Here is a 114843-nt window from a genome sequence, read left to right as displayed (position 1 = left end):
GCGATGGATGGTGTTGGGACCGAGCCTCAACATCTACAAGCCTCGGTCATTGGCGGGTGGTTATGTCGGAGCCAGCGCAGAAGCAACGGCCGGGGTCGGCGGAGGCGCGAACGTGCTAGTCGGCGGCTCTGGTAACACTTTCCACCTGCAACCCGTCAGCGTGCAGGGCCAGACCGGCCTCAACGTTGCGCTGGGTGTCACGAATTTCCAACTCCGCGCCGCCAAGTGAGCCGGCCAGGCTCGATCATTTCGGCTACCGCGGGAAGGATCTCGCGGCAGCCCGACCATTCTGCGAGTATGATCAGAGCGAATCGTAGACGGCGTCGATCAACCCTTTGCGGCGTGGGTCCACGTCGTCGAAACCCAGCATCCGGTTGGTGACATAGCCGAATCCCACAGCGGCGCCGCGGTCGGCAAAACCCATGGCGCCGCCCCAGCCGGTGTGGCCGAAGGTTTGCGGCGACGCGCGTTCGGCATAGACAACATCTTCGATCTGGTAACCGGCCGCGAAGGCGGCCGGTGCCGCGAAGCTTTCATCGATGCCACGGAAGCGTGGTCTTGCTGCCTCTTCGATCGCACTGGGATTGATCAGCCGTTTGCCTTCCCAAACGCCACCAGCCGCCATCATGCCGTAAACCCTTGCGAGTGCATGTGCGGTCGACTGGCCATTGCCGCCCGGCACTTCCGCGGCGCGCCAGGCGCGGTCGTTTGGTGCCAATGCGCGCGGTACCGGATTCTCGCATGCGTGTGGAAAAGGAGAGGCGCGGACAAAGTCGATCCAGTCCGAAGCCTTCGGGCCCTCGATCATCTCGGCGACCCGGCGATCGTCGCGGTCCGGCAGACCGACATGGAAATCGGCCTGAAGCGGGCCCGCGATTTCTTCTGCGATGAAGCGCCCCACGCTGCGCCCGTCGACCCGGCGCAGCACTTCGCCGGCGAGGTGGCCATAGGTAAGAGCGTGATAGATACAGCGGCTGCCCGGCTCCCATAGCGGCGACATGGCGGCAAGCGCATCGACAAACGGCGTCCACGCGAGCAGGCCCGTTTCGGCCATCGGCACGGCAAGACCGTTCAGCCCCGCCTGGTGCGACATCAGCAGATCAAGCGTAATGCGCTCCTTACCGCCGGCCGCGAATTCCGGCCAGTAGCGTGCGACGGGTGCGGCATAATCCAGCTTGCCGCGCTCCACCAGCATTGCGATGGCGAGTGCCACTACGCCCTTGGTGGAGGACCAGACATTGACGAGCGTGTCACGTCGCCAGGGACGCGTGCGTGCAGCATCGGCATGGCCTCCCCATAGCTCGACGACGGTCCTGCCGTGGACCACCACGGATACGCCAGCGCCATGTTCGAGGCCCTGCTCGAAACAGTCGGCAAAAGCATCGCGCACGCCCGCAAAGCGGGGATCGCAGGTACCTTCTATATTCATGCGCGATTTCTCATCAGATCGGTGGATGAAGCAATTGAGAGGTTTTCTAGCCTGCGGCAATTCCTACCGCCGGTTCAAGAGCCAAGGGCGAAAACAAAAGACCTGCCTATGCTGAAAATTGGTAGGCTCCCGCTTTATAGTTTTCTGCCGTGCGTTCGGGCGAGCTAGATGAGCGAGTAGCGCCAAGGGCTTATTTATGTCAGCTTCCTCATCATCGGTTGTCATTGAGACCGATGGTGGGAGAGCGACATGCAAGCCACGGCACCAACCAAGCGCGACACTCATCCGACTACGGCCGGCACGATACAGCTCAAGGACATCCAAAAGCGCTTGCCGCTGCGGGTTCTCTCAAAGGACGATTGGCAGCATTGGACGACGAAGGGCTATGTCATTGTCCGTCAGGCCGTGCCTGCAGCCAATGTGGCTCGCCTTGTCGATCTGCTCTGGAAGTTTGACGAGAAGGACCCCGGCGATCCTTCCACGTGGTACGCGCCGCAGCGGCGCGACCACAAGATGAAGGAACTCAACAATACGGGGATGCTGGAGATCTACAATCACCAGTACCTATGGGACAATCGAATGGAACAGCGCGTCTACGACGTCTTCGTCGACATCTGGGACAGGGAGGACCTATGGGTCACGATCGATCGCGCCAACCTGAACCCGCCGAAGAGGATCAAGGGAAATCCCAACGGCTTCATCCACTGGGACGTTGATACCTCGCTCCGGCCGCTGCCGGTCGGCGTACAGGGGGTTCTGAGTCTTCAAAAACAGGATGGTGATGTCGGCGGATTCCAGTGCGTGCCCTATCTGTTCGAGCATTTCGAGGAATGGGTGAGAAACCAGCCGGACGATCGAGACCCGATGCACCCGGACATCACTGGCCTGGACATTGTCAATATCGATATGGAGCCGGGAGACCTGATGATCTTCAACTCGCTTCTCGCGCATGGTGTCCGGCCGAACCACTCCGACAAGCGCGTGCGCATGGCGCAATATATCTCCATGCACCCGGCGGACTGGGATAATGAGACGGAGCGGTTGGAGCGTATCCGGCTCTGGCGCGAAATGGACCATCCGAAGCGAGACGCCTTTCCCGGCGACCCACGTGAATGGGAAAAGCACAATGCCGAAACGGCCGGCTTACGCCCCTCGGTGAAAAGCTGCTTGGCCTGAGCAGTTGGTGAGGTCGATCGGAACCAGACTCCTAACCCAGCCAAAAAAGGTGCCCTGCCCCGCCACAAAGAAATCCAGCCGGCGGTCTCTTGACCTCAACTGGACTTGAAGTCCTACCAACCCGGTCATCGCGTCGTTGCACGCCTTGACCAGGAGAATGACTGTGGCCGAAAGCATAGCCGTACGTGTCGATTGGCGCGCCCTTTGGGCAAGCGGGGACCTGTTCCGCTTCTGCTTCGTAAGCTGCGGCATACTTCTGCACGCCACCAACGAGACCATGATCGCGACGATCATGCCGGCGATGGTGGGTGACATTTCCGGCGTCGAGCTGGTCAGCTGGTCGCTGGCGCTCTACGAGCTTGGCGCAATCTCAGCGGGCGCGGCCGCCGGTCGGCTTGTCAGCTACGTGCCGCTCAGGACGAACATGGCCGTGGCCGCCCTGCTCTACGCAGCAGGCGCGCTCACCTGCGCGGCTTCGCCGTCGATGCCGGTCTTCCTGCTCGGCCGCGTGGTCGAAGGGCTCGGCGGCGGTGCGCTGGTGTCGCTCGCTTTCGTTTCGGTGGAGCGACTGTTCGAGCGCAGAATCTGGCCGCAGCTCTTCGCGATCATATCGGGAATATGGGGTGTAGCCGCCTTCGCGGGCCCGATGCTCGGAGCTCTGGCCGCTCAATACTTGTCATGGCGCTGGGCGTTCGGCCTCTTCTCGGTTGGCGGCTTCGCGATGGCGGCAGCGAGCCTCATCGTTCTCGCAGGGACGGCAGCGAAGGTGGAACCACGCGCAGCGGCGTCGTCGCCGCGATTCCCGTTCCTGCCGCTTGCTTGCCTCGCAGTCGCCGTCACATTGATCGCAAGCGCCGGCGTGTCGATCGAGGTCGTCCGTTCGTCGATCCTGCTCCTGCTCGGACTTGTCGGTCTCGTCCTCTTCTTCACGCTCGATTCGCGCTCGCCGGAAGCCCGCCTCTTTCCATCGGGGCTGTTCGACTGGCGCTCGGAGGTCGGCACCGGCATGACGGTGATCGCCGCCTTCTCGATCGCGACCTGTTCCTTCGCCATCTATGGCCCGCTGATCCTGACCAGCCTGCACGGCATTTCCGTGTTGACGACGGGCTATATCATTGCTGCCGAGTCCATCTCCTGGTCGGTGCTCTCGATCGTCGTCGCCAGCGCTCCGCCTCACCGCGAGCGAGCGATCATCGTCACCGGCGCGTTCATGATCACTGCCGGTGTTGCCGGCTTCGCCTATTCCGTGCCGGCGGGCTCGATCCCGCTCATTCTCGCCTGCGCCATGCTACAGGGCGGCGGCTTCGGCATAGCCTATCCCTTCGTGACCCGCATCATCGTCTCGGACGCACCGGAAGGTGAACGCACGATTGCGTCCTCGGCCGTGCCGACCATGCAGCGTATCGGCTATGCCGTAGGCGCGGCGCTCGCCGGCATCATCGCCAATGCCAGCGGCTTTTCCGAAGGGCTGTCCGGCGCGACGGCGGCAGGCGTTGCCAGATGGCTGTTCGTCGCGTTCGTGCCGCTCGGCATGCTGGGCTGCCTCGCGGCGGTCAGGAGTTCGACGAAGATATGAGCAGGGCCGCCCAGCTCAGCCGGGCGGTTCCGTGATACGATGCGCCTGCATACTGGCAACGGATGGCCGGGGCATCTTCGTTGTCCGGTCTCGTCAGCGAGAAGGATCCTCCCATGAAACGCCTTGCCGCCGTGGCGGTTCTGCTTCCGCTGGCTGCCCCGCCAGCCAACGCCGGTCTCGGACTCGGCATTCTCACCTGCAGCATCGACGGGGGAGCAGCCTATGTGATCGGCTCCAGCAAGACGGTGCATTGCACCTTCATACCGTCGCAAGGCGGCACTGCGGAACGCTACACCGGCATCATCTCAAAGCTCGGCGTCGATGTCGGCTACACCCATCAGGGCGCCCTGCAATGGTCTGTGCTCGCCGCCGGATATGACTATGATATCGGCGCGTTGGCCGGCAGATATTATGGCGTCAACGCCGAGGCGAGCATCGCCGCCGGCGGCGGCGCGAATGTTCTGGTGGGAGGTTTCCGCAGGGCGTTCACCCTGCAGCCGCTCAATGTGCAGTCGCAGACCGGCCTAAACGTCGCCGTGGCAGTGACCTCGATGCAGTTGGAACGAGCGTTTAAATAGCGCGGCGTATCCCTTGAGCCGCTCCCGCTCAGTGATCCATCGCCTTGACGATCTCCTCGGTCATCTTCTTGGCGTCGCCGAGCAGCATCATCGTGCCGTCCTTGTAGAACAGCGTATTGTCGATGCCGGCGTAGCCGGAGCCCAGCGAGCGCTTGACGAACAGGCAGGTGCGCGCCTTGTCGACGTCGAGGATCGGCATGCCGTAGATCGGGGAGCTCTTGTCGTCACGCGCCGCCGGGTTGGTGACGTCGTTGGCGCCGATGACATAGGCGACGTCCGCCTGCGCGAACTCGCTGTTGATGTCTTCCAGCTCGAACACCTCGTCATAAGGCACGTTGGCCTCGGCGAGCAGCACGTTCATGTGACCCGGCATGCGGCCGGCGACCGGATGGATGGCGTATTTCACCTCGACGCCGTTCGCCTTCAGCTTGTCGGCCATCTCGCGCAGCGCGTGCTGCGCCTGCGCGACCGCCATACCGTAGCCGGGCACGATGATGACCTTCTGTGCGTTCTGCATCAGATAGGCCGCGTCTTCCGCCGAGCCCTGCTTTACCGTGCGCTCGATGCCGTCGTCGGCTGCCACAGCCGTCTCGCCGCCGAAACCGCCGAGGATGACGGAGATGAACGAGCGATTCATGCCCTTGCACATGATGTAGGACAGGATCGCACCGGACGAGCCGACCAGCGCACCGGTGATGATGAGCGCCAGATTGCCAAGGGTGAAACCAATGCCTGCGGCTGCCCAACCCGAATATGAGTTGAGCATCGAGACCACCACCGGCATGTCGGCGCCGCCGATCGGGATGATGATGAGCACGCCGAGCGCCAGCGACACGGCGACAATGAGCCAGAACATCAAATGGCTCTGCGTGGTGACGAGCAGCACGATCAGTGCGATCAATGCAATGGCGAGCGCGATGTTGATGAGGTGACGCGCCGGCAGCATGATCGGCTTGCCGGACATGCGCCCGTCGAGCTTCAGGAAGGCGATGATCGAGCCGGTGAAGGTGATGGCGCCGATTGCCACACCGATGCTCATCTCGATCAAGGCCTGACCGTGGATGTCGCTCACCGTGCCGATGCCGAAGCTCTCGGGAGCGTAGAGCGCTGCCGCCGCCACCATGACCGCCGCGAGGCCGACCAGCGAGTGGAAGGCGGCCACGAGCTGCGGCATCTTGGTCATTTGGATGCGCCGCGCAATGATGGCGCCGATGCCGCCGCCGATCGCAAGCCCGAGCACGATCAGAGCAAAGCCGCCCCAAGACGGCGTGGCAAGCGCCAGCGTCGTGAGGATGGCGATGGCCATGCCGGTCATGCCGTAGATGTTGCCCTGCCGGCTGGTCGTCGGGTGGGACAGCCCGCGAAGCGCCAGGATGAAGAGAATGCCGGAGACGAGATAGAGGAAGGACGCGAAGTTGGCGTTCATCGTCACTTCTCTTTCTTCTTGTACATCGCCAGCATGCGCTGGGTGACGAGGAAGCCGCCGAAAATATTGACCGAAGCGAGAGTGAGCGCCACGAAGCCGAAGCCGGTGGCGAGCCCCGAGGCAGAAATGCCGACCGCGAGCAGCGCGCCGACCACGATCACCGAAGATATGGCGTTGGTGACCGACATCAGCGGCGTGTGCAGCGCCGGCGTCACCGACCATACCACGTAGTAGCCGACGAAGATCGCCAGCACGAAGATCGCGAAGCGGAAGACGAACGGGTCGATCGCCCCGCCGGACAGCGCATGCGCGGCGCCGCCCGCAACATCCGCTGCGCTGCCATCCGCTAGGCCGCCGACCGCAGTCTTCACGGCCGCCACCGACTGATCGAGCTGGTCGAGGGCCTTATCCAGAGCAGACTTGTCCATCAGGAATTCCCCCCGGATTTCTTGGAAGCCCTCTTTTTCTGGACAGGCACCAGCGCCTCCTCGGTCGGAGCCGCTTCGACCGCGCCCGCACCGACGGCGCCCTTGAGATGGGCGAAATTCGGATGAACCACTTTGCCGCCATCCGTCAGCATTGTCGCCTTGACCAATTCGTCCTCGCGTTTGATGGCAAGTTGCTTGGCAGCCTTGTCGACCATCGTCTCGAGGAAGGCATAGAGGTTCTTGGCGTAGAGCAGCGAGGCCGATGCTGCAATGCGGCCCGGCATGTTCAGGTGGCCGACGATCTTCACGTCGTTTGCCGTCGTCACCACCTTGCCGGCGACAGCACCCTCGACGTTGCCGCCGCGCTCCACGGCGAGATCGACGATCACCGAGCCCGGCTTCATGGAGGCGACCATCGCCGCCGTTACAAGCCTGGGCGCCGGCCGGCCGGGGATCAGCGCCGTGGTGATGACGATATCCTGCTTGGCGATGTGTTCGGCAACGAGCGCAGCCTGCTTCGCTTGGTATTCCCTGGACATTTCCTTGGCGTAGCCGGCCGCGGTCTCGGCTGCCTTGAACTCCTCGTCTTCGACAGCGATGAATTTCGCGCCGAGCGAGGCGACCTGCTCCTTGGCTGCGGGGCGGACGTCGGTCGCGGTCACCACGGCCCCCAGGCGCCGCGCCGTCGCGATCGCCTGCAGCCCGGCAACACCGGCGCCCATCACGAACACCTTGGCGGCTGGCACCGTACCGGCCGCCGTCATCATCATCGGCAATGCCCGGTCATATTCGGCGGCAGCGTCTATGACTGCCTGATACCCGGCGAGATTGGCCTGGCTGGACAACACGTCCATGGACTGTGCGCGGGTGATGCGCGGCATGAACTCCATGGCGAAGGCGGTGACTCCGGCCTTCGCCAGCGACCTCACCGCCGCATCGTTGCCGTAGGGGTCCATGATCGCTATGATGGCAGCTCCCTGCCTGTAGCCTTTCAGCTCGGCCTCGGTCGGCCGTCTGACCTTCAACACGACGTCCGCCTTGCCGGCGTCCTTCGCGGTGCCGATCGTCGCGCCGGCATTGGCGAAATCGCTATCGGGAATGCGCGACCGAGTTCCTGCGCCTGCCTCCACGATCATGTCGAAGCCCAGGCCGGCAAGCCGCTTTACGGTTTCCGGCGAGGCTGCGATGCGCGGTTCGGACGCATCCGTCTCCTTTGGAATGAATATGATCTGTCCCAACGCTTACCCCCTATCAGGCCGGAACAACGCCGCGGCCGCGTGAATGCGGCCTGCAGCGCAAGAAAGCGAGCCCGGCGCTAACGAAGCAGGAAGTAGCCGACCGCACAGATGATGAAGAAGAGAACCGTCGCCGAGAAGAAGCCCGCTGACGAGACGAAGAAGCCGAAAGCCATCGCGATCATGAGCGCCGCGACAATCAACGAGCCGAACTTCGTCAGTATGAGGAAGCGATGATAGGTCCTGTCGTGCTCGGCGTAATCCATCTGGGCGCCCAGTTCGACAGGGCCGGTCGGCGAATGATCAGCCATTGAATTACCTCGTATAGACTCTGTGGCGCTGATAGCGAAAAGCGGCCGCAAGGGCAATGGCGCGTTTGCCGCATGGGTTCAGCGAGTAGCGAATAGCGAATAGGGACAGCAACCCGCTCCCCCTGATTCTCATTGCTACTCGCTATTCGCTACTCACCATTCGCTCGATGCCGTTAGAGCCGCTGCCTTCGTGGAAGAGGCGTTCAGCCGTGGAGCTGCGGGAAGATGCCGAGCAGGCCGACGATGATCAGGTATATCGCCACGATATAGTTCAGCAGCCTCGGCACGATGAGAATCAATATGCCGGCTATGAGTGCGATCAGCGGTGATGCCGGAATTCCCATGATTTCCATCCTTCTCCCCCAAATCAATGCGATCGACGGCCGTCCGAATCGCCGGCGTTCTCGATGAACCCTTGTCGCATAGGTTGCATCACTCGGCCAATTATGGCGAGCGCCCACGCATAGCTATTTAGAGCAGGATGAAGGGCTGCAATCCATTCATGCTGCGCTGGCGTCGGCAGAAACGACGCCGTGCCCCCCGGCAAAGCGTCTTTCGCCGGGGCCGGGCGGGGGGCTGGGGAGGCCGGGCGAAAGACGCTAAGCCGCCGCGAGGGAGTATTTCGCGGTCGGGAGGACGGTGAGCGGAACCAACTCGCCGCGCTGCGGGCGCTTAAACAGCATGCGCTGCTCGAAGGTGCTCGAAATGAAAAAGGGAAAACGCCTGAGAATATTAGCCATGTTGGCTTCGCAATTCGATTCGCACAGGATGGTCTGAACGCTGAGCCCTTCGTAGGACCGCGGCTTGCCAACCTGAACCGAATTGATGACGCGCTGATAAAAAGCGCGATGCTCTTCGCGTATCGTCGAAAGGCAACTTGTCGCGTTGAAATGGAGGCTGGCCGCCACCGCCAATCGCACCGTGACATAAGGCAGCCCGCGGTGAGCAGCAGCCATCTCCGGATCGGCCGCCAGCCGGCTCGGATCGACGAAGGTTTCACCGCGCAGGAGCCGCGGATGCAGCAGGTCGCCGAATGCCAGCATTGAACCCGACATTGGGCTTGCCAGACTGAGATGATGTATCCGAATGGTGCTGGCCAATTCTCCGTCGATGAAGATGCCGAAACGATAGCAGTTCGGCGTCTCGTCAAGGTCATCGGAGATGAGGCGATCTTTGATCTCGCCTACCATTCCAGCCAGCCGGTAGGCATTGTAGCGAAGCCGGTAGATCGCCTCCAGATCCTCGGCGCCTTCGCACCTGCGGTATTCCACACGCTCCAGCAGGTTTAGTATACCTTGGGCGAAGGAGGAGACCTCACCCTCTTGGCTTGTACTCGAAGATACTCCTGAAATACTCGAACTGCTCATAGTTTTGCAGGCCCACCGCACCGTCCATAAAGGAAACGTAAACCATAATTCCGAATATGAAAAGCCAAAATTTTTGAGGAGCTTATTTACGTTTAGTTAACCTTAATTCGTAGCTAATTTGCGCGAAAATAGCGAAACCCGCAACTCAGATTTACTACGAAATCAGCGTCTGGCGCATTGGACGAAACGGTGCGCAGCGGTTTTCGGACAATTCCGATGCGTCGACAAGGATATCAGCGGCGAGGTGATTCAACTTGCACGCACCGCCTTTGGTGCGTGATCAGCGCTGAACCGCGCGTCTTGCCGACTTCAATTCGCTGGCAAACGGCCAGACCGTCGTGGACATGGTCTCGATGCCCGAAGCCGTCAACGCGGAGCCAAACAGAAAGCCCTGCACGAGGTCGGGCTGCACCTTGAGCGCCAGCAGCCTGAGTTGCTCGAAGGTCTCGACGCCTTCGATCGTGACGCTCAGTCCGAGCGGCCGCGACAGATTGACAATGCCGGTCAACAGCTCGAGCGAGCGTTGATTCTGGGTGACGTCGATCAAAAAGCTGCGGTCGATCTTGATCTTGTCGAGCGGCAGCTTGTGCAGATAGCTGAGGCTCGAATAGCCGGTTCCGAAATCGTCCAATGCAATGCGGACGCCGAGCGCCTTGAGTTCCTCGATCAGCTCACGTGCCTGCGATTTGTCGTCGAGCAGCACGGTTTCGGTCACCTCGACTTCGAGCCGATGGGCGGCGAGCCCGGACTCGGCCAACGCCGCGCGAACCTTGTCGACGATACCGCGATCGCGAAAGTCCTTGGCCGAGAGGTTGACAGAGACGCTCGTGTCTCCCGGCCAGCGCGTGCATTCACGCGTTGCCGCGGCGAGCATGAAATTGCTGATCTCGGAGATGATGCCCATCTCCTCCGCAAGCGGGATGAAGACCGCCGGCGAGATCGGGCCGAGATCCGGATGGTCCCAACGGCAAAGCGCCTCGCAACTGGCGATTCGCATGGTTTCGATCGACACGATCGGCTGATAGACGACCCGCAGCCCTTTCGCTTCGACCGCGCTGCGCAACTCAGCCTTGAGCAATTGCCGGTTGCGGAATGCGGCGTCCATCGTCGCCTCGAAAAGCCGCCAGCCGTTCTTGCCGAGCTCCTTTGCCTTGTAGAGCGCCAGATCGGCTTTGACGATCATGGCATCGATATCGGAGTCCTTGACGCATGACAGTACTGCGCCAGCGCTTGCCTGGACGCGCAGCGAATGGCCGGCGACGTCGACCTCACCCTGCAGCGCCTTGAAGATATTTTCGAGGATCGACGAAAGCTCGGCCTCGCTTTCGACATCGTCGATAAAGATCATGAACTCGTCGCCGCCGAAGCGGCTGACCTTGGTGCGATCGTTGCCGAACCCCGACAGCTTTTCGGCGACGGCGTAGATGAGCCCGTCGCCGATAGGATGACCAAGCGTATCGTTCACGCTCTTGAAGTCGTCCAGATCGAAGGCGACGAGCGCGCAATTGCGTTCCTGATCTCCGGTCGCCATCATCTCGCCCGCGAGCTCGTGGAAATAGGCGCGGTTTATGAGCCCGGTCAAATTGTCGTAGCGGGCCATCGAGCGGATCTTCTCCTCGGCCTCGATGCGCGTCGAGACGTCCTCGAAAGTGATCACGCCGAGACCGCCGGCGCCCTCGCTGACCGAGAACTCGACGTAGCGCCCATCGGCCAGCCGCACCTGGATCTTGCGTCCCCGCCCCTCATGCAGCGCACGCGTGAGCTGCGCCTCCAGGTAGTGCCCGTCTTTTGCGCGTACCATGCCGCTGGCGATGGTGCGCATGACAAGCGCTCCCAAGGAGCGGCCGAGCAATGCGTCGGATTGCTTGACGCCGAGAGTTGCATTGGCCTCGGCGTTGGCAACGACCACGCGACCGTCGGAGTCCAGCATTATTAGCCCGTGCGACATCGTATTGAGCGCGCGGTCGAAGCGCTGGGCCAGATCGGTCGATTTCTTCTCCTCTGTGATGGCAGTAAAAAGTACCGTGCGCACGCGCGCAGCCATCTTGGTGATTATGAACATCACCGGCACGATGTATAATCCGAAGACTATGTGGGCGATGTCGCCCTTCAATAGCTCGCCGAGCGCGATCGGCAGGATCAGAACCACCGACAATATGGCAACCATCGTCTTCGAGCCGTAGTTGCGGCCCACAACGGTGATGGTCGACGCGACTGCCGCCGAAACGGAGGCGACTTCGCCGTAAGGGTCGGGCACCCAGTAAATGGCGACGAAGCAGAAGAGCCCCATGAAGAAGCCTTGGATCGTTCCGCCAATCAGGTAGGAGCGCTCGGCCTTGAGCGCAGAGGCATAGTCATGGATGCAGTCGGCTTTCCGATATTGCTCAATGCGATAATACCGATAAAAGCCTGCCGCGAGCACTATGACGGCGAGCCAAGCATAGATAGGTTCGCCCGTCCTTTCGTAGACGAGCAGGGCTAAGAGAAAGTAGCAAATCGCACCGACGACGAGGACGAAGGCGTCGTGGAACAGTGACCGCACGAAGCCAACATAAACGTCTTCGGATATGTCTTCGGGTCTGTTTATTTTCATCGCCTGCGGAACCGCCCGAGCCGCAGTCATGGCATGTCCGCATTAAGGAAAGGTTTTGGCCTCAGCTTGGGTAAGCTGCTGGCTACCGATCGGCTATTCTGCCGCCTGCAAGGTGATCTCTGCGACGGGCGCGCTGATCCGCTCGAGAAGCCGTTTGCGCTCCTCGGCTGCCCTGGCTGCACTTGCCTGCTTGACGTGCCCGTAGCCGCGGATCAGCTGGGGCGCCGAGGCGAGCGCAGCCGCAGCTTCGATTTTTGCCGGCGAGATCAGCTTCAGGATCAGGTCGAGATCGCCTTGGTACTCGGCAAGAAGCCGGCGCTCCATGCGCCGATCCTCGCTGCGGCCGAAAATGTCGAGCGGCGTGCCGCGCAACGGGCGCAGCGCCGCAAGCACACGGAAGCCCCGCATCATCCACGGGCCGAAGCTCGACTTGCGCGGCTTGCCGTCGGGGCCCTTGCGCGCGAGGATTGGCGGCGCAAGATGGAATTCCAACTTCTCGAAGCTCTGGAACTGGCTGGAAAGCTGGCGCTGGAAAGCGCCATCGGTATAGAGGCGCGCGACCTCGTACTCGTCCTTGACCGCCATCAGCCTGAAAAGGTTGCGGGCCACGGCTTCGGTGACGACAGTCGAGCCCGGCCTGGCCTTCGCTTCGGCAGCACGGATTTCGGCAATGCGCCGCTCGTAGTGTCGCGCGTAGCGCCGGTTTTGGTAAGCGGTAAGGAACTCTACGCGGTGCAAGATGACCTCGTCGAGCGTCGCGGCGAGAGGCTGTGCGGCAGGTGCGTCCTGCCTTGCAACAAGGCTACGCACGAACTGCGGCTCGTGGGCGGCGCGCCGGCCCCAGCGGAACGCAGCGATGTTCATGGCGACAGCCTGACCGTTGAGCTCGATCGCCTTCTCGATCGCCTGAGCGCCGACCGGCAGCCCGCCGTGCTGATAGGCAAAGCCCAGCATGACCATATTGGCGCCGAGCGAGTTGCCGAACAGGACCGAAGCCGTCCGCGTCGCGTCGAAGAAGTGCGAATGCGTGTCGCCGGCAGCCTCGCGTATCGCCTTCTTCAGGCGCTCCACGGGCAGCGAGAAGTCGGCCGAGCGGGCGAATTCGCCGGGCATGATCTCGGCCGTATTGGCAACGAAGATCGTGTGGTTCTGCCGCACGGCGGCAAGCACTTTTTTGGCGCCGGAGACGACGAGGTCGCAGCCCAGCACGAGGTCGGCCTTGCCGGCCGACACACGGATCGAGTGGATATCGTCGGGCGATCTGGCGATGCGGACATGGGTGAAGACGGAGCCGCCCTTCTGGGCGAGACCGGCCATGTCTATCATGCCGCAGCCCTTGCCTTCGAGATGCGCGGCCATGCCCAGTACGGCGCCGACGGTCACAACTCCGGTGCCGCCGACCCCGTCGATGATGGCCGACCAGCCATTGTCGTCTGCCAGCGATGCCGGCTCCGGAATGCCCTCCAGAGGATCGGTCTCGCCCGCCGCAGCTTCCGCCTTGCGCAGTTTGGCGCCGTGCACCGTCACAAAGGACGGGCAGAAGCCCTTGAGGCAGGAGAAATCCTTGTTGCAGCTCGACTGATCGATGCGGCGTTTGCGGCCGAACTCGGTCTCGACCGGCTGCACCGACACGCAGTTCGACTGCACGCCGCAATCCCCGCAACCCTCGCAGACGAGCTCGTTGATCATCACCCGCTTGTCGGGGTCGGGATAGGCGCCGCGCTTGCGGCGCCGGCGCTTCTCGGCCGCGCAGGTCTGGTCATAGATCAATACCGACACGCCCTTCACTTCGCGCAACTGGCGTTGGACCTGGTCCATGTCGTCGCGATGATGGACGGTCGAGCCAACCGGGAACTCGACGGCACCCTTATATTTTTCGGGGTCGTCTGAGACGATGGCGATGCGCTCGACGCCTTCGGCGCGCAGCTGGCGGGCGATCATGTCGACCGTGAGGTTGCCCTCGAGCGGCTGTCCGCCCGTCATGGCGACAGCGTCATTGAACAGGATCTTGTAGGTGATGTTGACCTTGGCAGCGAGCGCGAAACGGATCGCCAGTATGCCCGAGTGGTCGTAGGTGCCGTCGCCGAGATTCTGAAAGAAGTGCTCGCGCTTCGAAAACGGCGCCTGCCCGACCCACTGCGCACCTTCCCCGCCCATCGCCGTAAAGCCGACCGTCGAGCGGTCCATCCAGAGCGCCATGAAGTGGCAGCCTATGCCGGCGCCCGCGATCGAGCCCTCCGGAACGTTGGTCGAGGTGTTGTGCGGACAGCCCGAGCAGAAAAAGGGCGTACGGCCGGCGATGTCCTTGGTCTCCGAAAGCATCGCCTGGAACTGCCGGATGCGTGCGACCTTCTGCTCGATCTCCTCGACCGAGCCGATGACGCGCAGGATGCGCTCGCCGATCGCGATTGCGATGTCGTTCGGGTCGAGCGCGCCCTTGGCGGGAAACAGCCACTGGCCACGTTCGTCCTTCTTGCCGACGACCTCCGGCTGCATGGAAGTGCCGTAGAGATTTTCGCGCAGCTGCACCTCGATAAGAGAACGCTTCTCCTCGACGACGATGACCATTTCCAGGCCGCGAACGAAATCCTTGAGATGCTCGATGTCGAGCGGCCACGGACAGCCGACCTTGAACAGCCTGACGCCAAGCTCGGCGGCACGCGCCTCGTCTACGCCGAGATCGTCAAGTGCCTGGCGCACGTCGAGATAGCTCTTCCCCACGGTGATGATGCCGATCTTCGGCTCGCGGCCACCGGAAAAGACGACGCGGTTGATGCCGTTGGCGTGAATGAAGGCGGCGGCCGCCGCACGCTTGTATTCGTGCAGGCGCTCCTCCTGGCCGAGCATGTCGATCTCGTTGCGGATGTTGAGCCCGCCTTGCGGCATCTCGAATTCCGGTACGACGATGTTGAGCCGGTCGAGCGACACGTCGACGGAGGCCGTCGATTCGATGTTGTCCTTGACGCATTTGATCGCCGTCCAGGTGCCGGCAAAACGCGAGAGCGCATAGCCGTAGAGCCCGTAGTCGATCAGCTCCTGCACGCCGGCCGGGTTGAGGATCGGGATCATCGTATCGACGAACAGGAACTCGGTCGCATGCGCGATCGTCGAGGACTCCGCCATGTGGTCGTCGCCCATCAGGGCGAGCACGCCACCGTACCTTGACGAGCCGGCGAGGTTGGCATGACGAAAGACGTCGCCCGAGCGGTCCACCCCGGGCCCCTTGCCGTACCATAGGCCGAAGACGCCGTCATATCTGCCTTCGCCGAGCAGCTCGGTCTGTTGCGAGCCCCATACGGCAGTCGCCGCGAGTTCCTCGTTGAGGCCCGGCTCGAACTGGATGTTCGACTGCGACAGCTGCTTCTTTGCCTTCCAGAGCTGCAGGTCGAGCCCGCCGAGCGGAGAGCCGCGATAGCCGGATACGAACCCAGCCGTATTCAGGCCGGCGATCCGGTCGCGCTCGCGCTGCATGAGCAGCATGCGAATGATCGCCTGCGCTCCGGACAGGAAGATGCGCTCCTTGCCGAGATCGAACTTGTCGTCGAGCGCGACGTCGTGAAGCGTCATCAGGCGTCTCCTCAGAGCATGATCCCGAAAAGTTGCAGACCTTTCGAATAAATCATGCTGCAGAAACAAAGAGCTAGAGCAGGATGAATGCTCCTTCCAAGCATCCTGCTCCGGCGCAGGCGCACGCCGAATCGCGCACGCCCTGCGTCCAGGTCGAGATGCCATAGGTTTTCTGCCAATAATGCATCAGGCGTCAAACGAAATCGGCTTATCCGCGAAAAGAGCCATGGCGCAGACGCGGCATTGCGGCTTACGCGAACAAAGATGCGCAGCTAACCCGCATCACGCATGAAAATTTCGTCCCATGGTTGGCTCACCATCATGGAGGCCGTCCCTTCTGACGGATCAGCCGGCATCCGGCACAGGGTCGGCAAGGTAGGCGGAACCACTCGGGGGCGGAGATTCACCTCTTGGTCCGAACTTGACCCGGCGACGCAGCGCTCGTTACGCGTCGCGGTGGGTATCAGGCCAGCGCCTTCGAAATGTCGTTCGCGGTCTGGATTACCAGCGGGGCCAGGCCTTCGAGGCGCATGTCGGGCATGCGCTCCGCCGGTCCCGATACGCTCACGGAGGCAAAAACCCTGCCAGCCGCATCCCTGATAGGCGCGCCGATGCAGCGAAGTCCAACCTGGTTCTCCTCATTGTCGATGGCGAAGCCGCGGGCACGGATGAGAGCAAGCTCTTCAAGGAGCTTGCCAAGGTCCGTGATCGTATTGGGCGTGTATCGCTTGAGACCTTCCTCCTGCGCGATCCGGCGCACCAGCGCCTCGTCCTGAAATGCCAGAAATGCCTTGCCAACACTCGTGCAATAGGTCGGAGCGGCTTCGATCGTGGTCAATGTGGTGAGCCGCGAATTGCCCATCTCCTCGCGCTCGACGCAAACCATCTGACTACCGTCAAACATGTGGAAATGAATGACCTCGCCAGTGAACAGCTGCAGCTTGGCGATGTGCGGATGCGCGCGCCGGGGTGTGTCAAGGCTCGCCAGCACGCTGCTTCCGTAGTAAAACATCTTCAAACCGAGCCTGTAGCTCTGACGGCGCCCATCCTGGTCGAGCATGCCGACCTCTCTCAGCGAGGTAACGATGCGATGCACCGTAGTCCGGGGCAGACCAGTGGCTTCCGAGATCTCGCCGACAGTCAACGTCGGATGAAGCCTGGTGAAGCAGTCCAGCACCGAAGACATCTTGCGCAGCGACTTTGCGCCTGAATCTCGGTTCTCTCTAGCCTCCACTTCAGGCCCTTCTGCGGGCTGAACGCGAGCCGCCGGAACACTTTCGGCCTGCTCCATGGTTTTCCTTTCCATATTTGCTTACTGCCTCGAAGTTATCTTTCGGACACGCGCTTCGAGGCGCCTCGCAATCCATTCGAGACCAAAGCATAGAACGAAATACGCGGCTGCTACGATCGTAAAAACAATGAACGGCTCGTTCGTCCTGATGACGACTTCTCGCCCTAGACGCGTGAGCTCGCTGATTCCCACCACCGAAACCAACGACGTATCCTTCACCATCAGGATCGATTGACCAAGCAGAGAGGGAATGATTGCCATCAAGGCCTGCGGCAACACTATGTCCCTGAGGCGCTGCGTCAGCGTGAAACCAATCGCAATCGCGGCCTCATTCTGACCCTTGTCCAAACCCAGCAGCCCGCCCCTGATGATCTCGGTCATATAGGCGCCATGGCTCAAGGCAAGCGCAACAATTGCCGTCGTGACCGGGCCGATGTCGACGTTGTAATATGGCAAACCGTAGTAGACCAGAAAGATGAACATCAGGAACGGCACACTGCGAAAAATGTAGACGTACAGTCCCGCAATGAAACGGAGCAGCCTATAGCTGGAACTGCCCATTAGGCCACCAACGACACCCAGGGCGAGCGCTGGAATGAAAGCCGAGATGGTTAGTACAATGACGATCGGCATCCCTGAAAGGATCAAGCCGGCAGCATCGTAGACCAGCGACAGGAGCACCATGCTCAGACCCTCCGGTGCCTGGAGAAGCCGGCACGGCGCTCATATTGATCGACGAGCAGGTTGAGCACGACACAGATGACGACGTAGATCAAGCAGCTCACCAGATAGGCCTCCAGGAATTGGTAAGTCTCGTTGCCGACGTCGTCGGCGGCCTTGGTGATCTCCAGAACCGCGATCGTGTATAGTAGCGAGGTGTCCTTGATGAGCTGCACGAACTGACCGGTGATGGCAGGCAGGATCGTCGGCGCCGCCTGAGGGATCAGGACGCGTGCCAGCAGGACCCGGCGGCTGAGGCCAAGGGCCATAGCCGCTTCCGTCTGACCTTGCGGGATGGCCGCAAGCCCGCCGCGGGCGATCTCGGCTATGTATGCGCCCGAATTGAAGGTGAGCGCGACCACACCTGTCGCAAAGGCGGACAACGTAACGCCCAGTGCCGGCAGGCCGAAGTAGATGAAGTACACCTGGACGAGCATCGGCGTGTTCCGCACGACGGAAACGTAGATGGCGACGACGCGTCCCGCGGTTCCCTTGGAAGAGAAGCGGATAATGCCTGCCAACCCACCGGCAAAGAGCGAAAGGACAAGGCCGAAGGCGGCTGCCGTCAAGGCATTTTCCAGCCCGCGCAAATAGATGTCGCGATAATGCCAGAAGAGGTCATAGGCTGCGGCGAACATGGCTGCCTCAGTGATGCAGTATCTGGTCGAGGAAGGCGCGTGTCCGCGCTTCCCGCGGGTTCGCGAAGAACGCCGCAGGTGGGGCGCGTTCGACCACCTGCCCTGCCTCCATGAAGAGGATTTCGGTGCCCAGCTCGCGAGCGAAACCCATCTCATGGGTCACCACGATCATGGTCATGCCACCAGCCGCCAGGCCACGCATGACCTGCAGCACCTCTCCAACCATTTCAGGATCGAGTGCAGAAGTGGGTTCGTCGAACAGCAGCAATTCGGGCTCCATCGCCAGAGCCCGGCAAATGGCGACGCGCTGCTGCTGGCCGCCGGAGAGCCTTGCGGGATAACTATCGGCTTTGTCCGCCAGACCAACGCGATCGAGCAGTCCCCTCGCGCGCTCGGCCGCTTCGCGACGGCTTTTGCCGAGGACACGCCGCTGGGGCAGCGCGATGTTCTCCAGCACGCTAAGGTGCTGAAAAAGATTGAAGCGCTGGAAGACCATTCCGATCCGACGATAGAGTTCTCGGGCGCGCATGTTCGCGAGATCGCGCCCTTCGATCGACATAGAGCCGCTGGTGAGCGGGCCGGCAAGGCGGTTGATGCTTCTGATCAAAGTGCTCTTCCCCGAGCCGGAGGGGCCGCACACGACCAGTACATCTCCCTTTCCGAACTCGAACGAAACGTCGCGCAGCGCATGGAAGCTGCCGAAGTGGAAATTGACGTCTCTCGCCTCGAAGAAAGTCATTCAGTCACCGAATTGATGAAAAGCCGGACGCTGAAGAGAGCGTCCGGCGCTGCGGATGGGGCTATTCCAGGGTCGCGCGCGTACCTTTGCCGCTTTCCGGCACGTAGGCCGCAATGCCAAGTTGTTCGACCAGCTTCTTGCGCGCGTCGGACACACCGCTGTTCTTCTCGAGGAAGTCCTTCTTCCAGTCGTCGCCATCAACCCAGTATGCGCGCAGGGCCTCGAGCTTGCCGTTGGCCTTGATCTCGGCGAGGAACGTATCGAGATATTTTTGCGCTCCGACGTCGTCCTTCCGCACGGCGAAGGCCCAGTTGTCAGAGCTGATCAGTTCGCGGGGCTTCTTCAACGATTGAAAGCCATACTCGCGATGCACGACACCGAGCACTGCCAGATCGTTCAGCGCGGCGTCGACACGGTTGGTCTTCAGGGCCTGGTAGGTGTCCGTGTCATTCGGATAGCTCTCAATTTCGGCGTTGGCGAAGAACTGCTTGGCGACATCAACCGCGCTGGTACCTGCCTTGACCGCTATCCGCTTGCCCGACTGGTTCAGGTCTTCCCAGGAGGCACCAGCGTCTTCCGACCGCACGATGGCGACTACGCCGGTAGAGTACCAGTTCTCCTGCGTGAATAGGATCTGCTCGGCCCGCTTGGGGGTCACGGTCATGCTCGTGGCCAGGATGTCCGACTTGCGCGTCAATAGCCCGGGAATAAGGCCGGCCCATTCCACATTCCTCAGTTCCAGGTCGACGTCGAGCCTGGCCGCTATCATGCGATCGAGATCGATCGAGAAACCGGCGGCATTGCCGTTGGCATCGCGGAACTGCCATGGCGCGGCCGAGAGGTCGTTCATGATGACGATCTTCTTGTCGCCTTGGATTTTCGCAAGCGTAGGGCTCTCGTCTCCTGCGATAGCCGCCATGCCAGTAGCCATCAGCAGTCCGAACGCCAACGGAATCAGCTTGTTGATATTCATCAATCACTCCCCTTGATCGAGTAATTAATCCCGCATACCGGAACATATGCGACATTCACGACCGGATGCATCCACATTTTTCTGGAACGCGCAAGCCTGACCCTTGACGAATTCAAACAATTTGGGCTGTAAATAGATTGCATTGATATTGTATTCCGTAATTCGGAATATGCAATACATTAAATAGCCCAGTTCCTGGAGAATGACATGCCCTCACCTTCTACTTCCGACAAAAAGCTCACGGGCATCATCCCGCCGATCACCATGCCCTTCGATGCAGACGGCAATCTCGTGGCAGGAGCGATCGCCGAGCAGGTCGACTTCATGATCGAGCAGGGCGTCGACGGCATGGTAGCAGGGGGCAGCACGGGCGAAGGACACACGCTCAACGACGCGGATTTCACAGCCTCGATGAAAGCCGTCCATGACGCAATCGACGGCCGTGTCCCCTTCCTTGCGGGTCTGATCATCAACAGCACGCGCAGCGCCATCGAGCGCGCCCGCATGCTCAAGGGACTGAACATTGCCGCGATGCAAGTCACCCCTGTGCATTACCTCTTCAAACCGAGCGAAGACGCCACAGTCCAGCATTTTCGTACGATCTGGGAGGAAACCGGCATCCCAATCATCATCTACAACGTGGTTCCGTGGAACTATCTGAGCTCGGACCTGATGCTGCGGATCATGGAAGAGGTGCCGGGCGTCATCGGCATGAAGCAGAGCGCGGGTGACCTCAAGCTCGTATCGGACCTGCTCCACCGCCTCAAACCGGAGAACATCGTGCTTACGGGCACAGATGCGTTACTCTATCCGGCATTCTCGCTTGGCGTGCACGGCGCGATCAGCGCCCTGACGTCCGCTGTTCCCGCAGTTACGGTGAAGCTTTGGAACCTGGTGCAATCGGGGGATCACAAGGCCGCCCTTGATCTGCATTATCGTCTGGCAGATCTGTGGGACGTGCTACCGCACGATAACCTTCCGGCCTGCGTGAAATATTGCCAGCATCGACAGGGACTGCCGCTCCATCTGCCGCGCGCACCGATGCCACCGGTCGGCGACAGTCAGAAGGGTCGTATCAACGAAGCGCTTGAGGCACTTCTGGCTTAGCGCGATCGAAGAGCCGCCGGCCATGGCGGGACGTCTTGTGCGTCCCGCCTGTGAACAATGCGTAAGACGGGCCCCGCCCGGAGGAGAAGGTATGGACTGGCATACATCGCAGTGGCCGCTAGCAGGCAGCCCCGACAGAATCAGCGGGATCGAGCTCAACCAGATCTGCGATGTCGCCGACCTCGCCCGAGAGGATCCGGATGTGATCAAGCTCTGGATCGGAGAGGGCGACCTTCCAACTCCCGACTTCATCCGCGAGGCGGCAGTCACGTCATTGGCGGCGGGCCAGACGCGATACACCTATTCCCACGGCGTGCCGGCGCTTCGCGAGGCGCTCGACCGCTATCACAGACGTCATTGGCGAGTGGAGATCGGGGCGGACCGCTTCAGCGTTACCGCGGGCGGCGTGCAAGCGATCATGCAAGCCTTCCAAGCAGTGCTCAATCCCGGCGACGAGGTGATCGTCCCGGTTCCCGCCTGGCCCAATCTGCTCGAGATCGTACGAATCCTCGGCGGCAAAGTGGTGCCGGTCAATTACCGCCTTACGGATGGAGGAGGCTTCCGCCTGGACCTCGACGACGTCCTCGCTGCCGTCACTCCGCGCACCCGGGTCATTGCAATCAATTCACCTTCCAACCCGACGGGGTGGATCATGCCGCGCGACCAGATGAGACAAGTGCTGGATTTCGCGCGTTCGCGCGGGATCTGGATCGTGTCTGACGAGGTCTACGCGCATTTCACCTATGACGGCACGATCGCGCCATCTTTTCTTGAGCTTGCAGCGCCAACAGATCGGCTGATCGTCACCAACACCTTCTCCAAGAACTGGTGCATGACCGGCTGGCGGATCGGTTGGCTCGTTTATCCGGCGGGCATGAGCACGATCTTCGACAATCTCAGCCAGTACAACACGACCAGCGTCGCGACCTTCATTCAGTACGCCGCCATCGCCGCGCTGGACCAAGGAGACGACTTCATCAAGGCGCTCGTGGCGCGATCGGCCAAGGGGCGCGAAATCATCTGCTCCGCGCTCGACAACCTGAGCAACGTGCAGGTGTTCTGGCCAGAGGGCACCTTCTACTTCTTCTTCTCCGTCCATGGCATGAACAGCGCCTACGACATGGCGCGGCGAATCCTGTGCGAGGCCAGCGTCGGCGTGGCGCCCGGCTCGGCTTTCGGCCAGGGCGGCGAGGCCTACCTGCGTGTCTGCTTCGCGGTCGATCCCAATCTCATCCAGGAGGGCGCCAACCGGCTCGTTGATTTCCTCAGGAAGGCCGCCTGAATATCATGAAGAAGCTGATCAACGATCCCCGCAATGTCGTTCGCGAGATGCTCGAGGGTCTCGCTGACCTCACGCCTGATCTGGCATTGCTGGACACCGAAGACGTGGCCTTGCGCGCCGGCTCGCCGCCGCCGGCAGAGCGGCCCGTGGCTGTGATCTCCGGCGGCGGCGACGGCCATGAGCCTGCTCATGCCGGCTATGTCGGGTCAGGCATGCTCAGCGCGGCAGTGACAGGCGACGTGTTCACCTCGCCCAGCTCGGATGCGGTGCTGGCGGCGATCCGCGCGACTGCGGGACCGGCGGGCGCACTGCTCATCGTCAAGAACTACACCGGAGACCGGTTGAACTTTGGAATTGCCGCCGAACTCGCGCGCGCCCAAGGCATCCCTGTCGAGCTCGTGGTCGTAGCAGACGACGTTGCCTTGGCAGGCGTTGTCGCGCCGGAAAGGCGCCGGGGCATAGCCGGCACCGTACTCGTCCACAAGATCGCGGGAGCCGCTGCGGCGGCCGGGCTTCCGCTGACGGAGGTAGCGCAATCCGCGCGATCCGCCGCCGCGCGGGTCGGCACAATGGGCGTTGCCCTTGGCGCCTGCACCGTTCCCACGGCCGGCAAGCGCGGCTTCACACTTGGCGAGCGCGAGATCGAACTGGGTCTCGGAATCCATGGCGAGAAAGGCGTCGAGCGCGGCGAGATCCGGCCAGCCGACGAGTTGGTCGAACACATCATATCAAGGATTGCCGACGAATGCAGGCTCAAGGCGGGAGATCGCGTTGCGCTGCTGGTGAATGGCCTCGGCGCCACGCCGCCGCAGGAACTGGCCATTGTGGCGCGCCATGCGCTGGCCAGCCTGCGCCAACGCGGCATTGCCGTCGAGCGCGCCTGGAGCGGCGACTTCCTCACTGCTCTGGAAATGCCGGGCTGTTCGCTATCCGTGTTGAAGCTCGAGACCGGAGATCTCCAGTTCCTGGACGCGCCCGCCGGGGCGCCCGCCTGGCCCGGCGCCGGACATATTCCGGCCAATCGTTCCGTCGTGGCGGCTCCGGCGACAGTGGCTGACGATCGCACCGAGATGCATGCGGGTGCCCTGGATTCTGGTCTGCGTGGGATCGTCATGGCCATAGCGGATGCACTGGAAGCAGCCGAGGCCCGTCTGACCGATCTCGACAGCAGAGCCGGAGACGGCGATCTGGGCGCAAGCATGGTTCGCGGCGCGCAGGCCATCCGCGCTCTTCCGGCGTCGGCATGGTCGAGTCCATCCAGGGCGATCACGGAGATTTCGAGCGCCCTGCGGCGGGCGATCGCGGGCAGTTCGGGGCCGTTCTACGCTATCGCCCTGGCCCGCGCCGGGCGCTATCTGGCGCAGCGGCCAACACTCGGGGCCGAGGATTGGGTGGAGGCCCTTGAGCTTGCCGTCTCCGCCGTTTCGGAAGCCGGCGGCGCCAAACCCGGCGACCGCACCATGCTCGATGCGCTCGAACCTGCCGTGCGCTCGCTCAGGTCGACGGTCGGCCTGCCCGCTGAAAAGCGCTGCCTGCTTGCGGCAGACGCCGCGAAACAGGGTGCTGAAGCGACCGCTTCCATGTCGCCACGCCTTGGCCGGGCAAGCTATCTCGGTGAGCGGGCGATCGGCATGCCTGACGCAGGCGCTGCCGCGGTTGCGATCTGGCTGCAGGCGATCGCCGAAGCGAGGGAATCTGTCTGAGCGTTTGACGGTCGCCCAAACTGCCGTGCAGGCGCGACCCCTCAGGCCTTCGCCGGGCAGTCGGGCTTCGGCTCGTTCGGCAGCCTGCCGTCCGGATGGCCGGCGAGATCCTTGTTGAGCTCGTAGACCGGGCCGATGACGAGCGGCCGGTCGGGCAGGATGGACTCGTCGAGGGAGGACGTGATGGTCGTGTCGATCGTCTGCATCACCCCTCCGTCCGGGCCCTGGATCTTGATCGACACCGCGTAGGGCTTGTCCTTGACGACGCATGTCAAGGGCGGGCTCTCGAGCGTCACATGGGGAAGCTTCGGCCAGATCTTCTGCTGGACCACGATCGGCTCGCCCCCTGCCGGGTTCTCGAAGCTTACGACGGCGACCTGCCCCTCGCCGACAGGTTTGAGCGGGTTGAGGGTGACGACATATGTCGCCTTCGCAAGACGATAGTTGAACTCGAACAGCTTGCCGGAGATAGCGAAGTACTCGCTTTCCTTGCCGCTGTCGCGGCAGGCGCCCAGCGCTCCCGCCGCAATGAGCAGCCCCACCAACGGAAGCGACAGGCTCCTACCCATAGGTTTTCTCCCCTTGCATTCTCGTGCGGCGATAATGGTGCCTCGCCTTCGTCCGGTTCCCGCACACGGACATGTCGCACCACAGGCGGCTCGAATTGCGGCTCTTGTCGAGGAAGAGCCAACCGCAGTTCGGGCATATCTTAAGCCGCTTCAGATTGGCAGGCAAAAGCAGCGACAGCGCCGAGACGGCGAGCGCGGTCTCGAAGGCCAACGGCTTGTCCGGCGGACCGAACGGAGCATCGGCCGTTGCGAGCAGTTCCTCCCGTCCGTCGATCGCGGTTGCGCAATGGCGCAGGAAACCGGCCATCGCATCGGCTTCAAGCGGCTTGCCGGCCGCGGGCCGGCGAAACAAGGCATCGGTCGATTCACGCAGCGCCCGCACCTTTGGGGCGACCGCGTCGGCGTCTGCCACAGTAAGCGGCCGGCCGATTTCCTGGTGACGGAAAATCGAAGCAGCCGCCGCGAAACGCGAAATTTCGGCGGGATCGTCGAAGCGATCGAAGCGACGCGCCGGATCGCAACGAAGTACGACCGTATTGGTCGTATCGAGTGCTAGAATGCCGCCCGAGAAGCGATGCGCGGTCCAGGCCACGGTCATGACAGCAATCTAACCGGCAAATCGCGTTTGACAAGTTAGATTCGTCGCGCGATCCTGCCTCTGCTCAGGGAACGAACGCCAGTCGGCGCAATGACATGCTCTACTTTTTCCAGCAGGTGCTGAACGGCTTCCATTCCAGCGCGCTCTATGCGCTGCTCGCCTTTGGCTACGCGCTTACCAATGGCGTGCTCCACCGCACCAACATTGCCTACGGTTCGGTGTTCGCCTTCGCCGGTCAGATCATGATCCTTGCGGCAGTGTTCGGCTATCAGGTGCTATGGCTGACCCTGCCCGCGACCGTTGCCTTCGGCATCATCGTAGCCTTCCTCTACGCCTGGCTGCTGAGCCATGTCATGGCGAGGAACGTGCTCGGTCCACTTGCGGAAAGTTCGCCGAACGCGATCGTCGTCGTCACTCTGGGCGTGTCGATGGTGCTGATGGAGCTTGCTCGCATCTCGGCCGACACCAAGGATTTCTGGCTCCCGCCCATGCTGGCGACGCCTGTCGTCTTCGCCAGCACCGGCAACTTCCAGGCGACGCTGACAGTCATCCAGCTCATCGACTGCGCACTGGTGGTGCTGACGATCCTGCTGGCGAGCCTCGTCCTCGACCGCACCACGGCCGGTCGCGTCTGGCGCGCCGTCTGTGACGATCCGCATGCCTCGGCAATGTGCGGCATCAACGTGACGCGGGTGTTCCGCTGGTCGGTGCTGGCGGGGGGCCTCGCCGCGGCGCTCGCCGGCGTCATGGCGGCGTTCTACTTCGGCAACATAAGCTTCAGCACCGGGCTGATCTTCGGCTTGAAGATACTCTTCATCACTGCCGTCGGCGGCTACGAAACGCCGTCCCGAGCCGCGGCTGGCGCCGCAGCGTTCGGTATGGCCGAGGCCCTCTATTCCGGCTACTTCCCCCTCGAATGGCGCGACGTCGCGATGTTCGCCCTTCTCGTCGCGCTTCTCGTGCTGAGGCCTTCCGACGGGGTCGAGACGAAAACCGTCCAGCCCTGATACTTTCGTTTTAGATCCCGCCGAACGGCAGCTCATTCGCGGCAAACAGACGTTCGTGCAGGTATTCGCGTCGGCCACTGGCGGTTGACGCATCAGGCTCCGGTGGGCATACCGATGTCGAGGCGAAGGACGCTCCGACAAGGTTTCGAAGAACCGCGGCGCGTCCGGTCAAATGGGAGGGAAGTGGATGGCAGGGCTTCTCGCTCTTTCTAGAGCCATCGACCGTGTCAATGAATTCATAGGCAAGTGGATCGCGTGGGCGATCCTCGTCTCGATCCTGGTCAGCGCCGGCAATGCGATCATTCGCAAGGCATTCAACATGTCGTCGAACGCATGGCTCGAGCTGCAATGGTATCTTTTCGGCGCCGCCTTCATGCTCGCTGCCGCCTACACGCTGAAGCAGAACGAGCACATCCGGATCGACATCGTCTACGGCATGTTCTCGCGCCGCATACAGCACTGGATCGACCTGTTCGGGCACGTCTTCTTTCTGATGCCCTTTGTGCTGTTGATGGTTTGGTACTTCGTACCCTATGTGCTGCTTTCGTTCCACAGTGGAGAGGTTTCCACCAATGCCGGCGGTCTGATCATCTGGCCGGCCAAGCTGATTCTGCTCGCTGGCTTCACCTTGCTCAGCCTGCAGGGCGTTTCAGAGATCATCAAGAAGGTCGCGGTGATCGCCGGTGTTATCGATGATCCCACCCCGTCGATTCCGACCCATCCTCCGATCGAGGCCGAAGTTCTGACCGATACCGCGGAGCCGCGCGCATGATCGAGTTCATTGCGCAGAACATGGCGCCGATCATGTTCGCCTCGTTGGTCGTATTCCTGTTGATCGGCTACCCTGTCGCCTTCTCGCTTGCCGCCAACGGGCTGCTGTTCTTCTTCATCGGAGTCGAGCTCGCGCCTTATTCGAACAACGAGATAACGCTTTCCTGGCCGCTTCTCTATGCACTTCCGGATCGCTTCTATGGCGGCGTGATGGCGAACGACACGCTGCTCGCCATCCCCTTCTTCACCTTCATGGGCATCGTGCTCGAGCGTAGCGGCATGGCCGAGGACCTGCTGGACACGATCGGGCAGCTGTTCGGCCCGATCCGCGGCGGCCTCGCCTATGCGGTGATCTTCGTCGGCGCGCTGCTTGCCGCGACAACAGGTGTGGTCGCGGCCTCCGTCATTGCCATGGGACTGATCTCGCTGCCGATCATGCTGCGCTACGGCTACGACCGGCGCGTCGCGTCGGGCGTGATCGCGGCCTCCGGCACGCTGGCGCAGATCATCCCGCCGTCGCTGGTGTTGATCGTGCTCGCCGACCAGCTCGGCCGCTCGGTGGGCGACATGTATGCCGGCGCGCTGATCCCCGGTCTGGTGCTCACCGGGATCTACATGCTCTACGTGCTGGCTGTGACGATCGTGCGTCCAAAGGCGATGCCCGCCCTGCCGATCGAGGCGCGCACGCTGGGCACCGGGGTCATCTCGCTGCTGATCGCTCTCGTTATTGCTGCAGCGATCGCCTACGCGGCATATATCTGGCTGGAACCGACCTCCGGCGCGAATGCCGACATCTGGGGCGCGACCATCGGCGTCGTCGTCATCTACGTCGTCGCCCTCGTCGATCGCGGGCTGAAGCTCGACTTGATGTCGCGGCTTGCGCAGCAGGTGGTCATCGTCCTCATCCCGCCGCTTGCGCTGATCTTCCTGGTGCTCGGCACGATCTTTCTCGGCATTGCCACGCCGACCGAAGGCGGCGCCATGGGCGCGGTCGGCGCGCTGATCATGGCCGCGGCCAAGGGCCGGCTCAATCTCGACCTCGTCAAACAGGCGCTCGCCTCGACGACGCGGCTCTCCTCCTTCGTGCTTTTCATCCTTATAGGCGCGCGCGTCTTTTCGCTCACCTTCTACGGCGTCAACGGTCATCTGTGGGTCGAGCATCTGCTCACCTCGCTGCCCGGCGGCGAGGTCGGCTTCCTGATCGGCGTCAACATACTGGTCTTCGTGCTCGCCTTCTTCCTCGATTTCTTCGAGCTCGCCTTCATCGTTGTGCCGCTGCTCGCACCCGCCGCGGAAAAGCTCGGCATCGACCTGATCTGGTTCGGCGTGCTGCTCGGCGTGAACATGCAGACGAGCTTCATGCACCCGCCCTTCGGCTTCGCCCTGTTCTACCTGCGCTCGGTAGCGCCGCGCGTGCCTTACATCGATAGGATCACCGGCAGGCAGATCGCACCGGTGGCAACCGGCCAAATCTATTGGGGCGCAGTGCCCTTCGTTGTGATCCAGGTGCTGATGGTGGCCTTGACCATCGCCTTCCCGCAGATGGTCATGCACTACAAGAGCAAAGCCGTGGAGCCTGGCGACATCCAGATCCTGGTGCCCCCACCCCCTGGTGAGCAAGGCCTGCCCGGCAGTCTCGGCCTGCCACCGCTCGGCCAGCCGCCGACACAGGCAACGCCGCCGGCCAATGGGTTCACGCCGGCGCCCGCCAACCCGCCGGCGACCGACCTGTCGAAGCCGCCGAGCTTCAACTGATCAAAGACCCGGAGGAACGCTCCGAATCTTATAGTGCCTTCTATTTTTAAGCTGACGCTGCCCCTCACCCTCACCCCGCGAAGAACGGGGAGAGGTGATTCTGAGACGTTGCCGCCCCCCTCTCCCCGTCCTTACGGGGAGAGGGTAAGGGTGAGGGGCGGCGCTGCCGTCTAGCGCTTTAGCAATGCCCGACGATCAGAGCTTGCTGTTGCGCTGCTGGATCATCATGAAGGTGTCGAAATTGTATTCGGCGACCTGCGCCCAGAGATAGTGCTCCTTCCGGAAGGCCGTTATGGAATCCCAGATCTTCTTGAAGGGGGCGTTCGAAGCCATAAGCTCCGTGTAGACCTCGTTGGCTGCGTTGAAACACGCCTCGAGGATCGGCTGGTTGAACGGACGCAGTTGCGCGCCCTCACCGACCAGCCTGCGGACGGCCGCGGGGTTCAGGTAGTCGTACTTCTGGAGCATGTCGGCATCCGTCGCCTGGGCGGCAGTGCGCACGAGTGACTTATAGTTGGCCGGCAGCTCGTCATACTTCGACTTGTTGAAGAGCAGATGGACCGTGGGGCCCCCCTCCCACCAGCCGGGATAGTAGTAATAGGGCGCGACCTTGTAGAAGCCGAGCTTCTCGTCGTCATAGGGGCCGACCCATTCGGCGGCGTCGATCGTGCCCTTTTCGAGCGCCGGATAGATGTCGCCGCCGGCGATCTGCTGCGGCACGACGCCAAGCTTCTCCACCACTTTGCCGGCAAAACCTCCGATGCGCATCTTGAGGCCCTTGAGGTCGTCGAGCGTATTGATCTCCTTGCGGAACCAGCCGCCCATCTGCACGCCGGTATTGCCGCCGGGCAATCCGAACAGGCCCTGGGTCGCCAGAAACTCGTTGAACAGATCGATCCCGCCGCCGTGATACTGCCAGGCGTTCCTGCCGCGTGCGTTGAGCGCGAAGGGCACGTCCGCACCCAACGCCCAGGCCGGGTCCTTGCCCCAGTAGTAATAGGCAACGGTGTGAGCGGCCTCAACCGTGCCGGCGGCCGTCGCATCGGCCGCCTGCAGGCCGGGAACCAGTTCGCCCGCCGCGAAAACCTGAATGGTGAAATTGCCGTCGGTCGCCTCCGAAACCATCTTTGCGAATACTTCGGCGCCGCCGAAGATCGTATCGAGCGATTTCGGGAATGACGAAGTAAGCCGCCAGTTGATCTTCGGGTTGGACTGGGCGATGGCCGGCGCGGCGAGCGTCGTGGCTGCGGCTGCAGCCACACTTGCCGTGCCGGCGTTTCGCATGAATGAACGACGATCCATGAATTTCCTCCCTCCAAATGAGATCGAGTAAGCGGGAAGCCTCCCGGCAAGCCGGGCTGTCACCCGGCGTCCGGCGCACAATACCGACTGGAGCGCATGAGTCCAGCCGAGCTCACGGAAACGCCCATGAACTCAATGATTTAGATTGAGACCGACATGATACTAAAGTTGAACCCAACGCGACCAATTGACGGCCGGGGCAAGTTTCGCAGAACTCCACCCTGCTTGCGACGGCAAGAACCTGCGATAAACAAGGGAACCAGGCGGCTCTGCCTCAGATTGGAAAGCGCCGCAATCGAGGCTAGATAGGAGCCGGCGGCGCAGTCACGTCGCCTGGATGAAGGCAAAGATCATGGTTCAACCGCTCGTAGCCGTATCGACCGACGTCAAACAGTTCGAGAACTACACCTGGCACGCGGCACCCCAGCAATATCTGGAAGCTGCCCTCGCGGTAGCGAATGTGTTTCCGGTGCTGGTGCCCTCCTTCGGTGACCGGCTCGACCTCGATTGCCTGCTCGACACCGTCGATGGCGTGATGGTGACCGGCTCGAAGTCGAACGTGCATCCCTCGCTCTATGGCGGCGATGCGAGCGAGGCGAACGGCCCTTACGATCCGGCCCGCGATGCGACGACGTTGCCTCTCATTCGCCGGGCAATAGAGCGGGGCGTCCCGCTGCTCGCCATCTGCCGCGGCATACAGGAATTGAACGTGGCGCTCGGCGGCACGCTCGCCACCGAGATCCAGGAACGGGAAGGCGCGCTGGACCATCGCGCGCCTGTCAGCGACAACCAGGACGAACGCTTCGCGATCCGCCAGAAGGTCTCGATCAAGCCTGGCAGTTGCCTTGCCGGCGTGTTCGGGGCGGGCGAGATCATGGTGAATTCGGTGCATCGCCAGGGGGTCGGCCGTCTCGGCACGCGCCTCGAAGTCGAGGCTTTGGCCGAGGACGGCACGGTCGAGGCCGTCTCGGTCAGGGACGCTCGCGCCTTTGCCGTTGGCGTGCAGTGGCACCCCGAATATTGGGCAAAGAGCGACGACAACTCGGCGCGCATCTTCCGCGCATTCGGAGACGCCGTGCGCGCTCACGCCATCGCCAGGTCCGGGGTGCGGACAGCGGCCGAGTAGCGCGGCCCTGGCGTTTCGACGGCTCAGTCTTTTTCGATAAGCGACATCAGTGGCATGCGCGGCTTGATCGACTCGTAGGCCACTCCGTCCGCTTGCGCAAAGATTACCGACGGCGATCTGCCGTCGGCGGACAACATGACTGTTCCGTCCGGGTTCTCGATCCAAAAGTGCGCCTTCGACAAACCTGGAAGCAGCTCGTCACACTGAGGCGCGATCATGACGAAGGTGACCCGGCCATTTCCTTTCGCCTTTTCGATCGGGCAGGTCTGCTCGTCGCCGCTCGCTTGCAACAGAAATCGTTCGACGGGAGGATTGCTGCGGGCCTCGGTCGCGGCGGATGCCGACGAGTTCAGTCGAAGCCCGGCCACAGCCGCGGCGGCCAGCGCGGTACCGCCAATCAAGGAGAAAAGAATGGTACGCATGCTCTCGAACCAGTTGGTTGGAGAAAGCTTGCGCCCTCGGCGTTAACCGAGGATTAACGACGTTTTACCGCGGGGTGCCTTCAAGTTGGATTGTCACGCCGCTCTTTTTCTTTGCGTTGCGCATCGGTCGATGCGCCGAATGACCATCATATGGGTCGGGGCGGGATATGCGCCGTCTCGGCTACCGGCGTCACCGGTCCCTTCCCGGAAAACCATGAGATGAGATTGTCGACGACGAGGTCCGCCATCGCCCTGCGTGTGTGAACCGAGGCCGAGCCGACATGCGGCAGCAGCGAAGCATTGGGCAGATCGATCAGCGCCTGCGGCACCCGCGGCTCGTCGGCAAAGACGTCGAGTCCGGCAGCTCGAATGACGCCGTTCTTCAAAGCGTCGATGAGGGCATCCTGATCGACCGTGCTGCCGCGCCCGATATTGATGAAAACTCCGTCCGGCCCGAGCGCCTTGAGCACTGCGGCGTTGACGGCCTTATCGGTCGAGGCCGTGCCTGGCGCGACTGAAATCAGCGTGTCGACCGCCTCGGCCAGCCCGATCAGCGTCGGATGATAGGCGTAGGGCAATTCCTCGACCTTGCGCCTGTTGTGATAGGCGATGGACAAGCCGAAGGCCTCGAGCCGGCGGGCTATCGCAAGACCGATACGTCCCATACCGAAGATACCGGCACGCCGGCCGCGGAGCGTCGCCTGCGACAGCGGATAGTGGCCGTCCTTCTCCCACCGCCCCTGCCGCAGCCATTGCTCGGCCTTGGGCAGTTCGCGCACGGTGTTGATGAGCAGGCCGAGCGCCGTGTCGGCCACCTCCTCCGTCAGCACGTCCGGTGTATTGGTCACCATGATGCCGCGCGCGCCGGCATGCTTGGCGTCAACCGCATCATAGCCCACGCCGAAATTGGCGATGATCTCGAGCTTCGGAAGCGCGTCGATGAACGCTGCGTTGATGCCCGTCATTGCCGCCATGCCACGAACAGTACCGGCTGTCTCGGCGTCGATCAGTCCGGCATCGGCGCGCTCGATACGGACTATCCTGAAACTCTTGTCGATGCGGTTGGCGGCATGTTCATGGAGCCGGCCAGGCACAAGGATGGTCACGTCGTGGCGAGCGTCGGTCATGCTTCAAGTCCTGTGTGATGGGTGGAGAAAAGGAATCGTGCAGGCTGGCACCCAAAGCATGATCCCGAACCAAAGGTTTGCGAAGCTGAAGCTGCAAATTTTTCAGATAAGATCATGCGGCAAAGAAAACGTTAGAGCAGCGGCCGTTTTGCGTAAAGCCGAATGCGAGCTTCAGCTTCTCTCCACCGGCCGGCCGGTCGATTGCCGCACGTGCAGCTCCGGCTTGATGAGCTCCTGCCTGCCGCCATGGACCGAGCCGCCGTTCAGCCGGTCGAGCAGCGCCCGTGCGGCACGGCGGCCCACCTCGCGCTGACCGTTCCACACCGTCGTCAGAGCCGGGGTGGCGATCGCCGCCTCCTCGAGATCGTCATAGCCGGTGACCGATATGTCGACACCCGGCACGAGCCCTGCCCGCGCGATGCCGTTCATAAGCCCGATCGCGACGAGATCGTTCCAGCAGACGGCTGCGGTCGGCTTGTCCTTGAGCGCCAGGAACTGGCCGGCCGCCTCGAAGCCCGCCTGCTTGGTGCGCGGGCCGGGCAGCCGCCACGACGGCCTGACCTCGAGCCCAGCCGCCTCCATGGCCACGACATAGCCATGAAAGCGGTCGCGGCCGGTTGAGGTCTGGTCCGTGCCGCCGATCATGGCGATGCGGCGGTGGCCAAGCGAGATCAGGTGGTTGGTGGCAAGGCCGATGCCATAGGCGTCGTCGCCGCGGAATACCGGGACGTCCGCTCCTTCGACGGTCCGAGCGATCAGCACGGCCGGCAGCCCGTTTTCCTCGGCTAGCCTGATGTCCTCGGGCGGTGTATCGATCGCCGGCGACATGATGACGCCGTCAGCGCCGAGCTGGAGCAGCGTATCGATAAAGGTCCGTTGCTTCTCGAGCTGGTCATAGTGGTTGGAAAGCAGGAATGTTTGGCGGCTGCGGTCGAGCTCGCTTTCGATCGAGCGCAGGATTTCGGCAAAGAACGGGTTCATGATGTCGTGCACGACCACGCCGACAATCCCGGAGCGTGAAGTGCGCAGGCTGGCGGCGCGGCGGTTGTAGATATAGCCGATCGCGCGCGCATGGGCTTTGATGCGCTCCCTGGTCGAATCGGCGACGAGCGGGCTGTCGCGCAGCGCCAGCGACACGGTGGCCGTCGACACCGACAGCGCGTCGGCGATTGTTGAGAGCTTGATCTTCTGTGCCAGCCTGGCCTCCTGCAGCAGCGCGCTTTTAAACTGTTTAAAAGCCGCTTATGCCACCATTTACCGGCATTTCAAAGTTTTTTTGCCAGCTCCTCGTCCGCCGCATTGGGAGCCGTGCTGTTCTTCAGCCTGAGGCGGTGCTCCCGGTGAACGATATAAAGGCCGCTCGCCACGATGATCGCCGCCCCGGCGAGGGTCCATCGATTCGGAAACTGGTCGAAGACCACAAATCCGAGAAAGATCATCCAGACCATCTGCATGTAGGGATAGGGCGCCAGCGCCGAGGTGGTGGCGAGCTTGTAGGCGCGGATCAGCAGCCAATGGCCGAACCCTCCGTAGAAGCCGAGCGAAAGCAGGATGGCCCAGTGGAACAGGTCGGCCGGCATGGAAGCCGTATACGGTACAGTGGGCGCTATTAGCACAACCGGAGCGAGCGCGGAGTAGAAGATCATGCTTTCCGCCGACTCCTTGGCGCCCATGCGTCGGGTCATGATGACGTAGAAGGAATTGGAAAGCATCGACCCGAGCGCAAAGAGGTGGCCGAGCTCGAAAGTGCCGAAGCCGGGCCGCGTGATGACGAGAACGCCGACGAAGCCCGCGGCAATGGCCAGCCAGCGCCGCCACCCCGCCCATTCGCCCAGCAGCGGCCCGGCAAGCGCGGTGATGAGCATCGGCGCGAAGAAGGCGATCGACATCGTCTGCGCGAGCTGCAGGGTTTCAAGCGCGAGGAAATTGAAGATGGTCGAGCCGAACAGGAAGGCGCCGCGCAAGACCTGTGCCGGCAGGTTGACCACGCGAAACATGGCCGGCGTTCGCCACGCTTTGAACAGTATGAGGGCCAGGACGACATGCTCGAGGAAGCGCATCCATGAAACGAAGAGGGCGTCCATGCCTGACAGCACGAGGTATTTCGCGCTTGTATCGAGACAGGAAAACAGGAGGCCGCTGGCCACGATGCAGGCAATCGCCCGCGACGGCGCCGCTTCCTCGGCGGAATATCGAATTGAGTTCACGGACGGGAATCGGCTCGCCGGGAGAGAATGGCAGGGTTTCTCCGACAATCCGTCGCGCCCCGCAACATATCAATAGGTCGCAGCCGGACGCCAATCTTGCCGGCTACAGAGCATGATCGCGAGCTGAAGGTCAGCGCAGCAAAAACTCGCAGACCTTGTTTTGGTAAGATCATTGAGCAAAACAACGACATGGAGCAGGCGGATGACTCCACTTCAATTCATCCCGCTCTATTCGTCGGCTTCAATCTCCTCCTCGATCTCATGCGGAACGGCATCGGAGAGATTGGTCTCGATGCGCCATAACAGCTTGGCGAGGATCTTCTGGTCCTTTTTGTCGAGGCCTTTCAACGCCTGCTTCTCGGTCTTGCGGACCGATTTCTCGATTGCGCGGATGGCATCGCGGCCGGTGTCCGTCAGGAAGACATGCGCCTGCCTTGCATCGGTCTCCGAGGCGCGCTTATCCAGGAAACCTTGCACCTGGAGCCTGTTGATCGTCTTGGTGATGGTCGGCGGCCTCACACCCAGCCGTGACGCCAGCTGGCCGGGTGTCTGCCCGTCCTCCTGGCTGAGCGAAAGCATGATCTGGTCCTGCCCTGCGTAAAAGCCATGATCGAGCAAGCGGGCGGCTAGTGCCGTCCGAGACAGGCGGGCTGCCGATTGCAGCCGGCTCATGGTCGCGCCTCTGTCAGCTTTTGCCATTGATTTCCCCGAAACGAGATGTTGCCTAAGGAAGTTTGTTCTGGCTTCACCGGTAAGTCGTGCACAACAGCAGTCCCACTCTGCCGTGTTCAGAGCTTTGCCGGCAATGGATTTGTGTCTCGCTGCGCAATGCCAGACAAATTTATCAAACAGATGACAGATTCGCTGCGACCCGATTTGATCCACCTCAAGTTGCATGGACGCGAGTGGCACCAGTCGAATCGAACTGTATCGGAACGGGCGTGCAATTCACGCCATCCCATCCTATATGCAGCCGACATCCTGAAAAACTTCGAAGGCCTCACGATGAGTGAAACCACCCAGACGCAAATCCCCGTCACGGTGCTGACAGGCTATCTCGGCGCGGGCAAGACGACGCTGCTCAACCGCATCCTGTCTGAAAACCACGGCAAGCGCTACGCTGTCATAGTCAACGAATTCGGCGAGATCGGCATCGACAACGACCTCATTGTCGAATCCGACGAAGAAATCTACGAAATGAAGAATGGCTGCGTCTGCTGCACGGTGCGCGGGGACCTGATCCGCGTCGTGGAGGGGCTGATGCGCCGGCCGGGCCGCTTCGACGCCATCGTCGTCGAGACCACGGGCCTGGCCGACCCGGTACCGGTGGCGCAGACCTTCTTCATGGATGACGATGTGCGCTCCAAGACCAAGCTCGACGCGGTAGTGGCGCTGGTCGACGCCAAGCACCTGCCGCTGAGATTGAAGGACTCCAGGGAGGCCGAAGACCAGATCGCCTTTGCCGACGTGATCGTGCTCAACAAGACCGATCTCGTCACGCCCGAGGAACTGCGTGATGTCGAAGCCGCGGTGCGGTCGATCAACCCGGCTGCCCGGATCCACAGGACCACGCGTTCGGGCGTTCCGCTGCAGGAAGTCCTAGACCGCGGCGCCTTCGACCTTAGCCGCGCGCTGGAGAATGATCCGCATTTCCTCGAGGTGGATGAGCACGATCACGACCATGATCACGACCACCATGACCATGACCACGATCACGATCATCACCACGATCATGACCATCACCACCACCATCACGGCGAAGCCTCGCCCATCCATGATGTGACGGTGCAATCAGTCTCGTTGCGTGGTGGCGAGCTTGACCCGAAGAAGTTCTTCCCCTGGATCGAAAAGGTCACCCAGACCGAGGGCCCGAACATCCTGAGGCTCAAGGGCATACTGGCGATCAAGGACGACCCGGACCGCTATGTCATCCAGGGCGTGCATATGATCCTCGAGGGCGACCATCAGCGCGCCTGGAAGGATGGCGAAAAGCGTGAGAGCAGGCTGGTCTTCATCGGCCGAGAGCTCGACGAGGAGCGGCTGAAGCGCACGTTCGAGGCCTGCCAGGCGTAGGGTCGACATCGGCGTTGATCGGATTCCGGATAGGACGCCGCCATACGCCGCGCCTTCTGGAGGACCCCTCATCCGTCTCGGCGCTGCGCGCCGAGCCACCTTCTCCCACAAGGGGCGAAGGGGGAGCGCTGCACATACATATCTGCCAGCCTCAGACGCTCCCGAATTGCGGCGAGCGAAATGCCAGGCCCCCCTTCTCCCCCTGTGGGAGAAGGTGGCTCGGCGCGCAGCGCCGAGACGGATGAGGGGTCCTCCAGAAGGCGCAGCGTATGGCGGATCTAGCGACTCCAGCTCGTCATTCCTCTTTGAATGGGTTGAGCCCTGCCGCTGGACGCCGTAAGGGAGCGCCATAGCTCATTGGACCTGCCATGCCCACAGTCGCGCCGCTCGATCTCGAAGGACATTGCGTTACTGCCGCCTTCATCGGCGATGTCCCCTTCTTTGCTTTGGCGGATGGCGTGGTGCACTGGCTCGATCACAGCCAGAAGACGGCGAAACCGCATGACGGGCTTTTGACGGCTATCGCAGACCCGGCCAAATCCAGGCTTTTGACCGGCGGCGAGGACGGCAAGCTGGCCGCCATCGGCGTGGACGGCACGATAGAAACGCTTGCCGAACTCGGCCGCAAATGGGTGACCAGCATCGCTGCAGGCCCGCAAGGCGCGGTAGCATTCGCCTCCGGCCGCAACGCCTATGTCCGCTTCGCCGACGGCAAGGTGAAGGAGTTTCAGCACCCCCGCTCGGTCGAGGGACTGGCCTTTTCGCCAAAAGGCATGCGCTTCGGCGTCGCGCGTTACAACGGCGTGACGCTGCACTTCCCGGCAGCCGAAGGAAAACCGGTCGAGCTCGAATGGGCCGGCGCGCACACCGCCATCACCTTCTCGCCGGACGCCAATTTCGTCGTCACCGCCATGCAGGAGAATGCGCTGCACGGCTGGAAGCTCGCCGATGGCAAGCACATGCGCATGAGCGGCTATCCCGCCAAGGTGAAAAGCCTTTCCTGGAGCGCCAAGGGCAGATGGCTGGCGAGTTCCGGTGCGCCTGCCGCCATCCTCTGGCCGTTCCAGAGCAAGGACGGGCCGATGGGCAAGGCGCCCTTGGAGCTCGGAACCCGCGGCAATGCGATGGTGACGGTGGTAGCCTGTCATCCCGCCGAGGACGTCGTCGCGATCGGTTATCAGGACGGCATGGTGCTCGCCGTGCGCTTCGCTGATGCCAGGGAGGTGCTCCTGAGGCGACCCGGCAAGGGCGCCATCAGCTCGATGATGTGGGACGCGGAGGGTCGCCGCATCGCCTTCGGCTCCGAAGCCGGCGACTGTGGCGTGATCGATATTTCTGCATGAGAACGTAGCAGCGCCTGCCGCCGGGTATCTGGAGCGGGATTGATGGAAATGGAGCGATCGATCCCGTTCCAGCCGTTCTTTTCGAGAATAATCTTATCCAAAATAACCTTATCCAAGAATCTGCAGATTTTTGCTGCACTGACCTTCGGTTCGGGATCTTGCCCCAGGTTTCACACCGATCCGTCATCGAACGCTGACGATGGCTCGGTATTCAGAGCGGGTTGCGTAGCATGAGCGAACAGAGTTGGCTGACGAATGAGGGGACTGCGTTTGGCTGAAGCTCACGCCAGGGAACGGCACGGCGTAGACCCCGCTCGCATCGCGGAGCTTCGAGCGCGTGAAGCGGAACGCTACCGCCGAACCCGCCGCAGGACGGAGGCGGCGATCGGAGAAGGCGCCCCCGGTTATTTCGGTGGCGTGCCCATGCACTGGATGCGCGACTGGCCGATGCCCTTCCCGCTCGTCATCGAGCGGGCGAAAGGTGCGACCATCACGGATATCGACGGCAACCAGCTCGACGACTTCTGCCTCGGTGATACCGGCTCGATGTTCGGCCACTCGCCGGTCGCGGTCTCCAAGGCGATCCGCCGCCAGGCCAAGCGCGGTCTCACCTATATGTTGCCCAGCGAGGATACGCTGGTTGTCGGCAGGCTGCTGGAGGAGACGTTCGGCCTGCCTATCTGGCAGGTCGCCACCACGGCGACGGACGCCAACCGTTTCGCCTTGCGTGTGGCTCGCGCGATCACCAACCGGCCGAAAATTCTCGTCTTCAACGGCTGCTACCATGGCGCCGTAGATGAGACCTTCGTCCGCCTCAGGGATGGCAAGCCGATCAACCGGCCGGGGCTCGCCGGAGAGTTCCGTGACTACACCCAGCAGACGCGCATAGTGGAGTTCAACGATCTCGCCGCACTCGAGCACGAGCTGGCGGATCGCGATGTCGCCTGTGTGATTACCGAGCCGGTACTGACCAACAGCTCAATGGTGCTGCCCGAACCCGGCTTCCATGAGGGGCTGCGCGAGCTCACCCGCCGCTTCGGAACACTGCTCCTCATCGACGAGACGCATACGATCTCGTCCGGTCTCGGCGGCTACACCCGCAAGCATGGCCTCGAGCCTGATCTTTTCGTGCTCGGCAAGCCTATCGCCGGCGGCGTGCCGGCCAGCATCTGGGGGATGAGCGCCGAGGTCGCGGCCCGCTACACCGACTACAACAGGAAGAAAGAGCCCGGCTATTCCGGCATGGGCACCACGCTGTCGGCCAACCCGCTGCAGTTCGCAGCCATGCGTGCGACACTCGAACAGGTCATGACGGCGGAAAACTACGCCCACATGGAGAAGCTTGCAGCGCGGCTGGAGCGCGGCCTCGCCAAGACGATCGCGCGTTATCGTTTGCCGTGGCACGTGGTCCGCGTCGGCGCCCGCGTCGAGTTCATCTGCGCGCCCGGCCCGCTCAAAAACGGCGGCGAGGCCGAGGCGGCGCATGCTCCGGAACTCGAGGCGGCGATCCATGTCGCGCTGGTCAATCGCGGAGCACTGATTGCCCCCTTCCACAATATGATGCTGGCCTCGCCGGCAACAGAACGACCGCAGGTGGACCGGCTGGTGGCGGCTTTCGGCGATATTGCCGAGCGTCTCGCGACGTGAGAGAAGCGCGCGGTCCATCTGCTCGCGAGCCCCAATTGCCAGAAAACAAAGCGTCATCAGCCGCCAATTCCCCATCCGGCTCGGGTGTCGACGAGGGCCGCTCTTTCCTCGAAGCCCATCCCGAGATCGAGGCTTTCGACATCGTGCTCACCGACGTCAACGGCGTCGGCCGAGGCAAGATCGTTCGCCGCCACGAACTGATGGGTCTCTACGAGAGCGGCAGGCATCTGCCGATTTCCGTCCTCGGCCTCGACATCACCGGCGAGGACGTCCACGAGACCGGGTTGATCTGGGATTCCGGCGACGGCGACCTGCGCGGTTGGCCGATCCCCGGAACGCTGAAGCCGCTGCACGGCACCTTGCCTGCGCGGGGCCAGGTGCTGATGTCGATGTATCACCTCGACGGCGCACCGATGACATCCGACCCGCGCCAGGCTCTGGTCCGGCAGGTAGCGGCACTTGCGGAAAGGGGCCTCAATCCAGCGGGCGCCTTCGAGCTCGAATTCTTCCTGCTCGCCAACGAGCGCGACGCCGAAGGACGCGTGCAGCCGGCTGGAGCCGTGCTCGATGGCCGCAGGAGCGGCAAGACAGAGGTTTATTCGGTCGACCATCTGCACGGCATGGAGCCGCTCTTCTCCGACATCTATGCCGCGGCCAAGAAGCAGGGCGTTCCCGCGGAAACAGTTATCTCCGAATATGCGCCCGGCCAGTACGAGCTGACGCTGAACTACCGCAAGGACGTGCTGCAGGCCGCCGACGATCTGATCATGCTGAAGCGGCTGGTGCGCGCTGCCGCGCGGCGACACGGCGTCACCGCCTGCTTCATGGCCAAGCCGATCGAGCGCTACGCCGGCTCAGGCATGCATTTCCACGTGTCGCTGGTCGATGAAACGGGCAGGAACGTCTTTTCCGAAAAGACGGAAGGCGAATGGTCGCCGACGCTTCTCCATGCGCTTGGCGGCCTCACCCGAACCATGGCAGAATCGATGCTCGTATTTGCGCCTCATGCCAATTCCTGGCGCCGCTTCGTCTCGCAGTCCTATGCGCCGGTAGCACCGACCTGGGGCGTCAACAACCGCTCCGTCGCGCTCCGCATTCCGGCGGGAGACGCAAGGAATCGCCGCATCGAGCATCGGCCGTCCGGCGTCGATGCCAATCCCTATCTGGTGGCCGCGACCGTGCTTGCCGGCATCACAAAAGGCCTGGACGAGAAGCTCGACCCGGGGCCGGAGACCAAAGGCAACGGCTATGAGAACGCCGAGGCCGCCCGCGCCGGGATGCCGGCCGACTGGCGCAGCGCCATCGAGGCGGCGAAGGCATCGGCCTTCCTGAAGTCGGCGCTCGGCGAGGACCTGCACAAGACCTTCACGGCCATCAAGCAGGCCGAATATCTGCGCGTCGCCCGGACCGTCAGCGAGCTCGATTATCATCTCTATCTGCACGAGGTGTAGATTTCCGCCTCGAACTCGCGCCTTTGGGCAGCCGTACCAAATGTTATTTGCAAGCCGCCAAAAAGAACATATCATGAACAGATGGCTGCGCTTTCGATCCTCGACAAGCTGACGATCCTATCGGATGCTGCGAAATATGACGCCTCCTGTGCCTCCTCGGGCGCCGCCGAGCGCGATTCGAGGAAGTCCAAGGGCATCGGCTCGACCAACGGGTGCGGCATCTGCCATTCCTATGCGCCGGACGGCCGCTGTATCTCGCTTCTGAAGGTCCTGCTGACCAATTTCTGCATCTACGACTGCAGCTATTGCATCAATCGTTCCTCCTCCAATGTGCGTCGCGCTCGCTTCACCGTCGACGAAGCGGTGCAGCTGACGATGACCTTCTACCGTCGCAACTACATCGAAGGCTTGTTCCTTTCCTCAGGCGTCGTGCGCTCGCCCGACGAGACCATGACGCAGATCGTCGAGGTGGCGCGCAGGCTGCGCGATGAAGAGAAGTTCGGCGGTTATATCCACCTGAAAACCATTCCGGAATGTTCGCCCGAATTGATCGAGGCTGCGGGCCGATACGCCGATCGGCTTTCCATCAACGTGGAACTGCCCACGGATGAAGGCGTGCGCAAGCTGGCTCCTGAAAAGCGACCCGAGACGATACGGCTTTCCATGGCCCGGCTCCGGTCGAAAATTGAGGAAAGCTCCGAGCCGACAGCGCAGAAACGGCAGCAGTTACCATTTGCGCCCGCCGGTCAGTCGACTCAGATGATTGTCGGCGCCGATGCCTCATCCGACGCTGATATCCTCCAGGCGAGTGCCCGTCTTTACGGGAGCTACCGCCTGCGCCGCGTTTACTATTCGGCCTTCAGCCCCATTCCCGATGCATCGGCCGTGCTGCCACTCAAGAAGCCGCCGCTCATGCGCGAGCATCGCCTTTATCAGGCCGATTGGCTAATGCGCTTTTACGGCTTTCGGCAGCCGGAAATCCTCGAAGGCTCTTCGGATGGGATGCTCGACCTGGAGATCGACCCGAAGCTCGCCTGGGCACTGCGCAACCGTGCCGCTTTCCCCGTCGACGTCAATCGTGCCGACCGCGAGCTGTTGCTGCGTGTGCCTGGTCTCGGCGTGCGGGTGATCGACCGCATTATCGAGACGCGGCGCTTCCGAAGGCTGCGGATCGAGGATGTCGGCCTGCTATGCAAGTCGATGAACAAGGTCCGCCTGTTTATTGCCTGCGAAGGCTGGTCCCCCGGCAGTCTGCTCGATGCAGCAGCCCTGCGCAGGCGGCTGGTCCCAAATCCTCGCCAGCTGAGCTTGTTCTGACAATGCTGCCGGCGCAGCGCTCCCCTCTAGGCGCCTTTGTCGTAGCCCTCGCCTGCGAAACCGATTTTCACGGCTGGCGCGACGCCGCTCGCCGGCTGGCGGTTGCAGGGATAGAGCCGGCGCATGTGCACTGGCAGGTCGCGGATCACAAGCAGGAAAGCATGTTTGGTGATCTTCAAGAACTGTCCCATGCGCCGCCGGATGCCCGCCTTACGGTGCCGCGTGAGTTCGTCGAGCGCGCGGAAATCGCGATCTGCCACACCGATCCAAACCGGTTCGCTCTGCTCTACCGCGTGCTATGGCGTCTGCGCCAGGAACCGAACCTGCTCAAGATCGCGTCCGACCCGGATATCCGGCGCATGGAGGCGCTGGAGAAGGCCGTCGATCGCGACATCCACAAGATGCGTGCCTTTGTTCGATTCAGACGTATCGAGGAGGACGGCATCGAACGATATTTGGCCTGGTTCGAGCCGGAGCATTTCATCGTGGGGCGCAACGCTCCGTTCTTCGCGCGTCGTTTCACCGGAATGCTCTGGTCGATCCTGACGCCGAAAGGTTCCGTATCCTGGGACGGCGAAGAATTATCGTTCGGCCCACCCGCATCGAAGCATGACGTGCCCTCCGAGGACGCTGCGGAAAGCCTTTGGCTGACCTATTACCGCAGCATCTTCAATCCAGCCCGGCTGATGGTTGACGCCATGCAAAAGGAGATGCCGAAGAAATATTGGCGGAACCTTCCGGAGGCCTCCGTCATTCCGGACCTGATTGCAGGAGCGGACAAGGCCGCGACCGACATGATAGCGAGAACGCCCACCACGCCGTCGGCTCATCACGCAAAAGTTCAGGCCAAGCACTGGCCGATGCGGAAGGACGACGCCGCGGTCGATGATTTGCCGGAAGATGCTACCCTGAACGAGGTCCGGGAGGCGGCGATGGGGTGCCGCCGCTGCCCGCTCTGGCGCAACGCCACACAGACCGTATTCGGCGAAGGACCTGAGGCAGCCAGCGTCGTGTTCGTCGGCGAGCAGCCGGGCGATCAGGAGGATCTTGCGGGTCAGCCCTTCGTCGGACCGGCGGGCAAGGTTTTCGACGCCATACTGGATGACGCGGAGATCGATCGCCGTAAGACCTATGTCACCAATGCCGTGAAGCACTTCAAGTTCGAGCCGCGCGGCAAGCGCCGCATCCATTCGAAGCCGAACGCCGGCGAGGTGCAGGCCTGCCGCTGGTGGCTCGACAAGGAACTGGCGCTGATCCGGCCCAACCTCGCCGTTGCCCTCGGAGCGACGGCCGCGCAGTCGCTGCTCGGTAAGGCCGTGCCCGTGACGAAGATGCGCGGTGAGGTGATCGAACGCGACGATGGGCTGAGAGTATTTATTACCATCCACCCGTCATTCATCTTGCGCATACAGGACGCAGCCGACAAGGAGGCGGAGCGGGGGCGCTTCCTAAGGGACATGCAGGCCGTGAAAAAGCTGATGGGCAGGTAGCCTAGATCTCAGCGGATCAGGATTGCCCTGAGGTCATTGACGTTCGTGCCGGTCGGGCCCGGCGCGAAGAGGTCGCCGACCGACTGGAACGCCGTCCACGCGTCATTGCGCGCCAGCATGGACTTGGCGTCGACGCCCGCGGCGCGCATGCGGCCGACGGACAACCCATCTGCGAAAGCACCCGCATTGTCTTCCGAACCATCGATGCCGTCAGTGTCTGCCGCCAGCGCATGAATGCCGGCCAGGCCGTCGATGCCAAGCGCAAGGGCGAGCAAGAATTCACTATTGCGACCGCCTTTGCCCTTGCCGCGCAGGGTCACCGTCGTCTCGCCGCCGGAAAGGATCAACACCGGCTTTGGGAATGGCCGATCGCGCGTAGCCACCTCGCGCGCGATCGCAGCGTGCACCGAACCAACTTCACGCGCCTCGCCTTCGATGGAATCCGATAAAATGACGGCTTCGATGCCGTAGCGCCTCGCCTCGGCGGCAGCGGCTTCCAGCGAAACGGCCGCGGAGGCGATGAGATGCACCTCATTGCGCGCAAAACCCGAATCCCCGGGTTGCGGCGCGTCGGCGTCCGGAGTTGCCAGATGCGCCATCACCGCGGCCGGCAATTCCATGCGGTAGGCCTCGATGATCGACAGGGCATCGGCGCGCGTTGAGGCGTCCGGGATGGTCGGGCCCGAAGCGACCAGCGCCGGGATATCGCCGGGAATGTCGGAAACCACGAGGGAGACGACTCTGGCCGGATGGGCCGCAGCGGCGAGCCGGCCGCCTTTGATCGTGGAAACATGTTTCCGGACGGTATTCATCGCAGCAATCGGCGCTCCTGAGGCAAGCAGCGCCTGGTTGACCGCGATCTCGTCCTCGAGCGTCAGGCCCGGCGGCGGTGCCGGCAGCAGCGCCGAGCCGCCGCCCGAGATCAGCGCGATCACCAGATCGTCGGCATTAAGACCGGACACCTGGTCCAGCAACGCTTGCGCGCCGGCGAGCCCAGCGGCATCGGGTACAGGGTGCGCGGCCTCGATCACCTTGATGCGCTTGGTTTCCGCGCCATAGCCGTAGCGCGTCACGACTGCGCCTTCGAGCGGTCCGTCCCATGCGTTCTCGAGCGCGGCCGCCATCTGCGCCGAGCCTTTGCCTGCGCCGACGACGATGGTGCGGCCCTTGGGCTTGGCCGGCAGATGCTGGCGAATGGTCAGTTCTGGCTGCGCCGCAGCGACGGCGGCGTCGAAGATGGCGGTGAGGAAGGCTTTGGGGTCGGGGGTCATGGGCAGGCCTTTCCTGCGCGCGTGTTTTTATGCAGCGTTGGCGCCCCTTCGCGCCTCCCTCTGTCCTGCCGGACATCTCCCCCACACGGGGGGAGATTGGACTGCCGCTTTGATTTCGCCAATCGCCAACGTTCAAAGATTGGCGAAGCCCTTGATGACAGCCGATCTCCCCCCTTGTGGGGGAGATGTCCGGCCCCTTCGACAAGCTCAGGACAGAGGGGGGCAACGTAGAGCGCCATCGTAACCAATCTGCCTACGCCCCGCCCTCGGCCGGCAACGCCAGCGCCTCCGCATCCAGCCCCAGATGCCGCGCGAGCGCTTCCACGACGACGCCATGATCCTCCCGCTCCGGCAAGCCCGAGACCGCGATCGCACCGATCACGCCGGCGCCCTTCACCGTGATCGGAAAACCCCCGCCGGCGAGCACGTAATCCTTGATGTCTAGCCCGGCTCCCGGCTTGAACGTGCGATCGGGCCGCTGCTGCTCGAGCACCATGCGGTAGGTGCTCCTGAGAAAGGTCTGCACGACATTGCGCTTGCGCCGCGCCCAATTGGCGTTGTCGGCGCTCGAGCCGGGCAGCGCGGCGTAGAACAGCGGCCTGTCCCAGGTTCGGATATCGACGACGATGGGCAGCTTCTCCTTCAGTCCACGCTCGCGGATCGCCGAACCGACGGCAAAGGCAGTCCCCTCGTCGAAAGACTGGAAGACAAGCGTGGCCTCCTGCTCGATGACCGCAGCAATATCCTCGGCGACGCCCATGCTCTCCTCCTGGTCGGTGCGGGGTTAGCTCCGGGGAAAGTTTACTTTTTTCCGCATGCGCAGGCCTTGGAAGCGCCGCCGCCTTCCTGCGGAAAAAAGTAAACTGCCCCGTGCACTAACTCGTCAGCGCAGTTTTTGCAGGTCTGCCTGCAACATAGGTCTCGACGACCGCGCGATCGTCACCAAGCGTTTGCAGCAGAAAAAGCTCTTCGGCAAGCGTCTCGATCCGCTCCATGCGCAGACGCATTGCCGGCGTGGCTCCGGAATCGAGCACGACGATGTCGGCCTCTTTGCCTGGTTCAAGCCGCCCGACCCTGTCGTCGATCGACAGCGCTTCGGCATTGCCGGCGGTGAGCTGCCAGAAGGACGCGAGCGGGTTGAGCTTCTCGCCATTGAGCGCGATCACCTTGTAGCCCTCGTCCATCGTGCGCAGCATCGAATAGCTTGTGCCGCCTCCGACATCGGTCGCCGTCGCGATCCTGAGCGGCTGTTCCCGCTTGCGGTAGCGCTGATAGTCGAACAGGCCAGAGCCGAGGAAGAGGTTCGAGGTCGGGCAGAACACGGCGACTGCGCCGCTCGCGGAGAGTGCATCCGCCTCACGCTCGGAGAGGTGTATGCAGTGGCCGATCAGGCTTTTCCTTCCGAGCAGTCCGTAATGCTCGTAGATATCCGTGTAGTCCTCCGACCACGGATAGAGTTCGCTCGTGAAGGCAATCTCGGCGTGATTTTCCGAGAGATGCGTCTGCATGTGGAGATCCGGATGCTCGCGCATCAGCGCGCTCGCCATCTCCATCTGCTCGGGCGTGGAAGTTATGGCAAAGCGCGGCGTGATCGCATAGAGCGCCCTTCCCCTGCCGTGCCAGGCTTCGATCAGCGCCTTGCTGTCGTCATAGCCCGATTGCGGCGTGTCGGTGAGGCCCTCCGGTGCGTTGCGGTCCATCATCACCTTGCCGGCGATCACCAGCATGTTGCGCTCGGCCGCCTCGGCAAAGAAGGCTTCGGCCGATTCCTTGTGCACCGAGCAGTAGGCCGCAACTGTGGTCGTGCCATGCCGCACCACCTCGTCCAGGAAGAGCCTGGCGATGCGGCGACCGTGCTGCGGGTCGAAGAAGCGCGTCTCCTCGGGAAAGGTGTATTTGTTCAGCCAATCGAGCAGTTCCGCGCCGTAGGAGGCGATGATCTGCATCTGGGGCACATGGATATGTGCGTCGATGAAGCCGGGCAGGATGAGATGCGGCCGGTGGTCGATTGTCTTCACGCCCGGGCCGGCCTGCCGTTCGACAACCGCATATGCGCCTGCAGACACGATCTTGCCGCCATCGATGAGAACGCCGCCATCCACTTCGTAGCGGCAGGCCGCGTGATCGTCGGCGCTCTCCGGCCAGCGCAGGAAAGACAGCACCCTGCCGCGAAGCAGCAAATCCGCCATCCTATTTCACCTGGGCGTCTTCAAACCACGCCGTGATCAGTGCCCGCTCCTGATCCGTAACCGCGGTGACGTTGCCCGGCGGCATGGCATGGCTGCGGCCGGCCTGAAGGTAGATCTCGCGGCCGTGCGCGGCGATGCCCTGGTCGGTATCGAGCATGACGCCTTTCGGTGCGTGGTAGATGCCCTGATAGCTCGGCTCGGCCGCGTGGCACATCGAGCAGCGGCCCATCACCGTGTCGCGCACCGCCGGGAAATGCGCGGAGGCCAACAAGGTCTGAGCCTCCGCCGAGACTTTCGGCTCGCCGGTCAGCACCTTGGGCACGGTGGAGAGCCACATGATGATGACGAACAGGATTGCCGCGGCGAGCCAGGTCCAGGTCGGATTGCCTTTCCGCGCATGCATCGTGTTGAAATAATGCCGGATCAGCACGCCGATGATGAACACCAGCGAGGCGATCACCCAGTTGAACTGGGTCGCGAACGCCAGCGGGTAGTGGTTCGACAGCATCAGGAAGAGGACCGGCAGTGTCAGGTAGTTGTTGTGCAGCGACCGCTGCTTGGCGATCTTGCCGTATTTGGGGTCCGGCTTGCGGCCTGCGATCAGATCAGCCACCACGATCTTCTGATTGGGGATGATCACCATGAAGACATTGGCCGACATGATCGTCGCGGTGATCGCGCCGAGATGGAGGAATGCGGCGCGCCCGGTGAAGAGATGGGTCAGGCCCCAGGCCATGAACACCACGATCGCATAGAGCAGGATCATCAGGCCAGTATCGGCCTTGCCGATCAGCCACCTGCAGAGAAGATCGTACACGATCCAGCCGGAAGCCAGGCAGGCCAGCGAGATCAGAATGCCGACGGGAACCGACACGTCGAGCACGTTGCGGTCTATGAGGTAAAGGTCCGCGCCGGCGTAATAGACGACGCAGAGCATCGCGAAGCCCGACAGCCAGCTGAAATAGGATTCCCATTTGAACCAGGTGAGATGGTCCGGCATCTCGGCCGGCGCCACTAGATATTTCTGGATGTGGTAGAAGCCGCCGCCATGCACCTGCCACTCCTCGCCATGGGCACCGACGGGCAATCCCGGACGCTGGCGCAGACCCAGATCGAGGGCGATGAAGTAGAAGGACGAGCCGATCCAGGCGATGCCGGTGATCACATGCAGCCAGCGCACGGCGAAGCTCAACCAGTCCCAGAATATGGCAAAATCTGTCATGCGCGGCCCCTTACCTGCAACAGGAGACTTTACGTGTTGCCCAGCAAACGGAAAGGGGCAGCTTGCACCATGACTTTCAAAAAAATCTGGAAAATAATAGGCTCACTATCTCTGAAATCGCGTGGGGCGCGCCATGGCCTATCTCGACAACATTGCCGTCTTCGTACGTGTCGTCGAGCTCGGCAACCTGTCAGCGGCCGGCCGCGACATGCGCATCTCGCCGGCCGTAGCCTCTAACCGCATCAAAGAGCTCGAGAAGCATCTCGGCGTGAGGCTCTTCAACCGTACGACGAGACAGCTCACCACCACCGAGCACGGCGCCGTCTTCTATAACGGCGCCAAGCAGGTGCTCGATGCGGTGATCGAGGCAGAGGCTGCAGTCAGCGCCCTGTCGGGACAGCCGCGCGGGACGATACGCGTCACCGCCCCGCTCGGGCTCGGCCGTCGCTTCATTGCTTCGGGCATCCCGGACTTCCGGGACAAATATCCAGAGATCGAGGTCAGGCTGCGGCTCTCCGACCACGACGTCGATTTGATGAAGGAAGGAATAGACGTCGCCTTCCGGCTCGGCCTGCTGGAGGATTCCAGCTTGAGGATGCGTGGCATCATGGATTGCGAACGGGTCCTTGTCGCAGCGCCGAAATATCTGGAGCAACGCGGCGAGCCTCAGACCCCGCAAGAGCTGATCTCCAGGCGACACGACTGCCTGATGCTGCGCTATCCGGGCGTGCGCGAGCACTTCTGGACGCTCTCGACGTCGGCCGGCCCGGCCAAGTTCGAGGTGCGCGGCCCCTTCGATTCCGACGACGGCGACGTGCTCACGGGCTGGGCGCTTGCCGGCCGCGGAATCACCAACAAGCCGCGCTTCGAGGTCGAGCCGTTCATTCGCGACAAGAGGCTGAAGGTGATCCTGCCGGACACCCCTCCGATTCCCGTCCAGCTCGCCGCCGTATACCCGCACAAGAAGCTGCAGGATCCCAAGGTGCGGCTTCTGCTCGACTTCATGGCAGAGCGCTGCCAGAGGCTGATCCGCGACATTCTTGGGAAATAGGCCGCCGAGCAAGTCCCACGAAACTGCCATGCGCTTTTGCGAGAAGAACCTGCGGCAGGCAAAGGCATCTAATCAGGCATTCCTGGGTTAGCCCACGCATGCCTGATTAGATGAATTGCTGCTCTGCGGAAGCAGGTTGCAGGACCAACTCTCATCACGAAAGTATGAAGATGATGCTCCCGCTTCTACGGCAAAGGGCGCTAGGCAATTCTTGCAGCGCAACTATCTAAATTTATGGCGGGACTTCTGAGGCTCGAATTTCGGGAGATCGTCGTGTGACGAAATTCGCGGGCATTTTGATCCTGCTCGGCACTATTGCCGGCTGCACTTCGATGGATACCGGACAAACCGGCTCGCTGACGCCCACTGGCAGTTCACCCGGGACTTCATGCAACGGCAATCCTTGGTCGTGGTGCGTCGGCTATCACGGGCGGGGATAGCTTTAGAAGTCCTGGCCGCTTTCGCCCAGTTTTGGGGAGATCATCGCTATGGGCAAAATACTCGGCTCTCTGGTCCTGCTGGCAACGCTTGCAGGGTGTACTTCTGTAGACATGGAACAGACCGGATCCGTGGTTCCCGGACAGACCAATTACGCGGAGACGGGACCGACCCGCTCCGTGGATACGGGACGGATCCGCCCTGTGGAGTTTGCACGGATCGGTGCCGTGAATTTGAGACCGCGCTTTCCTGCGACCACCGGACCAATCAGCCCCGTGGACGTTGGGCAGCCCACCTACCTGCCTGACGTGCAAGTAAATACGCCCGCCACTCACTGCCACGGCATAGAGTGGTCATGGTGTGCCGGGTCCTATCAGTAGTTCTGGCCACTTTCGTGCTTGCACCGCATCGAACGGACCAGACCTTGGAGAAGGTCATGCGCTAAAACAAGGAGTTAGAGCAGGATGAATGGCTCCGCTCCAATTCATCCTGCTCGAAACGTCCACGGTTTTCTGGCAGTGCCCGTCCAGCTATGCCTTGGCACAATTGCGGAGCGCGACCTATCTTCTAAATTCCTATCGCGTGGCGGGTTTATCTCGGTATTGCAGCACCTCCAGGAGACGAGCATGTCGATGCACGAAACGAAGAACGACCTGAAGTCCAATTCCCGCAAGAGCTCGATCGAGATACTGAACGCCCGCCTCGCCGAGGCGATCGACCTCGCCCTCATTACCAAGCAGGCGCATTGGAACATCAAGGGACCGCAATTCATCGCTGTGCATGAGATGCTAGACGGCTTCCGCACCGAGCTCGACGAGCATGTCGATACGATCGCCGAGCGCGCCGTGCAGCTCGGCGGCACCGCGCTCGGCACCTCTCAGACCGTCGCGAAGTCGAGCTCCCTCCCCGCCTATCCGACCGACATCTACAAGATCCGGGATCACCTCGAGGCGCTGATCGATCGCTATGCGGCGACGGCGAAATTGGCGCGCGCCGCAATCGCGGAGTCCGACGAGGCGGGCGACGCCGATACGGCCGATATCTTCACAGCCTATTCGCGCGCGCTCGACAAATCGCTGTGGTTCCTGGAAGCCCACATCCAGGAAAAGGCGTAATCAGGCTTCTGCATTTGCCGGATTGCGGGCCAGCAGCGCCGTCATGATCTCGGCGGCGGCCAGAGCGGCGATGACGGCGGGGCGCTTGTCCCTGACGGTGTCGCCGCCGATCGGCGAGACGAGGCGCGCAAACTGCGGCTCGGTTCCGCCTGCTGTCTTCAAGTACCAGCTTCGGAACGTCGCCTTCTTCGTCTTCGAGCCGATCATGCCCACATAGGCGGCATCCCTGCGTTTCAAGGCTTCCGCGACGATCAGGAAGTCGAGGGCATGGTCGTGGGTCAGCACGACAAAGGCGCTACCCGAGGGCGCCTCGCGCACCATCTCTTCCGGCATCGGCGTCAGCCGCGTCTCGACGCCGGTCGGCATGCCTTCCAGCGCGTCGGCGCGTGTCTCGACGACCACGGGTCTTAGCGGCAGCAGCGCGAAAGCAGCAGCCAATGCGTGACCGACATGGCCGCCGCCGAAAATCAGCACTTGCGGCAGCTTGTGATCCTCGATCTCGGCCATCTCGAGCAGCATTTCCCGTCGGCGTTCGTCGACGAGCGATATTGCCACCTCCACGCGCCCGCCGCAGCACTGGCCGATTTCGGGGCCTAGCGGGATGTCGAGGCTTACCTTGTTATCGTCGCGCCGCCCCTCACCCTTACCCTCTCCCCGCGCGCGGGGAGAGGGGGGCACCAACGTTGAAGTCCCCCTCTCCCCGCGCGCGGGGAGAGGGTAAGGGTGAGGGGCGGCACCGACGTCGGCAGAAGTGGATCGCACCAACACCCGCCTCGCTTGGTCGATCGCCATGAATTCCAGCTGCCCGCCGCCGATCGTGCCGAAGATCGCCGTCCGCGAAACCAGCATCCAGGCGCCCTTCTCACGCGGCGTGGACCCTTTCGCTTCGGCGACCTCGACGAAGGCTGCGGCCGGGGCGGCATCAAGGAAGTTTCTTAGGCGCTGAGCGGAGGAAGTCATGGGACGCCTCGCCAGATAGCGAAAGCATCGAGAGGCTTGAGCCCCTTCGCGCCCCCCTCTGGCCTGCCGGCCATCTCCCCCACGAGGGGGGAGATCGGACGGCCGCTTTGGTTTCGCCAATAGCCAAGGTCGAAGATTGGCGAAATCATCGATGACAGCCAATCTCCCCCCTTGTGGGGGAGATGGCCGGCAGGCCAGAGGGGGGCGACGTAGAGCACCGTCATTTCGGTAATATAGCGCTTCGAACGGCCCCAACGCCAATCGAGCTAGCTCCGAGCCGCCCCCTTCAGCCGCTCCACCGCCATCAGCACACGCTCAGGCGTGGCAGGCGCGTCGAGGCGCGGGCAGATCTTGTGGTCGGCAACGCTTGCCACCGCGTCGGAAAGCGCGTGCAGCACCGACATCGCCAGCATGAAAGGCGGCTCACCGACTGCCTTGGAGCGATGCACGGTCGCCTCGCGGTTCTCCGACCAGTCGGCAAGCGCGACGTTGAAGATCTTCGGCCGGTCTGATGCGAGCGGGATCTTGTAGGTGGACGGCGCGTGGGTGCGCAGCCGCCCTTTTTCGTCCCACCAGAGCTCCTCTGTGGTGAGCCAGCCCATGCCCTGGATGAAGCCGCCCTCGATCTGGCCGAGGTCGATCGCCCGGTTTAGCGACCGTCCGGTTTCATGAAGGATGTCAGTGCGCTCGACCACATATTCGCCGGTCAGCGTGTCGATGGACACTTCGGAGCAGGACGCTCCGTAGGCGAAATAATAGAAGGGATGTCCTTCGCCCTTGTCGCGGTTCCAATGGATCTTCGGCGTCTTGTAGAAGCCCGCTGCCGAGAGCTGGACGCGGGCCATGTAGGCTTGTTTCACCAGATCGACGAAGGGCATCTCCTGGTTGCCGACCCGCACACGGTTCGGCAGAAACACGATCTGGTCCTGCGGCACGGAATATTTATCCGCAGCGAAATCGATCAGCCGCCCCTTGATTTGCCGCGCGGCGTTCTGTGCCGCCATGCCGTTCAGGTCTGAACCCGAGGACGCCGCGGTGGCCGATGTGTTCGGCACCTTGCCAGTGGTGGTTGCCGTGATCTTCACCTGGTTGAGATCGATCTGGAACTCCTCGGCCACAACCTGTGCGACCTTGACGTAGAGCCCCTGCCCCATCTCGGTGCCGCCGTGGTTCAGATGCACCGAGCCGTCGGTATAGACATGCACCAGCGCGCCGGCCTGATTGAAATGCGTGGCCGTGAAGGAAATGCCGAACTTCACCGGCGTGAGCGCAATGCCGCGCTTGATAATGCGGCTATTGTTGTTGAACGCGGCGATGACACGCCGCCGGCGATGATAATCCGAGCTCGCCTCGAGTTCCTCGATGATGCGGTGGACGACGTTGTCCTCGACCGTCTGGTGATAGGGCGTCACGTTGCGATCCCTGACACCGTAGAAATTCTTCTTGCGGATTTCGAGCGGGTCCTTGCCGACCGCAAATGCGATTTCGTCGATCACGCGCTCGGCGCCGATCATGCCCTGCGGCCCGCCGAAGCCGCGGAAGGCCGTATTGGAGACGGTGTTCGTATAGAGTGGCGCGGATTGCGCATGCACGGCCGGGAAATAATAGGCGTTGTCGCAGTGAAACAGCGCCCGGTCCGTGACAGGCCCCGAAAGATCCGACGAGAAGCCACAACGCGCGGCATAGATATAGTCGACGCCGAGGATTTTGCCTTCGTCGTCGAAGCCCACCTCGTAATCGATCATGAAATCGTGCCGCTTGCCCGTAGCGGTCATGTCGTCGTCCCGGTCGGGCCTGATCTTCACCGCACGGCCGAGCCGTTTTGCGGCGATCGCAGCCAGCGCCGCGAACTGGTTGCCTTGCGTCTCCTTACCGCCGAACCCGCCCCCCATGCGCCTGACTTCTACCGTCACCGCATGCGAGGACACGCCAAGCGCATGCGCCACCATGTGCTGGACCTCGCTTGGGTGCTGGGTGGAGGAGTAGACCGTGACGTCCTGGTCCTCGCCGGGGATCGCCATGGCGATGTGGCCTTCGAGATAGAAGTGCTCCTGCCCGCCGACGCGCATCTTGCCCTTGATCCGGCGCGGCGCCTTGGCGATCGCTTCGGCGGCATTGCCGCGCTTGAGGGTGAGTGGCGGCGTAACGAGCTTGTCCTTCTTCGGATCGAGCCCGCCGACATCGATGACGAAGGGCCGTTCCTCATAGTCGACCTTCGCCAGGCGGCAGGCGCGGCGTGCCTCCTCGCGCGTCCTGGCGATCACGCAGAAGATCGGCTGACCGAAAAACTGCACCTGGTCGGCGGCAAGCACCGGCTCGTCGTCGCGGCCGGTGGGCGAGATGTCGTTCTCACCGGGAATGTCCTTGGCCGTCAGAACGTCGACGACGCCGGGCGCGGCGCGCACGGCGGAGAGGTCCATCGAGATGATCTTGCCGTGCGTGACCGTGCTCAAGCCGAGGCAGCCATGCAGCGTCCCGGCCGGCTCGGCTATGTCGTCGATGTAGAGCGCCTGCCCTGAGACATGCTTGTGCGCGGAATCGTGGCGCTGCTCGGTGGCCACCCCGCCGGTGATCTTTTCAGCCTTGAGGTCGAGCGCGGCGTGCTTGTTCATCACTATCCCCTCACGCCACTTCGTATCTCGACACCTGCACGGGCCCCTCGGCGCCGGCCGTTTCCAAATAGAAACGCCTGAGCAGATTGCGCCCGGCGAGCGCCCGGTATTCGGCCGAGGCCCGCATATCGGTGATCGGCGCGAAATCCTCCCCGTAGGCCGGGAGCGCTGCCTCGATCGTTTCCTCGTTCCAAGGCTTGCCGGCAAGCGCCGCTTCAACGGCTTTGGCTCGCTTCGGCGTCGCAGCCATGCCGCCATAGGCGATGCGGATCGAAGCCACCGTGCCGTCCTGGGCGAGCTTCAGGTAGAAGGCGCCGAGCGTGGCGGTAATGTCCTCGTCGCGGCGCTTGGTGATCTTGTAGACGGCAAATTGCGAACCCTTTGCCGGCAGCGGCACCTCTACGGCCTCGACGAATTCGCCGGGCCTGCGGTCCTGCTTGCCGTAAGCGATGAAGAACTCCTCCAGGGGCATCTCCCGCCGCTTGCTGCCCTTGCGCAGCACAACTGTGCTGCCGAGCGCAATCAGCGGCGGCGGCGTGTCGCCGATCGGCGAGCCGTTGGCGATATTGCCGCCAATCGTGCCCATGTTGCGCACCTGGTCGCCGCCGATGCGATCGATCAGCGGGCCGAATGCCGGAATCCGTTTCGACAGAAACGCGAAGGCTTCCGAATAGGTCACGCCGGCGCCGATGCGGATCGTGCCCTCGGCCTCGGAGATTTCCTTCAGTTCGTCGAGCCCGCCGATGAAGACGGCCGGCGCGATCTCCCGCATGAACTTCGTCACCCAAAGGCCGACATCCGTCGACCCTGCGACGATGGTCGCTTTCGGCTCGGCCTCCAGCACGTTCGCAAGATCGTCCACGGAGGCCGGCACGATGAGCCGCCGCCTGTCCTCGCCGATCTCGATGCGGGTGCCGTCGCGGAGCGCGGCAAGCTTTGCGGCGATCGCTTTGCGCTCGGCATTGAGCGGATCCTCGGCTGCCTTGCCATAGTTCGAGACGGCCTGTGCGGCGCGCACGATGGCCTCGTAGCCGGTGCAGCGGCACAGGTTCCCCTGCAGGGCTTTCTCGATCTCGGCATTTGTCGGCTCAGGGCTGCGCATCCAAAGCGCATAGAGCGACATCACGAATCCGGGCGTGCAGAAGCCGCATTGCGAGCCATGGAAGTCGACCATCGCCTGCTGGACGGGATGCAGCCTGCCGTCCCTGGCCGCGAGATGCTCGATGGTGACGACATGACAGCCGTCGAGCGAGCCGAGGAAGCGGATACAGGCATTGACGCCTTCATAGACCAGCTTGCCGGCAGCGAGCCGCCCGACCAGCACCGTGCAGGCGCCGCAATCGCCCTCCGCGCAGCCCTCTTTGGTGCCGGTGAGCGACCGTCTTAGCCTGAGATAATCGAGCAGCGTTTCGTCCGGCGCGACATCGGTCAGCGCAATATCCTCGCCATTGAGGATGAAGCGGATCTCGGCGCGGGTTTTAATGTTTGCCAACTCAGCTCCCCCTGTAGGTGGAATAGCCGTAGGGCGAGAGAAGCAGCGGCACGTGATAATGCGCCTGCTCGGCTATCCCGAACCGGATCGGCACGCGGTCGAGGAAAGCGGGCTCTGCAAGGCTGACACCCTGCCGGCGGAGATAGTCGCCGGCAGCAAAGACGATCTCGTACTCGCCCACTGCAAACTCGTCGCCCGCAAGCAGAGGTGCGTCGCAGCGGCCGTCGGCATTGGTCGAGACCGTCTTGAGATGTTGCCGCCGGTCGCCTTCCACGCGATAAAGCGCGATCGTCAGCCCAGCCGCGGGCCGGCCGGCCGCAGTGTCCAGCACGTGGGTCGTCAGACGTCCTGTGTTGCCAGCGGCCACACTCAGCCTCCCCTTTTGAGACCGGCAAGCTCAACCGGCCGATTGCGAGGCATTAAATGCCATGCATAAGTCCAGGTGAAGCGGAAGGCCACAAAAAGACTTTCAAATTTTTCAGGGGAATGGCCTCAATACCCTTTGCATTATGGTGAAAATCAGCAGGAACCGGCATGCGCCGGCAACGGGGAATGATGCGCTACCAACGAGATATGCGAGGCTACGGCGCGAACCCGCCCGACCCGAAATGGCCGGGCGGCGCCTATGTGGCTGTCCAGTTCGTTCTCAATTACGAGGAAGGCGGCGAGAACTGCCTGCTCCACGGCGACAAGGCTTCCGAGGCTTTCCTGTCCGAAGTTGTCGGCGCGCAGCCCTGGATCGGCCAGCGCCATTGGAACATGGAATCGATTTATGAATACGGAGCTCGCGCCGGCTTCTGGCGGCTCTACCACATGTTCACCGAGGCCGCGGTGCCGGTCACGATCTATGGCGTCGCTACCGCGCTCGCGCGCTCGCCGGATCAGGTCTCGGCCATGCAGGAAGCCGGCTGGGAGATCGCTTCGCACGGGCTGAAATGGATCGACTATCGCGACCACACGCTCGAAGACGAGCGGAGTGACATGGCCGCCGCGATAAAGCTGCATGCCGAGGTGACCGGCGCACGGCCGACGGGTTGGTATACCGGCCGGACTTCAGTCAACACGGTCAAGCTTGTGGCGGAAGAAGGCGGCTTCGCCTATGTCTCCGACACCTATGACGACGAGCTGCCTTATTGGCTGGACCACGACGGCCACGGCAATGCAATCGCCCCGCAGCTCATCATTCCCTATACGCTCGACGCCAACGACATGCGTTTTGCCACGCCGCAAGGCTTCAACTCCGGTGATCAGTTCTTCGCCTATCTGAAGGACAGCTTCGATACGCTCTACGAAGAGGGGCGCGACGGCCGCCCGCGAATGATGAATATCGGCCTGCATTGCCGCCTCATCGGCCGGCCGGGCCGCGCCGCGGCGCTGAAGCGCTTCGTCGACTATGTGAAGAGCCACGACAAGGTCTGGCTCGCGCGCCGCATCGATATCGCCCGCCACTGGCAGGAGACGCATGCCTATTCGCCGGCGGCGCTCAGGCCGTCTCGAATGAGGCGTGAGGAATTCATCGATCGGTTCGGCGGGATCTTCGAGCACTCGCCCTGGGTCGCCGAGCGTGCCTATGAGCTGGAGCTGGGCCCAGCCCATGACAGTGCCGGCGGGCTCCACAATGCGCTCTGCCGGGCTTTCCGCGCGGCAAGCGAGACCGAGCGCCTCGGTGTGCTCAACGCGCATCCCGACCTTGCCGGCCGGCTCGCCACAGCGAAGCGCCTGACGCCGGAATCGGCGAAGGAGCAGGCTTCCGCCGGCCTCGATGCGCTGACGGACGAGGAGCGCGAGCTCTTCTTGGAGCGCAACGCCACCTATGTCGCCAATTTCGGCTTCCCCTTCATCATGGCGGTGAAGGGCAAGACCAAGCAGGAAATCATGGCAGCCTTCGAGAAGCGCATCGGCAATGATCGCGCGACCGAATTCGATACGGCCTGCAGAGAGGTCGAACGCATCGCGCTGTTGCGGCTTCGCGACCTGCTGCCGTCATGAGGGAGATGGGCATGACCGGTCGAACCTACTACGCGCCGAACGGAGGGCTGCCGCCGCAGACGCAGCTGCTGACCGACCGCGCCATGTTCACGGAGGCCTATGCCGTCATCCCGAAAGGGGTGATGAGCGACATAGTAACGAGCTACCTGCCGTTCTGGGAGAATACCCGACTCTGGGTCCTGTCGCGGCCGTTGTCGGGCTTCGCCGAGACCTTCTCGCAATACATCATGGAAGTTGCGCCCGGCGGCGGCAGCGACAGGCCGGAGCCGGATTCCGGCGCAGAAGGCGTCCTGTTCGTCACGCAAGGCGAGCTGACTGTCACGCTTGCGGGCAGAAGGCAGGTGCTGAAGCCTGGAGGCTACGGCTTCATTCCGCCGGGAAGCAGATGGGCCATACGCAACGAGGCCGGCGAACCGGTCCGTTTCCACTGGATTCGCAAGGCCTATGAAGAGGTGGAAGGCATCGCTTTTCCGGAACCGATCTTCGCGCACGAAGCGGAGATCGAGCCCTTCCCGATGCCGGGCACTGAAGGAAGATGGGCGACCACGCGCTTCGTCGACCCCGCCGACATGCGCCACGACATGCATGTGACCATCGTCACCCTCGAGCCCGGTGCAGTGATCCCGTTCGCCGAGACCCATGTTATGGAGCACGGGCTCTATGTTCTCGAAGGCAAGGCGGTCTATCGCCTCAACCAGGATTGGGTCGAGGTCGAAGCCGGCGACTATATGTGGCTGCGCGCCTTCTGCCCGCAGGCCTGCTATGCGGGCGGCCCCGGCCGTTTTCGCTATCTGCTTTACAAGGACGTCAATCGGCACGCGAAGTTGGGATCGACATTCGGAAAGACAGCCCGGTGATGCTGGCGCTCTACGTTGCCCCCCTCTGTCCTGCCGGACATCTCCCCCACAAGGGGGGAGATTGGACGGCCGGTTTGATTTCGCCAATTGGCAACGTCGGCAATTAGCGAAACCGATAATGACAGCCGATCTCCCCCCTTGTGGGGGAGATGTCCGGCAGGACAGAGGGGGGCGCCGTAGGGCGCCTGCGCAAAACAGGACGCGAGTGCCATGACCCGCATCATCACCGCCCGCCCGCTCACCCGCGAAGCCTTCGCCCCATTCGGCGACGTCATCGATACCGGCACTGACAATCACTACCCGATCAACGGCGGCAAGGCAGAGCGCTTCCACGCCTTGGCCGCCGCCGAAGCGGAGGGCCCGAACGCGCGCGTGCTGATCTCGATCGTCAAAAGTAGGCCCTACCAGCTTCCGCTGGAACTCGCCATGGTCGAGCGGCACCCCCTCGGCAGTCAGGCCTTCGTGCCGCTTTCGCCGCGCCCGTTCCTGGTGGTCGTATGCCCCGACACCCAATCCGGTCCTGGCGAGCCGCATGCTTTCCTGACCCAACCCGGCCAGGGCGTGAACTACCGGCGCAATCTCTGGCACGGTGTGCTGACGCCGCTCGGCGGGCCTCAGGATTTCCTGGTCGTCGACCGCGGTGGTGACGGCTCGAACATCGAAGAACATTTCTTCGACCAGCCATACGAAATCCACCTGCCGGTCGAGGGCTGATATGGTGGACATCTCGCTGATCGATCGCCTGTTCGACGTGATCGAGAACGACGTGGTGCCGCTCACCGAGGTCGGCGTCGCCAAAGGCAACAAGCTGTTCGGCGCGGCGATCCTCAGGAAGTCCAACCGCTCGCTTGTCATCGCCGAGACCAACAACGAGCTGGAAAATCCGCTTTGGCACGGCGAGGTCCACTGCCTGAAGCGTTTCTACGAGATGCCGAAGGCCGACCGGCCGGACACCAAGGATTGCATCTTCCTCGCCACGCACGAGCCCTGCTCGCTTTGCCTCTCGGCGATCACCTGGGCCGGCTTCGACAATTTCTACTATCTCTTCAGCCACGAAGATTCGCGTGACAGCTTCGCTATCCCACACGACCTCAGGATCCTGAAGGAGGTCTTCAGGCTCGACCCCGGCGGTTACAGCGCCGAGAACGCCTACTGGAAGAGCTATTCGCTGAAGAAGCTCGTGCGCGAGTTACCTGAACCGGAACGCTCGCGTCTCCAGGACCGTATCGCAAGCATATCGGCCCGCTACGACCAGCTCTCGGAGCGCTATCAGGTGGGTAAAAGCGGGAACGACATTCCGCTGAGCTGAAGGCCGCAAACAGACAGCCGTGCGCCGCTTGCGGCCAGGAGTCCACCGTCCTCACCTCAGCCGGGCGCCGCTGGTCCAGGAACGGCATGCCAATTACGCCACGCAATGTCGCATTCGGCCTTGCGAGCAGCTTTCCCTTGCGTCCAATATCGACGCTCAACAGCCAACAAGAACGCTGCGGTCGTTACCAACAGAGTGAGGAACTAGCATGTCGAATGAACTCGAATTCCTGAGCCGATACGTCGCCAAGGGCAAGCTCAGCCGGCGCGATTTTCTGGGTCGCGCCGCTGCCCTCGGCGTATCCGCCACCTTCGCCAATTCGCTTCTCTCCAGCGCCGTCCGCGCCGCAGGGCCGGTCAAGGGCGGCCTCCTCAAAGCCGGCCTGCAGGGCGGCGAATCCTCGAATGTGCTCGATCCGGCGCTCAACCTCAGCCAAGTGAATTTTAACTTCGGCAAGTGCTGGGGCGAGTTGCTGGTGGAACTGGCGCCCGACGGCAGCCTCGATTACCGCATCGCCGAATCGATCGGCTCAAGCCCTGACGCCAAGACCTGGACCATGAAGATCCGCAAGGGCATCGAGTTCCACGACGGCAAGCCTGTGACGCCCGACGATGTGGTGGCGACGCTTGAACGCCATGCCGACGCCAAGTCGAAGTCGGCGGCGCTCGGCATCCTGCAGGGCATCGACAGCATGAAGGTGAACGGCGACGAGGCTATCGTCACGCTCAAGGACCCGAATGCGGACTTCCCCTATCTCATGGCGGACTACCATCTGGTCATCCAGCCGAACGGCGGCAAGGACAACCCGAACGCCGGCATCAGCGCAGGCCCCTACAAGGTCACCGTCAACGAGCCGGGCGTGCGCTACGGCGGCGAGAAGTTCGCCAACTATTGGCAGGGCGACAAGCTCGGCCATGCCGATCAAGTGGAGATTGTCGTCATCAACGATCCGACGGCGCGCATGTCCGCCCTCCAGGGCGGACAGGTCAACATGATCAATCGCGTCGAGCCGAAGATCGTCGACCTGATCAAGCGCGTTCCCGGCGTCACGATCCAGACGGTGTCAGGCCGCGGCTTTTATCCGTTCAACATGTTCTGCGACACCGCGCCTTTCGACAACAACGATCTCAGGATGGCGCTCAAGCTCGCCATGGATCGCGAGGAGTTGCTCTCCAAGATCCTGCGCGGCTACGGCTCGGTCGGCAACGACTTCCCGATCAACGAAGCCTATCCGCTGTTCTCCAACGACATCGAGCAGCGCAAGTTCGATCCCGACAAGGCGGCCGAATACTACAAGAAATCCGGCCACTCGGGCTCGATCCTGCTGCGCACGTCCGACGTGGCCTTCCCCGGCGCGGTGGACGCCGCCCAGCTCTACCAGCAGTCCTGCGCCAAGGCCGGCATCACCATCGAGATCAAGCGCGAGCCGGGCGACGGCTACTGGTCGGAAGTCTGGAACAAGCAGCCCTTCTCGCTCTCCTACTGGGGCGGCCGCCCGACACAGGACCAGATGTACTCCACCGCCTATATCTCCAACGCCGACTGGAACGACACGCGCTGGAAGCGGCCGCAGTTCGACAAGATGATCATCACCGCCCGCGGCGAGCTCGATGAGGGCAAGCGCAAGAAGATCTATCGCGACATGGCGGTGATGATGCGCGACGAGGGCGGCCTGATCGTGCCCTTCTTCAACCAGTATATCGACGCAAGCGGCAAGGGCGTGCAGGGCTGGACGGCCAACCCCGCGCAGGAGATGTGCAACGGCTACGCGCTGGCGCTCTGCTGGCTCGAAGCCTAATCATTGAAGGGCCGGCCGGTCGGCCGGCCCTTCCGCTGCCGCCCGCTCGTTCCAGAGGCTCCGTGCCAGGCTACAGATGTCCGCCACCATCCTGAAACTGGTCGCTCAGCGCGTCGCGCTGGGCATCGTGCTGTTGCTTGCAGTCTCCGTCCTGATCTTCGTCGGCACGCAGATCCTGCCCGGCGACGTCGCGGCGTCGATCCTCGGACAGTCGGCCACGCCGGAAGCGGTTGCCAATTTGCGCCAGGAGCTGGGTCTCAACGACCCGGCTTACGTCAGATATTTTCGCTGGCTGGGCGGCGTGCTCACCGGAGATCTCGGCAAGGCGCTGTCGAGCGGGCAGGACATCGCCTCCTCGCTCGGCGGGCGGCTCTGGAACACTCTGTTCCTTGCCTTCTGGGCAGCCGTCGTGTCGGTGCCGCTTGCGATCATCCTGGGGCTCATCGCGGTCCGCTATCGCAACGGCTTCGTGGACAAGCTGATCTCCGGCCTGGCGCTCGCCTCGACCTCCCTTCCGGAATTCTTCATCGGCTACCTGCTCGTCTATTTCTTCGCGGTGAAATGGCAGATATTCCCAGGCATCTCGACCGTTTACGAAGGGATGCCGTTCATCGAGCGCATGCAGGCGATCGCGCTGCCGGCCACAGCTCTGACGCTCGTGGTGCTCGCCCACATGATGCGCATGACACGCGCAGCGATCCTCAACGTCATGCAGTCGGCCTACATCGAGACAGCTGAGCTGAAAGGGCTGCGTCCGATAGAGATCATCCGCCGCCACGCCTTTCCCAACGCGATCGCGCCGATCATCAATGTCGTGATGCTGAACCTCGCCTATCTGATTGTCGGGGTCGTCGTGATCGAGGTGATCTTCGTCTATCCCGGCATGGGGCAATATCTTGTCGACCACGTCGCCAAGCGCGATGTGCCGGTGGTGCAAGCGGTCGGCTTGATCTTCGCCGCGGTCTATATCGGCTTGAATATCATTGCCGATATTGCCGCGATCGTCGCCAACCCGCGGCTGAGGCACCCGAAATGAGCGTGACGACGACGAGAAGGCCCGCCCTGCCGCGCATTCCGATCGGCGCCGCGATCGGCCTGTTCTTCACGACCCTGTTCGGGATCACGGCCGTTTTCGCGCCGCTGCTTGCGCCGCACGGGCTCGGCGAGATCGTCGGCGACGTCTGGCTGCCGATGTCGGCCGAACATTGGCTCGGCACCGACAATCTCGGTCGCGACCTGCTCTCGCGCATGATCTACGGCGCGCGCACCACCATCTTCATCGCCGCGGTCGCTACCGCGATCTCGTTCATGCTTGGCTCGCTCCTGGGCTTCACCGCCGCCGTGGTCGGCGGGTGGTTCGATCTTGTGATGTCGCGCCTAGTCGATCTTCTGATGTCGATCCCGACGCTGATCTTTGCGCTCGTGGTCCTGTCGGTCCTGCCCTCGAACCTGTTGACGCTCATCCTGGTCATGGGCATCCTTGATGCGACCCGCGTCTACCGTCTCTCGCGTGCGGTGGCCGTCGACATCAATGTGATGGACTTCGTCGAGGCGGCGAAGCTGCGTGGCGAGGGTCGCGCCTGGATCATCTTCCGCGAGATCCTGCCGAACGCTCTCTCGCCGCTCGTCTCCGAACTCGGGCTACGCTTCATCTACGCGGTGCTCTTCCTGTCGGCGCTATCCTTCCTCGGCCTCGGCGTCCAGCCGCCGGAGGCCGACTGGGGCGGAATGGTGAAGGAGAACAAGGACGGCATCGTGTTCGGCGTTCCGGCTGCCTTGATTCCGGCTGCGGCAATTGCCGCGCTGGCGATCTCCGTGAATCTCGTGGCCGACTGGATCCTGAACCGCACCACCAGCCTCAAGGGAGGGCGCGGCAATGTCTGAGGCGGGCAAGCGCAAGGAGGCAAGCGGGCCGCTGCTCGATATCCGCGGTCTGAAAATTGAGGCGACCGTATATCCGCCCGGCGAGGACCCGCATGCGGTCACCATCGTCGACGGCATCTCGCTTACGCTGCAGCGCGGCAAAGTGCTGGGCCTGATCGGCGAATCCGGCGCCGGCAAGTCGACAATTGGCCTTTCCTCGATGGGCTATGGCCGCGGCGGATGCAGGATCATCGGCGGCGAGGTGATCCTCAACGGCCGCGACATCTTGAACGGCGGTGTTCAGGGCTTGCGCAAGCTGCGCGGTCGCGAGGTCTGTTACGTCGCACAGTCGGCGGCCGCCGCCTTCAACCCGGCGCACCGGCTGATCGATCAGGTCGTCGAAGCCGCGTTGAAGCACGGCGTCATGAAGCGCCCCGAGGCGGAAAAGCGAGCCGTCGCGCTGTTCAGGAAGCTCGGCCTGCCGGACCCCGAGAACTTCGGCATGCGTTTCCCGCACCAGGTCTCCGGTGGCCAGTTGCAGCGCGCCATGACCGCGATGGCGCTCTGCCCCGAACCCGACCTCATCGTGTTCGACGAGCCGACCACCGCGCTGGATGTGACGACCCAGATCGACGTGCTGGCCGCCATCAAGGACGCGATCCGCGACACCCATGTCGCGGCGCTCTACATCACCCATGACCTCGCCGTCGTCGCGCAGGTCGCCGACGAGATCATGGTGCTGCGCCACGGCAAGCTGGTCGAATGGGGCGCGACGCGGCAGATCATCAAGGAGCCGGGCCAGCAATACACCAAGGCGCTGGTGTCGGTGCACCGTATCCCCCATGCGGAGAAAAATCCGGAAGGCTCGCCTCTCTTGTCGGTGCAGAACGTCACCGCAGGCTACGGCCAGGGCCGCGTGAAGGTTCTGAAAAATGTCTCGGTGGACATTCGCCCTGGCCAGACCCTTGCCGTCGTCGGGGAATCAGGTTCCGGCAAGTCGACGCTCGCGCGCGCGATCACCGGATTGCTGCCTCCGCAGGAGGGCTCCATCGGCTTTGCCGGCAAGGAGCTGCCGCGCCGGCTCGCCGACCGCACCAAGGACCAGCTGCGCGAATTGCAGATGATCTATCAGATGGCCGACGTGGCGATGAACCCGCGCCAGACGGTCGCCACCATCATCGGCCGGCCGCTTGAATTCTATTTCGGCATCAAAGGTGCCGAGCGCGACCGCAAGGTCGCCGAGCTGCTCGAGAAGATCGAGATGGGGAAAGGCTTCGCCCAGCGTTATCCGGCCGAGCTCTCCGGCGGGCAGAAGCAGCGCGTCTGCATCGCCCGCGCGCTCGCCGCCAGCCCGAAGTTGATCATCTGCGACGAAGTGACGAGCGCGCTCGACCCGCTGGTCGCAAACGGCATATTGAAGCTGCTGCTGGACCTGCAGGCGGAAGAGCACGTCGCTTATCTGTTCATCACCCATGACCTCGCGACGGTGAAGTCCATAGCCGATTCCATCGCCGTCATGTATCGCGGAGAGGTGGTGCGCTATGGGCCGAAGGGCCAGGTGCTCGCGCCTCCCTTCGACGCCTATACCGACCTCTTGTTGTCCTCGGTCCCGGAGATGGAGATCGGCTGGCTGGAGAAGGCGATCAAAGGCCGACGGATGGAGAGCGCGGGGAATTGACCTGCTAATGCATCGGGCCGAACCGAAGGACCGCGTCAGCGAAAAAGTACGCAGCGGTTTTCGGACAAATCCGATGCAAAAACAAAGAGACAGAGCGGCGCGGCGATCCAGCCGATTGATATCGCCAGCCGTTATTTGGCCAGCACCATCGCCCAATAATGCCTGCCCTTGTCGTCTGCCGCAGAGGCGACGCCGAAATGGCTGTAGGCCGGGTTGAGCATGTTGCGCCGGTGCCCCGGCGAAGCCATCCACATCTTCATGATGCGGCCGATGTCAGGGTTGCCGTAGTCGACCGCGACGTTCTCTGCAGCCGCTCCATCGATCCTGTTGGCGTTCTTGCGGGAGACGAAGTCGCGGCCCAAACGGGTGGTATGCGTCATCCTGCCCGCGGAAGCCATGTAGCGCGCCTGCTCGAGCGCAGCCTGCTCCAATCTCGCGTCCGGCGCGGCCGGAGCGACGCCATTTGCCTGGCGCGCCTGGTTCATGTAGCCCAGCGCCGACCGGGTCACGCCGCCGCTCTCGGTGACGACGCCCGGCCCCAAGGTTCCGCAGGCTGACAGCCCGATCAGCGAAACAAGCAGCGCAGCAATCGGCGCTGCCAGAGCAGGACGCGTTCGGGTGGCGCCCTGATTTTGCACAGTCTGCCCGGTCATGCCCTCTCCGCAGTCCTTCCCTTCGATGCCATCGGCGCTTCGCGTTGTCCGGAGATCGCGCATTCGCGGTCTCGTCCCCAGATGGACGGATACTGCGGATTGTGGCTTTTGCCGGGCGAGTGGGCCTCCCTGCCGCTCAAGAACCGCAGCTAGACGATCCAGTCGTTGTTCAGCTGATAGGCGTTGACATAGTCGACATGCATCTCGGCAGGCGAGCTGAGGTCCGGCGTTCCCGCCATGCCACCAAGTCCCAGGTTCACAAGCATGTACATCGGCTTGTGCATATCGGCAGGCGTGGCTGTGCGCACCACTTCAGTATCGTCGAAGTACCAGACGAGCTCTTTGTCGGTCCAAAGCAACCCGTAAGTGTGGTAGCCTTCGGTGTTTTCGACAGCGGGATTAGACCTGTCCTGCGTGTGCTGTCCGGTCGCGTTCGAATGCGCTGTCTGAATGAGCGTGTTGGGCTCCTGTCCTTTCATCTCGATGACGTCGAGCTCCGGCGGCCACGAGCCGTCTTCCGGCAGCAGCCAGAAGGCCGGCCAGGCACCGTGGTTTGACGGCATGTCGGCGCGCATCTCGAAATAGCCATAGAGCTGCGAAAAGGACTCGTGGGTCGTCAGCAGACCCGACGTGTATTTATAGTTGTTGATATAAGGCTGGATGTCAGTCGACGCCTTGGCCGCCGTGATTGTGAGATGGCCGTCCTCGACGCTGAATGGATTGGCGGACTTGGTTGGTCCGTAGTCGGTGTCAATGAACCATTGTTGCTGGCTTTCCAACGTGCTGCCGTTCGCCTTGCCCCACCAGAAGTTCGAATCCCAGGTGCCGTCCGAGCCATTCCAAAGGCTGAGCGTGTCGAAATCGTCCGAGAATGAGAGGTGCATGTGCGATTTGTCGATCGCCAGCTGGAACTGACTGGCGGAAAACTGGCCAATGGTCTTGTTGGCAAAAACCAGAGATTCACTGCTCGAAAGATTGAGCCGTACATTCGCTCCGGCCTGGACCATATTGGCCTTCACCTGATCGAAGGAGGTGAAGCCGTAGCTGCCGATGCGAACCAGATCGTCCGACCCGAAGTCCAGGATCAGGTCGCTGCCATTGCCTTTCGTCACAATGAAGGTGTCCGCACCGGCGCCGCCTTTGAGAATGTCGTCGCCCTCGAAACCGTCGAGTGTCTGCGAGCCAGAGCCGCCGCTGATGATGTTGTTCAGCGAGTTTCCGAAGGCGAAGCGCTTGTCGCCGGTGACGATCAGGTTCTCGAAATTGTCCGGCAGCTTGTAATCCATCCAGGTGTTGATCGTGTCGATCCCCTGGCCGGCATATTCAAACGCCTTGTTCTTACCGGAGTAGAGATAATAGATGTCATCGCCGTCGCCGCCAAACATCGTGACTGCAATGCTACTGTCGCCATATAGCGAGTCGTTGGAACTGCTGCCGTAAAGCGATCCTGCACTGGTTGCAGAATACCAGTGGGTGGAAGACCCGCTATAGTAAAGCGGAACGCCGTTGGCGTTCAGTTCATAAGCCATTCTGTCCTGCTCTTCCTCTTTGACGCCGACCGATCGGAGCCGCGCCATAACTCTCCTGGTTCTGCAAGCGAAGTTGGCTCGAAAGCTTCCGGTGCGCCTGCCTCCGGTCCAAGGCCTAACATCGAAAGCGAGATCAGGTTGCCCGCTTCTCGGGGCGATTGATTGACAAAGTTATCAGTTGGTAAAATTCACTGCAGACATTCGCCGCTCCGGGAGCGGCGAGCGCCTCGACCAAAAGGGTCGAGGCCTTCCTGCGCGGCAAGCGCGATGCTGTTCGCCTGCCGCGCGTGGCTCATTAGGCTGGTCCTTAGCATCGGACCGAAGCGGCGCACCAGCGGGTGCGCAGTGTGGCTTTTTGCCAGGCGGCTGGGCCTCCCTACCGCCCAACAACCGGAATCAGCTGACCCAGTCGTTGTTCAGCTGATAGGCCTTGACATAGTCGACATGCATTTGGGCCGGTGTGCTGAGGTCCGGCGTGTCCGTCATGCCCACTCCCAGGTCCACTTGCATGTACATCGGCTTGTGCATATCGGCAGGCGTGGCTGCGCGCGCCACCTCGGTATTGTCGAAATACCAGACCAGCTCTTTGTCCGTCCAGAGCACCCCGTAGGTATGGTAGCCTTCGGTGCTTTCGACAGTGGGATTCGACCTGACCTGCGTGTGGCTTCCAGTCGCGTTCGAATGCGCGGTCTGAATGAGCGTGTTCGGCTCCTGCCCTTTCATCTCGACGACGTCGAGCTCCGGCGGCCACGAGCCGTCCTCCGGCAGCAGCCAGAAAGCCGGCCAGGCACCTTCGTTTGTCGGCATTTCCGCGCGCATCTCGAAATAGCCATAGAGCTGCGAAAACGACTCGTGGGTCGTCAGCCGCCCCGACGTGTATTTGTAGTCATCGATATAATGCTGGATGTCGGCAGGGGCCTTGGCCGCGGTGATTGTGAGATGGCCGTCCTCGACGCTGAAGGGATTGACCGATTTGGTCGGTCCGTAGTCCGTGTCGATAAACCAATTCTGCTGGCCGTCCAGCGTGTGACCGTTCTCCTTGCCCCACCAGTAGTTCGAATCCCAGGTACCTTTCGAGCCATTCCAAAGGCTGAGCGTGTTGAAATCGTCCGAAAAGGTCTGGTGCATGTGTGCTTTGTCGACCGCCAGCTTGAACTGATTGGCGGAAAACTGGCCGATGGTCTTGTTGGCAAACACCAGAGATTCGGTGCTCGAAAGATTGAGCCGGACATTCGCACCGACCTGGACCATATTGGACTTCACCTGATCGAAGGACGTGAAGCCATAGCTGCCGATGCGAACGGAGTCGTCCGCCCCGAAGTCCAGGATCAGATCGCTGCCATTTCCTTTGGTCACAATGAATGTGTCCGCCCCGGGGCCGCCTTTGAGAACGTCGTCGCCCTGGAAGCCGTCGAGTGTCTGCTGGCCGGGGCCACCGCTGATGATGTTGTTCAGCGAGTTTCCGAAGGCGAAGCGCTTGTCGCCGGTGACGGTAAGATTCTCGAAATTGTCCGGCAGCTTGTAATCCATCCAGGTGTTGATCGTGTCGATCCCCTGTCCGGCATATTCGACCGCTTTGTTCTTGGCGGAGTAGATGCCATAGATGTCGTCGCCGGCGCCGCCATACATGGTGATGTCGAGAGGGCTGTCCCCGTAGAGCGAGTCGTGGGAGCCGCTACCGTTAAGTGATCCTGACGTCGTTCTCGAATACCAATGTGTTGATGGCGAACTATAGTAAAGTGGAACGCCTTTGGCGTTCAGTACATAGGTCATTCTGAGGTCCTGCTCTTTTTCTTTTTGCGCACCGATAATTTCGGAGCTGCACCCTATGTCACTGTTTACGCAACGGAATTATTCAAAGTCCGGTGCGCTCGCCCCCGCCGGAGCCCTAACACCAATGACGTGACAAGGCCCGCCTGTTTTTGCAGGCGCGCAATCAAGAATTTTAACATGTATTAAAATTCGAGGGATCATTCGCCGCTTGCGAGAGGCCTCGACCGGTGTAGCTCGCTTGACACGCGCCCGATCGTATGGTGGCCAAGGTCACTATAATTCGCGTCGATAGGCGGCGCGCCCAAATTGGATCTCCACGCCGATCGATCGCTTTGGTTACGCGTCGAACTTTTCGGCCGATGCGCTAGGCGCCGATTAGCTCGGTATACGCTGCGACTATCTTCCCTTCCATACGGGATCGCGTTTTTCGGCGAATGCGCGAAAGCCTTCAAGATTGTCTTCCGACCCGTAGAGCGTGTCCACGGTGCGGAATTTGCGCTTGGTGACCCAGTTCATCGCTTCCTGGAAGCTCATCGCTTCAGCCTCGCGCGCGACTTCCTTGATCGCCGCGAAAACCAGTGGCGGGCCCGAGGCCAGCAGCCGGGCGACTTCCCAGACGCGCTCTTCCAGCCTTTCCTTGGGCAGCACCTCGTTGACCAGTCCCCAGCGATGCGCCTCTTGGACATTCATCCAGCGGCCGGTGAGCAGCAGATCCATGGCGACATGATAGGGGATGCGCTTCGGCAGCTTGATCGTCGCGGCGTCGGCAAGCGTGCCTGCCCTGATCTCCGGCAGCGCGAAGCTCGACTGATCGGAGGCGTAAATGAGATCGCAAGAGAGCACCAGCTCGAAGCCGCCGCCCACCGCCATGCCGTTGACGCAGGCGATCACCGGCTTGTTCATGTCGATCAGCTCCTGCAGCCCGGCGAAGCCGCCGACGCCGTAATCGCCGTCGACCGCGTCGCCTGCCGCGGCAGCCTTCAAGTCCCAGCCGGCGGAGAAGAACTTGTCGCCAGCGGTCTTGACGATCGCCACGCGCAGTTCGGGGTCGTCGCGGAATGCCTTGAAGGTCTCGCCCATCAGCCGCGACGTGGCGAGGTCGATGGCGTTCGCCTTCGGCCTGTCCAGTATCACTTCGAGAATTGTGCCCTCGCGGCGGGTCTTGATCACATCGGACATGGAACATCACCTTTGCGGTTGGCGCGGAGGTCGTGAGGCGAAGCGGCCGATGGTCTTCTCGCCGCTTGCGGCAGGGCGATCGCATATGGAAGGCGCGACGCTGACGACCCCCTCCCCCTTGTGGGCAGGGCTGTCGCATTTGAGTCATGAGCTGGAACAGGTAGGAGTCGTTCCAGCCTGCGCGCATCATTTTGCCGCGCATGGTGTCCTTTTTGCTGTCGGCTCGGAAAGTATTGACGCAGAAGCGCCGCAGCAGAGCGAGATTTTCGGGGCCGTTGTCCTTGCGGGAGCGGCACTCGTCCTCGCGAAAGATCACATCGAGCTGCCAGTGCAGGCCATTCTCGACGTCCCAATGACCTCGCACGACGGCGAGCAGATCCTCGGCGGACATCGGCCGCGAAAGCACATAAAGGCAACGCTCTTCCTCCCGTTTGCCGTTGATCTCACGCGTGCGATGGACCTCGCCGATCGCCGCCAGGCCGGGAAAGCCATGCTTGCGGCCAAGCCCCGGCGCGCGCACGACACGCGCCGCCCGCCGCTCTTGGCGTCCGTGGCCCTGCTCCTCGGTGACGGCAATCGCCGCCTTGGGCGATGGGCGGCCGGCGACGAGCTGTTCGGCATCCGCACACAGCGGCCCCTGATTGCCCTTCAGGGCCAGCACGTAGTTGCCGCCGCGTCGTGTGATTTCCTCGGCCATGCGCGCCGAGCAATGCAGCGCATCGGCCGTAACTGTGGCGCCGCGCAGGTCGATCAGGCGCAACAACTCGACGGCCGCTCTGGCTTCGTTGCCGCCGCGCACCGGCAGCGCCGCCAGCGTTATGCGAAGCTCCGTTCCCCAGGCCGACACCATCATGCGCGGCGCGAACTGGCGGCCTCTCTCGAAAGCACCGCGCATGGCCTTGCCGTCGAGCGCGATCTGCCGCGTGCCGCCGGCGGCGGCTGCGACATGGCCCATGAAGCTGGCAAACGCCTCGGCGAAGGCCGTTGGGACAAGCTTGCGAAACACCGTCGAGAAGGTGTCGTGCGACGGGATGCCGTGGGCCAGGCTGAGCACCTGACGCAGCATTTCTTCCTTCTCCTGGGCAAAGCGCCAGATGTCGGAGCAGTTCTTGGCGCCGCACAGCATGGCGGCGAAGGCCATGAACAGTATCTCGCCGAAATCGTGCCGGGCGTTCTGGCGGCGCGGATCGAGATGACCAAATACAGCCTGGATCATTTCCATCGAGGGCTCCCCTATAGTGGAGCCCTCCCAAGAATCCACAATCCGACAATTGGCAACCCGTTTCCGATCTACTCAAATGCGATTCCCCTGCCCTTGTGGGGAGGGATTCAGGGTGGGGGTCCGCCGCGCGCCAAGCCAAGCCGGAGGTGCCGTCTGCTTCAGCTAACATCAAGGGGTAATCGCGTGGGAACCCCCACCCTGAATCCCTCCCCACAAGGGGGAGGGGGGCACCGGCGCCGCGCCACATGCGAGTTCCCTGCCGTCGACGGGGAGATGCCGGCAGGCAGCTCAGGGGCAGCACCAACGTTTCCATGCTCAGCGCTACCCCTCATCCGACCCTTCGGGCCACCTTCTCCCCGTAAACAGGGAGAAGACAAGGCTGCACCAGCAGCGCATCCGCGATCCACGCGCCTTGGCCTTCCGCGCAGGCGATGAGCGGGTTGATGTCGAGTTCCTCGATGGCGGCTGCATTCGCGACGGCAAAGTCGGCAATCCCGAGGATCGCCTCGACAGCGGCCTCAATATCGGCCTTCAACCGTCCGCGATAACCATCGAGCAACGGGAACAGCTTCAGCCCGCGGAGTGCCGCTTCGATCTCGCCGCGTGATGCGGGCAAAAGCAGCGTCGCGCTATCCTTTAACAGCTCGACAAGCACGCCGCCGGAACCGATCGTCATCACCGGCCCAAAGATCGGGTCGCGCGTGATGCCGACGATCAGTTCGGCCACTCCACCCGCGACCATGCGCTCGACATAGAGCCCATTGCCCAGGCCGCTCAGCGTGTCCGCCGCGGCTCTCACCGCCATTTCGTCGGTCAGGTTGAGCTTGAGTGCGGCCTGCTCGGATTTATGCGCGATCCCGAGTGCCTTGAGCGCAACAGGGAAGCCGATCGCCTTTGCGGCGGCCACAGCCTCCTCGATATCGGTCGCGCGCCGGCCTCCCGGCACCGGCAATCCGGCTTTGGCCAGCAGCGCTTTGGCTTCTGCCTCGTCGAGCTGAGCGCGATCATCCCCCTCCCACTTGTGGGGAGGGGTTAGGGGTGGGGGTGCCTTGTCGCCTTTGCCCTCCGCCAGTTCGCCATGCAAGCCGAATACGGCAGACGTGGCAGGTCTCGCCCACGCCTCGCCGATGAACGCCGCTGCCTCGGCTGCGTCGAACGCCTCGGCAATGCCGTGTATCGGCACAATGCCGCGCTTGAGCAGCTCGGCCGAATGCTCTTCCGGCAGGTTCTCACCCATCGAGGAGACGATCGCGCCCTTCGCTGCATTCGACATCAGCGCGGCATCGAAAGCATTGACCGTCGGCCACCAGTCGGCATCCGAGCAGCGGTCGCCGCGCGGGAAATCGAGCACCAGCATGTTGAGGTCGAAGCCGCCCGACACCATCGCCGTGAAGGTCGAGGTCATCGCCTGCTCGTTGTTCCAGATGAAGGTGTGATAATCGAGCGGATTGGCAACTGCGACCAGCGGCCCCAGCGTTTCCTTGACCTCTGCGCGATGCGCTTCGGTCAGCTTCGGGAAGTGGACACCGCGTCCCTCGGCGCTATCGGCCATCACCGAGGCTTCGCCGCCCGAGCAGCTCATCGAGGAGAGCCGTCTGCCTGCTATTGGTCCGACCGCATGGAGAAGCTTCAGCGCTTCGAGGAGCGACGGGATCGTATGGACACGAGCGATGCCGAGCCGCTTGAGGAAAGCCTCCGATGCCGCGTCCGAACCGGCGAGCGAAGCAGTGTGCGAGATGGTCGCGGCGCGCGCATGCTCCGAGCGACCGACCTTCATGGCGACGACGGGCTTCTTCAGTTCACGCGCCCGCGCCGCGAAATGCTCGAAGCCGGCGACCGAATCGAAGCCTTCGATGTGGAGCCCGAGCGCCGAGACCCGCTCGTCCTCAATCAGACCCAGCGCCATCTCGGAAAGCCCGGTCTGGGCCTGGTTGCCCGCCGTCATCAGGAAGGCGATGGGCAGGCCACGCTTCTGCATGGTGATGTTGCAGGCGATGTTGGACGACTGGGTGATGATGCCGACGCCGCGCATGCCTGGCGCGAGCCGGGCACCGCCATGCTGATCCGGCCACAGCAGCGCGCCATCCGCATAGTTGATGAGCCCGTAGCAGTTCGGCCCGATGATCGGCATATCGCCCGCGGCCGCGACAAGCTGCTGCTGCAGGCGCGCGCCGTCCGCATCGTAATCGCCGGTCTCGAGGAAGCCGGCCGCGAAGCAGATCGCGCCGCCCGCGCCGCGCTCCCCGAGCTGCTCGACGATTTCGATCGTCAGGTTGCGGTTGACGCCGATGAATGTGGCATCGGGCGCGCCAGGCAGTTCCGCAACGGTCCGATATGCCCTGACGCCTTCCACTTCGCTCTTGCTTGGGTGAACAGGCCAGATGTCGCCGGTAAAGCCCATTCTCAGTGACTGTTTGACGACATTCGTGCCGAATGCCCCACCGCCGACGACGGCGATGGAACGCGGGCGAAGGAGGCGTTCGAGGCGGTTCATGGATGAGCCTCCCCACACGGGAAGGCAGGCGCTCTACGGCGCCCCCCTCTGTCCTGCCGGACACCTCCCCCACAAGGGGGGAGATCAGCCTTCATTTTTGACGGCGCTTGTTCTGCCACGCTGCCGGTTGGCGAAACCAAAGCGGCCGTCCAATCTCCCCCCTTGTGGGGGGGATGTCCGGCAGGACAGAGGGGGGCGCGAAAGGGCGCCCTGCCCGCGCGAGTAGCAAATCCCGACAAGTTCATCCCCCCACCGCCCGAAGCAGCGCGCGAGAAATGATATGCCGCTGTATCTCGCTCGTTCCCTCCCAGATCCGCTCCACCCTCGCGTCGCGCCAGATGCGCTCCAGCGGCAGGTCGTCCATCAGGCCCATGCCGCCATGGATCTGGATCGCCTCGTCGGCGACGAAGGCAAGCATTTCGGTCGCCTTGAGCTTGGCCATCGCCATGTCCTGATCGGTGACCGTGCCCTGGTCGTATTTCCAGCCGGCCTCCAGCACCATCAGCTCGGCCGCCTTCAGCTCCGTCGCCATGTCCGCGAGCTTGAACGAGACGCCCTGGAACTTGCCGATCTGCTGCCCGAACTGCTCGCGTTGCGCCGCATAGGCAATCGCATGGCCGAGCGCCCGTTCTGCACGACCGAGGCAGGTGGCGGCCACTTGCAGGCGCGTCGCGCCGAGCCAGCTATTGGCCACCTCGAAGCCCTTGTGCACCTCGCCGAGGACCTGCTCCTTGGGCAGCCGGCAGTCGTCGAATTCCAGGATCGAGTTCGTGTAGCCGCGATGCGAGACGTTGCGGTAACCCTCGCGCACGGTGAAGCCTTTGGTCCCCTTGTCGACGAAGAACGCAGTGATCTTCTTCCTTTTGCCGCGAGGTGAGTCCTCCTCGCCCGAGGCCATGAAGACGATTGCGAACTCGGCGATGTCGGCATGGCTGATGAAATGCTTTGTGCCGTTGAGAACCCAGTCGTCGCCGTCCTGAACTGCCGTCGCCTTCATGCCGCGCAGGTCCGAGCCGGCGCCGGGCTCGGTCATGGCAAGGCAATCCCATTTCTCGCCCCGGATGCAGGGATAGAGATATTTCTCCTTCTGCTCTTCGGTGCCGGCGAGCAGGATATTTGAAGGTCGCGCCACGCAGGTCCAGTGCAGCGCATAATTCGCCCGACCGAGTTCCTTCTCGTAGAGCAGCCAGGTCAGCGTATCGAGCCCCGCCCCGCCGACCTCGGCCGGCATGTTGGCGGCATATAGCCCGGCTGCGATCGCCTTCGCCTGCAGGTCCTTGATCAGGTCGATCCGCAAATGGCCGCTGCGCTCTACCTCCTGTTCATGCGGATAGAGCTCGTTCTCGACGAAGGCGCGCGTCGTATCGACGATCAGCTTCTGCTCTTCGGACAGGCCGAAATTCATCGCGTCAGACTTTCTGCTTTTTCTTCGGCTTGCCAGGCGTGGCCGTCTTCGTCGGCTCTGCCTTCGCGTTGCTGCCCTTCGCCGCGAGCCTGGAGAGCTGCTTCACATAGTCCTTGTGCAGCGCGCCGGCGCCCCAGCCCTTGCCCTTGTTGGTCCTGGACAGCACGTCCATGATGGCGACCAGATTGTCGTCGCGGATCTTCTCCAGGTCGCGGATCGAGAGGTCGCCGGCCTGCTCGTCCGACTGCTTGGCGATCAGGTCTACCAGCTCGTCATTGAACTCCGGCACATCCATCAGCTTGGTCCATGGCCATTTCAGCGCCGGTCCGAACTGCGCCATGAAGTGGCGCATGCCTGCCTCGCCGCCAGCAATGCGGTAGACCTGAAACATGCCCATCTGTGCCCAGCGCAGGCCGAACGAATAACGCATGATATCGTCGAGTTCCTCGACGGTGGTGATGCCGTCCTTCACCAGCCACAGCGCCTCGCGCCATGCAGCCTCCAGCAGGCGGTCGCCGACGAAGGCCTCGATTTCCTTGCGGATCACAACGGGCTTCATGCCGATCGAGGCATATGCCTCACGCGCCCGCTCGATGAATTTCTTCGAGGTCTTTTCACCGCCGACGATCTCGACGAGCGGCAGGAGATAGACCGGATTGAAAGGGTGCCCGACCACCAGACGCTCCGGCCGCTTCATGGCCGGCTGCATGTCCGTTGGCTTGATGCCGGAGGTAGAGGAGCCGACCAGCGCATCCTTCGGCGCATGGGCATCGATCTCGGCAAGCACCTTGTGCTTGACGTCGAGCCGCTCCGGCACGCTCTCCTGGATGAAGTCGGCGCCGCCCACCGCCTCGGCGATGGTCTTGGCGTAGCTGATCCTGCCTTCCTTAGGCAGCCCGGTGGGCAGCATCTTCTTATAGGCGCGCCGGGCGCCCTTCATCACCTCGCCGACCTTCCGGGAGGCTTCCGGGTCAGGATCGTAGATCGAGACATCAATGCCGTTGAGCACCAGCCGAGCGACCCATCCCGCGCCTATCACCCCGCCGCCGATTGCGGCTGCCTTATGAATGGTCATTACTTCGCCCCCTCAAGCGCTCGCCGGCGCCCGCTTCGTCAAATTGAGCTTCTTGCGCACCTCGTCCGGCCCGATGACCCGCGCGCCCATGTTCTCGATGATGGTGGCCGCCCGCTCGACGAGCTGCGCGTTCGTCGCAAGCACGCCTTTGTCGAGCCAGAGATTGTCCTCGAGGCCTACTCGGACATTGCCGCCGGCGAGCACCGCCGCCGCCACATAGGCCATCTGGTTGCGGCCGAGCGAAAAGGCCGAGAAGGTCCATTCCGGCGGCACGTTGTTGACCATGGCCATGAAGGTGTAGAGGTCGTCCGGCGCGCCCCAGGGCACGCCCATGCAGAGCTGCACCAAGGCATCGGGCTTAAGCACGCCTTCCGAGACGAGCTGCCTGGCGAACCACAGGTGACCCGTGTCGAACGCCTCGATCTCCAGCTTCACGCCCATTTCGGTCATCATGCCGCCCATGGCGCGCAGCATGCCCGGCGTGTTGGTCATCACATAATCGGCTTCGGCGAAGTTCATGGTGCCGCAGTCGAGCGTGCAGATTTCCGGCAGGCACTGCCGAACATGCTCGACCCGGTTCGTCGCGCCGCCCATGTCCGTGCCTTTCGCGTTGAGCGGCAGCGGGCTTTCCACGGGGCCGAACACCATGTCGCCCCCCATGCCGGCGGTAAGGTTCAGCACCACGTCGACATCCGCGTCGCGGATGCGCTCCGTCACCTCGCGGTAGAGAGAGACGTCACGGCGCGGCTTGCCCGTCTCGGGGTCGCGCACATGACAGTGGACGATGGCGGCTCCCGCCTTCGCCGCTTCGATAGCCGAATCTGCGATCTGCTTGGGCGAGCGTGGCACATGGGGGCTGCGGTCCTGCGTGCCGCCGGAACCCGTCACGGCGCAGGTGATGAAGACCTCGCGGTTCATGGCGAGCGGCATGGCAGTGTCCTCCCTTGACAGCGCACAAGCATGCCCGACTTGTAGGGAACTGCTTTGCGATTTACGAAGTCTGATTGATGAAAAGCGAAAGACTGTCGATCTTCGTTCCGGAGCGAGTGCCGCTTCGCGTGACCTTCCTGGTTTTTGCCGGCTCATCGATCATGTGCGTCGCCTCGGCGATCGATCCTTTGCGCGCGGCAAATCGCGTCTCAGGCGAAGCGATGTTCGACTATTCGATCGTCTCGGCCGATGGCACCGCGCCTCTCACCACGTCGGGCATGCCTGTGGCGGTCGCCGGACGGTTCGACGCCATGCAGAACACCGATGTTCTCGTGATCGTCGGCGGCTTCGGCACCCGCTATGAGGGGACCCGCCAGCTCATTTCAGGAATCCGCAGGGCGGCGCGATCCGCCCGTGCCGTTGGCGGCGTCGAGGCCGGCACATGGCTGCTCGGCCATGCCGGCCTGCTCGAAGGCCGCGCGGCGACCACCCACTGGGAGGACATGGAGGATTTCAGCGCCGCCTTTCCCGGCGCCGACGTGCGCCCCGACCGTTACGTGATCGACGGCCCCGTCTTCACTGCCGGCGGCGCCTCGCCGACCTTCGATCTGATGCTGCATCTCGTGCGCTCGCGGCTCGGCATGGCCGTCGCGCTCGATGTGGCGAGCGTCTTCATCTACGATCAGGCGCGCGCCGCAACCGACGCGCAGCCGCTCGTCTCGCTCGGCCGCCTCGAAGGCTACGACCCGCGGCTCGCACAGGCGATCAGGCTGATGGAAGCGCATGTCGACCAGCCGCTCACTATTTCAGCGATTGCGCGCCGCACAGGTGTGACCGCGCGTGCGCTCGAGATCATCTTCAAAAGATCAATCGGCGAGACGCCCGGCGCATATTACCTGCGTCTCAGATTAAACGCCGCGCGCCGCCTCGTGCTCGACACGCAGGTACGCATGGCCGAGGTCGCCGCACGCACCGGCTTTACCTCAGCGGCGTCCTTTTCGCGGGCCTTCTCGCGCGCCTTCGGCGAAGCGCCGGTCAGGATGCGACGGAGTTGAGGCACTGGACATTGCAAGTTGGCACAGGTGATCTATATCATGATATATACCATGGCGGGAGGCGGACATGACCGCAACAGCAAAACTTTTCAAGAATGGGCGCAGCCAGGCCGTGCGTCTCCCAGCCGAATTTCGCTTCGAAGGGACCGAAGTGAACGTTCGCCGTGATCCAGTGACGGGCGGGGTCCTTCTTACAGAAAAGGAGCCGCGTCGGACGGGTTCGTGGGAGGACTTCTTTGCAGCCTTGGCTGCCGTCGATCCAAAGGAACTGGAAGGCTTTATGGAAGATCGCGATCAGGGCGTTCAAGAACGTGACGATCCGCTCGCATGACTTCCCGCTACATGCTCGATACGAACATAATCCGCAAAGCTGTCAGAGAACGTACGCCGGTTCTCCTGCACCAAATTGCCAGAAGAGCCCCCTCGGATATCTGCGTCTCGGCCATTTCGTACGGGGAATCTACATTCGGCCTGAGACGCAGGCCTGAAGCAACCGCTCTGGCCGCAGTCACCGAGAAGTTTTTCAGGGAGATCCAGGTCCTTCCGTTCACCCACGAGACCGCTCAGACTTACGGAGCCCTTCGTGCCCGAATGGAAAAGATCGGCAAGCCGCTCGGCCCGCTCGATATGCTGATCGCCGCCCATGCCGTTTCAGTTGGCGCGACACTCGTCAGCAAAGATGGTGCCTTCCGAATGGTGCCCGATCTTGATGTCGAGGACTGGACCCAGGCATGATGCTCAACGCGTGAGCGACGGCTTACTGACCGGCACTTTCTTTTTCGATTGCCGCGCGCATGCCTTTCGCCAGCATCATCTCGAGGCGGCCTTTCACGGCACCGCGCCATTTCTCCGAGCCCGTCAGCTCCTCTGGAAACAGCCCCGACAAGCCGAGTAGCCGATCGACAATCGAGCCTGCGTCGCTCACCCCATCGATCAGCTTTGCGATTTCCGCCTCGCGCGGGTCGCGCAGCGAATATTTCTCGCCGCTCTCCTTGGTGCCTAGAACGTAGCGCATCCAGGCTGCGACCGCGAAGGCGTAGGCATCCAAGGGCAAGCCACGCTTGAGCGCAATGATGGCGGGCTCAACCAGCCTCTGCGGCAGCTTTTGCGTGCCGTCCATGGCGATCTGATAAGTCTGATGCGCGATTGCCGGATTGGCGAATCGTTCAACGAGCTCGTCGGCGTAGCGGGCAAGATCGACGCCCGGAACCGGATCGAGCGTCCGGGAAGCCGCCTCGATATGCCGCCGCACGAGGCGAGCCAGGGCAATGTCGGTCATCACATCCCGGACATACTGATGGCCCGCGATGAAACCGGCATAGGCAAGCATCGAATGCGTGCCATTGAGCATCCGAAGCTTCATTTTCTCGTAAGGCGCTACGTCCTTCACGAACACCGCGCCACCTGCTTCCCAATCCGGCCGGCCGCCGACGAAATCGTCCTCGATGATCCATTGCGAGAACGGCTCGGTTTCGACCGCCGCTTTGTCCTTGCATCCGATCAGAGCCTCGGCGTCGGCGAAGGTCTTGTCCGTGCTCGCCGGCGTGATGCGGTCGACCATGGTCGAGGGAAAGCTTACCTCGTTCTCGATATGGGAAACGATCGCCCGGTCGCGCGCCGCCGCGAACTCCAGGACGAGCCGGCGCAGCACCTTGCCGTTCGAAGGGAGGTTGTCGCAGGAGAGCACAGTGAAAGGCGGCAGCCCGGCGGCTTTCCGCACGTGAAGCGCGGAGACGATGAAGCCCAGTGCGCTTTGGATGCTCTCCCGATCAGCAAGATCGGCCGCGATCGCCGGATGATTGCGGTCGAGTCCACCGGTTTTCGGATCGAGACCATAGCCCTTTTCGGTTATGGTCAGGCTGACAATCTTCGTTTCGGCTTTGACGAGCGCCGCCAGCGGCAAGTCCGGGTCATTCGGCGCCACAAGCACCCGCCTGATGCTCCCGACCACCCGCGCCGAAGTGCCTTCCGGCCCTCGCGTGAGCAGAGTGTAGAGGCCCTTCTGGGGGTTGAGCGCATCTGCCGCTTCCGGCGAGCGCAGACTGACGCCGGTAATCATCCAGCCGCCGCCGGATTTTTCCATCGCATCGTCCGTATAGACGGCCTGATGCGCCTTGTGGAACGCGCCGACGCCGATGTGCACGATGCCGCTCGCGCCATTACGGTCGTAGCGCGGCTGCCGAACGCTCTTTGCCACGGCTGAGAGATATTTGAGTCGCCGGCTGCTCACGATCCCCGGCTCGGATGATTGAGCGCAGCCATTACGCCACGCAGTTCGGCGAGGCCCTTCAGCCGACCGATTGCCGGATATCCGGGCTGCGCACCCCGCTTCAGATCGTCGAGAATATCCTGGCCATGGTCCGGCCGCATGGGAATTTCGGCATCGACCCGGCCTTCCTTGCGCCGGCGCTTTTCTTCGGCAAGCAACTCGGCGACCACTGCCACCATGTCGGTCTGCCCGGCGAGATGCTCATCCTCGAAGAAGGAGCACGGCACTTCCTCGCTGTCCCGCCGCACATTGCGCAGATGCACGAAATGGATGCGTGGCCCCAACGCCTTGACCATCGCCGGCAGGTCGTTGTCCGGCCTGGCGCCGAGCGAGCCCGAGCAGAAGGTGGCGCCGTTCGCCGGTACATCCACCGCGTCCAGCACGGCCTTGTAGTCGGCAAGTGTGGACATGATGCGTGGCAGGCCGAGCAAGGGGAATGGCGGATCATCGGGGTGGCAGCAGAGCCTCAGCCCGAGTTCCTCGGCATGCGGCGCGACTTCCGACAGGAAGTCGATGAAATGCTTGCGCAGCTTCTCCGTCCCGATCCCGTCATAGGTCGCAAGATGCGTCTTCACGGTATCCAGCGTCCAGTGCTCCTGGGTGCCAGGCAGTCCGGCGACAACGTTTGCCGCAAGCTTCTGTTGTTGCGCCTCGTTCAATCCGGCGAAGCGCTTCGCCGCTTCCGCCGCGACAGGCTCGGAATAGTCCTCGCTCGCGCCCTTGCGCTTGAGCACGTAGATGTCGAAAGCCGCGAAATCGGCGAGATCGAAGCGCATCGCCGTGCCGCCATGCGGCACGCGCCAGTAAAGGTCCGTGCGCGTCCAGTCGATCACCGGCATGAAGTTGTAGCAGATCACCCGAATGCCGGCGCGGGCCAGGTTCTCCAGGCTGCGGCGGTAGTGGGCGATATGCGTGCGCCACTCACCGGTCTGCGTCTTGATCGCCTCCGAGACCGGAAGGCTTTCGACCACTTCCCAGGCGAGATGCGTCATCGATCCGTCGGGATGGAAGGCTACCTCCCGCTGGCGTTTCTCTATCTCCTCCGGTGTCCATACCGCGCCGGTTGCGACGTGATGCAACGCCGTTACGATGCCCTCGACGCCCGCCTGCCGGGCATCGGCGAGCGTCACCTTGTCGACTGGTCCGAACCAGCGCCAGGTCTGTCTCATTTTATCTCAGTGCCTCACACGTACCGGTTGACGATATTCTCGAGCAGCTCCTGCCTGCCAGATCTCGGTTGCGGCTCGATATGCTCTTTCACCACCCGTTCGGCAATCTCCTCCAGGGTCCGCTTCCCGGCAAGCATCGCCTGGGCCTCGGAGCTGCTCCAGCCGGCATAACGCGCTTCCAGGGGACCCGATAGAGCCTTCTCCTCGATCATCTTCGCCGCCGCCTTCAGGCCGCGCGCGCAGCAGTCCATCGCGCCGATATGGGCAATCAGCAGATCCTCGGGATCGAGCGACTGGCGGCGCAGCTTGGCGTCGAAATTGGTGCCGCCGGTGGTGAAGCCGCCACCCTGCAGGATCTGGTAATAGGCGAGCGCCATCTCCGGCACGTTGTTGGGGAACTGGTCGGTATCCCAGCCTGACTGGTAGTCGTTGCGGTTCATGTCGATCGAGCCGAAGATGCCGAGCGCATTGGCCAGCGCCAGCTCATGCTCGAACGAGTGGCCAGCCAAAATGGCATGGCCCTGCTCAATGTTCACCTTCACTTCCTTCTCGAGCCCGAAGCGCTTGAGGAAGCCGTAGACCGTCGCGACATCATAGTCGTACTGGTGCTTGGTCGGCTCCTGCGGCTTCGGCTCGATCAGGATCGTGCCTTTGAAGCCAATTTTGTGCTTGTAGTCGACGACCAGCGACAGGAAACGCCCGGCCTGCTCCGATTCGCGCTTCAGGTCGGTATTGAGCAGCGTCTCATAGCCCTCGCGCCCACCCCAAAGCACGTAATTTTCGCCGTTCAGGCGCTTGGTGGCGTCGATGCACTTCTTCACCGTCGCCGCGGCATAGGCGAACACGTCCGGGTCCGGATTGGTGGCAGCACCCGCCATGAAGCGGCGATGCGAGAAGAGGTTCGCCGTGCCCCAGAGCAGCTTCACGCCGGTCTCTTTGATCTTCCGCTCGAATATGTCGACGATCTCGTCGAGCCGCGCGGCACTCTCGGCAAAGTTTTTGCCTTCGGGCCTGACGTCTGCATCGTGGAAGCAGAAGAAAGGGACCCCGAGCAGCGTGAACATCTCGAAGGCAACGTCCGCCTTGAGCTTTGCCTTCTCCATCGTGTCGCCGAACCACGGCCGCTCGAAGGTCTGGCCGCCGAACGGATCGCCGCCCGGCCAGGCGAAGGAGTGCCAGTAGGCAACGGCGAAGCGCAGGTGGTCCTCCATGCGCTTTCCGGCAACGATCTCGTCCTTGTTGTAGAAGCGATAGGCGAGCGGATTGGTCGAATCCGGTCCCTCATACTTGACCGGCTTGATATCGCCGAAAAAACCCGTGCTCATTGACGAACTCCTCCCGAGAGATGCTCAGATGCAAGGCTGATAGATGTCGGAGAACTATTACCTGCCCGGTAATTGGTTTGGTCTCCCCGCTGTCGGAAAACGGGCTTGTCCAACCCGAGACGACAAGGAGAACTCAGATGTCCGAACACGCCAATCTCGCTGCCGCCTATATCGCTGCCTGGAACGAGACCGACGCCACAAGGCGCAAGGCCATGATCGAAAAGCTCTTTGCGGCCGAGGTCGCGTATCGCGATCCCGTCATGCAGGGCGACGGCCATACCGGCATCGACCAGCTCATTGCGGGCGTCCACGAACGCTTCCCCGGCTTTCGCTTTGCGCTGAAGGGTGAAGCGAACGGCTTCGGCGACAATCTGCGCTTCTCGTGGACGCTTGGTCCCGATGGCATCGAAGCGCCGATCGAAGGCACCGACTTCGTGACCGTCACCGGCGGCCGCATGGCGCGTGTGACTGGTTTTCTCGACAAGGTACCGGCGCAGTGAGGGAGTGCCCAGCTGTGCGGCGAAGTAATCGCCTATGAGGTCGCCCCCCACTCCGGTTCGCTTCGCGAACCACCTCTCCCTGGATCGACGGGGGAGAGGAAGCGCCGGCCGCAATGCCAGGCGCCCTTCCTCTCCCCTTTTGAGGGGGAGAGGTGCCGAGCGAAGCGAGGCGGAGCGGGGTTCTGTCCCACCATACGCGATTGCCTCGCGTTTACGCGTAAGGAGAACCACGCGACCTGTCCGCCGAAGCCCGGAGGACGAAGGCGGAAGCGTGGTGGAGGGGGCCAGCTCGACGCTCACATCGTTCCCCGGATCGCCGGGTAGAGCGCCCGATAGCGCCCATACGCTTCCGCATAGGCATCGGCGAGCCCGCGATCCGGCTCGATCGTCTCGGCAGTCGCCGGCTCTGTGCAGATCGTCAGCGGATCGGCATTCTCGGCAGCAATGAGCCCGAGGCGCGCGGCTCCGAACGCAGCCCCGAAATCGCCCTCAGCCGGAATGTGAAGGGGAATGCCGAGCGCGGTCGCTATCGACTTCAGCCAATAGCGCGAGCGCGACCCGCCGCCGATTGCGGTGACCTTGCCGAGCTCGGTGCCCGCGGCTCTCAGCGCCTCCTGGCTATCTCGGAAGGCGAAGGCCACGCCTTCGAGCACGGCCTGGGTCAGTTGGGCCCGGCCGGACTCATGACCGAGCCCTGTGAACGAGCCGCGGATCGCCGCATCATTGTACGGCGTGCGTTCTCCGGAAAGGTAAGGCAGGAACGTCACGCTGCCGGGCGCCTTCAGCTCTTCGCCAAGCTCTCTTGTCAGGTCGCCCGCCGACTTTCCCGTGATCTGGGACAGCCAGTTGAGCGAGTCCGTTGCCGACAGGATCACGCCCATCTGATGCCAGGCATTCGGAAGCGCATGGCAAAAAGTATGCACCGCGCTCTTTGGATTGGGCAGGTAGGCGCCGTTGGCGGCAAACAGGACGCCCGACGTGCCGATCGACGCGAAGGCAGCACCCGGTCGCACCGTACCCATGCCGCAGGCGGAGGCAGCATTGTCGCCGGCTCCGCCGGCCACCACGCCCCCCTTGCTCATGCCCCAGGCTGCCGCGAGCTCGTCGCGCAGCCTGCCGCCGGGCTCGGTGCCCTCGACCAGCCTCGGCATGTGCCTCTCTTCGAGATCGGTAGCGGCGAGCAATTCGGCAGACCAGACGCGATGTGCGACGTCGAGCCAGGACGTACCGGCCGAGTCGGACATTTCCGAGATATGCTCGCCGGTGAGCCAGAGCCTCAGATAGTCCTTCGGCAGCAGCACCTTGGCGACCTGCTTGAAGACCTGCGGCTCGTTTTTCCTGACCCAGGCGAGCTTCGGGGCGGTGAACCCTGGAAATACGATATTGCCTGTAAGTTCCCGAAACCGCGGATCGCCGTCGAGCGCGGCAGCTTCTGCATGGCTGCGCGTGTCGTTCCACAGGATGCAGGGCCTCAGCACCGTGTTTTGGCTGTCGATCAGGGTGGCGCCATGCATCTGGCCGGAAAGGCCGATGCCCTTCACTGCGGAAAGCTCCGTGCCGTGCGAGCTCTTGAGCTTGCCAATCGCCTCTTCGGTAGCCCTTATCCAACTGGCCGGCGCCTGTTCCGACCAGCCGGGATGCGGCCGCGAGACCTCAAGCGCGCCGTTGGCAGAGGCGATTGTCTTTTGATCTGCGTCGATCAGCAGGGCCTTGACGCCCGACGTACCGAGATCGAGCCCGAGATACATTGACGTTCCTCCCGGCGCGGCCCTCACCGAAACCGCTTTTCACTGGACAATTACCAGCCCTGCTCGGCCGGTTCGACCGGGCCGGGCCCTCCAGGAACCGTGTCATAGCAAATATTGAGAGGCTGAAAACGGTGAAACGTCTTTCCCGACCATGTTTTTTCGAATCTCGAAAAAAACACATGCGCGATGCCTCGCTCCGCTTTGGTGCCGCTCGAGGCCGGCAGCGTCCTCGGCCCTAAAGCCGCCACATTGCTTAATGTGCAGCAATCCGGTTTCGACAGGCGCACCTTTTTTGGAAATTTCTTGCCGCGCGCTGAAACAATTCGAACCAAGCGCGCGTTTCTAATCTCTAGCAATTCAATAGACTAAGCCGCGTCATCAATGGAGAGGCACCAATGACCGGATCGCTCAAGACCAAGCTGCTTGCCACGCTCCTGGCCGGCGCGGTTCAATTCGGCGTCCTCGGCTTCGCATTCGCGGACACGACTCTGCTCAACGTTTCCTACGACCCCACACGAGAACTCTACAAGGATTTCAACGAGGCCTTCGCCGCCAAGTGGAAGGCCGATACCGGCGAGGCTGTCACCGTCCAGCAATCTCATGGCGGTTCCGGCAAACAGGCCCGCGCGGTCATCGACGGGCTAGACGCCGACGTCGTGACGCTAGCCCTCGAGAGCGACATTAATGCGATCGTCGACAATTCAAAGAAGATCAACCCGGATTGGCGCACGCGGCTGCCGCACAACGCTTCACCCTATACGTCAACGATCGTCTTCCTCGTGCGCAAAGGCAACCCGAAAGGCATCAAGGACTGGGGCGACCTCGTCAAGGAGGACGTGCAGGTCATCACGCCGAACCCCAAGACCTCCGGAGGCGCCCGCTGGAATTATTTGGCAGCCTGGGCCTGGGCTCACAGCCAGTTCGGCGGCGACGAAGCCAAGATCAAGCAATATGTCGGCAATCTTTACGGGCATGTTCCGGTCCTCGACACCGGTGCGCGCGGCTCTACCGTGACCTTCGCCGAGAAGGGTCTCGGTGACGTGCTGCTTGCCTGGGAGAACGAGGCTTATCTCGCCCTCGACGAATTCGGCGCCGACCAGTTCGACATCGTCGTTCCGCCGCAATCGATCCTCGCCGAGCCGCCGGTCGCTGTCGTCGATGCCAATGTCGACGCCAAGGGCACGCGCAAGATTGCCGAGGCCTATCTCAACTATCTCTATTCGGACGAAGGGCAGCAGCTCATCGCCAAGCACCATTACCGACCTGCGAAGCCTGACGTCGTGCCGGCCGAGCTACTTGCCTGGCAGCCGAAACTGAAGCTGGTCACCATCGACGACCCGATCTTCGGCGGATGGAAGAAAGCGCAGCCCTATCACTTCGGCGATGGCGGCACCTTCGACCAGATCTACAAGCCGGCGCAGTGACGAGGCGAGGGTAACAACCAGTCGACGGGAACATAAGTTAGGAACACCATGACGACCGCACCCGCTACGGCGGCGGGGTGGCAATTCAGAAAGCCGAGCGTCATTCCGGGCTTCGGATTGGCGCTCGGCTTCTCGCTTGCCTACCTGACGCTGATCATCCTGATCCCGCTGTCCGGCCTCGCCTGGCGCTCGGCGGCACTCGGCTGGTCCGATTTCTGGGCGATCGCCGCCGACCCGCGCGTTTTGAAGTCATTGCAGCTTTCCTTCGGCGCCTCGCTGGTCGCCGCTGCCGTCAATGTCGTGTTCGGCACCGTCGTCGCCTGGGTTCTGGTGCGTTATCGCTTCCCTGGCCGGCGGATCCTGGACGCCATGGTCGACCTGCCCTTCGCCTTGCCGACGGCGGTCGCCGGCATCGCGCTCACCACCCTTTATGCGCCGCGGGGATGGATCGGCGCGCTCTTGATGCCGCTCGGCATCAAGGTCGCCTACACGCCGCTTGGCGTCGTCATCGCGCTGATCTTCATCGGCCTGCCCTTCGTGGTCCGCACCGTCCAGCCGGTGATGGAAGAGATCGACAAGGAGGTTGAGGAGGCGGCCGCCACCTTGGGAGCCAGCCGCTTCCAGACGATCACCAGGATACTTTTGCCCGGCCTGGCGCCTGCGATCGTCACGGGCTTCGCGCTAGCCTTCGCGCGTGCAGTCGGCGAGTACGGATCCGTCATCTTCATCGCCGGCAACCTGCCATTCAAGACCGAGATCTCGCCGCTGCTGATCGTCATCAAGCTCGAGGAATACAACTATGCAGGCGCCACCGCCATTGCAGCGGTCATGCTGCTGATCTCCTTCGCCATGCTGCTCGTCATCAATCTCCTGCAATCCTGGAGCCGCAAGCGCTATGGCTGACGTCGCGATTGCACCCCTTTTGGCCTTCAAGTCGCAGGCGGCGTCGCCGATCAGCGAGAAGCCGGTTGCGCGCTTCGTCCTGATGGCAATTGCCTTCGTCTTCATGGCGGTGTTCCTGCTGCTGCCGCTGATCATCGTGTTCGATCAGGCGTTCAGCAAAGGCCTGGAGCATTTCGTAAAGACACTCGGCGAGCCCGACACGCTCTCTGCGGTCAGGCTCACGCTCACGGTCGCGGCGATTTCGGTGCCGCTCAACCTCGTCTTCGGTGTCGCAGCCGCCTGGGCGATCGCCAAGTTCGAATTCAAGGGCAAGGCCTTCCTGATCACGCTGATCGACCTGCCCTTCTCGGTGTCTCCGGTGATTTCCGGGCTTGTCTATGTGCTTTTGTTCGGTGCCGGCAGCGCGCTCGGCCCTTGGCTCAAGTCGCATGGTATCGAGATCCTCTTTGCCGTGCCTGGCATTGCGCTTGCCACCATCTTCGTGACCTTCCCTTTCGTCGCCCGCGAACTGATCCCACTGATGCAGGATCAGGGTACCGGCGACGAAGAAGCTGCACTTTCACTCGGTGCCAGTGGCTGGCAGACCTTCTGGTATGTGACGCTGCCCAATATCCGCTGGGGCCTGCTCTACGGCGTGTTGCTCTGCAACGCGCGCGCCATGGGCGAGTTCGGCGCGGTGTCGGTCGTCTCCGGCCATATACGGGGTCTCACCAACACCATGCCGCTGCATGTCGAAATACTCTACAACGAGTATAATGCTGCCGGAGCTTTTGCCGTCGCCTCGTTGCTCGCGGCACTTGCGCTCGTCACGCTGGTGCTGAAGACGCTGCTCGAAATGCGTTACGGCGACAACATAGCCGCAAGTCGCGGCCACTGATCACTGCCCGAGGTAAAGCTGTATGGAAGTACGCGTCGTCAACGTGCGCAAGGAGTTCGACCGCTTTCCGGCGCTCCATGACGTATCGCTGGATATCCGCTCCGGTGAGCTGATCGCGTTGCTCGGGCCCTCCGGCTCCGGCAAGACCACGCTGCTCAGGCTCATCGCCGGCCTGGAGCGGCCGACAGACGGCACGATCTACTTCGGCGAGGAGGACGCCTCGCAGAAGACTGTACAGGAGCGCAATGTCGGTTTCGTGTTCCAGCACTACGCGCTGTTCCGCCATATGACGGTCGCCGAGAATATCGGATTCGGCCTGAAGGTGCGCGACCGCGACAAGCGGCCGAGCGATGCCGAGATCAAACGCCGCGCCTCCGAGCTGCTCGACCTCGTCCAGCTCTCCGGGCTGGAGAAGAGATATCCGGCGCAGCTTTCGGGCGGCCAGCGCCAGCGTGTCGCGCTCGCCCGCGCGCTCGCCATCGAGCCTCGCGTTCTGCTTCTCGACGAGCCGTTCGGCGCACTCGACGCGCAGGTGCGCCGCGAGTTGCGCCGGTGGCTGCGCGAAATCCATGACCGCACCGGCCACACCACCGTCTTCGTCACCCACGACCAGGAAGAGGCTCTGGAGCTTGCCGATCGGGTGGTCGTGATGAGCCAGGGCACGATCGAGCAAGTCGGCACCGCCGACGACGTCTACGACCGGCCGAATTCGCCCTTCGTCTACGGCTTCATCGGCGATTCCTCCTCGCTGCCGGTCAATGTCGAGGACGGCCAGGTGTGGATCGCAGACCGGGCGGTCGGACTGCAGGCCGACGACATCCCGTCCGGCCCGGCGCTGCTCTATTTCCGGCCGCACGACATCGATCTTCTCGACGGCTGCGGCGGCTGCATCGCCGGCACGGTCGCCAACAGTCGTCGTGTTGCCGGCACGCGCCGCGTCGAGCTCGAGATCGGCGGCGAGCGCCAGAAGGTCGAGATCGAGCTGCCGGTCGACCACCCGGCCGCGCAGAAGGGCCGCGTCGCGTTCCGGCCACGGAAGTGGAAGCTGTTTCCGGCGAGCTAGCGCATCGGCCGAAAAGTGCGAAGCGGTTTTCGGACGAATCCGATGCGCAAACAAAGAGTAGGGCGGCGTGGTGGATTTGAACGCACCGCCGCTCTGGACCAGTGGTGAAAATCTGAGGCCGGTGCCCAAGCCGGAATGCCGCCTTGGGCACGTTCGTGGCGCTATCCCGGAGCTACCTGCCCGATTGGGAAATGTTGCCCTGGACGATGCGGTCGATCACCATAGCGCAAAGCAGGATCGCGAAACCCGCCAGAAGCCCCTGTCCCACGGCGGCGTACTGCAGTGCGTTCAGCACGTCCTCGCCGAGCCCCTTGGCTCCGATCAGCGAAGCAATGACGACCATGGAGAGGCACATCAGGATCGTCTGGTTGATGCCGGCCATGATCGAAGGCCGTGCCAGCGGCAGGTCGACGCGTGTGAGCAGAAACCACCGCGTCGCGCCATATGCCTGTGCGGCTTCGCGGATGCTCTCCGGAACACCCTGCAGGCCAAGCGCTGTCAAACGCACCACCGGCGGGGTACCGAAGATCAGAGTGGCGATGATGCCCGGCGGCTTGCCGATGCCGAAGAGTGCGATCACCGGAATGAGGTAGACAAAGGCCGGCATGGTCTGCATGAAATCCAGCACGGGGCGTATGGCTGCATAGACGCGGGGCCGGCGTCCGCACCATATGCCTAGCGGAATCCCAATCACGAGACACAGGATCGCCGCCGTGCCGAGCAGCGCTATCGTGTCGAGGCTCTTTTCCCAGAAGCCGAGCAGCGAAAGATAGGCGAGCGCTGCGCCGGTAAAGATGGCGACGCGGGGCCCGGCGAGTTGCCAGGCGAGCAGGAGGATCATCGCCATCGTGACGGGCCATGGCATGGCAGTCAGGGCATAGGCCAGAGCATCGAGGAAGCCGGACAAGCCGCGGGTGATCAGGCTGAAGAACCCGTCTCCAGACTGTGCGATTTGCTTCATCACCTCATCCAGCCCGGATGACAGCGCCGCTTGCCAATCCCTGTTTGACGGAGCCGTGGCAAGCCAGGCTACGGAAGAAGCCGAGGCAAACCGGTACGCGGTCAGGACAAACGCCGCGGCGCAGAAGAGCGCTGCGCATGACGCAAGCCGATAGTTCCGCCCTTTGTGAAGGGTTCGATCCGAACGCCATCGGGTGAAACGACGCTCGAGCATGCTATTGGCAAGCAGCCCGGCGAGGGCTGCGCTGAACAGCAGCGTGGCAAGGCCGGTTGCGAGGAAGCGCGATCCCTGGGCCCGCGCCGCAGTTGCGGTGGCCACCGCCTGAGTAGCGGCACGCTCGAGAGCCTTGGCCGATTTGTCGAGGCCATCGGCGTTGGCCGCGCCGGAATCCTTGGCCGCCTGCGCCTGCTTGGCGCGTTCGCCGGCCTGCTGTGTCAAGCGCTCGGCACGGCTTTGCTCCGCGGCCCCAAGATTGCCCGAGGCGCCGATGCTGATCTGGCCGACGGCCGCCAAATGGAGCAGCAGCGTGATCCAGAACAGAAGCAGCAGGTTTCGCGAGGCGGCCCATACAGGCCCGAACAGCGCGGCGGCCGAATTGAACGACCAAGCCCTTCCGGTCGCGGTTCTGATCCTTGCGAAGGCTCGGACATAATACCCGGAATTCTGAACCGCGAATGCGCGGGCGAGCGCGTCCTCGGACCCGGCTTCCTCCCGACCGCCAGAGTCGGGCCTCAAGGACATATGCGTATTCACGTCACATGCCCTTTTCTCAAACCATTGAGGATCGACTGCCGGTCGACGATGCCGACAATATTGCCCTCCGCGTCCTCGACCGCCAGCGGATCAGGCGTTGTCGCCGCGATCTCGACAAGGGTGGACAGGCGATCCTGTTCGGCGACCCTGCGCAGTTTCTGCTGTTGCGGACCCGTGTCGGCTACAGGCTGCATGACACGGCTGGCTGTAATGACGTCGAGTCGCGAAATATCGGCGACGAACCGAGCGACGTAGTCGTGCTTCGGCGATGTGACGATGGCTTCCGGCGTATCGATCTGGATCATCACGCCGTCTTTCATGATGGCGATCCGGTCACCGATCCGGATCGCTTCATCGAGGTCGTGGGTGATGAAGATCACCGTCTTGCCCATCGACTTGGAAAGGGCGACGAACTCGTCCTGAAGTTGCCGCCTGATCAGCGGATCGAGCGCGCTGAACGGTTCGTCCATCAAAAGGATCGCGGGGTCGGCTGCAAGCGCGCGCGCCAATCCAACGCGCTGCTGCATGCCTCCCGAGAGTTCCTGGCAATAGCGGTCCCCCCAGCCCGACAGATTGACCTTCGCGAGCGCGGCCTCGGCGACATCGAAGCGGCGTTGCTTGGTTGCACCCTGGATCTCCAGCGGCAAGGCAACGTTGTCGCGCACGGTGCGATGCGGCAAAAGCCCGAAGCTCTGAAACACCATGCCGATCTTGTGCGATCGCAGCGCACGAAGCTCCGTCGGCGTCTTCGCCATGATGTTCTCGCCATCAATGAAGATTTCGCCGGCCGAGGGTTCCAGCAGCCGATTGATGTGGCGGATCAGTGTCGACTTTCCACTGCCCGAAAGACCCATCACGCAAAAGATTTCGCCGCGGGCGACCGAAATGTCGATCCCCGCGACTCCGACCACACAACCGAAGCGCTCCGCGACCTGCTGCTTGTCGAGGCCTTGGTCACGGATCGCTTCGAGGGCCTCGCGCTCGCGGCCACCGAAGACCTTCCACACCGCCTTCATCACGATTGCGTGATCGGCTGCTGGGATCGTCGCAGCAAGCGCGGTCATCGCACCCGACCCTTGCGTGAGATGACCTCGTCCGTCTTTGCAGTCAACCCTTTGCGATGAAGAAGCGAAGCCTTGCCGTTCAGTGGCCGAACCACTTGGAAACCGTTTCGGGATTGGCCCCGATCCAATCCTTCGCGACCTCGTCCGCCGGCTTCTTGTCCACGATGATGGAATAGGCCCATTTGCTTACGTCGTCAGGGTTGAACTGCATGCGTTCCAACGCGGCGACGAGGTCTGGCTGCCTGTCCGCCAGCGACGCGGCATAAGCGATATGAACCGTCGTCTTGGCGTATGCCGATTCGATCTTGGATTTCTCGAACCATTGCGGGTCCTCGTTGGGTTGGACGACGACAAACTTGGCCGGATCATATGCCGGCTCTTCCAGGAATCGCAGCTTGTAGCGCGCGAAATTCTGGTGCGGGCCGTAGCAATAGCCAACCCAAGGTTTGTCCTGCTTCGCCGCGCTGTCGAGCGTGGCGTTCGAGATCGCCTCATCCGTCGCCTCGAGATTGAAGAAATCGGCAAAGCCGTAGTCACGGGCGCGCACCTTCTCGATATTGGTCGACTGCCAGCCCGGCGCTCCGATCCAGATATTGCCCTTCCCATCGCCGTCGCGGTCGAAGAGTTTGGCGTTTTCGGGATTGGCCAGATCCGAAACATCCTTGATGCCGAATTTGTCGTAAGTCACCTCCGTGACGCAATAGCCCTGCTTCGCCTCGTAGCCGTTCTCGGCCAGCTTAACCGACTTCTTGTCTTTGACGTATTTGTCGACCAGGCCCTGCTGGTTGGGGACCCAGGTATCCGGCCAAATGTCGACCTCGCCCTTGTTCCTGTCCATGGCTTCCCAGATCACCGGCACGGCGGTCGTCGTGACCGTCGAGACCGACAATCCGAGTTCCTGCTCAGCCGCCGCCTTGATGATGTTCATGACCGCCGTGGCGGTTGCGTAGTTTGGGTCCGGCATGGTGACATCGGCGGGCAGGGCTGATGTCATTGTACCGAAAAGCGCAGTGGCGAGCGACAAACCGAGAAGCGTATGTTTCATGAGGTTCCCCAATCCTGCTGTCAGATTTTTTGTTTGATCTTGCCGTCAGGTTAGCGGAACGGGCAGGCAATCCATCCCATTTTCCTTCGCATTAGCAAAAACGATGACCCGCATAAGGCCTTGAGTGGCAAAGCGCTTTTAATGTTCAGAAATAATCCTGATCCGGCATGCTCGCTTTACGTTTGGCGATGAAGGCCTGCAACTCTTCATCGATCGCGGGGTCCAGGCCCGGGTCAATATAGTCGCTCAGCAGCTTCTTCCACTGCCGGTTGGCGCGCTGGGCGGCATCAAGGCCGCCCTCGGAATTCCATTGCTCGAACGAATTGTTGTCGCTGATCGTCGAGCGATAGAAGGCCGACAGGAAGTTCGACTGCGTGTGAGCGCTGCCAAGGAAATGAGACCCCGGCCCGACTTCCGCGATGGCTTCCATAGCCTGCGCGTTCGGTGAGAGGTCGATGCCCTCGAACAGGCTCGTCACTTTGCCGCAAAGGTCGGCATCGATGATGGTCTTCTCGAAGCCGGTCACCAGCCCTCCCTCCAGCCACCCCGTGGCGTGGTTGATGACGTTGGCGCCGGCGAAAAGGGACATCAAAAGACCCCATGTCCCCTCTTGTTCCGCCTGTGCGTCGGGCAGCTTGGATGCCGAAAGCGAGCCGACCGTATGGAAAGGGACGCCAAGCCTTCGCGCGAGCTGGCCGGCCGCCAGCACCATCTTGGCTGCTTCCGGCGTGCCGAATGTCGGTGCGCCGCTCTGCATCGATATGGTGCTGGCGAAGCTTCCCATCAGGCACGGAGCGCCCGGATTGATGAGCTGCACGAGCGACAGACAGGCAAGCGCCTCGGCGAGCACCTGCGCCAATGTGCCGGCGACGGTGCATGGGCTCATGGCGCCGGCCAGCGTCCACGGCGTGCACGCGACCGGCTGGTTGTTGCGCGCATAGACCTTCAGCGAACCGGACATGTTGGAATCGAGCACAAGCGGCGCGTTGGTGTTGCTGACGTTATAGAGAACGGCGTTGTTCGCGACGAAGTCCTCGCCGAAGAGGATCTTGGCGATGTCGACCGCGTCCTGTGCGCGCTCCGAGCCGATGAAGGCGCCCATGAAGGGGCGGTCCGAGTAGCGTATGTGCGTGTAGAGCATGTCGAGATGGCGCTTGTTGGCCGGCAGGTCTACCGGCTCGCAAACGACGCCCCCCGAATGGTGCAGGTGGGGGATCATCTGATGGATCCGCACCAGATCGCGGAAATCGCCCAGCGTGGCATAGCGGCGGCCGCGGTCGAGATCGTGGACGAAAGGCGGGCCCCAGGAGGGGCAGAGCACGGTGTTGTCGCCGCCGATGACAACGGTGTTCGCCGGATTGCGGGCATGTTGCTTGAATTGCTGCGGAGCTGTGGCACGAACGATCTTGCGGCACATGCCGGGCTCGAACCGGACGCGCGTACCCTTTACGTCGGCGCCGGCGTCCCGGAAAAGATCGAGGATTTCCGGATCGTCATGGAACTCCATGCCGATCTCCTTGAGCAGGCGATCGGCATTGGCTTCGATCAGGCTCAAGCCTTCCTCGTCGAGGATGTTGAATGTCGAGATTCTTCGGCTGATATAGGGGCGGCGCGGCTCTTGCGCGCCTCGTTGTATGAGACGCGCCGCGCGGCCACGGGAGCGCGCCGGAGATGATCCTGCTTCGCCAGGCGTAACGACATCTTGCATGGTATCTCTCCAGACGTTCAAACCGGTGCGGCGGGCTGCAGATGGTGCATCCCGCGCAGCCGCAGATTTCGCGGATCGTAGGGAGCTTCCTCCAGTTCACGGGCCGCGAGCTCCTTGCCTAGGATCGAGATGCCGAAGTCCCGTTCCGGGACCCCTGGCCTCAGATATGCGAGCGCCAGCACCTTGTTCGTGCGGAAGCCGTAGCCCGCGCTCGTGATGACACCGACTGGCCGGCCCTCGCGCAGCACCGCGTGGCTGTAGAAGGGTAGCCGCTCGCCATCATCCTCGATTTCCAGAAGCGCCATCCGCCAGGGTTGCCCGTTCTGGCGCTCGAGCATGGCGTCGCGCCCTACGAAGGAGCGTCCGTCTGCTTTGACCAAAGCGCCCAGCCCCGCTTCGAGCGGCGTACGCTCGGTCGTCAGGTCGGCGCCCCATCCCCGATAGCCCTTCTCCAGACGCATGAAGTTCAGAGCATACACACCGAAGGGCCGCTGGCCGTGCCGCGCGCCCGCCTTGCCTATCACGTCGTACAACCGGCGGAACTGTCCGAGTTGGACATGCAGCTCCCATCCCGATTCGCCGGCATAGGACACGCGAAGCGCCGTCACTTTGATGCCCGCAATCCTGATCGTCTGCGCCGACAGCCATGGGAAGGCCTCATTCGAGAAGTCGACCTCGCTGACCGCTTGCAGGACGTCAGCCGCGTTCGGTCCCATGACGCCCAGGACACCCCGCCTTTCGGTGATGTTTTCGACAACGACACCCGGAAACGAGGCCGACCGGACGCGAAGCAGGTCGTCGTCGTGTCGTTCCGCCAGCGCCGCGCTGGTCAGATAGAAGCGGCGCTGCTCGAGCCGTGTGACGGTGAATTCGGAAGCGACGCCTCCTTTTTCGGTCAGAACGTGAATCAAGCCGATACGGCCAAAACGGGACGGCGGCGTGTTGGCGCCGAGCGAGGCCATGAAGGCTTCGGCATTCGGTCCGCTCACCTCGAACTTCGAAAAGGCCGAGAGATCGACCACCCCGACGCTGTCCCGCACCGCGAGACATTCCCCTCTTACGGCATCCAGCCAGCCCGGGCGCTTGAAGGTAAGCGGTGGGTTGCGGCCATTATTCCCTTTAGCGAACCAGTTGGGGCGCTCCCACCCATAGGCAGCGCCCAGCACCGCGCCTTGCGAGATTTGGACGTCGAGCGCGGGCGTGGTGCGGCGCGGGCGCCCCGCTTCGCGTTCCTCATAGGGATAGTGCACGCCGAATTGCAGGCCGAAGCATTCCACCGCTTTGTCGACGCGGTAGTCGCGATCGGCGTAATTGCCGAAGCGCCGGGGATCGATGGCCAGCGCATCCCGTGGCGGCTCACCGTCGACGATCCAGTCGGCCAGGAAGGCACCGGCGCCGCCGCCCTCCATCACGCCCATGCTGGAACCGGTCAGAAGCCAGCAATTTCTGAGGCCGAAAGCAGGGCCGACCAGCGGATTGGCGTCCGGCGTGAAGGTGATCGGGCCATTGACGACGGTCCTGATGCCGGCGCTGGCAAGCGCGGGAACCCGCTCCATCGCCAGTGCGATGATATGCTCGACACGGTCGAGGTCCGGCGGCAGCAATTCCATGCCGAACTCCGGTGGAACGCCGTCGATCGCCCAGGGATGAGCCGACTTCTCGTAGGGCCCGACGATATAGCCGTCCCTCTCCTGGCGCAGATACCAGCTCTCCTCCGGGTCGCGGATGATCGGGAGTTCCTTCTGGCCGGCCGCTATGCGCTCGGCGATTTCTGGCACGGTGTCGGTGACGACATATTGGTGGAGCATCGGAACGACCGGCAAATCGATGCCCATCATCTCGCCCACCTCGCGGCACCAGGTGCCGGCCGCGTTCACCACATGCTGAGCCCTGATATCCCCTTCCGCGGTTCGAACCAGCCACTCGCCCGAAGCCGTGCGGTCGATCGACAGGACCGGATTGCGGCGCACGATCTCGGCGCCGCGCGAACGCGCGCCTGCTGCCATTGCGTTGGTAGCCAGCGTCGGATCGACATGCCCGTCATTCGGCTCATGGATGGCGCCGAGGATGCCGTCGGTCTGGCAGAGTGGGTATATTTTCTTCAGCTCGGCGGGGGTCAGAATGTTGAACTCGTAGCCGACGAAGCGGCCAAGGCCTTGCACGTGACGGAATTCGTCCATGCGGTCCGCTGAACGCGTGACGCGGAGCGCGCCGCTCGGATGGAAGCCGGTCGGCAGGCCGGTTTCAGCCGTCAGCACCTCCCGGTAAAGCCGCACGGAATGGGCCCGCATCTCCATGATCGTGGCGTTGTGGGCGAAATGCGTGCACAGCCCTGCGGCGTGCCAGGTCGAGCCTGCAGTCAGTTCCTGCCTCTCGACAAGGACCACGTCGCTCCAGCCGCGCTTGGCAAGATGATAGAGAAGGGAAACCCCCATGGCGCCGCCGCCGATGACGACGACGCGGGCATGTTGTCTCATAGTGTCTCCTGTTGGCTGCGCATCCTGCAGCCGGATGGATCGTAAGGCGGCCTTTCGAGAAGCCTGAGACCGAAGCGCTGCCCCGCGACGGCGATCTCATATCTCGATGCGGCAAGTTGCTGTTTCGTTTCGCCCGTCTCGCAGGCGACATAGCCGAGGCAAAGACTTAGTCCCGTGCGGAAGCCGAAGCCGCCCGAGGTCGTCAGTCCGGCGAACTTGCCGTCCCGGTAAATGGGCTCATCGTGCAGCAGAAGCGGATTGGCTCCCTCGACCGCGAAATGCAGGAGGCGGCGGGTTAACCCTCGGGCTCTTTGCGCCTCGAGCGCGGCGCGCCCGATGAACTCGCCCTTCGTCCAGGAGACGGCAAAGCCTAGCCCCGCTTCGAGCGGCGTTTCCTTCGGGCCGACGTCATGTCCCCAGTGCCGATAACCTTTTTCCAGCCGGCAGCCGTCGAGCGCATAGTGACCGCAAAGGACCGCGCCATGCGCCCTGCCGGCTTCCCTTATGGTCGACAGCAGGCTTTCGGCGCATTCGACGGGAACGTAGAGTTCGTATCCAAGCTCGCCGACGAAGCTGACACGCGTTGCCCGCACGTTGACCATGCCGACATCGATCCGCCGGGAAGTCGAGAAGGGAAACGCCGCGTCGGACAGATCCGCATCGGTCAATTCCTCGAGCAGGTCGCGAGAGCGCGGCCCCATGACGCCGAGGACCGCCTCGGCCGATGTGGCGTCGAACACTGAGGCGTCTAGTCCGAAATCGTTGGCGTGCCTGGCGATCCAGGCGAAATCCTTTTGCCGAGTGGCAGCGCCGGAAACGACGCGGAAAGCGGCATCTCCGCTGCGTGTGACGGTGACGTCGGCCTCGATCCCGCCATGGCGGTTGAGCATTTGCGTGTAGACCGACCTGCCTTCGGCAACATCGATGTTGTTGGCCGACAGCTGCTGCAGCAATCTTGCCGCATCGCGTCCGGTAACGTCGAGCTTGGTGAACGGGGAAAGCTCGAACAGTCCGACGCCGCCGGCCATGGCGACCGCCTCGCGTTCGGCGGCCTGCCACCAGTGCTGCCTGCCGAAGGTATAGTGCGGCTCGCGATCCGCCTCGCTGCGGGCGTACCACAGCGGCCGCTCCCAGCCGGTCGGAGCCCCGAACACCGCCCCCGCTTCGCCGAGCATGTCATGCCAAGCCGAACGGCGCTGGCCGCGGCCGGCCTTGGACTGCTTGTAGGGCCAGTGCATCCGGAAGAGATCGGCGACCGATTCCTCCATTCGCGCCCGCACGAAAGCCCGGGATGCGGAGTTGCGATCGAAACGCGAGATATCGAGCGGCCACAGATCGAGTCCGGGTTCGCCGTCGACGATCCATTCGGCCATCGCCTTGCCGGCGCCGGCGGATGACATCATGCCCGTCGAGTTGAACCCGGCGGCGACGAAGAAGCCGCGCAGATAAGGCGATTCGCCCATCAAGGGCAGGGTGTCCGGAGTGAAGCTTTCCGGCCCGTTCATGAAGTGACGAATGCCTGTCTCGGCGAGAGCGGGAAAGAGCCGCAATCCGGCTGACATGAAAGGCTCGAACTGGTCCCAGTCCTCGGGCAATTCGACAAAGGGCCTGTCGCCGGCCGCGCTGTTGACCTCGAAGATCTTGGCGTCAGGCTCGAAGCCGCCAAGGACGAGCTTGCCGGAATCCCCCTTGACATAGATGCCCTCGTCCAGGTCGCGCAGGATCGGGAACGGGTTGGGCAGCCCTGCAATGGGCTCTGTCACCACATACATGTGTTCGACAGCCTGCAGCGGAACCGGGACCCCAGCCATGCCGCCGATGTGCCTTGCCCAGGCGCCGGCGCAGTTTACCACCGCCTCGCATCGGATCGTCGCGCCGGACGCCAGCTTGACGCCCGCGACCCGGCCTTTCTCGATTACGAAGCCGCTGCAGGCGACACCTTCCAGGATTCGTATTCCGGCTTTGCGCGCCCGCCTCGCATAGGCCGCGCAGATATCTACGGGATTGGCTTGCCCGTCCTCTTCCACCCAAAGTGCGCCCGCCAGTCCGTCAAGAGCTATTCCGGGAACCCGCTCGCCAATGACGTTCGCGTCGATCAGTTCGACCCGAAGGCCGCAGACGTCGCCCATATGCGCGATGCGTTTGAGCTCGCTCATCCGCTCTTCCTGGCGCGCCAGCCAGAGGCCGCCCGTTTGTCGATAGCCGGCGGACTGGCCCGTCAGTTCATCGAGCCTCGGGAGGAGCTCGGTCGCGTATTGCGCGAGGCGGGTCAAATTGAGCGTGGCCCTGAGAGGGCCCACGATCCCGGCGGCGTGCCAGGAGGTCCCGCTCGTCAATTGATTCCGCTCGATGAGAACGACGTCGGTCACGCCGAGTTCGGCCAGATGATAAGCGACGCTCAGGCCGATTACACCGCCGCCTATGATCACGATCCGGGCGTCTTCATTCACCGGTGGGATCCCTTTGCCGCCGAAACGCGGCGATCTTTCCCGCCAAGCGGGCTTGTGCTCAATGGGATTTCTGCAACATTAGCAAAACTTATGCTGGGTGCTGCGAAGGGATATCCGGTGAAGAGCGGCAGCTTCGATTTCAATCTGTTACGGTCGATCGAGGTTTTCGCGGCCATCGTCGAGACACGGCATGTAACGCAGGCCGCGCAGATGCTCGGCATGACCCAGTCAGCCGCGTCCCAGCATTTGAAGAACCTGGAAACGGCGCTCGGCGTAAGCCTGATCGACCGCAATCTGAGACCCATCGAGTTGACGAAGGCCGGCATAGCGCTGCATCGCCGGGCCGCCGCCATACTGGCGGAAGTGGAGGGACTGCGCACCGAGGCGCGCCGTGTCAATGCCGCGCCCCTGCCGCTGCTGAGGGTGGCGCTGCTGGCTTCGATCGCCACCACTTTGGCGCCCGCGCTCTCGGTTCTGGCGCGAAGAGATTTCGGCATTCCGGAACTCAGCCTTTTTGCCGGGCTTGCCACCGATCATGTCGCGCTGCTTCGGGCACGCCGCGCTGACCTGGCGGTAACTTCAGGCGAACTGTTCGAGATCGAAGGGCTGACGCGCTACCCCGTCATGACGGAGAAATTCCTGCTTGTGACACCGAAGGGTTTTTCTGGCGACGTCGGCGACATCAGAAAACTCTCAAGCAAGCTTGCTTTCGTGCGTTTTTCCAGGGAGACGCCGGTCGGTTTGCGGGTCGATCAGCATCTCAGCCGCCTGCGCATCGAGCTGCCGCGGGCGATGGAGGGCGATCGCTCCAGCGTGGTGATGGCGCCCGTGGCGGCGGGCATGGGCTTCGCCATCTTGACGCCGACGCTGCTCATCGACGGCCTTGCCGAGGGCATGCAAATCGACATTCATCCACTGCCGTTCACCAGCCTGTCGCGCAACATCCTGCTGGTCGCGCGGGAGCGGGAATTGGGAGAATTGCCCGAAGCATTTGCCGCGCGCACCGCGGAAGTGCTGAGAAAGGCGATAAACGAGCGCCTGCCCGATTTGCCTCCTGACCACTTTACCCTGGAGCGATCGGCGGCTCCGGCTTGACCTTAGCCGCCGCATTTTCGTCTTAGGGCATCCCGGCGCCCTAATTGGCTGCATCAGTTATCCTGATGGATCATTTTGCCGGTGCGTTCGCACACGCATCCATGTTCTATCCTTCCGTTGCTCAAATCTGAGAGGCAAGGACATGAACGCTCCTCATATCCATTCATCGCTTGCGGTCGACTGGTCGACGCAAAGCATTGTCGATCGCAGGGACCGCTTCTACTCCGCCTCCCAGCGCAAATTCGTCCCCTACAAGGATCCGCTGATCATCAAGCGTGGCCGGGGACAATATGTTTGGGATGAACAGGATAGAAAATACATCGACCTGCTTGGAATGAACCTTTGCATCTCAGTGGGTCACGCGCATCCGCAAGTCGTGAAGGCCGCGAGCGAACAGGTCGCGGAACTGACCCACTGCACCACCATGTTCTATCATCCGGTGCCGGCCCAGTACGCCGAAGAACTCGCGGCCACGATGCCGGCCGGCCACGAATGGGTCGTCCATTTCACCAATTCCGGTGCCGAAGCGATCGACCTCGCCCTGCTCATGGCGCGTTCCCATACCGGCAATATCGACATGCTGGCGCTTGCCTCCAGCTACCATGGAGCCACGTTTGGCGCGCAGTCGGTGACGGGCATAGCCGGCTTCCGCCACCCGGTCCCGCAGCTCGGGGGCGTAACCTTCGTGCCGGAGCCGAACCAGTATCGCGGCGTCCACGGCGAAGAATTGGAGCCTTATCTGCGGGAAGTCGACCGCGCGATCGCAACCTCCACGAGCGGCAAGCTGGCGGGCATGATCATCGAACCCGTCCAGGGCTACGGCGGCATCGTCCCCATGCCCGAAGGCTATATCGCTGGCGCATTGCAGCGAGTACGGGCCGCTGGCGGCCTCTGCATCATAGACGAGGTGCAGGCCGGCGTGGGACGCACGGGCGACGCCTTCTGGTCCTTCGAATCTCACGGCGTGGTGCCCGATATCGTTGTGGTGGCAAAAGGTGTGGGCAACGGAATCCCTCTCGGCGCAGTGATCGCCAAACGTGCGGTTGCCGAGTCGATGGCCGACAAGTTCCTGTTCCACACCTACGGTGCGAATCCGGTTGCGTGCGCGGCCGGCCGCGCCGTTCTCAAAGTGATCCGAGAGGAACAGCTTCAGGAGAACGCCCGGGCTGTCGGTGGTGCGCTCAAGGCTCGGCTCGAAGACTTGAAGGAGCGCTATCCGATTATCGGCGACGTCAGAGGCCGCGGCTTGATGCTTGCAATCGAGCTCGTCAAGAGCCGCGTCACGAAAGAGCCGGCGCCAGAAGAGACACTCGCGATCTTCGAGGAGACGCGCCGCAACGGGCTTGTCGCCAGCCGCTCTGGGCCTTACCGGAACGTCATTCGCATGTGCCCGCCACTCTGCCTGGCCATGTCCGATGTCGATGATGTCGTCGACCGTTTTGAAAGAAGCTTCGCCGCAACTGGCCGTTGATGACTTCAGTTGCGCCATGCACTCGTTGGCACGAAGCGTGATCCCCGGTCAGACATGACCGATACCCAGCCGGAGCTCCGATGATTTGCTGGACGAATTGGGCGCGCCCTTTCGTGCTCGCTACTTGCCGCAGGCCGGTTCGCCCTTCTGCCCGCAAGACGGCTTCTTCTTGACCTGTTGCTGCTGCGGCTTGGGCTGCTGGGGCTTGGGTTGCTGCGGCTTGGGTTGCTGCGGCACGCTTCGCGCCTGCACCTGAGGCTTGGGCTGCGCATGGAATTCCGGCTTTTGCGGCTTGGATAACGCCTGCACGCTCGGCTTCTGCTGCGGCTTGACCTGGGGCTGCGGGTTCCCCTTCGGCTTGCTGACCTTGATATTCCGCTGGACGTTGCCGTTCGCGACAGCGGGACCTGCATCGCCGCTCCGCGGCTTGCGGAGCTTCTTGTTCCCGGCAGCCGACCCCTGGTCGCTCGGCACGACAACGGACTGGCCAGCCGACAGATTCTTGCCTTTGCCGTTGCCCTGGCCGGACGTCGCGTTCGGATTGTTCTTGGGCTTCTGCGGGACGTTCAGGGCCTGCCCGGCAGGGGCACCATTGACGGTCGGCTGCTTGGGGAGCTTGCCATTCTTGTCAAGGCTGTTGCCGGCTCCGTTATGCTGGCCTTTGCCCTGTGCGGTAACGGCATTTCCTGTTTTCTGATTGCCGCCCAGGGTGGCTTGCTTGCCAGGCGGGTTCTTGGACTTGTCGGCGGGCAAATTCTGGCCGTTGAGCACAGGCGGTTTGCCGTCGACGAGCGGCAGCGTCTTGCCGTTCGCTCCAGGCAGGGCGTGATCGGTTGAGAGCGTCTTCGAGAGCGGGGTCGCGCCGCCGGGCTGCTTGCCCTGCGCCGCGGCCTGGTCGGGCTTGCCCGCAGCAACGGGGCGCTGGTTGGAGAGCGTGGCCTTCTTCTGCAACAGCGGCGGCAGCGCGACTTTGGTCGCGAGCGCGGCCGCGCCCATCCCGACAGCGGCCCCGGTCAGCTTCTGGCCGGTGGTGAGGCCACCTCGCTGCGCTGCCTGGTTGTTCTCGTTGTTGATCGTCGTGTTGTTGATGATGGTGGTGTTGTGGATGTTGTTGAAGATGACGTTGTCCGGCGGCGGCACGACATGAGGCGGCGGGTCGACCCAAGCCGGAATGGGCACAAAGGCCGGCGTCGGCAGGACGAAGATGCCGACGGGGGGCGGCGGGGGCGGCAGCATAACGAAATCGGGCGGCGGCGGGGGCAGGAATGTGACCGCGACCGGCGGTGGCGGCGGCAAGTCGAAATCGGGGTCGTCGAAATAGAGCACCGGCCGGTCGACATAGACGATTTCCTCCTCCGGAGGCGGCGGCACATCATAGGCGTAGACGGCAAAATCCTCCGGCGGCTCCAGGGCCGCCTCGAAATGCTCGAGCCGGCGGCGGGCGTCCCAGGCATGCGGGCCATGCGGGTAGCGCCGGAGATAGGACCAGTAGGCCTCCGGCGTATCCCGCAGCCAGGTTTCGCGCCAGGTGATCGCCTCTCGCCGCGCCGCGACGATGGCGCGCACACGCTTGGCCATGGGGTCGTGAGGATAGGCGACGAGGAAATCCTCGTAGCCACGCAACGTGTCGCGATCGAGGGCCGCGACATAGGCGTCGTGGGCATCGAAGTCGCGGATTTGCCTGGTTCTGTTGGCCTGGGATTCGGCCTCCGAAACTTTGGGCGCGGGCGCATCCGGAGCACGGTCGAAAAAGACGAAGGGCGCGCTGATCTTGGAGGCGTCCCACGGAACTTCCGCGCCCTGTGTTACCTCGTTGACACGCAGGCGCGTGCGATCGAACACATCGTCGAGCGACAAGCCACCCTCACGCATCATCTCGGCAAGGGCCTGGGCATAGGCGCCGTACGGCCCCCTGCCTTCCGGGGCGACGGTCCCCGGAGCGGCGTTGAAGGCAATCATCATGTTCGGGTCGGGATCGACCAGCGCGAGACCGCCGGCGAGCGGCTGGTTCATTTTCGGGAATGCATTGGGCCGCGCCGCATCGAGCACGACGATGTTGACCTTCGTCGGCAGTCCAGCCAGGGACTTGGTGATATCGGATAGCCGCATTCCCTGAAGCGGAACGTCGGTTGGATTGGCGATCTGGGCATCGACCGGCAAGAAGTAGTTCTCGCCTTCGAACTGCACACCGCGGCCGGCGAGATAGACGAAGACGACAGCTTCGGGACCGGCGGCGGAGACCTTGCCGAGGAAATCGCGCAATGAACCGCGCAGCGATTCCTGGTCAACGTCGCGGGCGCCGACCACATCGAAACCGGCCGCCTGCAGGGTCTGCGCGATCAGTCCGGCATCGTTGGCGGGTGTCGCCAGCGCGCCTGATGGATAGGCGGCATTGCCTATGACGAAAGCAAGGCGTTTTTGCTCTTGTGCAAGCGCGCCGGCAGCCGAAACGGCCACGAAAATGAAGGCAAGAAAGAAGCCGAGGAACTTCTGAAGCGTCCACATCGCAATCTGCTACGTGTTATCCGCTCTCTGTCAACAACGCCGGAGAGGTCGGAAGGTTTCCCGAAGCACGCAAATCCAACCTAGCAAGAAGGCGGCTTTGGGGCGGAATTTCGTCGAAAGAACAGTGCCTTCAGAATTACTTGCGAGGCTGTGACACCAAGCATATGCCGAACGAACGTCCTCGGTCCCAATCGGCAAAATATGTTTGCCGATATCGGACCATCGCTGGCAGCCGGCCTCTCCCCGAAGTGACAGAGGGGCCGCCCTCACCGAGCGGTCTGCTTTCAGCGAACGGCAAAGCTGGGCTCTACGAGGCTATGCCACCGGCGTCCAGATGACGTCCTCGATCTTGGCTGCGCCGGCCGCGAGCATCACCAGCCTGTCGAACCCCAGCGCAACCCCGCTTGCTTCCGGCATGATGGCGAGCGCGTTCAGGAACTCCTCGTCGAGGGGATATCGCTCGCCATATACCCTCTCCTTTTCGTCCATCTCGGCCTCGAAGCGGCGCCGCTGCTCCGCGGCATCCGTCAGTTCGCCGAAGCCATTGGCAAGCTCGACCCCGCAGCAATAGAGCTCGAAGCGCTCTGCGACGCGCGGATCGTTCGTGGTCTTTCGGGCAAGCGCCGCCTCGGCGACCGGATATTCATAAAGAATGGTCGCCTTCCCCTGCCCGAGCGCCGGCTCTACCCGTTCCACCAGGACCCTGCTGAACAGGTCTGCCCAATTGTCGTCCGGCGCGGTGCGCAAGCCGGCCTGCGTCAGGCCTTCGCGCAGCGCCTCCGCATCCGTCGAGCCGTCCCTGGCGACCGTGGCGAGCAGGTCAATGCCGGCATGGCGAAGGAACGCTTCCGCGACCGTGAGGCGCTCCGGCTCGGCAAAAGGATCGGTTTCGCGGCCTCGGAAGGCGAAGCGCTTCGAGCCGGCCCGCTCGGCCGCCAGCGCAACGAGCGCGGCGCAATCCGCCATCACGCTTTCGTAGGTCTCGCCGGCCCGGTACCATTCGAGCATCGTGAACTCGGGATGATGCAAGGCGCCGCGCTCCCGATTGCGATAGACCGCACCGAGACTGAAGATTCGCGTCTCGCCCGCAGCCAGAAGCTTCTTGCAGGCGAATTCCGGTGACGTGTGCAGATAGAAGGGCTGGCGCTTGCCGTCGGGCCCGATCGCCTCGGTGGAAAAGGCGGACAAGTGCGCCTCGTTGCCGGGCGAGATTTGCAGGGCGGCGGTCTCGACCTCTATGAAGTCATGATGAGTGAACCATTCCCGCGTGGCGGCGGTTATGGAGTTGCGTAGCATCAGTCGCGGGCGTCGGTCGGCATGAACGTGCGGCGTCCACCAGGGTGAGAAATAGGTCATCGGTGCTCGGTTGAGTTGCGGGGGTACTGGCGGCGGCGCTCAAGATGCGCTAGGCGCGACGAAAGGCTCCTCAGCCGGTTCCCATTGGTTTCCATTCATTCAGGGTTTAGCACGTGAAGGTAATCGCCAGTTCGCTCCGCAAGGGCAATGTCGTCGACAAGGACGGAAAGCTCTACGTCATTCTGTCCGCCGAAAACATCCACCCCGGCAAGGGCACGCCGGTGACTCAGCTCGACATGCGCCGCATCTCCGACGGCGTGAAGATTTCGGAGCGCTATCGCACGACCGAGCAGGTGGAGCGCGCCCATGTGGAGGAGCGCGAGCACACTTTCCTCTATCACGACGGCGAAGGCTTCCACTTCATGAATCCTGAGACCTATGACCAGGTCGCGGTGCCGGAGAGCGTTGTCGGCGACCAGGCGCCATATCTCCAGGAGGGGATGGCGGTCGAGCTGGCGCTGCACGAAGGCATAGCCATCTCGATCGTGCTGCCGCAGCGCGCAAGCTTCGAGGTCGTCGACACCGAACCCGTCACCAAGGGCCAGACTGCATCCTCGTCCTACAAGCCCGCGGTGCTTTCGAACGGTGTGCGCACTTCGGTTCCGCCGCATATCACGGTCGGCACCCGCGTCGTCGTCATGACGGTCGACGGCTCATATGTGGAGCGGGCGAAGGACTGAGGGTCAGCGATCGGTACAGCTAACCCTGTCCCGCTCTTTCCAGAAAAAGTCGTGACAAGGGACTCGCGGGCCGGGCGTCGAAACGCTCCTCGGCGAGGGCGCGCGACAGCGCCACGTCTCCTGACCGCAATGCTGCTTCGATCAGCGTCAGGTCGATGAAGTCGCGCTGCGCGTGGCTGCCGCCGAAGCGATGCGCCATTGCCCTGATCGGCCGCAACAGCCGGACCGTTTCCCGGTGATTCCCGTCGCCGAAAGCCTTGATCGCCAGCGCCACCGGGTGGCCGACGTCGCGCGTGAAGGCGGCATTGTCGTCCGCCGCCCCCATCGCCCGGCGCTGCGCTTCGATCAGGGTCTCGGCCGCCCCGGGCATATCGGCGCCGACAAACGCCATCATCGCATGGGCATCGTTGAAAGCATAATTGGCTGCGCCCGCCTTAGGCAGCCAGTTCGCGGCAAGCTCGCCCCAACGATCGCCGACATCGACCCCGCCGAGATGGAGCCGCCACAATATCGCCGAGGCGTCGACCATGTTCAGCGCAAGCGTCGAGCGGGAGCCGTAGATCGGCCCATCGAAGAGCGCGAGCACCTCGCCGGCCTCGCCGAGATCGTAATGGAACAGCGCGAGGTGCCACCAATTGTGCACCTGCAGGAAGCTCTCCCTGGTCCAGCCAACGGACTCCTGGCGCATCCAGCTTATGCCATCCCGCTGCCTGCTCTGCATCTCCATGACGTGGGCGACGGCGTGCTGCGCCCAGCCGTCACGCGGCTCGATCTCGACCGCGCGTTTCCCCGTCGCCTCGGCGCGGGCATAATCGCCGGTCTCCTCGAGCCCGAAGGCATGCATGCCGAGCAGGGCGTGGTGGCCAAGCATGCCCGAGGACCATGATGGCAGGGCACGCGCGATGCGATCGCGCAGCATGCGCGAATTGCCTGTGAAGAAATCGACCTGATGGCCGGCCTGCAAGGCGAGCGCATCGAGCGGATACTCGATCGAGATGTCTTCCAGCGTGGCGCCCGCCTCATGCCAGCGGCCGGCGGCAAGCTTGCCGAGCGCCGAGACATGCCCCTGTTCGCGCGCCGTACCGCCGAGCTTCTGCGCGGCGGCATGAGTGTCGGCCGCTACCGCCATTGCTTCGCGCTCGGTCGCGAGGCCATAGAGATAACCTTTCAGCACATGCGCCATGACGAAACCTGGCGCTGCAGCGATGGCCTCCTCCACCGACCCGACAGGATCGCCGATGAAGCACTGCAGCTCGTGGAGCGCGCGCTCGTAATGCTCGATCGCCGATTGCGTCGCGCCGGTGACTTGAAGACCGAGCGAATCGCGCATCGTGGAACCGAGCCGCAAACTCAATTCCCGGAGCGGATAGCGGCTGTGGCGACCCCCGCACCGACCAGCAGCGTGCCGCCGGCCCTGTTGAACATGCGGATCGTACGTGCATTGCCGACCATGCTGCGCGCCCGCGACGCCACAAGTGCGTAGCTGAAGGCGTTCAGGAAGGCGAGCGTCAGGAAGGTCGCCTCGAAGATCACCATCTGCGTCCAGAAATCGGCGTGCCGGTCGAGGAACTGCGGCAGGAAGGCGATGAAGAAGGTCAGGCTTTTCGGGTTGAGCGCCGTGACCAGCCAGGCATGCGCCATCATCTTGACGGCCGGGCTGCGTGTCGTGCGCGGTTCTGCCTTCATGGCGCCGCCCGCACGGAAGAGTTTTATGCCGAGATAAACGAGATAGGCCGCGCCCGTCCACTTCAGCGCCGTGAAGACCGTTGCCGAGGCCATCAGCAGCGCGCCGATGCCGAGCATGGAAAGGGTCATGGCCGTGAAATCACCGAGCGCGACGCCCACTGCCATCGGCAGTGCCGTTCGCCAGCCCTGCCCGAGCGCATAGGAAACGACGAGCAGGATGGTCGGTCCCGGAATGACGAGCAGCACCGCTGCCGCGGCAGTGAAGGCGAGCCAGGTTTCGAAGGCCATTTGTTCTCTCCTGTTGAAGGAGAGCATAAATCTCTCGGTCGCTCCCGATGTAAAGAAGAATCTAGTGGTGAAAACCTGATGCTTGCCACCTGACACGCCAGTCTCGTTTGGACTGGAAAGGGGCCATTGAGGCAAATCGGTCAGTTGACCGAATCGGCCGTATCTATTTGACTGCCACTGGCCCCGTGCAGCCAGCCGCTCGCTCCCTTAGGATGGTGAATGCACGAACATTTTGGTGGACCCCTTTGGGCGACCGTCAGCAACGCGAGCACTGACACAGTATGCGCCCTGCAAGGGATCGAACCATGGATAAGCTTTCTCGCTCGAAATCAATGGCAAAAGCGTTGCGTAAGGCGCTTGCGGAACGGCAGGTGGACCTGCCGCATAGCGCCTGTCTGGAGATCGTCGCACGTCAAAACGGTTTCAGAGACTGGAACGTCTGGAAAGCCGCCTCCGATGAGGAAGTAACTTTGAGTATGGCGATCATGGTCGAGCACAGCCGAGAGGAAGAAGCCACACGTTTCTATGAGGCTGCTTTTGATGCTGTGCGGATCGGAACCTACGTGCATGCTGACGAACTAGTAGCTGTAGATCTGAGAATTGGGGAAACGAAGATCACTGTTTCAGGCTCCAATCCCCGGCGCGAACTGGAGCCCGTCAGAGGCGGCCCGTTTTATCCGAAGGGCAAGGGCTCAGTCAGTTCGGTCCTTCGCCTCGAAGTGCGTGATCCAGAGGCTGTGCTGAGGAAAGCAGTGGAGGCCGGGGCTGTCATTCGTGACGAGCTTCAGGTGAGCACGGAGGGATACCGTGTTGCATCCGTGTTTGATCCATTCGGTCACATCTGGGGCTTGATGGAAAGGGGCTCGTCAATGCAGAGGGGCCAAGCATAGCGAGCAACCGGAGTTTTCTGGCCAGAGAACAGTCTGGCCAGCTTCCGCCTTCGGCAAGCTGCAGAGGTTGTGGATCGGACTGTGTTGGACCGGCGGAAGCGGCCCCGCTAGGCGCTTCTGGAGAGATACGCCCTCGCGATTTCGCACATTCGCTCGCCGTCCATCGCCTCGCCGTGACCGCCGCAGGCGATCCGCACCGGCAGCTCGAGGATGCGTGCCATCGTCTCGCGATACGCTCTCCGATCCGAATCCGGCAGATCGTCGATCAGCTGCTGGTCATGGATGGCGTCACCGCTGAAGAACAGGCCGTCGTGCTCGTCGAGCAGGCCGATCGAATCCGGCGAATGGCCTGGTAGGTGCAGCACACGGAACCGACGATCGCCGAGGTCGACGACATCGCCTTCGAAGAGCGGCATTGTCAGCTTCGCCGGGTGAAGCCTGTAACCGGCGAGCTGCCAGCCGGTTTCCGGCGGCTCCGCCAGCGGTTCGTCCAGATCGCGGAACTGGTCGGCATAGGTCTTCGCGTCATCCATGAGCTCGAACGATCGCGCCGAATATCCAGGTCCGGCGCGTTCGGCGAATTCGTGCAGCGAGCCGACATGATCGAGATGGATGTGAGTGGCAGACGCAACCAACGGCTTGCCGGCAGCAGGCTCGATCGCCTCGGACAGGCGAGCCAATCCCATGCCGGTATCGACGAGGAGGTCGCGGTCGCGGCCGGCCAGATGGAACATGTTCGCGCGAAAGAAGGAGTTTACGAACGGCTCCTCATACACCGCGAGCTCAGGCGTCAACTGCCGCCTGCGAAACCATTTCCTCGCTTCCACTAGCACTCCTGCTCCCTCGCGTTAGAGCCTTCTGGTTTTGGATCGGCGCCGCCCCTCACCCTTACCCTTACCCTCTCCCCGCACGCGGGAGAGGGGGACGCCGAGGTTGGCGCCTCGCCCCTTAGCCGGAGGAATCGCGACGCTGACGCCCCCTCTCCCCGTTTTTCACGGGGAGAGGGTAAGGGCGAGGGGCAGCACCTGCGCCTGGAGAATAACAGAACGCTCTAACAAGCCGGCAGCTCGTATTCACGCTTTTTCAACCATGTTGGCAGAAAGTCGTCTGCAATGCGTGCTTTGGTCTGGAGTCCACGTGTCCTCCCTCTCCCCGAAATCTTTCAACCGCCTGCTCGCCTCCTCGCTTACGCGCCGGACGGTGCTCACTGGCTTTGGCGCCGCAGCGCTCAGCGCCTGCTCGCAGACGGCCGACATGCCTGCGCTGGAGCTCGATAATTTCACAACGGGAACGGTCCCCACCCGTCCCCAAATCGGTATCGACAACCACGTCACCAGCCCTGACGTGATGTACGCCTCCTTGACCGACGAGGGTTTCGTCCTGCCGGCGATCCCCTATGACAAGGTGCCGCGCGAGTATCGCCGGCAGATCGTCGTCGATCCGACCGGCGAGCAGCCCGGCACCATCGTCGTCAATCTCGCCGAGCGTCATCTCTATTACGTGTTGCCCGGCGGCGAGGCGATCCGATACGGCGTCGGCATCGGCCGCGACGGCTTCCGCTGGTCGGGCCGCGCCAACATCCAGTACGGAAAGAAATGGCCGACCTGGAGGCCGCCGGCGGAGATGATCGCCCGCAAGCCGGAGCTGGAAAAGTGGCGCAACGGCCAGCCGGGCGGCCTCGACAACCCGCTCGGCGCGCGTGCGCTCTACATCTACAAGGACAATGTCGACACCGGCTACCGCGTGCACGGCTCCCCCGAATGGTGGAGCATCGGCCAGGCGATGTCGTCGGGTTGCGTGCGCATGATGAACCAGGACGTCATCGACCTCTACAACCGCGTCAACGGCCGGACGCCGGTCGTGGTCGGCTGAGCGAAGGGAAGTCCCCTTTCCCCAAAGCGTCTCGCAGGCGGAAATAGGCAAAACTGTCCCCGGTGTCTTGCCCTGCGCCGACGCGGAGATAAATAACTGCCCCGGTGCTCGCCCTCAACGGTTGCGCGTTCGCACCGGTCGGGCCATGCTTGCTCAGATCGTACAGCCTGAAATCGGAGAGAAATGACATGTCGGCGACCTTCGTCATCGCGCAAGGAGGCGGCCCGACCGCCGTCATCAACCAGACGCTCGTCGGCGCCGTGCTGGAAGCAAAGAAGCGCCATCCCGGCGCCAAGGTACTCGGCGCGCGCCATGGCGTGCGCGGCATCCGCGACGGCGACTATGTCGAGCTCTCGGCCGTGCCGGAGGCGCAACTGAAACTGGTTGCCGGCACGCCGAGCGCCGCCCTGGGCAGCACGCGCGACAAGCCGGATGCCGCCTATTGCGACGTGGTGCTCACCGGCCTCAGGAAGGCCGGCGCCGACGCCTTCATCTATATCGGCGGCAACGACACGGCCGGCACCCAGCAGATCCTCACCGATGCGGCCGGCGGCAGCATGGCTTTCGTGCACGCCCCGAAGACGATCGACAACGACCTCGTCGACAACGACCACACGCCGGGCTTCATCTCGGCCGGCGAATTCGTTGCAGCCGCTTTCCTGAGCGTCGATCTCGATTTCCGCGCCCTGCCCGGCGTCTATGTGGGCATCGTCATGGGCCGCCATGCCGGCTTCCTGACGGCCGCCTCCGCGGCTTGGCGCCTCGATGAGGAGAGCGGCCCGCATCTCGTCTATGTGCCCGAGCGCGGCTTCTCGCCGGCGCGCTTTATTGACGACGTGAAGAGCACGCTCGATCGACACAAGCGCTGCATCGTCGCAGTCTCGGAAGGCGTTTCAGCCGAAGATGGCCGTTCGCTGGTCGAGACCATCGTGCCTCCGGAGAAACTCGAGCGCGACGCGCATGGCAACCTCAAGCTCTCCGGCACTGCGCTCGGAGCAACCTTCGAGCAGATACTGGCCGAGGGCTTGCCCAAGGCACGCGCTCGCGTCGACACGCTCGGTTATCTGCCGCGCGGCGCGATCTCGATGATCAGCCCGACTGACGCGAAGGAGGCTTTCGAGGCCGGCGCCTTCGCAGTCGAGGCTGCCGATAAGGGGGGCGGCTCCGTCGCGTTGCAATTCGATGGCGAGAAAACCGTCACGAAACTGGTGCCGCTCGCCAATGTCGCCGGCAAGACGCGCCATATGCCCGACGACTTCCTGAAATCCGGCGAGAACCAGCTCTCAGAGGCCGGGCTCGCCTATTTCAGGCGCCTGCTGCCTAACAAGTTCGAGGTCGGCAAACCGTTCGTGTGAAAGGCTGGGCTTGGGCCCGCTTCAGGTTAACGCAGATTTCATCCCGCAAGCCATTTGGACACCGGCGGATGGGGTCACCAGCGGCTGAAAGTTTGACCGTTGGTGCTGCCCCTCACTGCCCTGCCGGGCATCTCTCCCCGCAAGCGGGGAGAGAGACACTGCCGCTTTGATTTCGCCAATCGCCGACGGTGCAGTACGAGCGCCTTCAAAAACGGCCGGCGTCCTTCTCCCCGTTTACGGGGAGAAGTGCCCGGCAGGGCGATGAGCGACTATCTGACGTGTCAAGTTGCATTAGCGAACTCGATGCGCGCATCGCGTGCTTTTGCATTGAGGATGACGAGCAGCTTGCGGGCGAGCGCGATGCGGATGACCATCTTCTCTTTGCCTGCCGCCTGCAACCGCTGAT

Annotated in this window: 94 protein-coding genes and 3 pseudogenes (1 of these 97 only partly in view); 42 read left to right on the top strand and 55 right to left on the bottom strand. The window is 62.7% G+C overall.

Annotated features, from left to right (window positions below; genetic code table 11):
* Window positions 1–229 carry the final stretch of a DUF992 domain-containing protein gene (locus tag SAZ10_RS24910; RefSeq protein WP_318612092.1) on the top strand. 266 nt of this gene lie to the left of the window's left edge, so only the last 229 of its 495 coding nucleotides appear in the window; its start codon lies beyond the left edge, outside the window; the stop codon is at window positions 227–229.
* 72 nt (window positions 230–301) lie between these two features.
* Here SAZ10_RS24910 and SAZ10_RS24905 read toward each other — a convergent pair whose 3' ends face one another.
* Window positions 302–1429, bottom strand: a complete 1128-nt coding sequence (locus SAZ10_RS24905; RefSeq protein WP_318612091.1) for a serine hydrolase domain-containing protein — start codon at window positions 1427–1429, stop codon at window positions 302–304.
* 249 nt (window positions 1430–1678) lie between these two features.
* On the opposite strand from SAZ10_RS24905, the pseudogene SAZ10_RS24900 reads away from it, so the two are divergent.
* The 3 genes and pseudogenes from SAZ10_RS24900 to SAZ10_RS24890 all read left to right on the top strand — a co-directional run bounded on the left by SAZ10_RS24900 (window position 1679) and on the right by SAZ10_RS24890 (window position 4759).
* Window positions 1679–2616 (top strand): annotated as a pseudogene (locus tag SAZ10_RS24900) (phytanoyl-CoA dioxygenase family protein).
* A gap of 152 nt (window positions 2617–2768) precedes the next feature.
* Complete coding sequence (locus SAZ10_RS24895) at window positions 2769–4181, top strand: MFS transporter (protein WP_318612090.1); 1413 nt, start codon at window positions 2769–2771, stop codon at window positions 4179–4181.
* A gap of 113 nt (window positions 4182–4294) precedes the next feature.
* Complete coding sequence (locus SAZ10_RS24890; RefSeq protein ID WP_318612089.1) at window positions 4295–4759, top strand: DUF992 domain-containing protein; 465 nt, start codon at window positions 4295–4297, stop codon at window positions 4757–4759.
* Between the two features lie 28 nt (window positions 4760–4787).
* Here the strand turns inward: SAZ10_RS24890 and SAZ10_RS24885 are convergent, their stop codons facing one another.
* The 13 genes from SAZ10_RS24885 to SAZ10_RS24825 all read right to left on the bottom strand — a co-directional run bounded on the left by SAZ10_RS24885 (window position 4788) and on the right by SAZ10_RS24825 (window position 20047).
* A complete protein-coding gene (locus SAZ10_RS24885) occupies window positions 4788–6185 on the bottom strand; it encodes an NAD(P)(+) transhydrogenase (Re/Si-specific) subunit beta (protein ID WP_318612088.1) in 1398 nt (465 codons plus the stop codon).
* Window positions 6186–6187: 2 nt separating this feature from the next.
* The gene (locus tag SAZ10_RS24880) at window positions 6188–6613 is read right to left on the bottom strand and encodes a proton-translocating transhydrogenase family protein (RefSeq protein ID WP_318612087.1); all 426 of its coding nucleotides are present in this window, start codon (window positions 6611–6613) and stop codon (window positions 6188–6190) included.
* Complete coding sequence (locus SAZ10_RS24875; RefSeq protein WP_318612086.1) at window positions 6613–7851, bottom strand: Re/Si-specific NAD(P)(+) transhydrogenase subunit alpha; 1239 nt, start codon at window positions 7849–7851, stop codon at window positions 6613–6615. The genes SAZ10_RS24880 and SAZ10_RS24875 overlap by 1 nt, the downstream gene beginning before the upstream one ends.
* A 77-nt stretch (window positions 7852–7928) precedes the next feature.
* A complete protein-coding gene (locus tag SAZ10_RS24870) occupies window positions 7929–8159 on the bottom strand; it encodes an aa3-type cytochrome c oxidase subunit IV (protein ID WP_318612085.1) in 231 nt (76 codons plus the stop codon).
* A 203-nt stretch (window positions 8160–8362) separates the two neighbouring features.
* Entirely contained in the window at window positions 8363–8503 is a 141-nt protein-coding gene (locus SAZ10_RS24865) for a DUF3096 domain-containing protein (RefSeq protein ID WP_412535294.1), read from the bottom strand.
* A gap of 255 nt (window positions 8504–8758) precedes the next feature.
* Window positions 8759–9430, bottom strand: a complete 672-nt coding sequence (locus tag SAZ10_RS24860) for an N-acyl amino acid synthase FeeM domain-containing protein (protein WP_412535295.1) — start codon at window positions 9428–9430, stop codon at window positions 8759–8761.
* Window positions 9431–9806: 376 nt separating this feature from the next.
* A complete protein-coding gene (locus SAZ10_RS24855; RefSeq protein WP_318612082.1) occupies window positions 9807–12119 on the bottom strand; it encodes a putative bifunctional diguanylate cyclase/phosphodiesterase in 2313 nt (770 codons plus the stop codon).
* 93 nt (window positions 12120–12212) lie between these two features.
* Window positions 12213–15686: an indolepyruvate ferredoxin oxidoreductase family protein gene (locus SAZ10_RS24850; RefSeq protein ID WP_318612081.1), complete on the bottom strand. Its 3474-nt coding sequence runs from the start codon at window positions 15684–15686 to the stop codon at window positions 12213–12215.
* A gap of 463 nt (window positions 15687–16149) precedes the next feature.
* Window positions 16150–16977 (bottom strand): IclR family transcriptional regulator, encoded by an 828-nt coding sequence (locus tag SAZ10_RS24845; protein ID WP_318612080.1) that lies wholly within the window; start codon window positions 16975–16977, stop codon window positions 16150–16152.
* A 21-nt stretch (window positions 16978–16998) separates the two neighbouring features.
* Complete coding sequence (locus SAZ10_RS24840; protein WP_318612079.1) at window positions 16999–17661, bottom strand: amino acid ABC transporter permease; 663 nt, start codon at window positions 17659–17661, stop codon at window positions 16999–17001.
* A 2-nt stretch (window positions 17662–17663) separates the two neighbouring features.
* On the bottom strand, window positions 17664–18335 hold the full coding sequence (locus SAZ10_RS24835; RefSeq protein ID WP_318612078.1) for an amino acid ABC transporter permease: 672 nt from the start codon (window positions 18333–18335) through the stop codon (window positions 17664–17666).
* Window positions 18336–18342: 7 nt separating this feature from the next.
* Window positions 18343–19074, bottom strand: a complete 732-nt coding sequence (locus SAZ10_RS24830) for an amino acid ABC transporter ATP-binding protein (protein WP_318612077.1) — start codon at window positions 19072–19074, stop codon at window positions 18343–18345.
* Window positions 19075–19135: 61 nt separating this feature from the next.
* Complete coding sequence (locus SAZ10_RS24825) at window positions 19136–20047, bottom strand: ABC transporter substrate-binding protein (protein ID WP_318612076.1); 912 nt, start codon at window positions 20045–20047, stop codon at window positions 19136–19138.
* 207 nt (window positions 20048–20254) lie between these two features.
* Here SAZ10_RS24825 and SAZ10_RS24820 point away from each other — a divergent pair, with 207 nt between their 5' ends.
* The 3 genes from SAZ10_RS24820 to SAZ10_RS24810 all read left to right on the top strand — a co-directional run bounded on the left by SAZ10_RS24820 (window position 20255) and on the right by SAZ10_RS24810 (window position 24139).
* Window positions 20255–21154, top strand: a complete 900-nt coding sequence (locus tag SAZ10_RS24820) for a dihydrodipicolinate synthase family protein (RefSeq protein WP_318612075.1) — start codon at window positions 20255–20257, stop codon at window positions 21152–21154.
* 91 nt (window positions 21155–21245) lie between these two features.
* On the top strand, window positions 21246–22436 hold the full coding sequence (locus SAZ10_RS24815) for a pyridoxal phosphate-dependent aminotransferase (RefSeq protein WP_318612074.1): 1191 nt from the start codon (window positions 21246–21248) through the stop codon (window positions 22434–22436).
* A 5-nt stretch (window positions 22437–22441) separates the two neighbouring features.
* Complete coding sequence (locus SAZ10_RS24810) at window positions 22442–24139, top strand: dihydroxyacetone kinase family protein (RefSeq protein ID WP_318612073.1); 1698 nt, start codon at window positions 22442–22444, stop codon at window positions 24137–24139.
* A gap of 41 nt (window positions 24140–24180) precedes the next feature.
* On the opposite strand, the gene SAZ10_RS24805 is transcribed toward SAZ10_RS24810, so the two are convergent.
* Entirely contained in the window at window positions 24181–24708 is a 528-nt protein-coding gene (locus tag SAZ10_RS24805; RefSeq protein ID WP_318612072.1) for a hypothetical protein, read from the bottom strand.
* On the bottom strand, window positions 24701–25306 hold the full coding sequence (locus SAZ10_RS24800) for a CGNR zinc finger domain-containing protein (RefSeq protein ID WP_318612071.1): 606 nt from the start codon (window positions 25304–25306) through the stop codon (window positions 24701–24703). The genes SAZ10_RS24805 and SAZ10_RS24800 overlap by 8 nt, the downstream gene beginning before the upstream one ends.
* Window positions 25307–25401: 95 nt before the next feature.
* On the opposite strand from SAZ10_RS24800, the gene SAZ10_RS24795 reads away from it, so the two are divergent.
* The 3 genes from SAZ10_RS24795 (at window position 25402) to SAZ10_RS24785 (ending at window position 28839) form a co-directional block, all read left to right on the top strand.
* Window positions 25402–26313, top strand: a complete 912-nt coding sequence (locus SAZ10_RS24795; protein WP_318612070.1) for a branched-chain amino acid ABC transporter permease — start codon at window positions 25402–25404, stop codon at window positions 26311–26313.
* Window positions 26314–26500: 187 nt separating this feature from the next.
* Complete coding sequence (locus SAZ10_RS24790; RefSeq protein ID WP_318612069.1) at window positions 26501–27085, top strand: TRAP transporter small permease subunit; 585 nt, start codon at window positions 26501–26503, stop codon at window positions 27083–27085.
* Window positions 27082–28839, top strand: coding sequence for a TRAP transporter large permease subunit (locus SAZ10_RS24785; RefSeq protein ID WP_318612068.1), 1758 nt, complete (start codon window positions 27082–27084; stop codon window positions 28837–28839). Before SAZ10_RS24790 ends, SAZ10_RS24785 begins: the two co-directional genes overlap by 4 nt.
* Window positions 28840–29034: 195 nt before the next feature.
* Here the strand turns inward: SAZ10_RS24785 and SAZ10_RS24780 are convergent, their stop codons facing one another.
* On the bottom strand, window positions 29035–30141 hold the full coding sequence (locus tag SAZ10_RS24780) for a TRAP transporter substrate-binding protein (protein WP_318612067.1): 1107 nt from the start codon (window positions 30139–30141) through the stop codon (window positions 29035–29037).
* A gap of 352 nt (window positions 30142–30493) precedes the next feature.
* Here SAZ10_RS24780 and SAZ10_RS24775 point away from each other — a divergent pair, with 352 nt between their 5' ends.
* Window positions 30494–31267 carry a gamma-glutamyl-gamma-aminobutyrate hydrolase family protein gene (locus tag SAZ10_RS24775; RefSeq protein WP_318612066.1) on the top strand — a complete coding sequence of 258 codons (774 nt, stop codon included), beginning with the start codon at window positions 30494–30496 and terminating at the stop codon, window positions 31265–31267.
* A gap of 23 nt (window positions 31268–31290) precedes the next feature.
* On the opposite strand, the gene SAZ10_RS24770 is transcribed toward SAZ10_RS24775, so the two are convergent.
* From SAZ10_RS24770 to SAZ10_RS24750, 5 genes are all read right to left on the bottom strand, one after another.
* Window positions 31291–31689 (bottom strand): hypothetical protein, encoded by a 399-nt coding sequence (locus SAZ10_RS24770; protein ID WP_318612065.1) that lies wholly within the window; start codon window positions 31687–31689, stop codon window positions 31291–31293.
* Window positions 31690–31835: 146 nt separating this feature from the next.
* Window positions 31836–32816 carry a 2-hydroxyacid dehydrogenase gene (locus SAZ10_RS24765; protein ID WP_318612064.1) on the bottom strand — a complete coding sequence of 327 codons (981 nt, stop codon included), beginning with the start codon at window positions 32814–32816 and terminating at the stop codon, window positions 31836–31838.
* Window positions 32817–32987: 171 nt separating this feature from the next.
* Complete coding sequence (locus tag SAZ10_RS24760) at window positions 32988–34013, bottom strand: LacI family DNA-binding transcriptional regulator (RefSeq protein WP_318612178.1); 1026 nt, start codon at window positions 34011–34013, stop codon at window positions 32988–32990.
* A gap of 68 nt (window positions 34014–34081) precedes the next feature.
* On the bottom strand, window positions 34082–35023 hold the full coding sequence (locus SAZ10_RS24755; protein ID WP_412535293.1) for a DMT family transporter: 942 nt from the start codon (window positions 35021–35023) through the stop codon (window positions 34082–34084).
* 228 nt (window positions 35024–35251) lie between these two features.
* On the bottom strand, window positions 35252–35722 hold the full coding sequence (locus tag SAZ10_RS24750; RefSeq protein WP_318612063.1) for a MarR family transcriptional regulator: 471 nt from the start codon (window positions 35720–35722) through the stop codon (window positions 35252–35254).
* Between the two features lie 306 nt (window positions 35723–36028).
* Here SAZ10_RS24750 and SAZ10_RS24745 point away from each other — a divergent pair, with 306 nt between their 5' ends.
* The 6 genes from SAZ10_RS24745 to SAZ10_RS24720 all read left to right on the top strand — a co-directional run bounded on the left by SAZ10_RS24745 (window position 36029) and on the right by SAZ10_RS24720 (window position 44344).
* Window positions 36029–37096: a GTP-binding protein gene (locus SAZ10_RS24745; RefSeq protein WP_318612062.1), complete on the top strand. Its 1068-nt coding sequence runs from the start codon at window positions 36029–36031 to the stop codon at window positions 37094–37096.
* A 368-nt stretch (window positions 37097–37464) separates the two neighbouring features.
* Window positions 37465–38439 carry a WD40 repeat domain-containing protein gene (locus SAZ10_RS24740; RefSeq protein WP_318612061.1) on the top strand — a complete coding sequence of 325 codons (975 nt, stop codon included), beginning with the start codon at window positions 37465–37467 and terminating at the stop codon, window positions 38437–38439.
* A 270-nt stretch (window positions 38440–38709) separates the two neighbouring features.
* A complete protein-coding gene (locus SAZ10_RS24735; protein WP_318612060.1) occupies window positions 38710–40086 on the top strand; it encodes an aspartate aminotransferase family protein in 1377 nt (458 codons plus the stop codon).
* A 35-nt stretch (window positions 40087–40121) separates the two neighbouring features.
* Complete coding sequence (locus SAZ10_RS24730; RefSeq protein WP_318612059.1) at window positions 40122–41537, top strand: glutamine synthetase family protein; 1416 nt, start codon at window positions 40122–40124, stop codon at window positions 41535–41537.
* Between the two features lie 81 nt (window positions 41538–41618).
* Entirely contained in the window at window positions 41619–42854 is a 1236-nt protein-coding gene (locus tag SAZ10_RS24725; protein ID WP_318612058.1) for a putative DNA modification/repair radical SAM protein, read from the top strand.
* Window positions 42855–42856: 2 nt separating this feature from the next.
* Window positions 42857–44344 (top strand): UdgX family uracil-DNA binding protein, encoded by a 1488-nt coding sequence (locus SAZ10_RS24720; RefSeq protein WP_318612057.1) that lies wholly within the window; start codon window positions 42857–42859, stop codon window positions 44342–44344.
* A gap of 8 nt (window positions 44345–44352) precedes the next feature.
* On the opposite strand, the gene SAZ10_RS24715 is transcribed toward SAZ10_RS24720, so the two are convergent.
* The 4 genes from SAZ10_RS24715 to SAZ10_RS24700 all read right to left on the bottom strand — a co-directional run bounded on the left by SAZ10_RS24715 (window position 44353) and on the right by SAZ10_RS24700 (window position 49026).
* Complete coding sequence (locus tag SAZ10_RS24715) at window positions 44353–45615, bottom strand: glycerate kinase (protein ID WP_318612056.1); 1263 nt, start codon at window positions 45613–45615, stop codon at window positions 44353–44355.
* A 253-nt stretch (window positions 45616–45868) separates the two neighbouring features.
* The gene (locus SAZ10_RS24710) at window positions 45869–46375 is read right to left on the bottom strand and encodes a heme-degrading domain-containing protein (protein ID WP_318612055.1); all 507 of its coding nucleotides are present in this window, start codon (window positions 46373–46375) and stop codon (window positions 45869–45871) included.
* Window positions 46376–46490: 115 nt separating this feature from the next.
* A complete protein-coding gene (gene guaD, locus SAZ10_RS24705) occupies window positions 46491–47804 on the bottom strand; it encodes a guanine deaminase (protein WP_318612054.1) in 1314 nt (437 codons plus the stop codon).
* Between the two features lies 1 nt (window position 47805).
* Window positions 47806–49026: a urate hydroxylase PuuD gene (locus tag SAZ10_RS24700; protein ID WP_318612053.1), complete on the bottom strand. Its 1221-nt coding sequence runs from the start codon at window positions 49024–49026 to the stop codon at window positions 47806–47808.
* A 133-nt stretch (window positions 49027–49159) separates the two neighbouring features.
* Between SAZ10_RS24700 and SAZ10_RS24695 the strand changes: the two genes are divergently transcribed.
* The 3 genes from SAZ10_RS24695 (at window position 49160) to dps (ending at window position 51630) form a co-directional block, all read left to right on the top strand.
* On the top strand, window positions 49160–50077 hold the full coding sequence (locus SAZ10_RS24695) for a LysR family transcriptional regulator (protein ID WP_318612052.1): 918 nt from the start codon (window positions 49160–49162) through the stop codon (window positions 50075–50077).
* Between the two features lie 275 nt (window positions 50078–50352).
* A complete protein-coding gene (locus tag SAZ10_RS24690) occupies window positions 50353–50517 on the top strand; it encodes a hypothetical protein (protein ID WP_318612051.1) in 165 nt (54 codons plus the stop codon).
* A 624-nt stretch (window positions 50518–51141) separates the two neighbouring features.
* Window positions 51142–51630 (top strand): DNA starvation/stationary phase protection protein Dps, encoded by a 489-nt coding sequence (gene dps, locus SAZ10_RS24685; RefSeq protein ID WP_318612050.1) that lies wholly within the window; start codon window positions 51142–51144, stop codon window positions 51628–51630.
* On the opposite strand, the gene xdhC is transcribed toward dps, so the two are convergent.
* From xdhC to uraH, 4 genes are all read right to left on the bottom strand, one after another.
* On the bottom strand, window positions 51631–52590 hold the full coding sequence (xdhC, locus tag SAZ10_RS24680; protein ID WP_318612049.1) for a xanthine dehydrogenase accessory protein XdhC: 960 nt from the start codon (window positions 52588–52590) through the stop codon (window positions 51631–51633).
* Between the two features lie 266 nt (window positions 52591–52856).
* The gene (xdhB, locus tag SAZ10_RS24675; RefSeq protein WP_318612048.1) at window positions 52857–55202 is read right to left on the bottom strand and encodes a xanthine dehydrogenase molybdopterin binding subunit; all 2346 of its coding nucleotides are present in this window, start codon (window positions 55200–55202) and stop codon (window positions 52857–52859) included.
* 10 nt (window positions 55203–55212) lie between these two features.
* Window positions 55213–56694 carry a xanthine dehydrogenase small subunit gene (gene xdhA / locus SAZ10_RS24670; RefSeq protein ID WP_318612047.1) on the bottom strand — a complete coding sequence of 494 codons (1482 nt, stop codon included), beginning with the start codon at window positions 56692–56694 and terminating at the stop codon, window positions 55213–55215.
* A 1-nt stretch (window position 56695) separates the two neighbouring features.
* Window positions 56696–57067, bottom strand: coding sequence for a hydroxyisourate hydrolase (gene uraH, locus SAZ10_RS24665; protein WP_318612176.1), 372 nt, complete (start codon window positions 57065–57067; stop codon window positions 56696–56698).
* A 182-nt stretch (window positions 57068–57249) separates the two neighbouring features.
* Between uraH and puuE the strand changes: the two genes are divergently transcribed.
* From puuE to SAZ10_RS24625, 8 genes are all read left to right on the top strand, one after another.
* A complete protein-coding gene (puuE, locus tag SAZ10_RS24660; RefSeq protein WP_318612175.1) occupies window positions 57250–58683 on the top strand; it encodes an allantoinase PuuE in 1434 nt (477 codons plus the stop codon).
* Between the two features lie 11 nt (window positions 58684–58694).
* Complete coding sequence (locus tag SAZ10_RS24655) at window positions 58695–59540, top strand: bifunctional allantoicase/(S)-ureidoglycine aminohydrolase (protein WP_318612046.1); 846 nt, start codon at window positions 58695–58697, stop codon at window positions 59538–59540.
* A gap of 210 nt (window positions 59541–59750) precedes the next feature.
* Window positions 59751–60254 (top strand): ureidoglycolate lyase, encoded by a 504-nt coding sequence (locus SAZ10_RS24650; RefSeq protein ID WP_318612045.1) that lies wholly within the window; start codon window positions 59751–59753, stop codon window positions 60252–60254.
* Between the two features lies 1 nt (window position 60255).
* On the top strand, window positions 60256–60849 hold the full coding sequence (locus SAZ10_RS24645) for a nucleoside deaminase (protein ID WP_318612044.1): 594 nt from the start codon (window positions 60256–60258) through the stop codon (window positions 60847–60849).
* Window positions 60850–61057: 208 nt separating this feature from the next.
* On the top strand, window positions 61058–62647 hold the full coding sequence (locus SAZ10_RS24640) for an ABC transporter substrate-binding protein (protein ID WP_318612043.1): 1590 nt from the start codon (window positions 61058–61060) through the stop codon (window positions 62645–62647).
* A 76-nt stretch (window positions 62648–62723) separates the two neighbouring features.
* Window positions 62724–63683 carry an ABC transporter permease gene (locus tag SAZ10_RS24635; protein ID WP_318612042.1) on the top strand — a complete coding sequence of 320 codons (960 nt, stop codon included), beginning with the start codon at window positions 62724–62726 and terminating at the stop codon, window positions 63681–63683.
* The gene (locus tag SAZ10_RS24630) at window positions 63680–64531 is read left to right on the top strand and encodes an ABC transporter permease (protein WP_318612041.1); all 852 of its coding nucleotides are present in this window, start codon (window positions 63680–63682) and stop codon (window positions 64529–64531) included. The genes SAZ10_RS24635 and SAZ10_RS24630 overlap by 4 nt, the downstream gene beginning before the upstream one ends.
* The gene (locus tag SAZ10_RS24625; RefSeq protein ID WP_318612040.1) at window positions 64524–66188 is read left to right on the top strand and encodes an ABC transporter ATP-binding protein; all 1665 of its coding nucleotides are present in this window, start codon (window positions 64524–64526) and stop codon (window positions 66186–66188) included. The genes SAZ10_RS24630 and SAZ10_RS24625 overlap by 8 nt, the downstream gene beginning before the upstream one ends.
* Before the next feature lie 131 nt (window positions 66189–66319).
* Here the strand turns inward: SAZ10_RS24625 and SAZ10_RS24620 are convergent, their stop codons facing one another.
* The 9 genes and pseudogenes from SAZ10_RS24620 to SAZ10_RS24580 form a co-directional block, all read right to left on the bottom strand.
* Window positions 66320–66841, bottom strand: coding sequence for a CAP domain-containing protein (locus SAZ10_RS24620; protein ID WP_318612039.1), 522 nt, complete (start codon window positions 66839–66841; stop codon window positions 66320–66322).
* Between the two features lie 149 nt (window positions 66842–66990).
* Window positions 66991–68370, bottom strand: coding sequence for a family 16 glycosylhydrolase (locus SAZ10_RS24615; RefSeq protein WP_318612174.1), 1380 nt, complete (start codon window positions 68368–68370; stop codon window positions 66991–66993).
* 396 nt (window positions 68371–68766) lie between these two features.
* A complete protein-coding gene (locus SAZ10_RS24610; protein WP_318612038.1) occupies window positions 68767–70143 on the bottom strand; it encodes a family 16 glycosylhydrolase in 1377 nt (458 codons plus the stop codon).
* 396 nt (window positions 70144–70539) lie between these two features.
* The gene (locus tag SAZ10_RS24605; protein WP_318612037.1) at window positions 70540–71322 is read right to left on the bottom strand and encodes a carnitinyl-CoA dehydratase; all 783 of its coding nucleotides are present in this window, start codon (window positions 71320–71322) and stop codon (window positions 70540–70542) included.
* 289 nt (window positions 71323–71611) lie between these two features.
* A pseudogene (locus tag SAZ10_RS33650) lies at window positions 71612–72463 on the bottom strand (ISAs1 family transposase); the annotation flags it as partial.
* 409 nt (window positions 72464–72872) lie between these two features.
* Window positions 72873–75038: an acetate--CoA ligase family protein gene (locus tag SAZ10_RS24595; protein WP_318612035.1), complete on the bottom strand. Its 2166-nt coding sequence runs from the start codon at window positions 75036–75038 to the stop codon at window positions 72873–72875.
* A gap of 241 nt (window positions 75039–75279) precedes the next feature.
* Window positions 75280–76443: an acyl-CoA dehydrogenase family protein gene (locus SAZ10_RS24590; protein WP_318612034.1), complete on the bottom strand. Its 1164-nt coding sequence runs from the start codon at window positions 76441–76443 to the stop codon at window positions 75280–75282.
* Window positions 76444–76447: 4 nt separating this feature from the next.
* A complete protein-coding gene (locus SAZ10_RS24585) occupies window positions 76448–77518 on the bottom strand; it encodes a 3-hydroxyacyl-CoA dehydrogenase NAD-binding domain-containing protein (protein WP_318612033.1) in 1071 nt (356 codons plus the stop codon).
* A 12-nt stretch (window positions 77519–77530) separates the two neighbouring features.
* Window positions 77531–78448, bottom strand: a complete 918-nt coding sequence (locus SAZ10_RS24580; RefSeq protein WP_318612032.1) for a 3-keto-5-aminohexanoate cleavage protein — start codon at window positions 78446–78448, stop codon at window positions 77531–77533.
* Window positions 78449–78522: 74 nt separating this feature from the next.
* Here SAZ10_RS24580 and SAZ10_RS24575 point away from each other — a divergent pair, with 74 nt between their 5' ends.
* From SAZ10_RS24575 to SAZ10_RS24565, 3 genes are all read left to right on the top strand, one after another.
* Entirely contained in the window at window positions 78523–79503 is a 981-nt protein-coding gene (locus SAZ10_RS24575; RefSeq protein ID WP_318612031.1) for a GlxA family transcriptional regulator, read from the top strand.
* Window positions 79504–79570: 67 nt separating this feature from the next.
* The gene (locus SAZ10_RS24570) at window positions 79571–79834 is read left to right on the top strand and encodes an antitoxin (protein WP_318612030.1); all 264 of its coding nucleotides are present in this window, start codon (window positions 79571–79573) and stop codon (window positions 79832–79834) included.
* Window positions 79831–80238, top strand: a complete 408-nt coding sequence (locus SAZ10_RS24565; protein WP_318612029.1) for a type II toxin-antitoxin system VapC family toxin — start codon at window positions 79831–79833, stop codon at window positions 80236–80238. Before SAZ10_RS24570 ends, SAZ10_RS24565 begins: the two co-directional genes overlap by 4 nt.
* A 22-nt stretch (window positions 80239–80260) precedes the next feature.
* Here SAZ10_RS24565 and SAZ10_RS24560 read toward each other — a convergent pair whose 3' ends face one another.
* From SAZ10_RS24560 to xylA, 3 genes are read right to left on the bottom strand one after another with little or no spacing between them, the layout of a single operon-like run.
* Window positions 80261–81733 (bottom strand): mannitol dehydrogenase family protein, encoded by a 1473-nt coding sequence (locus SAZ10_RS24560; RefSeq protein ID WP_318612028.1) that lies wholly within the window; start codon window positions 81731–81733, stop codon window positions 80261–80263.
* Window positions 81730–82941: a mannonate dehydratase gene (uxuA, locus tag SAZ10_RS24555; protein WP_318612027.1), complete on the bottom strand. Its 1212-nt coding sequence runs from the start codon at window positions 82939–82941 to the stop codon at window positions 81730–81732. Before uxuA ends, SAZ10_RS24560 begins: the two co-directional genes overlap by 4 nt.
* 14 nt (window positions 82942–82955) lie before the next feature.
* Window positions 82956–84266 (bottom strand): xylose isomerase, encoded by a 1311-nt coding sequence (xylA, locus tag SAZ10_RS24550; protein WP_318612026.1) that lies wholly within the window; start codon window positions 84264–84266, stop codon window positions 82956–82958.
* Between the two features lie 137 nt (window positions 84267–84403).
* Between xylA and SAZ10_RS24545 the strand changes: the two genes are divergently transcribed.
* Window positions 84404–84766, top strand: coding sequence for a nuclear transport factor 2 family protein (locus tag SAZ10_RS24545; protein ID WP_318612025.1), 363 nt, complete (start codon window positions 84404–84406; stop codon window positions 84764–84766).
* 296 nt (window positions 84767–85062) lie between these two features.
* Here SAZ10_RS24545 and xylB read toward each other — a convergent pair whose 3' ends face one another.
* Complete coding sequence (gene xylB, locus SAZ10_RS24540; RefSeq protein ID WP_318612024.1) at window positions 85063–86514, bottom strand: xylulokinase; 1452 nt, start codon at window positions 86512–86514, stop codon at window positions 85063–85065.
* Window positions 86515–86909: 395 nt separating this feature from the next.
* On the opposite strand from xylB, the gene SAZ10_RS24535 reads away from it, so the two are divergent.
* The 4 genes from SAZ10_RS24535 to SAZ10_RS24520 are packed head-to-tail and all read left to right on the top strand — an operon-like array spanning window position 86910 to window position 90781.
* Window positions 86910–87938 carry a sulfate ABC transporter substrate-binding protein gene (locus tag SAZ10_RS24535; protein WP_318612023.1) on the top strand — a complete coding sequence of 343 codons (1029 nt, stop codon included), beginning with the start codon at window positions 86910–86912 and terminating at the stop codon, window positions 87936–87938.
* 48 nt (window positions 87939–87986) lie between these two features.
* Window positions 87987–88841, top strand: coding sequence for a sulfate ABC transporter permease subunit CysT (gene cysT / locus SAZ10_RS24530; RefSeq protein WP_318612022.1), 855 nt, complete (start codon window positions 87987–87989; stop codon window positions 88839–88841).
* Window positions 88834–89718, top strand: a complete 885-nt coding sequence (gene cysW, locus SAZ10_RS24525; RefSeq protein WP_318612021.1) for a sulfate ABC transporter permease subunit CysW — start codon at window positions 88834–88836, stop codon at window positions 89716–89718. Before cysT ends, cysW begins: the two co-directional genes overlap by 8 nt.
* 22 nt (window positions 89719–89740) lie before the next feature.
* Entirely contained in the window at window positions 89741–90781 is a 1041-nt protein-coding gene (locus SAZ10_RS24520; protein ID WP_318612020.1) for a sulfate/molybdate ABC transporter ATP-binding protein, read from the top strand.
* Window positions 90782–90953: 172 nt separating this feature from the next.
* Here SAZ10_RS24520 and SAZ10_RS24515 read toward each other — a convergent pair whose 3' ends face one another.
* The 6 genes from SAZ10_RS24515 to SAZ10_RS24490 all read right to left on the bottom strand — a co-directional run bounded on the left by SAZ10_RS24515 (window position 90954) and on the right by SAZ10_RS24490 (window position 101239).
* Window positions 90954–92483: a proline/glycine betaine ABC transporter permease gene (locus SAZ10_RS24515; RefSeq protein ID WP_318612019.1), complete on the bottom strand. Its 1530-nt coding sequence runs from the start codon at window positions 92481–92483 to the stop codon at window positions 90954–90956.
* Between the two features lie 8 nt (window positions 92484–92491).
* On the bottom strand, window positions 92492–93559 hold the full coding sequence (locus SAZ10_RS24510) for a betaine/proline/choline family ABC transporter ATP-binding protein (protein WP_318612018.1): 1068 nt from the start codon (window positions 93557–93559) through the stop codon (window positions 92492–92494).
* Window positions 93560–93638: 79 nt separating this feature from the next.
* Window positions 93639–94604, bottom strand: coding sequence for a glycine betaine ABC transporter substrate-binding protein (locus SAZ10_RS24505; RefSeq protein WP_318612017.1), 966 nt, complete (start codon window positions 94602–94604; stop codon window positions 93639–93641).
* Window positions 94605–94749: 145 nt separating this feature from the next.
* Complete coding sequence (locus SAZ10_RS24500) at window positions 94750–96312, bottom strand: trimethylamine methyltransferase family protein (protein ID WP_318612016.1); 1563 nt, start codon at window positions 96310–96312, stop codon at window positions 94750–94752.
* A 17-nt stretch (window positions 96313–96329) separates the two neighbouring features.
* Window positions 96330–98789 (bottom strand): FAD-dependent oxidoreductase, encoded by a 2460-nt coding sequence (locus SAZ10_RS24495; protein WP_318612015.1) that lies wholly within the window; start codon window positions 98787–98789, stop codon window positions 96330–96332.
* The gene (locus tag SAZ10_RS24490; RefSeq protein ID WP_318612014.1) at window positions 98786–101239 is read right to left on the bottom strand and encodes an FAD-dependent oxidoreductase; all 2454 of its coding nucleotides are present in this window, start codon (window positions 101237–101239) and stop codon (window positions 98786–98788) included. Before SAZ10_RS24490 ends, SAZ10_RS24495 begins: the two co-directional genes overlap by 4 nt.
* 90 nt (window positions 101240–101329) lie before the next feature.
* On the opposite strand from SAZ10_RS24490, the gene SAZ10_RS24485 reads away from it, so the two are divergent.
* Both SAZ10_RS24485 and SAZ10_RS24480 read left to right on the top strand, forming a co-directional pair.
* Complete coding sequence (locus tag SAZ10_RS24485; RefSeq protein ID WP_318612013.1) at window positions 101330–102334, top strand: LysR family transcriptional regulator; 1005 nt, start codon at window positions 101330–101332, stop codon at window positions 102332–102334.
* Between the two features lie 142 nt (window positions 102335–102476).
* On the top strand, window positions 102477–103805 hold the full coding sequence (locus tag SAZ10_RS24480) for an aspartate aminotransferase family protein (RefSeq protein WP_318612012.1): 1329 nt from the start codon (window positions 102477–102479) through the stop codon (window positions 103803–103805).
* Window positions 103806–103925: 120 nt separating this feature from the next.
* On the opposite strand, the gene SAZ10_RS24475 is transcribed toward SAZ10_RS24480, so the two are convergent.
* Window positions 103926–106310, bottom strand: coding sequence for a caspase domain-containing protein (locus tag SAZ10_RS24475; RefSeq protein ID WP_318612011.1), 2385 nt, complete (start codon window positions 106308–106310; stop codon window positions 103926–103928).
* Between the two features lie 315 nt (window positions 106311–106625).
* Entirely contained in the window at window positions 106626–107666 is a 1041-nt protein-coding gene (gene epmA / locus SAZ10_RS24470; RefSeq protein ID WP_318612010.1) for an EF-P lysine aminoacylase EpmA, read from the bottom strand.
* Between the two features lie 113 nt (window positions 107667–107779).
* On the opposite strand from epmA, the gene efp reads away from it, so the two are divergent.
* Window positions 107780–108346: an elongation factor P gene (gene efp / locus SAZ10_RS24465; RefSeq protein ID WP_318612009.1), complete on the top strand. Its 567-nt coding sequence runs from the start codon at window positions 107780–107782 to the stop codon at window positions 108344–108346.
* 19 nt (window positions 108347–108365) lie between these two features.
* Here efp and SAZ10_RS24460 read toward each other — a convergent pair whose 3' ends face one another.
* Window positions 108366–109676: a tetratricopeptide repeat protein gene (locus SAZ10_RS24460; RefSeq protein WP_318612173.1), complete on the bottom strand. Its 1311-nt coding sequence runs from the start codon at window positions 109674–109676 to the stop codon at window positions 108366–108368.
* A gap of 20 nt (window positions 109677–109696) precedes the next feature.
* A complete protein-coding gene (locus tag SAZ10_RS24455) occupies window positions 109697–110320 on the bottom strand; it encodes a LysE family translocator (protein WP_318612008.1) in 624 nt (207 codons plus the stop codon).
* A 305-nt stretch (window positions 110321–110625) separates the two neighbouring features.
* On the opposite strand from SAZ10_RS24455, the gene SAZ10_RS24450 reads away from it, so the two are divergent.
* Entirely contained in the window at window positions 110626–111210 is a 585-nt protein-coding gene (locus tag SAZ10_RS24450) for a glyoxalase superfamily protein (protein ID WP_318612007.1), read from the top strand.
* Between the two features lie 107 nt (window positions 111211–111317).
* On the opposite strand, the gene SAZ10_RS24445 is transcribed toward SAZ10_RS24450, so the two are convergent.
* Window positions 111318–112004 (bottom strand): MBL fold metallo-hydrolase, encoded by a 687-nt coding sequence (locus tag SAZ10_RS24445; RefSeq protein ID WP_412535292.1) that lies wholly within the window; start codon window positions 112002–112004, stop codon window positions 111318–111320.
* A 376-nt stretch (window positions 112005–112380) separates the two neighbouring features.
* On the opposite strand from SAZ10_RS24445, the gene SAZ10_RS24440 reads away from it, so the two are divergent.
* Window positions 112381–113082, top strand: a complete 702-nt coding sequence (locus SAZ10_RS24440) for a L,D-transpeptidase (protein ID WP_318612171.1) — start codon at window positions 112381–112383, stop codon at window positions 113080–113082.
* Window positions 113083–113270: 188 nt separating this feature from the next.
* The gene (locus SAZ10_RS24435) at window positions 113271–114437 is read left to right on the top strand and encodes a diphosphate--fructose-6-phosphate 1-phosphotransferase (protein ID WP_318612006.1); all 1167 of its coding nucleotides are present in this window, start codon (window positions 113271–113273) and stop codon (window positions 114435–114437) included.
* Window positions 114438–114718: 281 nt separating this feature from the next.
* Here SAZ10_RS24435 and SAZ10_RS24430 read toward each other — a convergent pair.
* A pseudogene (locus SAZ10_RS24430) lies at window positions 114719–114843 on the bottom strand (IS110 family transposase); the annotation flags it as partial.

The organism is Mesorhizobium sp. BAC0120, assembly GCF_033542235.1.
In the GTDB taxonomy this organism is placed as follows: Bacteria; Pseudomonadota; Alphaproteobacteria; order Rhizobiales; family Rhizobiaceae; genus JAWRCU01.
This window is presented reverse-complemented; position numbering and strand designations above follow the sequence as displayed.

What these genes read in the sequence shown, in the direction of transcription:
- SAZ10_RS24905 (WP_318612091.1), bottom strand. Translation starts at nt 1,429, where the DNA reads ATGAATATAGAAGGTACCTGCGATCCCCGCTTTGCGGGCGTGCGCGAT.
- SAZ10_RS24890 (WP_318612089.1), top strand. Translation starts at nt 4,295, where the DNA reads ATGAAACGCCTTGCCGCCGTGGCGGTTCTGCTTCCGCTGGCTGCCCCG.
- SAZ10_RS24885 (WP_318612088.1), bottom strand. Translation starts at nt 6,185, where the DNA reads ATGAACGCCAACTTCGCGTCCTTCCTCTATCTCGTCTCCGGCATTCTC.
- SAZ10_RS24880 (WP_318612087.1), bottom strand. Translation starts at nt 6,613, where the DNA reads ATGGACAAGTCTGCTCTGGATAAGGCCCTCGACCAGCTCGATCAGTCG.
- SAZ10_RS24870 (WP_318612085.1), bottom strand. Translation starts at nt 8,159, where the DNA reads ATGGCTGATCATTCGCCGACCGGCCCTGTCGAACTGGGCGCCCAGATG.
- SAZ10_RS24865 (WP_412535294.1), bottom strand. Translation starts at nt 8,503, where the DNA reads ATGGGAATTCCGGCATCACCGCTGATCGCACTCATAGCCGGCATATTG.
- SAZ10_RS24855 (WP_318612082.1), bottom strand. Translation starts at nt 12,119, where the DNA reads ATGAAAATAAACAGACCCGAAGACATATCCGAAGACGTTTATGTTGGC.
- SAZ10_RS24850 (WP_318612081.1), bottom strand. Translation starts at nt 15,686, where the DNA reads ATGACGCTTCACGACGTCGCGCTCGACGACAAGTTCGATCTCGGCAAG.
- SAZ10_RS24845 (WP_318612080.1), bottom strand. Translation starts at nt 16,977, where the DNA reads ATGGAGCAGGCCGAAAGTGTTCCGGCGGCTCGCGTTCAGCCCGCAGAA.
- SAZ10_RS24840 (WP_318612079.1), bottom strand. Translation starts at nt 17,661, where the DNA reads ATGGTGCTCCTGTCGCTGGTCTACGATGCTGCCGGCTTGATCCTTTCA.
- SAZ10_RS24835 (WP_318612078.1), bottom strand. Translation starts at nt 18,335, where the DNA reads ATGTTCGCCGCAGCCTATGACCTCTTCTGGCATTATCGCGACATCTAT.
- SAZ10_RS24830 (WP_318612077.1), bottom strand. Translation starts at nt 19,074, where the DNA reads ATGACTTTCTTCGAGGCGAGAGACGTCAATTTCCACTTCGGCAGCTTC.
- SAZ10_RS24825 (WP_318612076.1), bottom strand. Translation starts at nt 20,047, where the DNA reads ATGAATATCAACAAGCTGATTCCGTTGGCGTTCGGACTGCTGATGGCT.
- SAZ10_RS24820 (WP_318612075.1), top strand. Translation starts at nt 20,255, where the DNA reads ATGCCCTCACCTTCTACTTCCGACAAAAAGCTCACGGGCATCATCCCG.
- SAZ10_RS24815 (WP_318612074.1), top strand. Translation starts at nt 21,246, where the DNA reads ATGGACTGGCATACATCGCAGTGGCCGCTAGCAGGCAGCCCCGACAGA.
- SAZ10_RS24810 (WP_318612073.1), top strand. Translation starts at nt 22,442, where the DNA reads ATGAAGAAGCTGATCAACGATCCCCGCAATGTCGTTCGCGAGATGCTC.
- SAZ10_RS24805 (WP_318612072.1), bottom strand. Translation starts at nt 24,708, where the DNA reads ATGGGTAGGAGCCTGTCGCTTCCGTTGGTGGGGCTGCTCATTGCGGCG.
- SAZ10_RS24800 (WP_318612071.1), bottom strand. Translation starts at nt 25,306, where the DNA reads ATGACCGTGGCCTGGACCGCGCATCGCTTCTCGGGCGGCATTCTAGCA.
- SAZ10_RS24795 (WP_318612070.1), top strand. Translation starts at nt 25,402, where the DNA reads ATGCTCTACTTTTTCCAGCAGGTGCTGAACGGCTTCCATTCCAGCGCG.
- SAZ10_RS24790 (WP_318612069.1), top strand. Translation starts at nt 26,501, where the DNA reads ATGGCAGGGCTTCTCGCTCTTTCTAGAGCCATCGACCGTGTCAATGAA.
- SAZ10_RS24785 (WP_318612068.1), top strand. Translation starts at nt 27,082, where the DNA reads ATGATCGAGTTCATTGCGCAGAACATGGCGCCGATCATGTTCGCCTCG.
- SAZ10_RS24780 (WP_318612067.1), bottom strand. Translation starts at nt 30,141, where the DNA reads ATGGATCGTCGTTCATTCATGCGAAACGCCGGCACGGCAAGTGTGGCT.
- SAZ10_RS24775 (WP_318612066.1), top strand. Translation starts at nt 30,494, where the DNA reads ATGGTTCAACCGCTCGTAGCCGTATCGACCGACGTCAAACAGTTCGAG.
- SAZ10_RS24770 (WP_318612065.1), bottom strand. Translation starts at nt 31,689, where the DNA reads ATGCGTACCATTCTTTTCTCCTTGATTGGCGGTACCGCGCTGGCCGCC.
- SAZ10_RS24765 (WP_318612064.1), bottom strand. Translation starts at nt 32,816, where the DNA reads ATGACCGACGCTCGCCACGACGTGACCATCCTTGTGCCTGGCCGGCTC.
- SAZ10_RS24750 (WP_318612063.1), bottom strand. Translation starts at nt 35,722, where the DNA reads ATGGCAAAAGCTGACAGAGGCGCGACCATGAGCCGGCTGCAATCGGCA.
- SAZ10_RS24745 (WP_318612062.1), top strand. Translation starts at nt 36,029, where the DNA reads ATGAGTGAAACCACCCAGACGCAAATCCCCGTCACGGTGCTGACAGGC.
- SAZ10_RS24740 (WP_318612061.1), top strand. Translation starts at nt 37,465, where the DNA reads ATGCCCACAGTCGCGCCGCTCGATCTCGAAGGACATTGCGTTACTGCC.
- SAZ10_RS24725 (WP_318612058.1), top strand. Translation starts at nt 41,619, where the DNA reads ATGGCTGCGCTTTCGATCCTCGACAAGCTGACGATCCTATCGGATGCT.
- SAZ10_RS24720 (WP_318612057.1), top strand. Translation starts at nt 42,857, where the DNA reads ATGCTGCCGGCGCAGCGCTCCCCTCTAGGCGCCTTTGTCGTAGCCCTC.
- SAZ10_RS24715 (WP_318612056.1), bottom strand. Translation starts at nt 45,615, where the DNA reads ATGACCCCCGACCCCAAAGCCTTCCTCACCGCCATCTTCGACGCCGCC.
- SAZ10_RS24710 (WP_318612055.1), bottom strand. Translation starts at nt 46,375, where the DNA reads ATGGGCGTCGCCGAGGATATTGCTGCGGTCATCGAGCAGGAGGCCACG.
- guaD (WP_318612054.1), bottom strand. Translation starts at nt 47,804, where the DNA reads ATGGCGGATTTGCTGCTTCGCGGCAGGGTGCTGTCTTTCCTGCGCTGG.
- SAZ10_RS24700 (WP_318612053.1), bottom strand. Translation starts at nt 49,026, where the DNA reads ATGACAGATTTTGCCATATTCTGGGACTGGTTGAGCTTCGCCGTGCGC.
- SAZ10_RS24695 (WP_318612052.1), top strand. Translation starts at nt 49,160, where the DNA reads ATGGCCTATCTCGACAACATTGCCGTCTTCGTACGTGTCGTCGAGCTC.
- dps (WP_318612050.1), top strand. Translation starts at nt 51,142, where the DNA reads ATGTCGATGCACGAAACGAAGAACGACCTGAAGTCCAATTCCCGCAAG.
- xdhC (WP_318612049.1), bottom strand. Translation starts at nt 52,590, where the DNA reads ATGACTTCCTCCGCTCAGCGCCTAAGAAACTTCCTTGATGCCGCCCCG.
- xdhB (WP_318612048.1), bottom strand. Translation starts at nt 55,202, where the DNA reads ATGAACAAGCACGCCGCGCTCGACCTCAAGGCTGAAAAGATCACCGGC.
- puuE (WP_318612175.1), top strand. Translation starts at nt 57,250, where the DNA reads ATGCGCTACCAACGAGATATGCGAGGCTACGGCGCGAACCCGCCCGAC.
- SAZ10_RS24655 (WP_318612046.1), top strand. Translation starts at nt 58,695, where the DNA reads ATGACCGGTCGAACCTACTACGCGCCGAACGGAGGGCTGCCGCCGCAG.
- SAZ10_RS24650 (WP_318612045.1), top strand. Translation starts at nt 59,751, where the DNA reads ATGACCCGCATCATCACCGCCCGCCCGCTCACCCGCGAAGCCTTCGCC.
- SAZ10_RS24645 (WP_318612044.1), top strand. Translation starts at nt 60,256, where the DNA reads ATGGTGGACATCTCGCTGATCGATCGCCTGTTCGACGTGATCGAGAAC.
- SAZ10_RS24640 (WP_318612043.1), top strand. Translation starts at nt 61,058, where the DNA reads ATGTCGAATGAACTCGAATTCCTGAGCCGATACGTCGCCAAGGGCAAG.
- SAZ10_RS24635 (WP_318612042.1), top strand. Translation starts at nt 62,724, where the DNA reads ATGTCCGCCACCATCCTGAAACTGGTCGCTCAGCGCGTCGCGCTGGGC.
- SAZ10_RS24630 (WP_318612041.1), top strand. Translation starts at nt 63,680, where the DNA reads ATGAGCGTGACGACGACGAGAAGGCCCGCCCTGCCGCGCATTCCGATC.
- SAZ10_RS24625 (WP_318612040.1), top strand. Translation starts at nt 64,524, where the DNA reads ATGTCTGAGGCGGGCAAGCGCAAGGAGGCAAGCGGGCCGCTGCTCGAT.
- SAZ10_RS24620 (WP_318612039.1), bottom strand. Translation starts at nt 66,841, where the DNA reads ATGACCGGGCAGACTGTGCAAAATCAGGGCGCCACCCGAACGCGTCCT.
- SAZ10_RS24615 (WP_318612174.1), bottom strand. Translation starts at nt 68,370, where the DNA reads ATGGCTTATGAACTGAACGCCAACGGCGTTCCGCTTTACTATAGCGGG.
- SAZ10_RS24610 (WP_318612038.1), bottom strand. Translation starts at nt 70,143, where the DNA reads ATGACCTATGTACTGAACGCCAAAGGCGTTCCACTTTACTATAGTTCG.
- SAZ10_RS24605 (WP_318612037.1), bottom strand. Translation starts at nt 71,322, where the DNA reads ATGTCCGATGTGATCAAGACCCGCCGCGAGGGCACAATTCTCGAAGTG.
- SAZ10_RS24595 (WP_318612035.1), bottom strand. Translation starts at nt 75,038, where the DNA reads ATGAACCGCCTCGAACGCCTCCTTCGCCCGCGTTCCATCGCCGTCGTC.
- SAZ10_RS24590 (WP_318612034.1), bottom strand. Translation starts at nt 76,443, where the DNA reads ATGAATTTCGGCCTGTCCGAAGAGCAGAAGCTGATCGTCGATACGACG.
- SAZ10_RS24585 (WP_318612033.1), bottom strand. Translation starts at nt 77,518, where the DNA reads ATGACCATTCATAAGGCAGCCGCAATCGGCGGCGGGGTGATAGGCGCG.
- SAZ10_RS24580 (WP_318612032.1), bottom strand. Translation starts at nt 78,448, where the DNA reads ATGCCGCTCGCCATGAACCGCGAGGTCTTCATCACCTGCGCCGTGACG.
- SAZ10_RS24570 (WP_318612030.1), top strand. Translation starts at nt 79,571, where the DNA reads ATGACCGCAACAGCAAAACTTTTCAAGAATGGGCGCAGCCAGGCCGTG.
- SAZ10_RS24565 (WP_318612029.1), top strand. Translation starts at nt 79,831, where the DNA reads ATGACTTCCCGCTACATGCTCGATACGAACATAATCCGCAAAGCTGTC.
- uxuA (WP_318612027.1), bottom strand. Translation starts at nt 82,941, where the DNA reads ATGAGACAGACCTGGCGCTGGTTCGGACCAGTCGACAAGGTGACGCTC.
- xylA (WP_318612026.1), bottom strand. Translation starts at nt 84,266, where the DNA reads ATGAGCACGGGTTTTTTCGGCGATATCAAGCCGGTCAAGTATGAGGGA.
- SAZ10_RS24545 (WP_318612025.1), top strand. Translation starts at nt 84,404, where the DNA reads ATGTCCGAACACGCCAATCTCGCTGCCGCCTATATCGCTGCCTGGAAC.
- xylB (WP_318612024.1), bottom strand. Translation starts at nt 86,514, where the DNA reads ATGTATCTCGGGCTCGATCTCGGTACGTCGGGCGTCAAGGCCCTGCTG.
- SAZ10_RS24535 (WP_318612023.1), top strand. Translation starts at nt 86,910, where the DNA reads ATGACCGGATCGCTCAAGACCAAGCTGCTTGCCACGCTCCTGGCCGGC.
- cysT (WP_318612022.1), top strand. Translation starts at nt 87,987, where the DNA reads ATGACGACCGCACCCGCTACGGCGGCGGGGTGGCAATTCAGAAAGCCG.
- cysW (WP_318612021.1), top strand. Translation starts at nt 88,834, where the DNA reads ATGGCTGACGTCGCGATTGCACCCCTTTTGGCCTTCAAGTCGCAGGCG.
- SAZ10_RS24520 (WP_318612020.1), top strand. Translation starts at nt 89,741, where the DNA reads ATGGAAGTACGCGTCGTCAACGTGCGCAAGGAGTTCGACCGCTTTCCG.
- SAZ10_RS24515 (WP_318612019.1), bottom strand. Translation starts at nt 92,483, where the DNA reads ATGTCCTTGAGGCCCGACTCTGGCGGTCGGGAGGAAGCCGGGTCCGAG.
- SAZ10_RS24510 (WP_318612018.1), bottom strand. Translation starts at nt 93,559, where the DNA reads ATGACCGCGCTTGCTGCGACGATCCCAGCAGCCGATCACGCAATCGTG.
- SAZ10_RS24505 (WP_318612017.1), bottom strand. Translation starts at nt 94,604, where the DNA reads ATGAAACATACGCTTCTCGGTTTGTCGCTCGCCACTGCGCTTTTCGGT.
- SAZ10_RS24500 (WP_318612016.1), bottom strand. Translation starts at nt 96,312, where the DNA reads ATGCAAGATGTCGTTACGCCTGGCGAAGCAGGATCATCTCCGGCGCGC.
- SAZ10_RS24495 (WP_318612015.1), bottom strand. Translation starts at nt 98,789, where the DNA reads ATGAGACAACATGCCCGCGTCGTCGTCATCGGCGGCGGCGCCATGGGG.
- SAZ10_RS24485 (WP_318612013.1), top strand. Translation starts at nt 101,330, where the DNA reads ATGCTGGGTGCTGCGAAGGGATATCCGGTGAAGAGCGGCAGCTTCGAT.
- SAZ10_RS24480 (WP_318612012.1), top strand. Translation starts at nt 102,477, where the DNA reads ATGAACGCTCCTCATATCCATTCATCGCTTGCGGTCGACTGGTCGACG.
- SAZ10_RS24475 (WP_318612011.1), bottom strand. Translation starts at nt 106,310, where the DNA reads ATGTGGACGCTTCAGAAGTTCCTCGGCTTCTTTCTTGCCTTCATTTTC.
- epmA (WP_318612010.1), bottom strand. Translation starts at nt 107,666, where the DNA reads ATGACCTATTTCTCACCCTGGTGGACGCCGCACGTTCATGCCGACCGA.
- SAZ10_RS24460 (WP_318612173.1), bottom strand. Translation starts at nt 109,676, where the DNA reads ATGCGCGATTCGCTCGGTCTTCAAGTCACCGGCGCGACGCAATCGGCG.
- SAZ10_RS24455 (WP_318612008.1), bottom strand. Translation starts at nt 110,320, where the DNA reads ATGGCCTTCGAAACCTGGCTCGCCTTCACTGCCGCGGCAGCGGTGCTG.
- SAZ10_RS24450 (WP_318612007.1), top strand. Translation starts at nt 110,626, where the DNA reads ATGGATAAGCTTTCTCGCTCGAAATCAATGGCAAAAGCGTTGCGTAAG.
- SAZ10_RS24435 (WP_318612006.1), top strand. Translation starts at nt 113,271, where the DNA reads ATGTCGGCGACCTTCGTCATCGCGCAAGGAGGCGGCCCGACCGCCGTC.